Source organism: Paenibacillus algorifonticola, from assembly GCF_050481745.1.
GTDB lineage: Bacteria > Bacillota > Bacilli > Paenibacillales > Paenibacillaceae > Pristimantibacillus > Pristimantibacillus algorifonticola_A.
Window position 1 is genome coordinate 1 of record NZ_JBCNGR010000005.1, and the last position, 115,343, is coordinate 115,343.

A 115,343-nucleotide genomic window follows, 5' to 3' on the forward strand; every position below is an offset into this window, starting at 1 on the left:
GTTGCTCCTGTTGGACCTGTTGCCCCTGTGTTGCCCGTCGCTCCTGTATCACCCGTATTCCCAGTTGCTCCTGTTGAGCCAGTCGCACCTGTTATCCCTGTCGCTCCTGTATTTCCCGTAGCCCCAGTTGATCCTGTTGGACCTGTGTTTCCCGTGACTCCTGTATCTCCCGTAGCCCCGGTCGCTCCCGTTGGGCCCGTTGCTCCTGTATCTCCCGTAGCCCCGGTTGCTCCTGTTGGACCTGTCGCCCCTGTGTTGCCCGTCGCTCCTGTATCTCCCGTAGCCCCGGTTGCTCCTGTTGGACCTGTTGCCCCTGTGTTGCCCGTCGCTCCTGTATCACCCGTAGCCCCAGTTGCTCCCGTTGGACCGGTTGCTCCTGTTGCTCCTGTTGCTCCTGTATCACCCGTAGCCCCAGTTGCTCCCGTTGGACCGGTTGCCCCTGAAATTCCCGTTGCTCCTGTGTTGCCCGTAGCCCCAGTTGCTCCCGTTGGACCGGTTGCCCCTGTGTTTCCCGTTGCTCCTGTATCACCCGTAGCCCCAGTTGCTCCGGTTGGACCGGCTGCTCCTGTAATTCCCGTCGCTCCTGTATCACCCGTAGCCCCAGCTCCCGTTGGACCGGTTGCTCCTGCGCTTCCCGTAGTCCCTGTATCACCCGTAGCCCCAGTTGCTCCCGTTGGACCGATTGCTCCTGTGTTTCCCGTTGCTCCTGTATCACCCGTAGCCCCAGTTGCTCCCGTTGGACCGGTTGCCCCTGTGTTTCCCGCTGCTCCTGTATCACCCGTAGCCCCAGTTGCTCCCGTTGGACCGGTTGCTCCTGTAATTCCCGTCGCTCCTGTAACACCCGTAGCCCCAATTGCTCCGGTTGGACCGGTTGGACCGGTTGCCCCTGAAATTCCCGTTGCTCCTGTGTTGCCCGTAGCCCCAGTTGCTCCCGTTGGACCGGTTGCTCCAGTAATTCCCGTCGCACCTGTATCACCCGTAGCCCCAGTTGCTCCCGTTGGACCGGTTGCTCCTGTAATTCCCGTCGCTCCTGTATCACCCGTAGCCCCAGTTGCTCCGGTTGGACCGGTTGCCCCTGAAATTCCCGTTGCTCCTGTGTTGCCCGTAGCCCCAGTTGCTCCCGTTGGACCGGTTGCTCCTGTAATTCCTGTCGCTCCTGTATTGCCCGTAGCCCCGGTTGCTCCCGTTGACCCTGTTTCACCCGTAGTCCCAGTTGCTCCCGTTGGACCTGTCGTACCTGTTATTCCCGTAGCCCCAGTTGCTCCCGTTATCCCTGTCGCTCCTGTGTTGCCCGTAGCCCCGGTTAATCCCGTTGATCCTGTCGCACCAGTGTCTCCCGTCGCGCCACCCGCTGGTCCGGTCTCTCCCGTCGGCCCTGTCGCCCCGGTCGATCCTGTTATGCCCGTCGTGCCGCCAGCCGGACCCGTAGCTCCCGTTTCCCCTGTTGCTCCAGTTGAGCCAGTGATTCCGGCAACACCCGGATCTCCTGTGGCACCCATCGCCCCTGCAGCCCCAGTCATCCCCGGCAGGCCATCGGCTCCTTGCATTCCTGCTAGGCCGCGCTCCCCCTGCATACCTTGAGGACCACGCTTGCCATCAGCACCCCTTGGCCCCGGAGGGCCTGTCGGCCCAACAACAGGAACAGGGCAGCATTTCGATTCTGGACATTTATGTTTAAGAGCGGTCTCTCGTTTACAAGGACGTTTTTTCTTATGCTCGCATCTAGCTTTTTTTCTCGGCTTACGTTTCGGTTTATCGCATGAGGATATTTTGCTCATTCGCTTCTTATAGGAACTCAACAAGAACATCCCCCAACTTAATCATTTATATTAGGTCATATGTTTGTCAGACCTTGGACTATCACAATAAGTCGCAAATTGCTCCTCTCCCTTCCTCCTCCACATGCAACCCCACACTCTATCTGTTAAAATAAAACAAACCTACCTCTTCTGCCAAAGGAGCTGAACGCCTTGTATTTACGGAGTGCAGAGCTGCTCAAGGAGCGCATTCCCAATTACAGCAAGTATCCCTTTTCCATTCCTGTCATCCAGTCAATGAGCAAGCTTCATTTTCATACCCATATCACCTTCTTTGTAGGTGAAAATGGTTCCGGCAAATCCACCTTTCTAGAAGCTATAGCCTATCAATGCAGCTTTAACACCGCTGGCGGTGGGCGCAACAACAGCTACGACGTAGATGCCTCTGAATCCGCACTTGGTCCCTACATCCGGCTTTCCTGGATGCCAAAGCTCACGAACGGCTTTTTTCTGCGCGCAGAAACGTTTTACCAGTTCGCCTCTTATCTCGATACAGTGCCCGAAAGCTTGCCCTATTATGGCGGCAAATCGCTGCATGAGCAGTCGCATGGCGAAGCCTTTCTATCGTTGTTCAAGCACCGTTTTGGCAAAAAAGCGATCTATTTGCTCGACGAGCCCGAGGCCGCGCTTTCTCCTGCCCGTCAGCTCGCGCTGCTTCGCGTCATTAAAGATTTGGAGCGCGATGCCCAGTTCATCATTGCGACTCACTCGCCTATTTTGCTTGGATATCCCAACGCACAAATTTACAATTTTGACGCCAAGCCCGTAGAAGAAATTCGCTACGAGGACACAGCACACTACCAGCTAACCCGACGCTTTCTTGAAAACAGAAAAAATGTATTGAACGAGCTGTTCAGCAACGATTAATAACTCTTTCAATATCCCTTACACAAACTTAACACTATATGTACCAGTTTTCTCACGCGAATCTATTTCTATTATTTAGAAAAAATAGTACAATTGCCTTGTGCTTCCAACCAAGGAAGCCGCTCTAATTGAATCAACTACTAGAAGCGGAGGTTTGATGATGAAGGGTAATTTTTTGAAGCGATTGACGGCTGGAGCACTTATCTTAGCCATGTCTTTGTCGGCGGGTACGGCAGTTTCCTTAGCGGAAGGGCCATCTGATCCAGCTCCCATCCTACAGCCCTCAGGAAGTGCCAATGGCAAAAAAATTCTGTTCGACAATGCCCATGCCCAAACAGCAGGGGCGGCAGATTGGGTAATCGACGGCAGCTTTTCCGATTTTGGACAAGCTCTTGCAGGCCGAGGCTATTACGTCAAGGAGCTTCGCAAAAGCGGCCCGATTACGCTAACAGACTTAAGCGGCTATGACGTCTTCGTTATTCCTGAAGCGAACGTGCCGTTCAAGACGAGCGAGCAGCAGGCTATGCTTTCGTATGTGCAGGGCGGAGGCAGCATTTTCTTCATCGCAGACCACTATAATGCGGATCGAAATAAAAACAGATGGGATTCCTCTGAAGTATTCAACGGCTACAGACGGGGAGCTTGGTCAAATCCTGCGCTGGGCATGAGCTCAGCGGAAGCCAGTTCAGCCGCTATGCAGGGTGTAGCCAGCTCCGACTGGCTGTCGAACAACTTCGGCATGCGCATCCGTTACAACGCGCTAGGCAACGTAAACTCAGGAACGATTGTGCCTTCGTCGCAATCTTTTGGCATTACTAGCAGCGTTACTTCCGTGACGATGCATGCCGGATCAACTATTGCTATTACAGACCCGACTAAGGCGAAGGGAATCGTCTACATGCAGCAGACTTCGGCTGCTTGGGGAAATGCGGTCGATCAAGGCGTCTATAATGGCGGGGGAATGGCCGAAGGCCCTTACGTTGCAATCGGCAAAAACAGTCTTGGCAAAATAGCCGTTATCGGCGACTCCTCTCCTGTCGAAGACAGTACGCCTAAATATTTGCGCGAGGAAACAGGCGGCACCAAAACGACTTACGACGGCTTCACAGAAGCAAGCAATGGCGCGCTGCTCGTGCAGCTTGTGGACTGGCTTGCTGTTAAAGAAAGCTATACAGCGCTGAATCAAGTAAGCGGCCTCACACTTGACAATGCAACAGCGCTGCTTGCTATAGAAACGCCGCAAACGTCAACCCAGCCGCAGGCTGAACCATGGGCAGCACCGGCAGCCGACTACAAATGGTGGGACAGCTCCACCTTCAAGCAAGGCTCCTACGGCTATGCCTCAACGTCGCAGCCACCTACATCCGGAGCTGTAAACGAAACCTTCGAGGCAGGCACGAAAGCAGCCTATACTGTAGGTTCGGTTACGCTTGGCTCAGGCTCGTGGACCTTTGATAATGCACTGCTTGGCGATCTAGCTACAGATAAGAAAAACGGAGCCAAAGCCGCGAGAGTCAGGTCAGCAGGTGCCATCTATATGAATTTTAATGTGACTGGCGGCGCGACAAGCGTCAAAGTGAAGCATGCGAGCTTTGGCAGTGATACGGGAGCGACATGGAAGCTTCAGAAGTCGCTTAATGGCGGCTCCACTTGGACGGATGTCGGCAGCACTTACTCCAGCACCCAGTCGTTAACCGAACAGACGATTTCGGTAAATGAAAGCTCAGCTGTACGTTTTAAAATCGTAGTCGCAGGCACATCCGGCAGCCGCTTGAACTTTGATGATTTTACCATCGTCCAATAATCCATGCTTTTGAATTCAGACCCTCCAAAAACATAACAAAAAAGCCCTTCGGGCGCTTGTGCAGCTGCATCAAAGCTTTAGCAGCAGCAGCCATGCGCCCATAGGGCTTTTCTCGAATTTCCTCGCTTCACTCTTCTACGTTGCGCACATCCACCGTCACCTTCAGCAACTGCTGTCCGCTTCCGCGATAAACGCCTTTTACCGGAACGATATCTTTGTAATCGCGTCCATGGCCCAGCTTTACGTAACGCTCGCCGACAGGGGCTTCATTCGTCGGATCGAAGCTGCACCAGCCGAGCGACGGTACATAGGCTTCCACCCAAGCATGGGACGCCTGCTCGAAATCTGCTGCTCCTCCTTGCAAATCGCCAACGAAATGATAGCCGCTCACATAGCGGGCGGGAACCTGCTGAGAGCGGCAGCAGGCAATCATCAGATGGGCAAAATCCTGGCAGACGCCGCGCCTGCGTTCGAACATATCGCTTGCCTTCGTCTCTACAGTAGTAGCATCTGGATCATAGACGAACTCGGTGCGAATTTTATGGGAGAGCGCCAGCAGCCAGCCATATACGCTCAGCCCATTATTTTTCCGATCCTCTACGCCCACTGCATACATCTCCACTTCCGGACTCAGCGCCGTATAGGCGGTAGGCAGCAGAAACTCCACGAAACGATTGCCCGCATCCTCGGACTGCAGCCACTCCCAAGCGACTTCGGCTGCTCCGCCGCCGCTCAGAGCAGCGGCATGCTGCTCTGGCGTAAGTGCCTCCTTCGTCACAACGGTCATTTGCGAGCGAATCGTGAGCTTTCGGTGCGAGCCGTTCACCGAAAACGAATGCACCCGATTGCCGAAAAAATCCTCATAGCTGAACAGCGGCGCATTCGGCTCAATCGCAATGGACTGCTGGTAGCAGGACTGGCGTTCATCCGTGCTCGGCGTCAGACGAATTTCATTGACACTGTCCGTAACCGGCGTGCCATAATCGTATTGCGTCACATGCGAAATATTCAGCTTCATGCGCTGGCCTCCCCCATGCGAAAAAAGGTTTTGGCGAAGGTGTCGCCCAGCGTCTGGCAAGCATCCAGCAAATGCCCGACGATTGCCCCGTCACGGTCCAGTGCAACATCTTCCCGGTCCAGGCAGGCAAGATCCGCCTTCACCTTGCTTACCTGGCGAATAATCTTGTCATGCGCCGAGCGCAGCTGCATATCCTGAAAGCGGATATCCCGCATATGCTCATCCAGCGTATGCAGCGCAAAATGCACAGACCTCGGGAACACTTCATTCAAAATGACAAAATCGACTATCGATTCCACCGACATGCCATCGGCATAATAACGCCGGAACACCTGATAGCCGCTCAGCGATCGCAGCATGGCCTGCAAGTATGAATATGCCCCTGTCGCATGGCTCCAGCTCTCTCCGCTCGCAACCACCGTATTATAAGCTGCTTTAATAATGCGCAGCGTGTTCTCAGCCCGCTCCAGATAGCGGCCGCATTCGATAAAATGCCACTCATTCTCACGTGGCATGACAGACTGGCTGATGCCTTGGAACAGCGCCGTCCATTCCTTGATTTTGCCGAAAAACAAATGCGGCGATTCCGCCATTAAATCCTCTGGCCGCTTCTCCCGCAGCCACAAATAAAAGCCGTTGACCGCATCCCACATCTCGCTCGGCACCTTCTCGCGCAGCGTGCGAAGATTTCCCCGCGCATGACTGACGCAGGACACAAGCGAATTCGGATTGTCGCGGTCGAGCGTCATATACCGCAGCACATCCTGCTCGCTGTAGCTGCCGTATTGTTGGACATAGGACTCCCTGCTGCCCAGCGCATCCACGATGCGCGACCATTTGCAGGTCGGAGCTGCCATTCCTTGCCCTTGACCCACCACCTCCGATTCTGCGCTATCCTCCGCTTGCAAATGATAGTGAACATCGATCAACCGCGCATGGTTTTCCGCCCGCTCCATGTAGCGTCCAATCCAAAATAATGCCTCAGCGTTCCGATTAAGCATAGCCATCCCTCCATTATTAGGCTCCCCGCCTCATTGTTCCGTGCCGGCTTACCAGCTTAGCAGCTTTACCGCTTCGAGGCTTCGCAATATTTAAGCCTAGCGGCTGAGCACCCATGTATCTTTGACCCCGCCGCCTTGCGATGAATTGACGACGAGCGAGCCTTCCGTCATTGCCACACGCGTCAGCCCGCCAGGTATGACATGCGTTTCCTCGCCCATTAGCGCAAAAGCTCTTAAATCAATATGGCGCGGTGCCATGACGCCATCCATCATTACGGGTGCTCGCGAAAGCTTCATCGTAGTCTGGGCAATATACCGCTCTGGGTCGAGCTTAATCGCCTCAGCGAACGCTTTGATTTCCGCCGCTGTCGCACTTGGGCCAATCAACATGCCGTAGCCGCCGGAAAGCGAGGTTTCCTTGACGACCAGCTCCGAGAGATGATCCAGCACATATTCCCGCTCTTCCTTGCGCGACAAAATATAGGTTGGCACATTATGCAAAATCGGCTCTTCGCCCAAATAATAGCGAATCATATCCGGCACATACGCATATACCGCCTTATCGTCGGCAACTCCCGTGCCTGGAGCATTAGCAATCGCCACATTACCTGCGCGATACGCATTCATCAGACCGGGAACGCCTAGCAGCGAATCCGGCTGAAAAGCAAGGGGATCGATAAACTCATCATCAATCCGCCGATAAATAACATCCACCTTGCGAAGCCCGCGCAAGTCCCGCAAATAAATATTGTGATCCTTATACACGAGATCACGGCCCTCCACAAGGTGAATGCCAAGCTGCTGAGCGAGGAAAGTATGCTCGTAATAAGCCGAGTTATAGGAGCCCGGCGTAAGCAGCACAATAAGCGGATCGCGCTTGCCGCTAGGGGCAAGCGCGCGGAGCGAGCTGAGGAAGCAGTTGAGGCTGCGCTCGATGCTCTGGACAGACGAGGACAAATAAAGGTCATGAAACAGCTCGCTCATCAGCGTTCGGCCCTTGAACAAGTAAGAGAAGCCGGAAGGAGAACGCAAATTGTCCTCCAGCACGAAGTAACGTCCCTTCTCATCACGGATCAAATCGATGCCCGACGCTGTAATGTACACGCCTGACGGCACATCCAGCCCAACCATTTCCGGGCGGAAATAAGTATTGGACACAATCATTTTGCGGGGGATAACGCCATCTTTTACAATGTGCTGCTGGTGGTAGATGTCATGAGTGAAGGCGTTAAGCGCGCGAATGCGCTGACGCACGCCGCGGTCAATATTGTCCCACTCATGCCGGGGAATGACACGGGGAATATAGTCGAACGGTATCGTCCGCTCCAGAGGCTCATTTTGATTGCTGTTGTACAGCGTGAAGGTTATGCCTTCCTCCATCATTCGCTGATTAAGAGCATGCTGACGAATGTTCAGCTCAGAAGGCTTAATTCTCCCGAACAAGCGATGAACACTTTCATAATGGGGACGAACCGAAAAATCCTTCTCAAACATTTCGTCATAAAATGATTGTGAATCATAATAATGCGACTGCGACTGTCTAGCCGTCGACATGCCAACCGCCTCCTCCAAGATAGCTCAACCTCACATGTAATTCCTGTAACAATAATGATCATTTTTGATCCAACGACATATTAATGTTAGTTTTTATGACGTTAAATTTCATAAAATCGTCCATTTCTGTAGCTCAATCATACTAAAACCGAATATTCATGTCAACTTATATGTCATATAAAAAAGCCGAAATCCTCTTGCTTGAGGATTTCGGCTGCTTTTGAATGTTATCTTCTACAAATTGAGGTCTATTCGGATGCTGCATTAAGCTTGTTCAAATCTTTGGCGACGTCATCGACCATTTTTACAAAAGCAGCAAGCTCCTGTGATTTTGCCGCTTGATTACGCGCTTCTGCCGACGTCTGATCGGACTCCTTGCGGACCGAATTAACCTTTTTCTCAATTTCACTAAGCTTATTTTGAATCGTTTCCTGCGCTCCCCGTGACGACGCGGCCAGCTTGCGCACCTCATTGGCGACAACCTCAAAGCCCCGACCATGATCACCGGCTCTTGCTGCTTCAATGGCGGCATTCAGCCCTAGCAAATGCGTCTGATCGGCAATTTCCCGAATCATCGTCCCCATCTCCGTAATACCGTCCAGCTCGCCCTGCAGCTCGCCAAGCAAAGAATGCGCTTTCTCTTGTGAATCTGAAGTAGACAATGCCGTAGCTGCAATCGATTGGGCGCCTTCTTCCAGCTCAACCATCAAGCCAGCCAGCTGCTGCACTGCTTCCGTTACCGTCGTCAGCATAATTGCACGCTCATCTGCAAGCTCCTGCACCTTCGTCTGCTCTGCGCGGTTATAAGCTTCAAGCACGAATTGCGAGTCCAGATTGAACATCTTGGACAGCGAGTGAATAACCGGCTTCCATCCATCTGGAAGCACACGCTCAAATACATCCGTCGCAATGTTCAAGTAAGTCATGTATGTACCTAAATACCAGTCGGTTGTAAGGCCGATCCGGGAATGCACAAGCCCGATTTTTATCCGGTTTTCAATAAACGCTTCATCAATAACCCCGTCAGCAAGGGACAGCCAATATTCGCGCTGTGTTCCTTTCAGACGATCCACATTGCTGAATTTCTTCATTAAAGCTACCATTTCGGGATAGAGTCCCACATTATCGTAAAAGCGATCAACAACCTCATTAACTACCTGCTTAAAAATAGGCTTGCACTCGGAAAGCAGCTGTAAATCCTGCTCCTTGATTCCTGTATAATCCAACTGTCGCTTACGTTCTACTGTGACATTAATCATTGAAAAACCCCCTGTCTCTAAATAGATAACAACTGCTATATTTAGTATATCGGCATTCAGCCTCATATAGGTAGACATTTCTTTAATAATTCAAGAGAATTTGTCTAGATCTCTACAAAATTCACCAAAAAAGCTGAATCTATAGTCCCATTTTTCCAGTCCTCCTATCCTATTCTAGCTTATTCGCGCTTTAATTTCACCCAGACAACGCCAAGAAGTTCGGTGGGCAGCTGCTCCACCGAACTTCTTGATCTTCTCCGATTTGGATCGTTAGCGATTAAGCAGGCTGCCTACATAACGCAGCAGCTCATTGGCGCATACGGGGCAATAGCCGTGGTCATCTATCAACCGCTTCGTCACTTCATTAATCCGCTTGAGCTGGATTTCATCCGGCGTCTTCGTGGAGGTCGTAATCTTCACGATGTCCTTAAGATCCGTGAACAGCTTTTTCTCCACCGCTTCACGCAGCCGCTCATGGCTGGTGAAATCGAATTTTTTTCCTTTGCGGGAATAAGACGAGATGCGAATCAAAATTTCTTCGCGGAACGCTTTTTTCGCATTTTCAGAAACGCCGATCTGCTCCTCAATAGAACGCATCAGGCGCTCATCCGGATCAAGCTCCTCGCCGGTGAGCGGATCTTTGATTTTAGCCCAGTTGCAATAAGCCTCAATGTTGTCGAGATAGTTTTCGAACAGCGTACGCGCCGACTCCTCATAGGAATAGACGAAGGCCTTCTGAATTTCTTTTTTGGCCAGGCCATCATATTCCTTGCGCGCAACCGAAATAAAGTTCAAATAACGCTCCCGCTCCTCCTTCGTAATGGATGGATGCTGGTCGAGGCCCTCCTTCAAGCCGCGAAGCACATCGAGCGCATTAATGCACTGCATATCCTGCTTGATCAGCGCGCTCGAAATCCGGTTGATCACATAGCGCGGGTCGATGCCAGACATGCCTTCCTCGGTATATTCGGTCTGCATTTCCTTAAGATCGGCATCCTTGAAGCCTTCGATTTCCTCGCCGTCGTACATCCGCATCTTCTTCACCAAATCCATGCCCTGCTTTTTCGTCTCCTTCAGACGGGTAAGTATGGAGAAAATAGCAGCAGCGCGCAGAGCATGAGGCGCAATATGAATATGCTTCATGTCGCTCTGGCCGATGAGCTTCGTATAAATTTTTTCTTCCTCGGACACTTTCAGGTTATACGGAATCGGCATGACGATCATCCGTGACTGGAGCGCTTCATTTTTCTTATTGCTAATAAAGGATTTGTACTCCGTCTCGTTCGTGTGGGCAATAATTAATTCATCAGCGGAAATAAGGGCAAACCGCCCCGCTTTAAAATTACCCTCCTGCGTCAAGGACAGCAGGTTCCACAAAAACTTCTCGTCGCATTTCAGCATCTCCTGAAACTCCATGAGCCCCCGGTTTGCCTTGTTCAGCTCGCCGTCAAAACGATAAGCCCGCGGATCAGATTCCGAGCCAAATTCTGTAATCGTGGAAAAATCGATGCTGCCGGTGAGATCGGCAATGTCCTGCGATTTCGGATCAGATGGACTAAACGTACCGATACCAACCCTGTTATCCTCAGAGATGAATACGCGCTCTACCTGAACATTTTGAATATCGCCGCCGTATTCGGTTTGCAGCCTCATTTGGCAGGACGGGCATAGATTGCCTTCAATTCTAACCCCAATCTCCTGCTCGATTTCACCTCTCAGCTCATGCGGAATGAGATGCAGCGGCTCTTCATGCATCGGGCAGCCTTTAATCGCATAGACGGCGCCGCGCTTTGTTCTGGAATATTTCTCAAGCCCCTTTTTGAGCATCGTAACCAGCGTCGATTTCCCTCCACTGACAGGACCCATTAGGAGCAAAATCCGTTTGCGCACATCAAGCCTTCGCGCCGAGGAGTGGAAATATTCCTCCACCAGCTTTTCAACAGAGCGGTCCAGCCCATAAATCTCCTGCTCAAAAAATTTGTACCGCTTCTTCCCATCCCTCTCCTCGACTCCATAGGATTCAATCATTTCATAGACACGCGCGTGCGCCGTCATGGCCGGGGTTGGATCCTGTCTCAGCAGTTCAATATAATCCTTGAAAGATCCACTCCAGGCCAGCTTCTCACTCTCTGCTTGATATTCCGATATTCGCTTGAAAATGTCCATGCCGTGCCTCCTCCCATCGCTTCCGCAATACACAATTTTTCACTTCGCTCGGCATTTGCTTGTAAGAACCTCAGCGAGTGGAACTAACTTTATTGAAGTATTACATGTCTATGCTTATTCCGCATGGAAATTGACCACTATTTTAGGCGGTAATCATGCATATTACGACAAGTACGCTATTCGATCTGCCCGCTCTCCCTATCCTTTGTTATAATAGTTAGAAGAAAGTGGGGGAATGCACGTGGCAGTGGGTAAGGAAGAGGAACTTTATGGCCCGGTAAAAGCTTATTATGAAGCGCGTGGCTTCGTCGTCAAAAGCGAGGTGCTGCACTGCGATCTCGTTGCGATGCATGCTGATACCGAAGAAACCATTATCGTGGAAATGAAAAAGACGTTCAATCTCGCCCTGCTGCTGCAGGGGATTGAACGCCTTCGAATAAATGATCAAGTCGTGCTCGTAGTCGAGCGCAATCGTAAAAAAAGTGGCGCGCACAACCAGCGCTTCGGTGAAATTACCGAGCTGTGCCGCATGCTCGGCATTGGCCTGATGACCGTCACCTTCTTCAAAACGAAGATGCCTGTCATTGATGTGCTCTGCGAGCCTGGAGAGGCGCCGCAGCGCGGAACGCGCCGCAAGAAGCAGGCGAAGCTGCTTCTTGAATTTCGCGAGCGCAGCGGCGATTATAATGTAGGCGGCAGTACCGGCCGCAAGCTGGTGACCGCCTATCGCGAGAAGGCGCTGCGCTGCGCCTACGCGCTCCAGCAGCTGGGAGAGGCGCAATCGCCTAGTCAGGTTGCTGCGCTGACGAGCTTCCCGCGCAGCGGCGCTGTGCTGCGCGACAATTACTACGGCTGGTTCGAGCGTCAGCAGCGCGGAAAATACCGGCTGCTGCCTGCCGGAGCAGCCGCCTTGAACGAATACGCCGAAGTCATCGCCGATTGGGTGGCCGCTTTGCCAAGCAATCAGGTTAGGAGCGGGCCGTAAACTCGCGGATCGCTTCCGCAAAGCGCTCTACGCCGAGAGCCGTCTTGGCTCCGATGTTATAGGTAAAGTTAAGCCGCGCCGTATTACGCTGCGGGTCATAAGCATAGAAGGAGCTTCCGGGCACGAAAGCAACGCCCTTCTGAACGGAAGCCCGGAGAAGCGCCTCTGCATCAAGACCTTCCGGCAGCTCCACCCATAGGAACATGCCGCCCTTCGGCTCAATCCAGCGCAATCCCTCAATATGCTGCTGCACCAGCAGCCCTTGCATTTCGCGCATCCGCTCACCGTAGGAAGCAGAGATAACTTTAATATGCTCATCCAGCGGGAAGCTATCCAGCAGCTCGCTGACGATTTGCTGATCAATCGCGCTGGAATGCAAATCTGCCGCCTGCTTCGCTTTAGCCATCATTGCAATGACTTCCGCTGGCCCCATCGCCCAACCTGTGCGCAGCCCTGGCGCAACCGTCTTCGAAAAGGTGCTCGTATAAATAACCGAGCCTGAACGGCCTGCTTGCTGGTCAAGCGCAAACAATGTCGGATAAACGGCATTTACATCATATTTTATTTCCCCGTATGGATCATCTTCCAATATAGGCACACCATAAGAGCTGCAAAGCGCGAGCAGCTGCTGTCTGCGCTCCGTGCTCCATACGCGTCCCGTCGGATTGCCGAAGGTAGGCACGGCGTACACTAGCTTTGGACGATGCTCGCGAATAAGCCGCTCCGCATCCTCCGCCACAATGCCAAACTCATCGCTGTCCGCAGCAATGACATTTAAGCCATTCATCTCAAACACCTGCAAGCAAGCGAGATAAGTCGGCCTTTCCACCAATATCGTATCGCCCGGCTCGGTCAGCACTTCAACAATGAGGCTGATCGCCTGCTGGGAGCCTGTCGTCAGCAGCATTTCGTCAGGGCGTACGTTCATACCCTTATGCCCCATACGCTCGCACAGCTGTTCACGCAGCGGCATAAAGCCCTCCGTCAATCCGTATTGCAGGGCGCTTGCGCCCTTCGTAAACACGCGATCGGCAGCTTCGCGAATCGCCTGCACCGGAAACAGCTCCGCGGCCGGAAGCCCTCCAGCGAATGAAATCATATCCTTGCCCTGCGTCAGCTTGAGAATATCTCTTACGACCGATGATTTGAGAGCGGTCACACGTGATGAAAAACGGTAATCCATGGTTCGACTCCTCCTAAGATGCAAGCTTTAACGCTTATAGCTCTATGTTATCAAGGTACAGCCCATATTTAAAGTTTTCTTTTTCAGGCAGGTTGGGTATAATGAAAACAGTTGCATGAGGATTTTGGAGGTGCCATTAATGTCCATCACATTCATTATTGTAATGACTGTATTCGTCTTGTTCTTGACGGCTATGTTCACGTCTTCTTACAACGATGACAAAACCAAAGGCCTGTAGGTTGAACCATCAGCTTACATCAAAAGAAGCTTCTCCGAAGGATTGCAGCTATTGCTGCTCCATGGGGAAGCTTCTTTTGGTTACTACCTATTAAGCATGTATGAGGTTAGCGGGCAAGCTGGCTCATTTCAGCCACACAAACGCCGCATAAAAAACGTTCTTTAAACTCGCGTACTTCATCCATAGAACCACAGAACACACATTTCGGACGATAACGTTCTAAAATAATATGGTCGCCCTGCACTAAAATTTCAACCGGATCTCCCTCATTCATCTGGTAACGTTTACGCAACGATTTTGGAAGAACGATACGTCCGAGTTGATCTACTTTTCTTACTACACCTGCTGGTTTCATCGTTGTTCACCTCTCCTGTGTCTAGTTTGCAAGCCATTTTCGTGAAACCCCGACAGTTCATTGCCTTAACGCTCTGCCTCTGTTTCCCCATTTTGCTTCTCTCTTTAGATAATGCTTTAAGTAATTCCTTAATTAAAACCTTAAGTAATTTCTTCACCTTGCCAACACACTTTGAATCTGCAAGAACTAAACTTATTCGCAAGCCGCCTCTATTTTAAGACAGTCCGGGAAAATCGTTCTGTCTAAGCGCTTCGTACACGACGATCGCCGCCGAATTGGATAAATTAAGCGATCTGACCTTATCCGTCATTGGCATCCGAATGCATGTACTTAAATTCGCCTCAATCAGCTCTTGGGGCAGACCTTTCGTTTCCTTGCCGAATACGAAAAAATCCCCATCCTGGTACTGAAACTCATTATAGGCTTTGACCGCTCGCGTACTGGCATAGAAATACCGCCCATCAGCATACTGCTCCTGCAGCTCCTGAAAGGAATCATGGTACTCGACATGAACCGCATGCCAATAATCCAGGCCCGCCCGCTTCAGCGTCTTGTCATCCGTTTGAAAGCCCAGCGGACGCACCAGATGCAGATGCGCACCTGTTGCCGCACATGTCCGCGCGATATTGCCCGTGTTAGCGGGTATTTCCGGTTCTACTAACACAATATGAAATGCCATCTTCTCGTTGTCACCCCTTGTCCCTTGCCTATTATACATGAATTACTATTTTATTTGAAATAGGAATGAAATTTTACATCCCGTTAACGTACTCTTAATCCCCGCTTGAACGTCTAACTTCATAATGTAGTCATGAGCAAAGACATGTTTAGGATAAGGGAGGCTTAATAAGACAACATGTTGAAGAAGAAAATTCTCGTCGTCGATGACGAGCCCTCCATCTCCATGCTGATTGAATTCAACCTGAAGCTAGCCGGATACGACGTCAGATGCGTAGATGACGGAGAAGCCGTGTTTGATATGCTGCGCCCCTTTCGACCAGATCTCATCGTTCTCGATTTAATGCTGCCGAAAATGGATGGCATCCAAGTATGCCGCGAGCTGCGCAAGCAAAACAATGCCGTTCCCATCGTCATGCTGACCGCCCTGCAGGATGTTACCGATAAAATTGCCGGCCTCGATAATGGCGCTGACGATTATATGACCAAACCATTTAGCCCGCAGGAGCTAATTTCGCGCATCCAGGCGATTTTCCGCAGACTGCAGTCGCTGCCTGGCGCAGCACCATCAAGTGCCATTGACATTGGCCGCATGTCGGTTCGCCCAGATGAGCGCGAAGTGCTGATTGACGGCAAGCTGATCGAGCTGACGCCGAAGGAATTCGAGCTGCTCGTCTTCCTCTGCAAGCATAAAGGCAAGGTGCTGAGCCGCCAGCAGCTGCTTCATGGCGTATGGGACTATCACTTCCTCGGCGATACCCGTATCGTAGATGTCCATATTAGCCATCTCCGCGATAAAATCGAAAAAAATGCCCGGACCCCCGAATATATTATGACCGTTCGTAACGTTGGCTACAAGCTGCATGGCCCAAGCGCTCTGGAGCAAACCCTTGCCTAATTACACGAAAGAACCGCCCGAACCTTTCATAAACTAAAGGTTCGGGCGGTTTTTCTATCATTTAATTACGGACAGCCGCAATTAGCCGTTGTTTTTTTGGAATTCTGCCATAAATTCAGCAAGCGCCTTGCAGCTTTCCAGTGGAACCGCATTATAAGTCGAAGCGCGAAGCCCGCCAACATCACGATGTCCTTTCAAGCCAACAAAACCTTCTGCTTCGGATTGCTTAATAAATTTCTTCTCAAGCTCTTCATCCTGCAAGCGGAATGTAATGTTCATAAGCGAACGGCTCTCTGGAGCAGCAAAGCCATAATAGAAACCGCCACTTTGATCAATCGTATCGTAAATGAGCTTTGTTTTGTCGCGGTTGTATTGATTGATTTGGGAAACTCCGCCTCTTGCTTTAATCCATTTCAGCACCAGATTGACCATATAAACCGAGAAGGAAGGCGGCGTATTGTACAGCGAGCCTGCTTTCGCATGGGTATCATAGCGGAAAATAGCTGGAATCGTCTTAGGGCTTTCTTTAATGAGATCATCACGAACGATGACGACCGTCACACCCGAAGGACCGAGGTTTTTCTGAGCGCCTGCATAAATCAGACCAAACTGGCTGACATCTACCGAACGGCTCAAAATATCACTCGACATGTCCGCGATTAGTGGAACATTGCCCGTTTGCGGGAATTCTGCAAATTGCGTACCGCCAATGGTCTCATTTGTCGTAATGTGCAAATAAGCGGCTTGATCTGGCAGCTGAATGTCGGAAAGTGCCGGAATGCGATTAAACTTGTGAGCTTCGGAAGTAGCAGCTACCGCTGTCTCGCCAATAAGCTTCGCTTCTTTAATTGCTTTCTCTGCCCATGCGCCAGTCATCACATATGCGCCGACTTTGCCTGGAGAAAGGAAATTCATTGGAATGGTTGCAAATTGCGTGCTTGCGCCGCCTTGCAGCAGCAGAACATGATAATGGTCAGGAATGCCGTAAATTTCGCGAAAAAGAGCCTGTGTCTCATTGTTAACTTGCTCATACAGCTCGCTGCGGTGCGACATTTCCATAATGGACATGCCCGCGCCTTGATACTCTACGAATTGCTGCTGAGCCTGCTCAAGTACTTCAAGCGGTAAAGCGGCTGGTCCTGCATTAAAATTGAATGCTCTCTTCATCTTCGGATAACCACCTTTAGTTATTAACATGATAACGCTATAATAGCAATTTTAAAGGCCCGCTTCAAGTAGTCTGGCGTCTTTTCGTGACAAAAGTCGAACACTTTATTATTGACTTCTTGTTAATATTCGGTTTTCTTCAAATTAAAGTGTTTTGCTGCCGCTTTCATTATTACCTGCATTGTGCCTTCACGAGTAACACCAATAATATGGGCATCCTTCAGCACATTATTATGATGGGAGACGGCGGGACGCAATTAATTAGTCTTTTTTTTGTTATATCACTTCAGCGAATAGGCAGAAAAAAAGAGCCCCATATAGGAGGCTCCTTCAACGTTAATTTTTAGCAATCGAAGTACAGGCTGTACTCGTGCGGATGAACACGGATCGATACTGTTTTTGCTTCATTACGTTTGAATGCAACGTAGTTAGCGATGAAATCTTCAGAGAATACGCCGCCTTCAGTCAAGAATTCGGAATCTGCTTCCAAAGCGCTAAGCGCTTCGTCAAGCGTACCTGGTACGCTGCGGATATCCTTCTTGTCTTCTTCTGGCAATTCGTAAATGTTTTTGTCGAAAGGACCATAGCCCAAAGCAACTGGATCAAGCTTGCGCTTAATACCGTCAAGACCTGCAAGCAGCATAGCTGCAAATGCGAGGTAAGGGTTGGCAGTGGAGTCAGGGGTACGGAACTCGATACGACAGCCTTTAGGTGTAACGGAAGCGATAGGAATACGAATCGCAGCCGAACGGTTACCTTTGGAGAACACCAGGTTAACTGGAGCTTCGTAGCCAGGAACCAGACGTTTGAACGAGTTCGTGCTCGGGTTAGTGAGCGCGATCAACGCTGGAGCGTGGTGCAAAATTCCGCCGATGTAGTTCATAGCCAGCGGGCTCAGGTTGCCGTAAGCACCTTTTTCAAAGAACAAAGGCGTGTCGCCATCAAAGATAGAGGAGTGAACGTGCATACCGCTACCGTTATCGCCAAACAGCGGCTTAGGCATGAAAGTTGCAACTTTTCCATATTGGCGAGCTGTGTTATGAACAATATATTTGTATTTCATCAGGTTGTCAGCTGTTTTAGTCAGCGTGTCGAAACGGAAGTTGATTTCTGCTTGACCAGCAGTCGCTACTTCGTGGTGATGACGCTCAACGCGAAGACCTGTTTCTTGCATCAGGCGAACCATTTCGCTGCGGATGTCTTGTTGGGAGTCAACCGGAGCTACTGGAACGTAACCGCCTTTAACTGGAACTTTAAAGCCAAGGTTTCCGCCTTCTTCTTTGCGGCCGCTGTTCCAGCCAGCTTCTTCGGAATCAACCGAATAGAAGGAAGTGTTCATCGAGCTTTCGTAGCGAACATCGTCGAAAATGAAAAATTCGGATTCCGGAGCGAAAAATGCAGTCGTGCCCACACCGGATTTTTGCAGAAACTCTTCCGCTTTTTGAGCGATGCTGCGCGGATCGCGCTCGTAGCGTTCACCATCAGGCGTATGAATGTTAGACATTACGTTTAGAGTTGGGTGATCAGTGAAAGGATCGATAAATACCGATTCAGGATCTGGCATCATAACCATATCCGACTCTTCGATTCCACGGAAACCCGGGATCGAGGAACCGTCAAAAGCTACACCATTTACGAAAGTATCGGCGTCAACTTCTGTCGAAGGAAGGGTAATGTGGTGCGCATGACCAAAAAGATCCACGAACCGGAAATCTACAAACTGAATGTTGTTTTCTTTAATTGTGTCCAAAACATTTTGAACTGACATCAGATATTTCCTCCATTTCCGAACATTTGCTTAGTATTGAACGGGTAACGTTCTCCTATCGTTCCAAACCATGACGTTATTATAAAACTACGATATTATCATCGTCAATAGTTATGTGAGGTATTTTTTATTCGCATGTTAGCTATACTTACAGGTTTACACATTTGTTCACAATTCCTCCTACACGGCAAAAGGAAAAGCCGTAATCCCCTTATTTACATAGGAATTAACGGCTTTATAGGTCAATTATATTTTCCACTCTTTGAAAGCTTCTGCTGGCGCCTTCTCCGTGTTAAATTCTTTCCCAACAATTGGTGCGAGCTTTTCCAAATCCTTTAATAAATTAGCGAACTGGTCCGGAAACAGTGATTGTACCCCGTCCCCAGTCATCGAATTATCTGGATCTGTATGCATTTCCACGATCAGTCCATTCGCTCCAGCGGCTACTGACGCCTTAGACATTGGCTCTACAAGCTCGCGGCGACCCGTGCCATGACTTGGGTCAGAGATGACCGGCAAATGGCTGAGGCTTTGCAATACAGGAATAGCTGACAAGTCAAGTGTATTTCTTGTGTAGGTCTCGAATGTTCGGATTCCGCGCTCACACAGCATAACGTTCGGATTGCCTCCAGCAAGAATATATTCCGCTGCATTTAGGAATTCATCGTACGTTGAGCTGAAGCCCCGTTTCAGTAAAACAGGCGTTTGAATCGTTCCGAGCTTGCGGAGCAGGTCGAAATTTTGCATATTGCGCGTGCCGACTTGAAGAATATCAGCATATTCGGCGCACACATCTACATATTCCGGCGTCATCACTTCCGTAATCGTTAGCAAGCCATGCTTGCGTCCCGCTTCCGCCATCATGACCAAGCCTTCAACGCCGACGCCTTGGAAGCTGTATGGGCCTGTGCGAGGCTTAAAGGCTCCACCGCGAAGCACCTGGCCGCCAGCCGCTTTAACCAGTCGGGCGATTTCATCAATTTGCTCTGGTGTTTCGACTGCGCATGGGCCGCCCATAATAACTAAATTATTTCCGCCAATTTTAACACCTTTAATGTCAATAATGGTATCATCTGGGTGAAAATCACGACTTGCAAGCTTGTAGGACTTGGAAATTTTAATCACATTTTCAACGCCCTTGAGCTGGCGAAGATGCTCAGCTAATGTAGGTGCTGCACTCCCAATAATGCCAATTACGGTACGATCTGTTCCTCTTGATACATGGGCTTGAACGCCTGCTGCTTCAATATGGGTAACAATTTCAGCAATTCTTGCTTCTTCAATATGCGGATTAGTAATTACGATCATGTCAATCTCCCCTTTTCCACTTAAACGCTTGTTCGCTTCGACGCTTCTATGCTTTGTGGCTTTTATGCTTTTACTCGTTAAAGTGATTATATAAGAAGCAGCGCTGCCCGTCAAGCAAAAACTTTAGGCCTGCGCTATTCCCCGATCATTTTTTTCTCCCGCTGCTAGCGGGGTTATAGAAAAAAGACGCCTTACGGCGTCTCTGGTACTTCTGGGCGCGCAACCACTGACTTTTTACGGGCATTGGGAAGCAGCTTCTCCATATTGACGGTACGAACGATTTCCCACGTTGTAGGGTCATCATCGTTGTATTGCTCCAAATACGTAATAACTTCCTTCGTAAGAGGCGTAGGAGTCGAAGCGCCGGAAGTTACCGCAACACGTTCAATGCCAATAAGCCATTCCCGTTTAATCTCCGACACATCTGCCACACGGTAAGCAGTAACACCTGCGATTTCCTCCGATACCTGGGCAAGGCGGTTGGAATTGTTGCTGCGCGGATCTCCAACGACAATACAAAGCTGGGCTTCGCCAGCCTGTCCTGCTACGGCCTCCTGGCGAACCTGGGTTGCCAGGCAAATTTCATTGTGGACTTCCGCCGTTGGAAACTTTTCAATCAGCTTGCTTATAATATGGCGGATGTCCCATTGCGACATCGTGGTCTGATTCGTAATGACGATATTGCCTTCTGGCACTTCCAGCAAATCGATATCCTCGACACGCTCGATGAGATGAACGCGATCTGGAGCGACGCCAATGGCACCCTCTGGCTCGGGATGATTTTTTTTGCCAATATAAATAATATGGTAGTCCTCAGCCATTTTCTCGCGAATTAAATCATGCGTGCGCGTCACATCTGGACAAGTGGCATCGACAACCGTCAATCCCTTTTCCTTGGCACGTCTCCGAACTTCCGGGGAAACGCCATGGGCCGTGAAAATAACCGTCCCCTGCTCGACCTGCTCCAAAATTTCCAGACGGTTCTCCCCATCCAACGTAATAACGCCCTCCTGCTCGAACGCTTCCGTCACATGCGCATTGTGCACAATCATTCCTAAAATATATATAGGCCGCGGCAGCTCAAGATTTCTAGCTGTTTGCAATGCGAGTACCATAGCGTCGACGACGCCGTAGCAATAGCCCCGCGGTGAAATTTTAACAATTTGCATGTAGGTGCACCTGCTTTCTGAACCGTGGGCATTAGCCCAAAGTTCGATCCGTTCCTTCTATTATAGACGAATCTGTCGTCTCAGAAAAGACTACGGGCAGCCAGATCGTAAACTCCGACCCTTCACCCGTGCGCGTAAGCACTTCAATGGAGCCGCGATGCTCATCAATAATCCATTTTGCAATGGATAATCCAAGCCCCGTTCCAACCGTTTTGCCACGTGATTCGTCCACTCGATAGAAACGGTCGAATATATGAGGCACTTCCTCAGGGTCCATTCCCATGCCCGTATCGCTGACCGTAATCCCGACTTGATTGTCCTTGCTGCGTACGCTAAGCTCAATATGGCCTTCTACCGTATACTTGAAAGCATTCTCAATAAAGATAAACAGCAGCTGCTGCAAATAATCCTGATTGCCTCTGACCTCTATGCCGCTGAGCGGAGACAGGTCGCCGACTCGCCACTCAGCAGTGCGCGGGAGCAGTTGGGCACGGCGTGCCACCTCCTCAACAAGCGGCTGCATCGATACTACTGTTTTCTCCATTTCATAACCGGCATCCGCGCGGGCGAGCGCCAGCAAATCATTAACAAGCGTCGACATGCGGCGGGATTCCGCTGCAATATCCTGCATCGCCTCAACCGTAAGGCCGAAGCGCTGGTTATCAAGCGCCAGCACGATGCCGTCAAATGCATCCGGGTCCTTCGTCTTTTCCCACATTCGCTGGAGCAGCTCAATGTTGCCCCGAATCGTCGTCAGCGGCGTCCGCAGCTCATGCGACGCATCCGAGACGAACCGGCGCTGCGCCTTATAGGATTCATCGAGTTCATTGTAAGCCGTCTCCAAACGGGCCAGCATGACATTCAAGTTGTAGACGAGCCTTCCGACTTCGTCATAAGGGCCATCCATTGGAATTCGCACACTAAGATCAGAACCGTTTTGAATTTTCTCGGTTGATTTAATGACACGCTCAATTGGACGCAGCACCTGACGGGCCAAAAGCAAGCCTATTGTAAAGGCTATTAGGACAGCGATAAACGATGCGGTAAACAAAATCGTGCGCAAAGCTTTCAAATAACTTTCCTCACTCGTAACAATTGCGCCTACCTGAATAAGACCGATTAAATCGGGCTCCGCACTATCGCTGTAAATAGGACGCTGATAAATTAAAAAGGTTACATTTGCATCATTTACCTGAATGTTAGCCTTTATAAAACCATCCTGTACATTATCCTTAACGTCAGGAATTGGATATTTTATGCCTGTACTAAGCAGCTCCTTGCTCGCATTAATAATGCCCTCTTTATATCTGACAATTTGCAAATAAAAGGAACGCTCGTAAAATCGCCCTTGCGATGGAGCAATCAAAAGGTTGAAATCGTTGACAACTACCTTGTAGCTATCCGCTTCGCCCTTCAGCTGATCTTTCATCTGCCCGTACGTATTGTAATTAACAAATATATAGATGGCAAAACCAAATATCAGCAGCGTCATCGCAAGCAATGCTGAATACCACAAAGTTAAACGCAGCCGTATGGTCATAGCTGATCAGCCCTCTCCCCGCAGCACATAGCCTGTACCGCGAACGGTTTGAATCATGCGCTTGCCGCCGCCCTCCTCCATTTTCTGGCGCAGCATCGCAATATAAACTTCAAGAACATTCGACTCTCCGCTGAAGTCGTAGCCCCATATTTTTTCCATAATGACATCACGGGTCAATACGCGGCGCGGGTTCTGTATAAAGAGCAGCAGCAAATCATATTCCTTTGCCGTCAGCTCAATTCGCCGGCCACCCCGAATCGCTTCGCGAGCATCTTGATCAAGAGCAAGATCCTCATAGACGATTTTGCTGCCCGTATCCTCGATTTTATCAGGCTTGCGGCGCAGCAGCGCCCGGACTCTGGCAAGCAGTTCTTCGAGTGCAAACGGCTTCACAAGATAATCGTCGGCTCCCGTATCCAGCCCTTTCACCCGGTCGGTAATATCATCCTTCGCTGTCAGCATCAGAATCGGAACCGTGCTTCCGCCTTCACGCACTCTACGACACACTTCCCAGCCGTCTACATGCGGCATCATCACGTCGAGTATGAGGAGCTGTGGCTCCGCTGTCATTAGCAGCTTCAGCCCTTCGAGGCCATTGCTTGCAGTCGTCACTTCATATCCTTCAAAAATCAGGCTCCGCCTTAATAAAGAGGTGATTTTCTCATCGTCATCGACAACTATAATTTGTGTTCTCATCGGTACACCCCCATGTTCTTTAGCTTCATAAAAACAGACGCAGAGAGATTGTTCGCCTCTGCGCCTGATTGTAACCATTCAGCAACGGCTGCACCGATATGCTGGCCGCTTCATTATTCTGCGTTGAACTTATTGCGGTCGCCAATGGTGACCGACAAATCCATTTTCGCACCTTTACGGATAATATTCAACTGTACTTCATCGCCAACCACTCTCTTCTTAATCGCTGCGATTAAGTCCTGCGTATTGTTGTACACTTTGCCGTCTATGCCGGTAATAACGTCAAATTGTTTCAGATCGCCCAAGTAGGCAGGAGAGTTGTAGTAAACATTGCTGACAATGGAGCCTTCCGCTTTATCCATGCCTAGCTGCTTCGCCATAGCATCCGTTACGTCAGCAAGCTCTGCTCCTATAAAAGGTACCGGATCTTTCGGAACCTCAACGTTATTTTTCAAATTCTCCAATACGCCTTGGATCGTGCTCGTTGGAATCGCAAACCCGATTCCTTGCGCCTGCGAGCTTACGGCCGTGTTAATACCGATTACTTCGCCATTTACGTTAAGCAGCGGTCCGCCAGAGTTGCCTGGGTTAATCGAAGCGTCCGTTTGCAGCAAATGCTCGTAGTTGCGTGTTCCTTGCTCATCCGGAATGGAAATCGGACGTTCCTTCGCGCTGAGTACGCCAACGGTAATCGTATGGTCAAAGCCATAAGGATTGCCGATTGCTGCAACCCAATCACCGATTTTGATGCTGTCGGAGTTGCCTAGCTTCAAAGTAGGGAAAGCTTTCGTATCCGTTACCTTAAGCACAGCCAAATCCAGATTATAATCAGAGCCCAGCAGCTCCGCTGTTAGCGGCTTGTCATAGCCTTGCACCGTGACTTCGATCTTCTCTGCTCCGCCCACGACGTGCTGATTTGTCAAAATGTAACCGGAGGAGTCAAAAAAGAATCCGGTACCGCTGCCTGTTGCTTGCAATCCATTGCTGTTATTGTTTTGCTCCTGGCTGCCCGCTCCAGGATAATCCTGGCCGAAGAACTGCTCGAAGAAGGAATCAGCCGATGATCCGCCATTACTTCTTGTAGGTGAAGCAAAAGTCTCAATTTTCACAACTGCCGGGCTTGAAGTCTCGAACAGCTTGGCAATATCGTCTGGCCTGTCAGCTGCTGCGGTCAGCCCGCTGTTTTGTCCCGTTGCTGTAGCCGCTGTTCCCTGTTGAGATACAGTCGCTTCCGCCGGCTTGCTGAACCAATTGTTCACATCCGAAGCATACATTAAAGAGCCTACTACTAGAACCCCAGCAATAAACGAAGAAAACATCGCCTTGAAGGATGTTCTGCGCTGCGGCTCCTTCACCTGCCAACCGCCTCTGGCGGATGACTGCGTTGAGCTGAACGGCCTTACTGGAGCAGGAGGCATGCTATCGGCGAAGCTTGCCTGCTCACCCTGCTGCTGGCTGTACGGCTGGGATGCCGAAGCTGATTCCTGGCTGGATGCCTGTGCCTGAGTTGAAATAGGCTGATTGCCTGCTCCTGGCCCATCCGTTAGCACATTATTTTCGGGTGCACCCGACTTAAACGGTCCGTAAGAATAGTAGTAGGAAGGCTTGCTTGCCTGTTCAGAAGAATCAGCAGATGCTTCATCAGCTTGGACTGGCTGAACGTTGTCCTCCTGCTTCCGCTGCTCGTCCTCACGATTTTGGAAAAAATCATCAAAGCCGTTCTTTTTATTCTGATCGTCCATTCCCGTTTCCTCCTCATCGGTATACAATGAAGCAATTCAGTCTCTAAAGGCTGCTTGCTGGTTAATTGTTGTACTCCTATCATGCACATTCTACCTTAAAACAATCTTAAAAGACATTTAAACATACATAAAAAAACTCCCTATCACCAATGAAAGGGAGTTTTTCATGCTAATTTTATTATTCAAATGTCAGCTCAAGCTCAGGACAATGCCCGTTCTACTTGCTGCATAATATCCTTCGCCCGCTCGACCCATTCGCTTTCAATGTCAGCATCTGGATCAGTCGGCGCTTGAAATTGATCGAATAAGGCGCCTACCAGCCGCACCGAAGCTTCCTCATCATTGCCTTCTTTATATAAATGCTTAAGCACATATGGTGTTCCCAGCTTAATAGTGGCATCTGTATCCGAAGAGCTATTATCGATGGCGCCATCCGTCACTTCAAATGGAATCCGCAGCCATACTTTATAGGCTTCATCCAATGGACGATCGAATGAACCAGCTGCATAATCCCAATTGCCGCCTAAAGCAAACGTATGCTGCGTCAGTATATCGCGGGTTTCAATGAAGGATTGATGGCTGGCTTCCAGCTCTGATGACAGCAAAATCATAGCAAGACGCTCCTTTTATGTACGCTTTAGTACGGCTTATTTCGCCGCTGTACATCATTAGTATAGCCCGCCTTTTGCTGCAATATGTGATAACTAATCATGAGATACGGTTTATAGTCGATTATACACTTTTGGCCCAGCCTTTGCGATGAGCAAGCACCGCCAGCTGTGTCCGATCGTCCAGCTCGCATTTCATTAATAAATTGCTGACATGCGTCTTGACCGTCTTAATGCTGATGTGGAGCTCTTCGCCAATTTCCTTGTTTGAGCGTCCCTCGGCAATAAGCAGCAGCACTTCCTTCTCCCGCTCCGTCAGCCCCTCATCTCCCGATTGTGCCGCTTGCTGCCGAAGTCCACGCGTCAAAGCCTGAGACACATCAGCGGTCATCACCGGCATGCCTTTCGAAGCGCCGTTTAGCGCATAAATAAGCTCCTCCGCCGATACCGTCTTCAGTACGTAGCTGACCGCCCCTGCCTCAATGGCAGCATACACTTTATCATCCTCCAAAAAGCTCGTCAGCATGACGATTTTCACATCCGGATATTTCGCCATTACGCGCCTCGTCGTCTCAATGCCATCCATACCGGGCATCATTAAGTCCATCAGCATCACATCCGGCATCCCTTTCGGTATGCCGGCTTCAAGCTTATCAAGCGCAGCCTGCCCGCTGCCTGCCTCCGCTACAACTTCAAATTTCGGCTCCAGCATTAGATAAGTGCGCAATCCCGTTCGAACCATATCATGATCATCAATAATCATAATTTTCAACATATCCTGGCTGCTCATTTTTTATCGCTCCCCCGCCATATTTTTGGAATAGACACCTTGACCCTCGTTCCACTGCCTGGCTTGCTTATAATTTCTGCCGTCCCGCCTAGCTTCTGGGCACGCTCGTGCATCGTTGACAGCCCATAAGAACCGCGTTTGACTTCATCTACTCGGAAGCCCGTTCCATCATCCTGCAGGCTCAGCACAATTTGCCGTTCATTTTCCGAAAACGTCAGCGAGCAGCCCTCTGCTTTTGCATGCTTGACGATATTGGCCAGTCCCTCCTGCACGATGAGAAAAAGCTGATGCTCCTTCGCTTCCGACAGCGGCTCAACCAGCCGCCATTCCAGCTGTCCTTGCAAATGGTTTTGCCGGCAATAATCCGGAAACCACTTATCCAGCGCTTGGAGCAGCGTGCGGCCCTCAAGCTCCATCGGACGAAGCTGAGCAATAAAGGTGCGCATTTGCTTCTGGGCAAGCGTGGACATCTCAATTAACTGGCCCAGCACCTCAGCCGCGCGTTCGCTATCCACCTGCTGAAGCTTAGGCAGCGAAGAGGCGCACATATGCATCGCAAACAATTGCTGGCTTACCGTATCATGCAAGTCGCGAGCGAGCCTTTTGCGCTCTTCCAGCACCGCTTCTTCATTAGAGGCAGCTTCGGCCATAACCTGCTCCTCGCCCGTACGCTGGATGTAAGTCATTCGCTCCTCCATTTGCCGCGCAAGCACATTAAATTCTTCATAAAGCTCGGTAAAGGACAAGCCGCCCCGCTCGGCAATCCGAATTTCAAAGTTGCCGTTTACAGCCTGTTTCATTGCGAGTTGGAGCGTATCTACTCTGCGCTGTATGCGCCTGCCGGCCCAATAACCGCAAGACGCAGCAACAAGCAGGAAGACGGCTGCGGCAGTCAGCCACACTTCCCATCTCCCTGCATGCGGCATAAGCCCATAAGCGATTATCGCCGCCGCTCCATAAGCCAGAGCAGCAGCGAACACAAACATGGCAATCAATTCCCATTTTCCACTGCGAAGCAACCGAACCATCATAAACGCTTATCCCACCCTCGTCACACGAACATCGCCAATAAACGAGCTAACGACCAGCCTGATTTTTTTATCCGCATCTGCATAGGAAGGGGAAGCCATATCCATCGACTTGAACATGCCGTGCTCCTTTTTCCCAAGAAACTTCACATCGCCAATGAAAACGCTGCTTTGCACATGGATGCCCACCTCATAATCATTAGGCACATACACTTTCACATCTCCGATAAAAGAGGATACCGTGATCTTCGTTTCACCGTAAGCAATTTGTGCTTTCGTTAAATCAATAACGGTGTCCCCGATAAAATGTGAAATGTTAATTGGCTGCAGCTCCCAATGATCATGGCCAATATGAATATCGCCAATAAAATTGGAGCGGGTCTGTGTATTAGGGTCATTGTTCCACCATTCGCTTTTGCCGTTGCAGTGATTTTTTTCATTTTTCCACTCTTTACGCTGTTCCCGATACTGCTGCTTCCATTCTTTACGCTGATCGCGGTAATGCTGCTTGGCCTGCTCTTTCCACATGCTGCCAATCGGCTGTTCCTTCTCTAAATTTATTTTAGATTTACCACCTTCAAAGCCATTTTGCTGAAATGGTGCTCCATTAACGGAACCAGCTTGTTTTTGCTCCTGCTCAGGAGCAAAAGGGTCGGTTGGGCCCGGATGCAGCGGCGGTGCTGGAGGAACATCTCCGTCCCCATAACCATAAGATTTCCAGTCATCGGTAGGAGGCTCATCCTGCTTCCGTCTTTTCCTGCTCGGCTTGCGAAGCATATTAATGCCGACCAAAATAATAATAATCGGCCAAATATACGGAATAATATCACCTAAGGACCAATCCGACCAGCCCATGTTCCGAGCAAGAAACACGACGCCAATAATCATCATCACCCAAAATCCTCCGCCATGCTTGTGAGAATCTCTCGAGCATATTCCTTTTAGCCCAATAACGATTAAAATAAGCGGCCAGAAGTTGGAGATGATTTCTCCAATGCTGAGCTGGGTGGAAATGACACCCGTTTGATTGAGAAAAAAGACAACACCTATCGCAATAACTATGCCCGCTGTTATAAATCGATTGAAAAAGCTGCCATTCATGAGGTCATCAACTCCTGCCTTCAATTGGTTCTATTCTTCATACGTCTAAGTATAACGGACCCGCCAAACACAAGAAAGGGACGGCCGATTGAAATCCAGCTCGGTCTCTAGACCGAGACAAAGGAATATTACACCAGACAAACCTGACATGCGTCACGAAACATTACATAAAAGCGTTGACATTGTTAACTCGAAATCATTATAATGATCAACGAATTAGCAATGTAACATCATTTTATATCTGATTATAAGGGGTTGGCCTACACAATGGAGTTGTCAGAACTGTCGAGAGGTCTCGATACAATCTGGGTTGTCTTGACAGCGGCTATGATTTTGCTGATGGAGGGCGGCTTTGCGCTGCTGGAGGCCGGTTTCGTCCGCCAGAAAAATGCCGTCAGCATCATTATGAAAGTGTTCGTTGATATTGCATTCGGAGCGCTCGTTTTTTATTTTTTCGGCTTCGCTATTATGTACGGCAAAGACGTAAGCGGTCTGCTGGGCACCAGCGGCTTCCTGCTGAGCGGCGACCTTTCTCATATTGTCCTTAATATTTCCCATGAAACGTATTGGCTGTTCCAATGCGCCTTCGTTATCGCAGTCATCTCTATCGTATCCGGAGCCGTGGCTGAACGCATCCACTTCCGGGCCTACATTTTGCTGACGATCGCCATGACCGGACTCATTTATCCGCTTGCTGGCCACTGGGTATGGTCAACGGGCGGCTGGCTTGGCAAGCTTGGCATGATCGACTTTGCCGGTTCAGCTGTTATCCATGCCCTTGGCGGATTTGCCGCTCTGGCTGCTTCGATTTTCGTCGGGCCCCGCATTGGCAAGTTCAGCCCGGATGGCAAGGTGAACATCGTTTCGCCATCCAATTTGCCGCTCGCATCCGTTGGCGCCTTCATCCTTTGGTTCGGCTGGTTCGGCTTTAATGCCGGAAGTACGCTGAGCGCGACGAACACATCGATCGGGCATATCGCCGTAACGACGATGCTATCCGCTGCAGCGGGCGGAGCCACCTGCATATTGTTCACAATGTTTCGTTATAAAAAAGCCGACCCCCCAATGGTTATTAACGGCTCGCTTGCCGGGCTTGTCGGCATTACCGCTGGCTGCGCATTCGTCTCTGACGGCGCTGCCATCTTCATCGGCGCGATTTGTGGCATTATGATGGTACTCGCAACCGAATACATGGAAAGCAAAAAAATCGATGATCCTGTCGGTGCCTTCGCGGTACACGGCATTAGCGGCAGCATGGGTACGCTGGCACTCGGATTATTCGCCAAGCCAGAGCTCGCAAGCCAGGTTGGACAAGGCTATTACGGCTTATTTTATGGGGGCGGCTTGAAGCTGCTTGGTGTACAAGCTCTTGGCCTCGTTACCGTATCTGTATGGGGTTTTGTATTCACTTGGGGCGTATTATGGCTCATTCGCAAAATCATGCCGGTTCGCGTCTCCAAAGACGAGGAGCTAATCGGTCTGGACGTTGGTATTCACGGTGTTCCTGCTTACAGCTACGATACGGATTTTCTTGATGTAGACCGCCTGAAGAGCGGCAATTAATAGCTTTATAACTTTAACAAAAAACCTCCACATTCCAGCGATGCTTTGGCATCCGGGAATATGGAGGTTTTGTTTTATTTGAAAGGAATGAAATTTCTCTTCTATGTCTTATAGCAAATCATTCGCCAGCTCAAAGGGAACAGTGACCATATCCGTTGGAGCTGAGCTGTTCTGAATTTTGCGTACATTTTCAATTTCAAGCTTTAGCGCACGAACCTTCTCCATCGGCTTGCGTACGAAATGGATATGCTCCACGGCCAAATGATGATCCGGCTTCTTCCCTGACAACATGCGCCTGAAAGCAGACATCGATTGATAAGCCCGCTCTTCCTTGAGACGGCGCTTCTCGTAACGCTCGACCATTTGCTCGATTTCGATAATTTCCTGTTCCTTCTTGCCGATATAAGCGTCAATGAACGGAAGCACCTCAGCAGCTCTGCGATGCTCGGAAGCCGAATAGTTTGTGAATGTTATAGGATCAGTCATGAGAGTTCACCTGTCTTATCATGTGATTATTCGTTACACCGTAATCATACAATAAAACAGGTTCGTTTGAAAACTGTTTTTTATCTCCTTATTTCATCGGCTACCCGCGAGATTAGAGAAAAGGAGCCATAGCGCCTCCTTTTCTCACTTATTTATTAGGACAGCATGTTACTTCTGCTTTTTTTGTATCGATTTAGCGGCTGCGTTGCTCGTTTCATTGTTTTGCCCAAATTCTTCGGCAAACTCGGTATTCAGCTTTTGGTTCGATTGAGCTGCTTTATTATTTTTGTTCTTGGCCATGTTGGTTTTTCACCTCCCCGTCCATGTTAGTATGGCGGGTTAAGATTCTAATATGCATGCTGTTGTTACGATTCCAGATAAGCCTCAGGCAAGTCTTTGCCCGCCTCCGCTGCTTTATTGACCTTGTTGAGCCAAGCCTGGGACAGCTTCCCGCTGCCTTTGCGAATGACTTCAACCTCCACTGTGCGTTTGCCCCACTGCTTGAAGACATCCGCCGTAGTCTCAAAATACAAATCGATTCGGCTGCCTTTAATAGCCGATCCCGTATCGGCGACGACGCCATACCCGTATCCAGGAATATAAAGCAGAGAGCCAATCGGGAACAGCTTCGGATCAGCCGCAATTGTGGAAACCATATCACGGCGAACCTTCACGCCTGAATAAGTAATGCCGTAGCTCGGATGGCCAGGACGCTTTCCTGTCGATTCCACTCCGGCTGTGTAGCCCGTTGCAACGACCTTCACTTTATCATACGCCGGTTTTTGGGGCGTTAGCTGCTGCTTGACGGTTTTGACCTGTTTATCTTTAGCGATTTCCGCTATGCCTGTCTTTAGGGCCGCTTCTGGAGCAACTATTGCGGGCACAGGCTGCGTCAATGCTGCTTGATCAGGTTTCTTGTCTAGAAATGTCGTTATACAGATCGAGAGCAATACGAGCGCCGCAATTGCGAGCAGCATTTTTTTATAATGAAAAAAGCTTGTAACCATTTGGGCACTTCCTCCTCTGAAGAAGATTACCCAAGTGGTACAAGCTTTATACAGACGAGCTGCTGCTAGCTGCTCTTATAACGCCTTCGTTTTGATCTCTTGCTCTAACATGTCCGCTGTCTCGGCAATCGATTTTGCACCGATATCGCCTTCGCCACGTTTGCGGATTGAGACCGAGCCTGCTTGCATTTCGTTCTCGCCAACTACGAGCATATAAGGCACTTTCTCAATTTGCGCCTCGCGAATTTTATAGCCCAGCTTCTCGTTGCGAAGATCGCTTTCTACACGAATGCCCGCTTCCTGCAGCTTCTCAGCCACTTCACGCGCATATGGCTCATAAACGGTAGAAACCGGAATAACCTTCGCTTGAATCGGCGACAGCCATAGCGGCAGTGCGCCAGCAAAATTCTCCAGCAGGAATGCCGTCATGCGCTCCATTGTGCTGATGATGCCGCGGTGAATGACGACTGGACGGTGCTTCTTGCCGTCTTCGCCGATGTATTCCAGCTCGAAGCGTTCTGGTAGCAGGAAGTCCAGCTGTGCTGTGGACAACGTTTCTTCTTTGCCCAGCGCGGTTTTGATCTGAACGTCCAGCTTCGGGCCGTAGAAAGCCGCTTCACCTTCTGCCTCGAAAAATGGCAGGTCAAGCTCCTCTACAACTTCGCGAAGCATACGCTGCGACATTTCCCACATTTCATCATTTTGGAAATATTTCTCGGTATCCTGTGGATCACGGTACGATAGACGGAAACGGTATTCCTTAATTCCAAAATCTTCATATACTTTGCGAATGAGGTTAACAACACGCGCAAATTCTTCCTTGATTTGATCCGGACGGCAGAAAATATGTGCGTCATTCAGCGTCATTGCGCGAACGCGGTGCAAGCCAGTCAGGGCTCCAGACATTTCATAACGGTGCATCGTTCCCATTTCGGCAATACGCACGGGCAAGTCGCGGTAGCTTCTCATATCACTTTTGAAAACCATCATATGATGCGGGCAGTTCATTGGACGAAGAACGAGCTCTTCGTTATCCAGCACCATTTTCGGGAACATATCCTCGCTGTAGTGCTCCCAGTGGCCGGATGTTTTGTACAGCTCTACGTTAGCCAGAACAGGCGTATAAACATGCTCATAGCCAAGACGCTCTTCCATATCCACGATGTAGCGCTCCAAGGTACGGCGAACTTTCGCGCCATTCGGCAGCCATAGCGGCAAGCCTTGGCCAACCTCGCGCGAGAATGTGAACATTTTCAGCTCGCGTCCCAGCTTGCGGTGATCGCGTTTTTTCGCTTCCTCAAGGAAGTGTAGATGCTCATCGAGCTGCGCTTTTTTCGGAAACGCTGTTCCGTAAATACGCTGAAGCATTTTATTTTTGGAATCTCCGCGCCAGTAAGCGCCTGCTACGCTAAGCAGCTTGAATGCTTTAATCCGTCCTGTAGACGGAAGGTGAGGCCCACGGCAGAGGTCGAAAAATTCGCCTTGATCGTAAATGGTAATTTCCGCTTCCACAGGAAGGTCGCGGATCAGCTCCAGCTTGAGCGTGTCGCCAATATCGGTAAATACGGCAATCGCTTCATCACGGCTGACGACGCGGCGGCGGATGTCGAGATTTTGCTGGACAATTTTATCCATTTCCTTCTCGATTTTCACCAAATCTTCCGGCGTGATCGACTGTTCCATATCGATATCATAGTAGAAGCCATCCTCAATAACGGGGCCAATACCGAGCTTAAGATCTACATCGGCATACAGGCGCTTGATCGCTTGAGCCATCAAATGCGCTGTGCTGTGACGGTAAACTTCCAGCCCGTCAGCCGAATCCAAAGTGACGATTTCAACCTTTGCATCCTCGTTAATAGGTGTATAAACATCAACGGTTTTTCCGTCAATTTTTCCTGCGATTGCATTTTTGCGCAGTCCGCTGCTGATCGAGCCAGCTACCTCTTCAATTGTTGTTCCTGCAACATATTCCCTTATTGCGCCATCCGGCAAAGTTACTTTAATCGCCATTGTTTTCATCCTTTCCATTCGCTAAGCTTCCAAGCTGCTGCGTTCTGAACGCAAAAAAAGCACGCATCCCGCGAAGGGACGAGTGCTTGTAAGCTCGTGGTTCCACCCTAATTCGATTGCTCGCCTAACGCTAATCAGCGTATTTCATCCCGGCAGCAGCCAATCCTTAATTTATCTGGTAACGGAGATTTCCGGCACAGCTTAATGGCGCTTCACAAATGGAAGCCTGTTCGGCTATACAGCTACAAAGGGGTATATTTACAATTATCTGGAAGGAAATTACAGCCTTGTTTCCTCTCTCTGGACCAGTTGAATGTGTAAATACATGTCTTTATCAATGCTTTTTCAGCATATATCAGCATAATTATAGTCCTCAATAGCAAGCAGGTCAAGAGTTAAGACATACATTGCCATAAGCCCCTTTTATCCCGCTGCGCTCACGACAAGCCTTTTCCTTTATATAGGCTGCGGCGGCGTATGCGAACGATTCTATACACGCTGATTGAAAGCAGAATGAGGAAGAGCGGCATCAGTGCCACCTCGCTGCCCTGCCGTGTCGGCACCTCAGTGAAAGCAGCCCCCAGCATTAATACAGCAAATACACCAAACATCATGAATCTTCTTCCTTTACGTCCATTCATTGCTCCCACTCCCTCTTCCTCATCCTAATCATTGAACGCATCCGCTTCATTAACCTTGTGTTTTTTCCACACCATTTCATAAATGACCGGCATAACGATCAGCGTGAGCAGCGTGGAGCTGAATAAGCCGCCAATAACGGTAATCGCTAGCCCTCCCGAAATGAGGCTCGTCGAGGAGCCGGATAATGCAAGCGGAACAAGCGCAAGCATTGTCGCAAAAGCCGTCATTAAAATCGGTCTAAGCCTTGTTCTTGCCGCCTCTACTATCGCTTCTGTAATCGGTATGCCCGCTTTACGATTTTTCTCCACCCGGTCAAGCAGCACGACCGCATTGGTGACGACGATGCCGACCAGCATCAGCATGCCAATCATGCCGCTCATAGACAGGGCTTGCCCTGACAGAAGCAAAGCGCTGAGTGAGCCAATCGGAATAAACACCAGCGAGGCTAAAATAATAAGCGGCGTCCGCAAACCTCCGAACGTCATGCTCATAATTATAAATACAAGGCCTATCGCTGCCGCCATAGCAATACCGAGGCTTGAGAAGCCATCATTGATCATTTGCAGCCCGCCGCCGACCTTAAGCTCAACTCCAGAAGGCAGCGTCAGACTATCAATATCCGCCTGCACGAGCTTGGTAACGGCCGATACCGCACTGTCATCCTTCACCGTTCCACTGACGAGGGCATACATTTTGCCATCATCATGACTGACCTTGATCCAAGCTTTCTCCTCCGTTATATCTGCGATGTCCTTCAGCTTCTTCATGCCTGCTGCAGTAGGAATCTGTATATTTTCCAGCTCTTGCTTTGTAGCAATTTGTTGTTTATACGATAAGGTTATCGCTTGTTCCTTATTATCGATTTTGTAAGTGCCAGCATCGACTGGCCGAAGCTGCTCGCCGGTCAATTGCATAATCAAATAAGGGCTAATATTGGCGTCGATTCCGCTTTGATTGAGGGACACGACCCACTTAGGCGTTACCTCATCCATATTGTTTGTAATATCCTTTAAATCGCTGCTTTCCTTCATTAGATTTACAATTTGAAGGGCGGTTTGCGCCAGCTTGTCCGCAGTGTCCGCATAAATGCTGACATCAATATTGTTTCCCGAAGGCGGCCCCTGCTGTTCGCCCGCTTTAATATTGAGCGTCGTGCCTGCTTGCTTCGCAGTGACGACTGCCGGCAGCTCGGTCTGAAGCTTCGAAGTCAATTGCGCCATATCGCTTCCTTCAGCAAATTGAACTGTGATCGTCGCTTTATTATTGCCGCCGCGTGACAGCAGAGGATTAGCGCCTGCACCGCCAACCGAAACCTCATAGCTCTCTACGCTGCCTAGCTTGCTTAAATAAGCCTCCACCTTGCCGCTGACTTCGTCCGTCTGCTTTAAGCTGCTTTGCGCCGGCAGTGCAACATCAATAGCTAAGCTAGGAGTCGCGCTAGTCGGCAGAAAAGCTACGCCGATTAAAGGAATCATCCCTAGCGATCCTATTAGCAGCACGACTGCTGACCCTAATATGAGCGCTTTGCGCTTCAGAGCGCTGCGGATGATTTTTTCAAAACCATTCGAAAGTCTGCTTTCCTTCGCATGCGGCTTCACGCTTCTGAAAAAGCGGCTGCCCAGCACAGGTATTAGCATCATCGACACTAATAGCGAGATCGTAATGGAGAGAACGACAGCAATCGAAAACGGACGGAAAAACTGTCCAATGATCCCGCTGACAAAAGCGAGCGGTGCGAAGACGACGATCGTTGCTGCCGTGGATGAGGCTACCGCCCCGATCACTTCGCGGGTCGCTTGGTAGGCCAGCTCCTTGCCGCTTATTTTCTCGCCTTTTTCCTGCCGCCATCTATATATATTTTCAATAACGACGATGCTGTCATCGACGATCCGTCCGACGGACACGGCGATGCCGCCCAGCGTCATAATGTTAAGCGTATAGCCCATTTGATTCATAATCGCAATCGTGGCAAAAATAGAAATCGGCAGCGACAAAATCGAAATAATCGTCGCCCTTACATTGCGCAAAAACAGGAAAATAATGAGCACGCAAAACAATGTGCCATACAACCCTTCACGAATGAGGCCGGATACCGATTCTTTAATTTCCTGCCCTTGGTCAACGATGACATGATAGTCCAGCTCGCCTTTGCCTTGATAAGTGCCGAGCAGCTCGCTCACCTTATCAGATACATCCGCCGTGTTGGCATCCTGCGTCTTCTGAATCGAAATTACAAAGCTCGGCTCCCCATTAAAGCGGGTAATTTCATTTTGCTCAGATACCGTCTTAATGTCGGCAATATCCCCAAGTGTGATAGCCGCTGCGGCACCCGCACCTCCTGAAGCTACAGATCCATTCGATGCTCCTGCGCCGACAGCGTTTCCTGATGCAGAACCTGCGGCACTGCCAGCAGCAGCTTGCTTAGCCGCATTGCCCTGCAAACCTCCTGCACCCACTCCACTCGCGCTGCCTGTCGCTGAACCTGCGGCTCCGCCGCCAGCGGTTGCCGTCAGCTTCAGCGCTTCAAGCTGCTTCAAGCTGTCGAGACTCCCGGTCAGCCGGATTGGTATGACCGTCTCCTCCTGCGACACCGAGCCCAGTGGCAGGGCGTAGTCTAGCGCCTGAAGCGCCGTGCGGATGGAGCTGAGCGTAATGCCATGCTGCGCTGCTTTATTTTTATCTACAACAATGCTTAGCTCATTTGACGCACCGCCCTTCAGCGTTACGTTTCCTACTCCAGCAAGCTTTTGCAGCTCAGGAACGACGCTGTTTTGCAGCTCATCACCAAGCTTAGCCGAGTCTCCTTCGGCAGCAAATACAGCCGCTTGATAAATAGGCTGGCTATTTGCCGACAAGCGCTGCACCGTTACACTCGCATTATCAGCCAGCTTCAGCTTGCTGAGCTCAGCTTCAACTTCGCTGTATTTTTTGTCCATGTCGGTGCCGAAGGGAAACTGGATAAAAATGCTGGCTGCATTTTCAGAAGAGGTGCTCGTTAGCGACTCATAGCCCTGCACACGCTTCAAATGGTCTTCAATCGGCTTTGCAACGTCCGACTCGATTTCCTCCGTTGAGGCGCCAGGCTGAACCGCCTGCACGAACACGGCCGGGAAATCCAAATCCGGAAACGTCTGCTGCTTAATTTGCGTGGAGGCATACAAGCCGTACCCCAGCACCAAAACGCATAATAAAATGACGGCAACGCTATTTTTCAAACTAAATTTGGTCAACCGATTCACTGTGTATCTCTCCTCTCGCTGTATAACCTCCTTCATCATAACGAGTAATTTTGTACTAATTATGTACAGGGCCGCCGTCTGCCCTAATTGGATTTATCTGGTGGAGCGAGCGGAAGCACAACGGTCATCGTCGTCCCTTTGCCCAATGCACTCTCCGCCCTGACCTCTCCCGCATGGAGCTCGACAATTCGCTTAACAATCGAGAGGCCGATGCCATTTCCGCCAACTGCTCGTTCACGGGCTTGATCTATTTTATAGAAGGGTTTGAAAATATGATGAAGCTCCTCTTCAGGAATGCCAGCCCCGCTATCGGCAACCGCCACAGTCACGCTATGCTGGCTTGCCGCCAATTGAATGGAAATGACACCTCCAGCCCCCGTAAACTTAATCGCATTGCTCAGCAGGTTCGTCCATAGCTGGCTCAGCTTATCTTCATCTGCTGTAATGACTACAGGCTCCAGGTCAAGATCGAGCTGTATGTTTTTGACGGACCAAAGCGGCTCGCTGGCAATCATGACGTCTTTAAGCTGCTCATCCAAGCGATATTGGCTCATATTCGGCTGAATCTGGTCCTGCTCGAGTGCGGACAGCTTGAGCAAATCCTGCGTCAGCCGGGAAAGGCGGTCGCTTTCCTCCTCAATGATGGTGAGCAGGCGAAGACGGCTTTCCTCATCCATTTTTTTCTGCTTAAGCGCCATTGTGAAGCCTTTAATCGAAGTAAGTGGCGATTGAATTTCATGGGAGACGTCCGAGACGAACTGCCTTCTCACCCGCTCCAGCGAATCGAGCTCCTGCGCCATCTGATTAAAGCTTGCTGTCAGCTCGCCTATCTCATCCTTGCGTTTCGTAGCGAGCCTGATGCTGAAATCGCCTTTTGCCATTTTGCGCGTAGCCAAGGTTAAATGCTTTAGAGGGCGCACCATATAACGGGAGGTAACAATGACGAGAAGCGTTCCAATTAATAGAACGAAAATAAGCTGCATGCGGAAATAGCCGACAGCGAGGTTGGCAACGCCATTCGTTTCGGGCTTAATAAATAAGGCGTAAGCATGTCCTTCCATTTGAAAAGGGAGCCCTACGACGAGCCGGTCATAATCTTTGTCCATTCCGCCCCGGTAAACGCCGCCGCTGAGCACGCTGCGCAGACTTTCCCCCTCTACGTTCAGCTTATGTTTGGCAACCTTGTCGGTTTCGTGCAGCGGTCTGCCTTGTTCGTCATAAACGATAAAGGTAAAAATCGGCAGCGCGGTAATGCCCTCCATTAAAGCATCCAAATTGTTGGGATAAGAGTGTTTGTAGGATTCGATTATCGTTTTGCCGCTGGCGATTAAATTGTCCTGTACATAGGTGCGAAGCTTATAGCTAAACAAAAAATGGGTCATGAAAAAGCTTAAAACGACGCTCGCCAAAACCGATGCGATAAACATCAAAATTAAACGGACATACAGCGATTTAATCACGGTATACCTCCAGACGGTAGCCAAGTCCCCAGATCGTCACGATTTTAAAATCCAGATCATACGCGGCAAAACGCTCCCTTAGACGTTTAACATGCGTATCCACCGCCCGCTCATCACCCTCGTAATCATAGCCCCATATTTGCTCAATTAACGCATCGCGCTTGAACAGCTTGCCCGGATAGCTCGCCAGCAAAAACAGCAGCTCAAATTCCTTGAGCGGAATCGATTCACTTGAGCCTGTATCCTTATAGCGTATATGATAGCTTGTTTTATCGAGCGTCACTTGGCCGAGCCTGACGATTTGCGAAATTGAAATCCGGTACCGCTTCAACAGCGCCTTCACCCGCATGACCAGCTCCATCGGATCAAATGGCTTCACCATATAATCGTCGGTGCCCAGTCGAAAGCCTTTAATTCGCTCCGGCGCCTCCCCTTTGGCGGTAATCATCATAATCGGCTTGTCCCCCGCTTCCCGCACCCGGCGGCAAAGCTCCCAGCCATCCATCTGCGGCATCATAATGTCGAGGATAATGAGATCAACCGGATGATTGCAAAAATAATCCCATGCGTCCGCCCCGTTGCCTTGCTCTATAATTTCCATGCCTTCGTCCTCCAAATACAAACGGAGCAGCTGCCGGATATGCGGATCGTCATCTACTACCAGTATGGTCGTCATGCCATTTCCTTCTTCCCGATTTTTAGTACAGTTCTATGTCTTAGTGTAATACACTTTTTTGTATTATTTATGTATGGGGACAAAAAAAAGACACCGCTGCTTATCCAGCGGTGCGCGAAAACGTATAGATGATATTGCTGCTTATATTCGGTACGATTGAATGGCCCTGTTGATTTGCTCTCTTTTGCCAAGGAGCCATTGTGTCTGTCTAGGATAGGCATTGAATGTGATAGGCTCGCTAAGTCCCTCCTCCAGCAGCTCCAGCGCGGCCTCACGGCCGGCTAATTGCTCAAGCATCCGCAGGGCGCGCAAATCCTGAATCGCTTCCAGCATCACCTTTAAGCGAATCGACTCTATTGGCCCATTCTCACCCGGATACACCAGGAAAGCATCGCCCGAAGGAAACGCGCCCTCGGCATCCGTGATTTGATAAGGGTTAACCGCGCGAAGCGAATACTGCGAATACCAGAAGTTGTAGCCCCAATGCAGAAAGCCCTTGATGTCAAATTTGTAGAGCTGCATGCCCAAAATGCGGCTTCTTGCCGACGGCATATGAAAAAAACGGTTCGCCACTTCCTTATATTGGGCGCAGCAATAATAAGTCCATAAATCCTTTATGCCCGCGGCGATAAAAGGCTCAATATGGTCGCTTGACGGAATAGGCTGACTAACGAGACCTTTCTCGTAAAACTCAAAATCAGACAGCGCATCAATGACAGGGAAACCCTTCGTATGTTTGCGGACCAGTTCGCTCGCAAGCCGGTAGCTGTTCAAATGCTCCTCCAAGGGCTCGTCCGACACATGAAAATAACAGCGCCCCTCCAGGCCGTTTTCCTGAATAAACGCAAGCAGCGCAGGCAAAAGCTGTTCAAGAAACTGCGTATATGCTGCTTCCGCTGCATTCGTATGCCAGCCGAAAAGAGGAACAAGCTCCTCCTGCTCTTCGACCAAAATTTTCGGCGCATGCTTGGCTCCCCATTGAGTAAATAAATGAGAAAACTCCAAATAGCGGATTCCCTGACGCTCACACATGCTGATCCAGCGGGATAGCCGTGTGAAGTCAAACTCGTAATTCAAGCCGAGCTTGCGCACACCAACGAGCTGCACGGTCGGACGTTCACCACCGACCTGCGTATCGAGCGGCGGGGTGAATAGCGGAGTCAACAGCATATTCATCCCGTGGCGGGCTGCTGCTCCGGCATAAGTCTCCATTAACTCCCAATGGCGCTCGCTGAATACCTCTACGTTATACTGCGTCGAAATGCAATCAGCGTGAAACCATTCCGTATGAAGCAGCTGCTGCTCCGGCAAAGCAGCCGAAATCCGCTCCAGCGTAAATAAGGCTTTCGCAGCCGTTGATCCATCCTCGGTCAAAAAAGAAACCTGAATGTCCTGCAAACCTGCCAGTTCGCCTGCTTCAGCCGGGATTTCGATCCATAGGGCACGCCATTGATTGGGCAGCACCTTGAGCCGATTGCCCGGCTCCAGCGGATACAGCGGGTCGGGGTACAGACCGGGTTCCGTGCGCAGTACATGCTCGTCCGCGTCACCATAACAGGGCAGCTCCGAAGGCGCCAAGCCTACGCTGCGAATGATAATGGCGGCGTCCACCACAGTAGAGGATACAGCCACGTTGACATAAAAAGCGCGCTGAGCCTGCACGGAGCGGTAGGCTACCTGAAAGGCATAAACTTCGCCGCGAAGGGCACTTCCATTTTTATGAGGCGGGGCGGTGAGCGTGCCGCGCGGAAATATTTTTTCCAGTGAGCTGATGCTCCGTGCTTCCATTGCAATCGACTGCTGACTAGCCGTCATTTCTGGGCATGCTCCTTTCCCAAGAGGCCATAGGCTGAACTGAACGATCTCGCATTCTTGTACACATATTTCTACATATTGTTTCTTTTCAGCCCGAAGCCTGCCGCCTTGAAGGCCGCAGCCAAATCGGCAATCAAATCTGCCGGGTCCTCCAAGCCAATGTGCAGCCGCACCAAAAGTCTCCTCCACTGCTGACTGCTCACATTCACCGGATTCGGCATCGCTGCTGCCTCCTGCAAGGAAACCAGGCTTTCATAGCCTCCCCAGCTAAAGCCGATGCGGAAGTAAGTGAGAGCATCAACAAATCGTACAAGCAGCTCCCGATCGCTGCCTGCCTCGAAGGAGAGCAGGCCCCCGAAGCCTGTCATTTGCGTTAGAGCCAGCTCATACTGCGGATGGCTTGTCAAGCCAGGGTAATGGACGGCCGTAATGAAAGGCTGTGAGGCCAAATAAGAGGCAAGCGCAAGTCCGCTCGCCTGATGACGGGCCATGCGCAGAGGCAGTGTCCGCAAGCCGCGGGCCATAAGGGCAGCTGTCTGCGGCTGCATGACTGCCCCAAGCAGCACATGCTCCTGGCGGTCAATCGCCTCAAGCAGCTCAGCGCTGCCAATGACGACTCCGCCCATGGCGTCGCTATGGCCGCCGATATATTTCGTCAGCGAATGAACGACAAGATCGATACCATAATCAAGCGGATTTTGAAAGCATGGCGTCGCCCATGTGTTGTCAATAATAGTTCGAATGCCACGGCCTCCAGCCAGTATGGCGCAAGCTCGCAAATCCTGAAGCTCGAACAGCAGGCTCGTCGGGCTTTCCAAATACAGCAGCTTCGTTTCCGCGCGAATAGCCGCTTCAATCGCTGTAAGCGAGCTTCCGTCAACGAAGCTGGTTTCAATGCCAAAGCGCAGCAAATAGCTTCCCATTAGTTCGCGTGCCGGACCATACGCTTGGCTGACGCACACGATATGGTCTCCTGTCCGAACGGAGCTGAGCACCGCCGCCGAGATCGCCCCCATGCCCGTAGCAAAACAGCGTGCCTTCTCCCCGCCCTCCAACGCCGCAAGCCGCTGCTCCAGCTCATGAACCGTTGGATTATTTCCACGCGAATAAATATAGCTGTCTCCCGGAAACGCGTTTGCGTTCTCCATCCGTGCTACCGATGAGAAAGTGAATAAGTTGCTGTCATACACGGGAACATGGACCGCTCCATAATGGCGATCATCCTGCGCATCATGCGCGACCAAAGAATCGGCACTTTTTTTCATTGTCTTTATCACCCCGCAGCTTCCCATTCAATTGCAATCGGCTGATACGTGTCCGTTACTGCAGATTGCTCTGCCTTCAAGCACATCAGGGCGCTTGAAATGCCCATGGAAAGCGGAGTAGCCGAGCATTCTGTGCCCTTCATGACATTGATGAAGTTGAGGGCCAGACGGGCATCTCCCCCAAAATGAGGAAGTTTCGCCGCCTCCAGCTTATACGTTTCATTGCGAGGTGTACTGTGCATATGCACCTTCACTTCATCCCGATACCAGTCGAACTCCACCGTGCCTTCATACCCAATCAGTCTTGCCCCTCGCAATGCGGCGGATTTGCGCGAGTAGAAATTTTGCGAATAAATGGCATGCATCCCCGTCTCATAGCGAATCATCACGCTGCCGGAATCATGGTTGCCCGTATCGACTGCAAAGGCGCATTCCTCGCCCGTCACCTCCTCCTGCTTAAAATGCTTTAGCACATAAGGGCTCTCGGGACAAGTGTGGAATTCCTCACAATCCCGACACTTTAAGCCGGCCGGTTTATCTCCCCGGAACACGCGCTTCGACGCCATAGCGGCAATCTTCTCGGGACGCAGGCCCAGCAAATAATTCAGGCAATCCAAATCATGAGTTGCTTTCTGAAGAAACAAGCCGCCCGTTTGCCCCTCATCCCTATACCAATTATGGTAATACACGCTGCCGTAAGGGACGTTGTTGACCGCCTGCACATGCTCAATGCTGCCAAGCCGGCCCGAATCAACGATTTCCTTGACGAGTCTGGCAATCGGCGTATTCCGCAGCGGAAAGGACACTACGATTTCGGAGGTGGACTCCGCCGCGGCTTTTTGCAGCTTCAATAGATCCGGGAGCGAAACAGCAACCGGCTTTTCCAGAAAAATCGGCAAATGCAGCTTCATCGCCTTCATGGCCATTTCCGCATGCAGCGTACAGCGCGTTCCAATCATTACGCCGTCCAGCCGCTCATGCGCAAGCAGCTCATCTGCATCCCTGTAGAAACTAACGCCGCTTTCAATTCCCTTCCCTGCCAACAGCATTCTCGCCTTGTCTATATCCACATCCGCCACCGCCGCCAACTCAATCCCCATGTCCAGTTCCAGCAGGCGGTCAACGAAATAATCCATCCTTACTCCATAACCGATGATGCCGATTTTCATGCCAATCCCTACTCTCCTCTCTATCAAAATAATGCCTGAACAGGCTTTCCAGCGCTCAGCCTAGCACGGGATAATCTTGCAGCAGCACTTTGGACTCTTTCAAACCTTGCAATTCGAAAATAATCAGCTCATTGTCGCCGGCATGCAGCAGCGGACCCGGTATATAAAGCGTCTGCTGCGGCCCTTTCTCCCAATAACGCCCGAGATTGAACCCGTTCACATAAGCTACACCCTTCGTCCAACCTTCCAGCTTGAGAAAGGTATCCGCTGGCTCATCGACCGAAAACGCCCCTCTATAAAAGACAGGCCCCTCCTCCGCTGCTTTTCCAATCGGGGGCGCTGAAAAACGCAAGCCCGACAAATCATCAAGCGGCAAGGTGCGGATTTGCCAGCCGAACAGAAATTGATTGTATTGCCTAGTTCCAGCTTTAACGCCTACTGTAATGCCTTTAATGTCCCGCAGCTGGGAGCCATAATTAATTCGTCCCATATTTTCGACCAAAATGCCTAATACTGCTCCCTGCGCTGGAATCGTCACCGTGACGGAGTCGCTGCCCCAACGCTCGGCAAGCCCCTGATAGACGCCATCGATATAAATGAGAGCGCGGTCTCTGACATCCTGAATTATAATTTCACAAGCTTCCTGCGGCCCCGTCAGCTCCGTCTCATACCAGATGAAGCCATGCGCCTGCCCCAAACGTTCCATTGTCTCCGGGAATACGCTGTAAACGGGCGAGCTGAGCTGATCCCAACAATCGAACAGCACTGCCCGCTCGGTGAGCCGCACTTCCCCATAGCTGCGTTTTGGAAGCGGAGGCGAGGGCAGCATTTCCGCCAAGGCGGGCAGGGGCAGCTCGGTGTAGCGACCGATTACTTCGCGGATCGCCATATATTTTTCCGTGATATCTCCCGATTCCGAGAGCAGCGCATTGTAATCATAGCTGGTTACTGTCGGCTCATAGAAATCGATATGATTGGCGCCATTATAAAAACCGAAGTTCGTCCCCCCGTGAAACATATAAAAATTGACGGAAGCACCCCGTTCCAAAATCCGGTCCAGCACATCCACAACATCCTCATGGCCGCGCACATGATGCTCGTCTCCCCAATGGTCGAACCAGCCGTTCCAATATTCCATGCATACGAGCGGCTTGTCCGGCTGATAATCGAGCAGCTTGGCGAATGCCTCCTCCGGCTTGGAGCCGAAATTAAGCGTCATGAGCGCCTTGGGCAATGTCCCGCCCTGAAGCATATAGTCCTCCGATCCGTCGGAGGTGAACAGCAGCACGTCCATGCCACGGGCCAGCATAGCTTCGCGGAGATGGGACAAATACGCTTTATCGTTGCCATAGCTGCCGTATTCATTTTCGATTTGCAGTGCAATGATCGGCCCGCCTGACGTGCAGAGCAGCGGCTTCAGCTTAGGCAGCAGCACATCATAATAAGCATCAACCTTGTCCAAAAAAGGCTTATAGCTGCAGCGAAGCCGCATATCCGAATCCGCGAGCAGCCAGGAAGGCAGCCCCCCGAGCTCCCACTCAGCGCAAATGTAAGGACTTGGACGCACAATGACGTACAGACCAAGCTCATCGGCCAAGCGAATAAAACGTTCCAGATCAGCCATCCCTTCAAAATTAAAGCAGCCCTCCCGCGGCTCATGCACGTTCCACGCCACATAGGTTTCAACCGTATTGAAGCCGCAAGCCTTGAGCTTCCATAAACGATCCTTCCAATATTCCGGCACGATGCGAAAATAATGCATGGCGCCGCTGATCATGCGCACGGGCTTGCCATCATAAACAAACCCGTTTCCTTCGATTTCAAATACACCCATGGCTCTCCCCTGCTCCTAGTCGGGCGCCCCCGTTCGATACTCCAACGGCGTCACGCCGACCGTTCGTTTAAATAACTTTTGAAAATAAATTTTATCGCCATAACCGACCAAATGGGCAATTTCATAAACCTTTAGCCCCGGATGATCGCGCAGAAACTGCTTCGCCTTCTCAATTCTCACCCGATTCAAACGATCTGTAATCGTCTCGCCCGTTTCCCTGCTGAATACTTTGCTTGCATAGCTCGTATTGAAGCCGATTTTGCCCGCAATGTACGTGAGATCAATATCGCGGTTATATTCCTGCTCCAGCAGCTTCCGCACCCGCTCCACAATGACATTCCCGCTCGCCGCATCCGCTTCTGCGGCAGCAGGCGCTTTAGGCGGGCCGGAATCAGAAGCCGCAGCAAGCTGCTTTCGCTCAGCGAAGCGGTCGAGCAAGCGAAATACCTCCACCTTGTCCATCGGCTTGAGCAGATAATCAGCCGCTCCCGCCCTCATGGAGCGGCGTGCGTATTCGAAATCATTGTAGCCGCTGAGCATAATAATGCTGACGTCCGGCAGCTTCGTCTTCGCTTGCTCGATAAATTTAAGCCCGTCCATGACAGGCATTTCAATATCGGTAATAATGACATCCAGATCGCCTTGGCTCATGCTGGAGATTTGAACGAGTGCTTCCAAGCCGTTCGCATGCTGCCCCGCGATTTCCAGTCCACCCGGGTATTTCGAAAGTATTTTCACAATGCCGAGGCGAATCGGCTCCTCATCGTCCACAACCATCACCTTAAGCATGGCGAATCCTCCTTCGCAATCTGGTAACGGGGCAGCCGAATGGCAACCTCGGTGCCTTGTCCCTGAGCGCTTGTCAATTGCAGGCCATATGCTTCCCCATAATGCAATTTAATGCGCTCATTTACGTTCCGCAGGCCGATGCCCCGGTCACCTCCTACCAGTCGATTGCCGGACATCCGTTCGCGCAGCCCTCGCAGCGTCTGCTCATTCATGCCGCATCCATCGTCCGCCACAAAAAACAGCACATCCTCTCCCTCATGCCGGGCTGTCACCCTGATGAGGCCCCCGTTCATCCGGTGTTTAAACGCATGATGCACCGCATTTTCCACAATCGGCTGAAACATCAGCTTGATGCAAGGCAGCTCCAGATCCCCTGACGGCACCTCGACCTCCAGCACATAGCGGTTAGAGAAGCGCATATTTTGCAGCGCCATATAATTATAGAGATGATCCAGCTCCTTGCGGATGGTAGCCGTCTGCTCGCCATGATTGACGCCGTAGCGAAGCAGCTTCCCGAGCGTAAACGTCATGTCCGCGACCTCTTCATCATCGTTGAGCTCTGCCCGCATGCGGATTGTCTCCAGCGTATTGTAAATAAAATGCGGATTAATCTGGCTTTGCAGTGCCGCATATTCGGCTTCCTTTTTACGCGTCTGGGTTTCTCTCACTTCCTCTAGCAAATCCCGGATGCGCATGACCATAATATTAAAATGCCTGCCAAGCAGCCCGACCTCATCCCTGTATTTCTGATTAAAGCTGACATCGAGGTTGCCGGTCTGCACCTCTTGCATCAGATTTTTAATTTTGCTAAGCGGCCTTGTGAGCGCATAGGAGACGGCTATAGCGAGGAACAAGGCTACCATCACAAATATCCCCGTCATCAGCAAGGTCAAATTTCGGGTTACGTCCGCCTGCCGGGTCGCCTCCGCCATCGGGATATAAACGAACATTTTCCAATTGGTCAAAGCGGATTTGGCATAAGTACATATATAAGCATTTCCATCAATCGTAGTCGGAAAAGAACCCCGGTCAGCCGTTGCCTTGCGAATCGCTTCGTCACCTGACAAATCGCGGGTAATAAGCGTATTGTCGCTGTCAAAAATCACCTTGTTGTCCGCATCAACCAAAATCGTCTGGCCCTTCGTTACTTGGTCCACATCTCGGATTTGTCGGCTGATTGCGGAAATATTCGTATCGAAGACGATAAAACCGATCGGGCTGAGATCGAATTTCACCTGCTTCAGCTCCCTGATAACCGAAAAAGCATAATAAGGGCTGTTGTCGTTCGTAATCTCCTGGGTGCTGACGAGCATCGGCTTGCCGTCGCCTTCCGCTGCAATTTTGGCCCATTCGGACTTGACCTGATTCAGATTGTTGCGTTTTCCGCCAGTCTTGATGTTATACATCACATTGCCAAAGTTATCAAAAACATAAACCGATACCGTATCCGGCTTAATTTTGTTCAAATTGCGAATGTAAAGATCCATGCCATCCGCCTTCTTCAGGCTAAAGCCTGGATCGGCAAGCCATTCAAGAAATTCATTGTTATAAAGCGGCATAGCGGACATATTGTATAAATCCGTCACATAGTCGTCGAGATTGACGACCATTTTGGACGTGATTTCCGTCGCATATGCCGCCGTGTTCGCTTTAATGGAGCGCGTATAATAGAAGGAGGAGGCGTAGCTGGCTATGATCAAAGGCAGGCAGACCAGCGTTAAAAATACGATCAGCAGCTTCTGCTGCATGTTTAAATTGGCGAAGGCCAACCCTATTTTTTCCGCCGCCCTGCGGTAAAAGCTTGTCTTTGTCGTTTTTGGCATCTGCCATTCCTCCTCGTTGTCCGGTGTGCAAGTACGTTTATTTTACTGCACCGCTCACAATACCGGCAAACACGTATCTCTGGAAGAATAAATACAGCACAACGATTGGAACCATAATAAGCAAAATCGCTGCCGACATCATTTCCCATTCCGTACTGCGCTCCGACGAGAAATTCATCAGACTGGTAGATACAACGGTCAGCTTCTGAGATGGCATGTACAAATAGGGAATAAACATGTCGTTATAAATATTGATCGTCTTGATAATGACGACAGTTGCTGTTGCTGGTGCAAGCAGCGGAAAAATAATGCTTCTGTAAATTTTGAACAGCGAAGCTCCCTCCATCATGGCAGCCTCATCCAGCTCTCTTGGGATGTTGCGAATAAACTGCAAATAAATGAAGATTTGCAGCACGTCGGTTCCAAGGTGCAGGATGATCGATGCCCAAAGCGTATTGTACAAATGAAGGCTGTTGATGACTGTAAATGTCGCGACCTGCGTCGTAATCGTCGGGACGAAGGAAACCGCAATATATGCGCCGACAACCGCTTTTTTCAGCTTAAAATCAAAACGTCCCAATATATAAGCAACCATTGTACCGAGTGCCACATTGCCGATTACCGCAACTGCGATAATGATCAGCGTATTCAAATAAGCCTGTCCCAGATGCGCGCGCTCCATAACGGAAGTGAAATTTTCAAAGTTAAGGAAGCTGTGCGGCAGCTCGAATACGCTCGTCTGCGAAAATTCCTGCTTGGACTTGAACGCATTCAGCACGAGCACATAAGGCGGAAAAATAATGACCGCCACCGCGAGCAGCAATAGCGCATGCTTCAGCCAATTAATCGGACGGAAACGCATCGTACTCAATCGCTCCACCTCCGCGTAACTATTTTTTGAATACTCAGCACGACGATGACTGAAGCGATCAAGGTCAGGCTCATCGCAGAGGCCATGCCGAAGTTGTTGAATTTAAATGCTGTATCGATCGTCTTCGTCAAGAACGTTTCGCTTGCGCCAAGCGGCCCGCCTTTCGTAAGAAGGAATGGCAAATCGAATATTTCCAGCGTGCCGATAATGGTCAAAAATAAATTCAGCTCAATGACCTTGGTCATATTCGGCAAAATTACATGAACGATCGTCTGCCAGCGAGATGCTCCGTCCATTCGGGCCGCTTCAATAATTTCCGAAGGAACCGACTGCAGGGCAGCCAAATAAATAACCATATTGAGGCCCATGAACTTCCACAGTGTAATAAAGCCGAGCACATGATTGACTACCTTCGGCGATCCAAACCAGCTGATTGCCAGCAAATCCAGCCCTATTCCGTGCAGCAGCGTGTTCAGAGAGCCATATTCCGAATTGAATACATAGTTGAACATATAAGCAACAGCGACGCCGTTCATAATATATGGCATGAACAGGACAACCCGGTACACATTTCTTCCCCGCAAGCGCGAGTTGAGCAGTAGCGCAAAAAACAAGCCAAGCGCGTTTTGCAGAAGGCCCCAGCCCAGATATACAAAGTTATGGCCGAACGCCGCCCAGATTTCCTTGTTGGCGAACACTTCCCGGTAGTTGGCAAGGCCTGCCCACGTCTTCTCAGGGCTGTACCCATCCCAGCTCATAAAGCTTAAATACACCAGGTAAACAGCCGGATATAAAGCAAATACGGAAAGCAAAACGAGCGGTATGAGCAAAAATAATACGATCAGCATTCTTTTTTGCAAAATGTAGGACATATGTTGAATCATCGGAGTTCCCCTCTCGATCGAGATAACAGAAGGCAGAATGTCAACGGGACTTGCCTGTTTTGCCTTTCTGTCCATCTCTATGCCGCGCCATCCGCGGGCTGTTTCTTATTTGCCAACCGCTGCCTTGGCAGCGCTCCATTTCTTGTTGTAGCTGTCGAATACGTCCTGCATATTGCCAACAGTCGTTTCCTGTATGAATTTGAAAGGATCAAATTGCATTTTGTTTTCGACGGCTGTTACGTCCTCGCTGACGGATTGCGCTTCGAGCATCGCCGGCTTATAGCTCATGAAATCGGTAATTTGCGCCAGACTCTGCTCTTTATCCTTGAGTGGAGAAATAATCATATGGTCGGCATCATCGCCGGATTCTTCAATCATAAATTTGATAAAGGCTTTGGCAACAGCCGGATTTTTGCTTGAAGAGCTCACCGCATAGGCCCAGTCATTACGCATCATGCCCTTATACGCGCCGCTGTTGTCATAAGGAAGCGGAACAAAGCCGATATCCTCAAGCGCGAGGCCATTGTTGACGAGATTGGAAATCGCCCAGTTGCCGATATACATCATCGCCGTTTTGCCAGAAGCCAGATCCTTCTGGGTTTGATCCCAAGTGGCGGAATAAACATCCTTCTCCAAATAACCTTTGTCGTACAGCTGCTTTAGAATGCCTAACCCTTGTCCGTAGGCATTATCCAGCATGAATGGCGTATCGGTTTTGATTTTGTCATTGCGCAGGCCTGTATTGCCATAAATAAACTCGGCTGGATCGGTCCAATATTGCAGCGTCCAAGCATCCTTGAAGGCAGTCGCCATCGGCACTATTCCAGCTGCCTTGAGCTTATCCGCGTCGGCAAACAGCTCATCCAAAGTTTTAGGAGGCTCCGTAATGCCGGCTTTTTCAAAAGCTTTTTTGTTATACATCAGGCCATTGATGGCGACCTGCTGCGTAATGCCATACAACTTTCCATCATAGGAATTGTAATCTTTAAAATAAATGTCGTCGTTCAGCCCCAAATCGTCCAGCGAAGCGTAAAACTTGGGCAAATCCGCTTTTGTCGTTTCGACCAGCGACAGCACATCCGGCAGCTCATTTGCTGCCATGCGCACGCGGATGGTCTGCTCGTAATCCTTTAAGCCTTCGATTTTGACCTCCGTACCCGGATATTTCGCTTCGAACATCTCTACATATTTCTTGAGGTCGGTATCGACCAGCTCGGTGCGGTGTGTCGCCCAAGTAATCGTGCCTTTAATTTCGGAGCCTGCCCCCCCGGAAGCCGAACCATTTTCTTCCGTCGTAGCGCTTGGCGATGCTGCTTCGGAAGCTGCCGGAGAGCTGCCGCTCTCTCCCGAATTACCGCATCCCGCAAGCAACCCTACACTTAAAGACATGACTAGCCCAAACCCAACTGCTGCATTTTTCTTCATTTTTTTATCCTCCCCAAATCAAGCTCGGCTTCATTTGCCTATCTCCAATAGTATGTAAATTAAGATCACATTGAAATGGCTGCATTTTGTTTTTATTAGCTTATTTTTGTCTTTGGCATTCTGATTCGTTTTCAACACGTACATTGACATCGCTTACATATTTTTATATAAAAAATATAGCGTTTTCAGTGTTATGTATCATAACATTAATATAACCTTTCAATTGAATAAACAGCTATTATTTCATAATAGTATGACAAAAAAACTCGCCGATTATCGGCGAGCAGCAGCTTTTGCAGCTTTTCTTTTAAGGCTGAGTGACACCATCATTCCATTCCCCCATTGCGTGGGAGCACAGGACACAATCATTGCACACCGATACCCGATTGTCAAAAATCGTTTCAATCGTCCGAATGACCTGCATCTCGACATGCTGCGTATGAATGACAATTTGCTTAGGTGACGCGGCAATCAGCGAGCTGATAACCATATCCTCAATGTTCATTTCCGTTTCCAGCATTTCGGCCACCAGGCGGTCGGAATGCGGCTTCGGCTCAAACAATTGAAATTTGTCATTATACAGCATAAAATCATGGTTGCCTTTATGAACCAGATGTACCAAGGCAACCTTCGACTGCTGCAGCCCAACAAAATATTTAAGCAGTGAAATAAATTCCTGATATTGCTTATCGAGCACATATTCATCCAGAGCATATTCCACAATGTCGCCTAGCTCGTGACGATACCCATGAAGTCTGAAGGTGGCGATACCTCCAAGGTCGAGCCGTGTATTTTCATTCAAATACAGCTCAATTTCCTCGGCTACCTTGAGCTTGCGCCGCTTTCTATCCGCATCCAGAAACTTGGCGTTCAAGCCATCCAGATCGGTATCCTGCATCAGCTGACTGCAATATTTTTCGATGATGGAGACGTCCGTGGAATGGCCGCCCTGATATTTTTTCTTAATGATGCTGATGAGCATTTCCGATTCCAAATTGGTTACAACATATTCAGCGAGCGCTTTGGCTGCGCTGTGGTACAGCAATTCTCCATGCTTGTTCAGTTGAAAATAAGGCGTTGCCGACTGGCACATTATGCTGCCGGCAGGCTGCAGATCGAACTGCACCAGATGCCCCTGCGATGCGGCTTCAATATGTAAATCCTCATTCGTATATTGTGCCATTAAGGCCGCTAATCCAGCTGCCGTTGCTTGAAGCTTGGAAGGCAGCGTAACGGTAAACAGTTCCATAAACAAGCCAACCCCTTTCATTCCCCTCATACAGTATATGGCGCACGCAGCAGCGATATACGATGAAGACATTGGGAATGAAGGGGTTGTAAATATGCTATGAACAAGCCTCCGTTTAAGCAGCAGCTTGTGCTTGCTGAGCAGCCTGTTCATTGCTGCTGCGGCTCATAAGCCATAAGGTCAGCCAAATGAGCAGGAAGCCGCTAAGCTGCCCTAAAGTCAGCGTCTGGCCAAATACGAGCCAGTTAATCAATACGCCGACGGCAGGGAAGGAAAGCTCAGCAAGCGTCGCGTATACAGCTTTAGTTGAGGAAAGCCCTTTGTAATATAGAAGCATACTGATCAAGCCTGGGAAAAAGGCTTGAAACAATAAATTGACGGCAATGAGCGATAATTGGCTGCCCTGAGCATTGAGGCTCCATGCATCACCACTTGCCAGCAAAATGACGCTGAGCAGCGGCAGGGCAAGCAGAAACCTGAGGGACGTCACAATGGAAAAGGACAATTTCTTTTGCAGCAAATATTTGCCCATGACGGTCGAACCGCCCCACAATGCCGCTGCGATAATCGAGAACAGGCAGCTGAGCAAAGCAAGATCATGCAGGCCAACAAGCGGCGATCCAAACCCAAAGGTTAGCAAATAGGTGCCTGCCAGCGCCGCCAGCAAAAAGACGAAAAACTTCTGCGGCAGCTTTTCCTTCAACATGACTCTGGCGAGCAAAATTGCAAATAACGGCTGGAGCTTCTGAAGCAGCAGCACCGCATTAGCGCTGCCATGCGAGAAGGCTGCAGTGAACAACACCGTCGCTACAGCTGAGCCGCCCCAGGAAATGAACAGCAGCGCCCCAATGACGCCAATTGACAGCTTGCCGACTAATGTACGGCGGAATTTAAATAATACGGGGACTGCGTAAAAAGCGAGCAAAATATGCTCAATAAATACAATTTGTGCCGAGGTAAAGCTTTTGAGCAATAAAATACGGAACAGCGGGTCAAGACCCCAAAGTGTCGCACCAAGCGCCACATACCATATCCCATTAATGCCTGCAATGCGTGATGTTCGCCAGCCCGCTTTCTCGCTAGCCAGCTCTAATGTGTTCTGCAATTCAAAAACCTCCTGAGAAAGTTTTGAATTGAACCTTCTTTTCACTATGAAAAAGAAACAATGCCCTTGTCAGCAATCTGACAAGGGCATCATCAACAAACCTGTTAAATGAATGACATTTAACAAGCTGGTTCTGATCTTCTCCCGTCCGGACTATACCGTCGGCTCTGGATTCTCACCAGATCAGTCCCGGCTGCAAGCAGCTAGGAGTCGCGGGCTCTGGATGCTCCGAACGCATCCTTACCGCCGGTAGGGAATTGCACCCTGCCCTGAAGATTCATATTCGATTAAATCGTATTGTAACACAGAAGATTACAGTTTGAATAGTCTAATGGTTTGGAAATTTAAAAACTAAGATTTAGCTTCGTCTTGTGAGAAGCCCAGCTCTTTTTTCAGTAATTCTAAATCAGTAGTAGCACTTAGCATAATGTTGTAAGCCACATCTGTATTAGCTTTAAAGCTTTGGAGCATTTCTGGATCACTATCTTCAAAAGCTAACGAATAATAAAACATGGCATTGGATTTGAATTTGTACATTTGCGCAAAGTCCGCTTTAATCTCAGTAAGCTTCTCTTCTCTTTCTTTTGTCAAACCTTTAGGAATTTCAATATCTTCCATACGAATAGAGAGCGAATTGTTGGTTTTCTCCGCTTTTTCAATTAATTCTAAGTCTGGCATTTCATAGTCTGCAATTTTCAATAATTCTTTTGACACCTTTTTATTTAGGCCGTCCGCCTCTTTATCCAGCTCATTTACTTTCTCTTCAAAATTTTGAACGATAATAAGTTGCTCTTCCACAGTCCCTACACCCATTTTATGAACGAGATTATTACAGCCTCTAACTCCAGCAACCGCAAGGATTAAAAGAATAACGCCAACTAGAATGGCTAGGCTGCTGCCACACCCCTTATTTCCACTCATTCTAAATCATATCCCCTTTTTATTACTCGTTTATGTCAATTATTCAAATGTTAGCTGATCAAAAATGCCAATAAATATTTTCGAAATATTTCGAGTCTCATCCATTCCCCTATGATGTGTCCCTTCCAAAGGAAATTTCAGCGTTTGAAGCGCTCTTTCCATGCCCACTCCTCGCTCATTTCCAATCAATTTCTCATGATGATGCTTGATGCTGATCTAATTTCTAGTCCATTCTGTGTGAATCATATGTAATTCACAGTCTTTCTTCAGTTAGCTCTTATCGTAAAACCCCCAGAAGCACAAAACATATTCTTCCTCCCCATCCAATCGTGAAAATTTCGTTTTCCCAACAAGTCGCTTCTAATCAAATACAATATAGTTCACTCATCTTCCTCTTTTCCCCTTATTATAAACCAATATTGTGTATAACAAATACCATTCTATATAAAATAGCAAGAAAAATATATATAAACTGTATATATACAAAAAAAACGCTTATCCCTATCTATCCTTTAACGGATAAAATAGCAGACAAGCGTTATTAGCTTTAATCACTGAAAATAGTTCTAAATCTTTCGTTCACCGCAACCTAATTTTGCATCACAAAATCCTGCTCAGCCTTGTCGCTTTCATTGTACATCCGCAAAATTTCATAGCGCGTATTGCGCTGCGCCGGAACCTTGCCCGCTTCGCGAATAAGCTTTAAAATCAGCTCAATGTTGACCTTATGCGTCGTGCCCGCAGCGGACACTACATTTTCTTCGATCATCGTGCTGCCGAAGTCGTTGCAGCCATAAGACAGCGAAAGTTTACCCATGTCAGGGCCCATCGTGACCCATGACGATTGCAGGTTGTCAATATTGTCGAGGAAAATACGGCTTACCGCGACAATTTTCAAATATTCCTCCGGCTTCGCCTTCTCCATCGGCATTCTCGTATTATCCGGCTGGAACGGCCAGGAAATAAAGGCTGTAAACCCTTCGGAGTCGTATCCATTCGCTTTGCACTCATCTTGAACGTCACGAATGCGCAGCAAATGCAAGGCGCGCTCCTCCATCGTTTCTCCAAAGCCATATACCATCGTAGCTGTCGTATTCATGCCATGGCGATGAGCCGACTTCATCACGTCGATCCAGTCCGTATAAGAGCCCTTCTTGCGGCTGATCTTACGGCGTGTGCGGTCATCAAGGATTTCCGCGCCGCCGCCTGGCAGCGAATCCAGTCCCGCTTCATGCAACTGGCGAACAACCTCATCGAGCGACAATCCATCCGATACTTCCTTCATCTTCTGAATTTCCGCTGGCGAGAAGGAGTGCATCGTAATGTCCGGGAAGCGCTGTTTGATTTCCTTCAGCAAGTCCGTGTAATAAGTAAAAGGAAGATCAGGATTCGTTCCGCCCTGCATCAAAATTTCCGTGCCATTCACGTCAATTGTTTCTTGAATTTTGTTCATAATCGTCTCGTTATCGAGCACATAACCCTCTTTGGAGCCTGGGGCACGGTAAAAGGCGCAGAACCTGCAATAAACGTCGCACACATTCGTGTAGTTGACGTTTCTTCCCACAACGAAAGTCGTTATAGGCTCGGGATGCTTGCGCAGCATAATTTCATTCGCAACTTTACCCATTTTCTCAATCTCGTCGGATTCGAACATAATAATACATTCTTCCAAGCTTATTCGCTCACCCCGCAGGGCCTTATCCAATATCTGGTCCAACGTTACCATTACGCAAGACCTCCTTATCTATCGCTGTAGTTTTGATGTTGCGCTTTTTTTCACAAACTAATTAAGTATAGGCCAATTTTATCATACTATGCTCATATTCGTCATCTTTCGTTTAGAGGGATTTCAGCCTTAAAAAAGGAAAAACACGGCTTGTCAGTAATGACAGCCGTCTCTTCCTCCACTTTACGAGGCTGTTAGCCGCGCAAAGCCTGATCCAAATCTGCGAGCAAATCGTCGATATGCTCAAGGCCTACCGAATAACGGACAAGACCGTCTGTAATGCCGCGTTCATGGCGCACTTCCTTCGGCATTGCCGCATGCGACATCATGGCCGGATACGATAAAATGCTTTCTACGCCGCCCAGGCTGACAGCTACGAGCGGCAGCTTCACACGGCCAAGCATCGCTTTCGCCCGCTCACCGCTGCCCACATCAAAGGACACGACTGCGCCATAAGCGGAGCATTGCTGCTCATGAACCTCACGGCCCGGATGATCGGCAAGACCAGGATAATAAACCTTCGTTACTTCTGGATGGTCACTCAGCCATTCCGCCAGCTTGCGCGCGCTGCGCTCGCTATGCTCCATACGCGCCTGCAGCGTCTTAATGCCGCGCATAAGCAGCCAGCATTCATGGGCGCTCAGTACAGCGCCAAGACCATTTTGCAGCTGATACAGCCTGCGTCCCAGCTCTGGATCAGCCGTTACAGCAAGGCCCGCAAGCACGTCGCTATGCCCGCTCAGAAACTTCGTCGCGCTGTGCACGACAATATCTACGCCAAGCTCAAGTGGCCGCTGGTAATAAGGCGTCATAAACGTATTGTCCAGAATCGTTAGCAGGTTATGCTCCTTCGCCCACGAAGCCACCTCCGAAATGTTGGTGATTTTCAGCGTCGGGTTGGAAGGCGTCTCCATAAATACCGCTTTCGTATTCTCTTTAAATGCAGCTTTAACCGCTTCAAAATCCGTCATATCGACGAACGTCGTCTCCATGCCTAAACGGTTCAGTACTGTCGTAAGCAGACGGTATGTACCTCCGTAAACATCCTCCGTCACAATAACATGATCACCTGCGGAAAGCAGCAGGAACGTCGTTGAAATCGCCGCCATGCCGGATGCAAAGGCAAAGCCGCGCGTACCGCCCTCCAGCAGCGCAATTTGATCCTCCAGCGCCTGCCTTGTCGGGTTGCCGGACCGACTGTAATCGTAAGGCGGATTTTGCGTCAGATCACTTTGATGGAAAGTCGAAGCCTGAAAAATCGGCGTGCTCGATGCACCCGTCTGCTCATCAAATGATCCTTCGAAATGAAGCAATTTCGTTGCAAAATGACGCTTGGCAAATTCCTCTTTGTTATGTCTGTCGCTCATGCTGCTATACCTCCCCAATCTCTTGCTTAGCTGCGGCAAGCGCCTGCTCCAAATCGGCGATCAGGTCATCTGCATGCTCAATGCCAACGGAGAAGCGAAGCAATCTATCATCAACGCCGACTGCGCGACGAATTTCTTCTGGAATATCGGCATGCGTCTGCACAGCCGGATAAGTCATCAGCGATTCAACGCCGCCCAAGCTCTCAGCAAAAGCAATCAACTGGATATGGCGCAGAATGGGTTCAATATAGCGGGCGTCCTTCACGCGGAAGGAGAAAATGCCGGTATTGCCCGACGATTGGCGATTTTGCACAACATGTCCTGGATGATGCGGCAAAGCCGGATAATAAACCTCTTCAATAGAAGGATGCTCCAGCAAGTAGTTGGCGATTTTTGTTGCATTATACTCATGACGCTCCATCCGCAGCGCTAGTGTTTTCATGCCGCGCATTAACAGCCACGAATCCTGCGGTCCAAGAACGGCGCCAATGGAGTTATGCAAAAACGCCATTTCCTGCGACAGCTCTTGTCCCTTGGTCACTATAAGGCCAGCTAGCACATCATTGTGGCCGCCCAAATACTTAGTCGCGCTGTGGACCACGACATCTGCCCCCAGCTCAATTGGACGCTGGAAAAACGGCGTTAACAGCGTATTGTCTACAATCGTCAGCAGTCCTTTGGACTTCGCCCATGAAGCGACACGCTCAATGTCGGTAATCATCATTAACGGATTGGTTGGCGTCTCGATTAGTACCGCCTTCGTATTCGGTGTACACAGCTCGCTCATCGCATCAATATCGTTCGTATCCACGTAGGATGCTGTAACCCCATATCTCGACATAATCTTCTCCAGCAGGCGATAAGTGCCGCCGTACAGATCAAGGGATACAATTAAATGATCGCCTTGGTGAAACAGGCCGAATACCGTTTGCAAAGCGGCCATGCCTGAGCTGCATGCGAAGCCAGCGTCGCCAGACTCAAGCTTGGCAGCTGCCTCCTCTAATACGGCACGGGTTGGGCTTTTTGTACGAGCGTAGTCAAAGCCTGTGCTTTGTCCAAGCTTTGGATGGCGGAATGCCGTCGCCTGATACACAGGGAAGCTTACGGCTCCGGTTTCCGTATCCTTTTGCGAACCAATTTGCGCTAATTCACTTTCGATTTTCAACATGGGCTGTTGCTCCTTCTATTATATAGTTAGATGTTTGCTCCCAAATCAAATGGCGTCTGCTGGTACACGTAATAGTTGAGCCAATTCGAGAAAAGCAAATTCGCATGCGCCCTCCACGAGGAATACGGCACTGCTTCCGGATTATCACCCGGGAAATAGTTTTTAGGTAAGGCAATGTCGAGCCCTTTCGCCTTGTCGCGGTCATACTCGTTTTTCAGTGAGAAAGGATCGTATTCCGAATGCCCGCTGACGAAAATTTGACGGCCATCCTTGGAAGCGACAATGTAAACGCCCGATTCCGCCGATTCCGACAAAATTTCTAAACGTTCAACCTTTTCAATATCTTCGCGACGCACTTCCGTATGACGGGATTGCGGCACGAGGAACGCTTCATCAAAGCCGCGAAGCAGCTTGACGTTCTGCTTCTCAATCGTATGGTGGAACACACCGAAAATTTTATCATCCAATTCATATTTCGGTACGCCGTAATGATGGTAAAGTCCTGCCTGCGAGGCCCAACATATATGGAAGGTCGAAGTGACGCGCCGTGCGCTCCAATCCATAATGTCCTTCAGTTCCTCCCAATAATTCACGTTTTCAAAATCCAGATGCTCTACAGGAGCGCCTGTAATGATTAAGCCATCGTAAAATTCATGGGAAATTTCGTCGAACGTTTTGTAAAAGGCATGAAGATGCTCGTAGGACGTATTTTTCGACGTATGCGTCTTCGGACGAAGCAGCACAACCTCCACTTGCAGCGGCGTGTTGCCGATCAAGCGCAGCAGTTGGGTCTCCGTCGTTTCCTTCTCAGGCATTAAGTTCAGAATCGCTATACGCAGCGGGCGAATATCCTGATGATAAGCAACGCTTTCATCCATGACGAAAATGTTCTCACTGTTTAATATTTCTTTGGCCGGCAAATGGTCGGGAACTTTAATTGGCATGCAGAATCACTCCTTTAATGAGATTATCAGCATTTCCAAATATAAAAAGACCCTTTCTGTCGAGAGAAAAGGTCGTTTGCTCAAAAAATAAGCGGTCGCCTCTCTCATCTCTCAGAAACATCGAAATGTCTCCGCAAGAATTAGCACCGTGCTTACGCCGGTTGCCGGGCTTCATCGGGCTAGTCCCTCCGCCTGCTCTTGATAAGAAAGTAGTTCTATTCAATTATGGAATTGCTGCTTATAAGCCTACTTTAATGGATTCAGGCAGGCGCGTCAAGCCTGTGAACGGCATATACTATCGAAGGCTGATCTTTCGGCTTCATTTACGGTTTTTTCGCTTGAATGTAAAGCTGCTGCGGGAGTATACTAGACAAGGATTGAAACGCTGAGTGAAAAAATGGGTGTTTTTTATCTAAAAATCCACATGATAAAGGAGTGCATACGGACATGGAAGGCGACCGACCAAGGCCTGAACACAACCGAATATGGCGGCTGCCCAGCCACTGCGTATCGCGCCCTGTTTTTCTATAATTAACAGTGCTCTGTGCAAGCGGCGAAGGCGGCCTCCTGTCCATTTCAGAGAGGAGATGCACAGATGAAAATCCGTCTGGTTAACAACGGTTTATTTACCCCTATTGAAGATATTGCTGATACACTCATTCCATCGTCGGAGGGCTTTTATTGGATTGATGCGGATGTGGAGGATCTGGCTGTATTGCAGCCGCTGTTCCACATGCATGACCTCGCGGTAGAGGATTGCCTCACCGAGGAGGAGCAGCGCCCTAAGATCGAAATTTATGAAAGCCATTATTTTATCGTTATTAACAGCATTCGTTTTGATGATGAGGAAATTTTCCTGCGCGCGCTGAACATTTTTCTTGGCCGCCATTATATTATTACCGTTACGAAGCAAAAAATTAATGAGCTGCGTTCCCTGAAGCCTGTTCTGTGGGAGCAGGAAGTCAGCCGCCCCGATTATTTTTTATACAATCTCGTCGATATTGTCGTCGATAACTACTTCCTCGTCGCCGATCGAATTGATACGCGGATCGAAACGCTCGAAGAAGATATCCTAATGCATACGAAAAAATCGCACCTGAACGAAATTATCGGTTTGCGCGGTGAAATTTTGTGGCTCAAGAAGGTGCTTGGCCCGCAGAAGGACGTTATTGCTACGCTGAACAAACGCGATCTTAAGCTGATTGATGATCAGCTGCAAAAATATTTCAGCGATATTTATGAAAATGCCGTCAAAATCGCCGAGACATTTGATACGTTCCGCGAGCTGATGGGCAACTTGCGAGAAGCCTACCAGTCCAGTATATCAGCGCGAGCCAATGAAATTATGCGCGTGTTTACCGCGATGACGACGATATTCATGCCGCTGACCTTCATAACCGGTATTTACGGAATGAACTTCGACTTTATACCCGGCCTGCATATGCGAGGCGGATCGTATATTTTGCTCGGCATTATGCTTGCGCTGGGCTTTGGGATGTTTTTTATTTTCCGCAAAAAGGAATGGTTGTGACCGTAGGGCACAACCAAATAAATGCTATTAAGACCTTGTCGTAGAAGCCTGATGGAAAAGATTCGTCGCTGGGTAAAAGGTTTGGATTCCGGGATGCCTCTGCATTTTTCTGAATGGATACCGCGCTGCGGTAAAAATGCAGATGCAAAGGCGAACGCTGCGCTCCTCCATCTCAAACCTTTTACTCCGCTCGCCTTTTCCATCAGGCTTCTACTTTTTTACGGCTTAAAAGCTTTTATTTGCTTTTGTGCCTGTTATTTATGGAGAGTATTCGCTTTTTACATATGCTCATGGACAGCCTCGATTACAAAACCATCTTTCGAACACCAATCTTATGCTCCAACCTTCCCTCCTATTACGAAAAAATCATCGAGTCATGAATGTGTGCTTAACTTTAGTTCTATAAAAGTTAGAACTGTTCCCTAATCCAAGGATTGGATATGATCCAGTAACAAGGAATTGAATTTCAAGTAGTAGATAAGGAGAGGGAGATCATGAGGAAAGTTTCATTTCGCCCATTTGAAAGAAAACTAATAACGGCTTGTTTAGTTATATTAGTTACAACTATGTCTTGAATAGAATTAGCCAAATGGCTGCCACATCTCTATTGGCTATATATCCTACTACATGGTTGCTTTGGATACCTTTCTGGTTTAGTTTTCCACGACCGAAATTTTACCCTTTCTGGGCTGATCCTCGCTATCGTTTTTGTAGGAATAGATATTTGGTTATTGGTTACAACAACCAAGCAAACTGACACAGACCTCTCCTATATACAAGAAGAATATGTTTAAAAATACTGCCTGAAGCTTTATAGCCCCTTTGAAAATAAAGCGCAAAGCCCGGAGCCTATTCCCTGTCGCAGGAATGGTCCCAGGCTTCGTATGTTCATGCTTTAGCTGCACCATCATCTCCCGCCAGCGCCTCTGCTCTGCCCTTCGTCAAATTGACGAACATGAGCAGCACAATGCCAATGACGAATAACGCAATTAGCGAGAGGATAGCAACACGGGTAGAGCCTGTAACCGTCGCGACCACCGAGAACAGCAGCGGTCCTACAACGGAGGAAAACTTGCTGGACAGCGAGAGAAAGCCAAAAAATTCACCCGACCTGGACGGAGGCACCATACCCGAATAAATGGAGCGGGAAATCGCCTGGCTGCCTCCCTGCACGACGCCAACCATAATCGCCAGCAAATAAAAATGCAGCGAGGTCGTCATAAAATATCCTAAAATGACAATAATGACGTAAAACCATAACGACACATATAACAGTCTCTTCGAACCAAAACGCGCGGCTAGTCTGCCGAATGCAATCGTACATGGGAATCCGACAAACTGCGTAATAAGCAGCGCCGTAATCATATCATCCGTATTAATGCCGATTCCCTGGCCATAAATCGTTGCCATAATAACAACCGTATTAATGCCATCGTTGAAAAATAAAAACGAAGCCATATATTTAAGCAGCTCCGGATATCGCTTAAGTGTTCGCAGTGTCCCGCGCAAACGCGTGAGGCCTTTGCCAAGCGCGGTGCCAAAGCCAATTCTGACATTTTTCACGGGCTCCTTCACCGAACGAAGCAGCGGCAGCGAGAACACAAACCACCAGATGCCTACCGTAATAAACACCATTTGGGTCGCAAAGGTTTTGGTAGGGAAACCGAACAGCTCGAAATTTTGAATCATCAAAATATTAACGAGCAGCAGCAAGCCGCCGCCCATGTACCCATAAGCGTAGCCCTGCGCGCTCACGACATCCCTGCGCTCCATCGGCACGCCATCCGCCAACAGCGCATCATAGAAGGTGTTCCCTCCTGCAAACCCCATCGTTCCTATAATGAGCAGGATGGAGGCCAGCAGCCAGTCCCCTTCGCCAACAAAAGCCATAGCAGCACAAGAAGCGGCTCCCAATAGCATAAACATCGTCAGAAATTTGATTTTGGAGCCCATATAATCGGCAACTGCGCCCAAAATAGGCGACAGCACCGCTACGAACAGCATCGCAATGCTTTGGGTGTAACCCCAATAGGCTTCCACCTTCGTACCTGATAAATTAGACGCTGCCACACCTGAATAAAATATCGGCATGACGGTCGCCATCATCGTTGTCGCAAACGCCGAATTGGCCCAGTCGTACATGAGCCAGCCTCTTATTGCTTTTCTGTCCAGTCGTAACGCCTCCCTAAATATGCACCTTCGTCCAACACACTTCGACAACGCCACTTCATATCCTCTTTAAATAATACGTAAAGCTTCTTCTCCTTTTTGCCGTCGTGCCGGATTTGCTTTATAATAGTAAGCAAAGCTATCACGAGGAAAGGCATCTACGCCTGCAAGCCTATTTCAATAAGCGTGTAATCGCTTCACTTAACCTGGAGGGGGATTGTAGTGAATATTAGCCAACTTGAAACACTCCTCACCATTTCCAAAACGATGAGCTTCCGCAAGGCGGGTGAGCTGCTTAATTTGACCCAGCCTGCTGTATCCGCACAAGTCAAAACGCTTGAAGAGGAATTCAAGACGGTTCTGATTGACCGCAATCAGCCTGTGACCCTCACCGACCATGGACAAGTTTTTTTGGAGCATGCCGAGAGAATTTTGCTTATTGTCGAAGAGCTTAAGGCTAAGCTTTCAGACCTCAATACAACGCCTCAAGGCCATATTTTGCTCGGGACAACTTCTTCCATTGCGATACAAATTTTGCCGCGGGTATTAGCCTACTTTCAAGACCAGTTTCCGCTGATCAAAACAACGATCCATACGATGCCATCATCACAGGTGACCGCCAGCGTCGAAAATGGCACCATTGACATTGGTATTTCTTATTTATTTGAGAAAAATCCAAACCTGCACTCGTCCACCCTTTATTACGATACGTTTGAGCTTGTTGTATCTCCGGAGCATCCCTTGAGCGATTTGAAGCATACTACCGTAGAGGCACTCAAGGATATTCCTATGATCATGCTTGCACCAGACACTCTAGGACGGCGCTTCGTAGACAAAATTTTTCGCCAGTACAATATTCAGCCGAACATTATGATGGAGCTTTCGAGCAGCGAAGAGGTTAAGCGCATGGTTGAAATTAATCTTGGCGCCGCCGTCGTCTCCAAGCTGTCCATTGCCGAGGAGCTGCGGCGGGGCTCGCTCAAGATGATTAAGGTGAATGAGCTCGAAATCAGCCATCCGGTCGGCGTCGTCTACAAGTCCGGGAGATATTTAAATACGGCGATGCAGCAGTTTTTAAGCGATCTCAAGGGCATGCCGGAGCATCAATTTATTAGCAGCGAATAGACTGACAGCGCATTTTCAACTCAAGGAGGAAACAGCTATGAAATTTGATCTGCACACTCATCACGAACGTTGCGGCCATGCCGACGGAATGATTGAAGACTACATTACTGCCGCACTCGACGCAGGTTTGCAGGCCATCGGCATTTCTGATCATTCGCCTTATTTCGGCCATAAGGACGACCGTCCTTTTCCCGGCATCGCCATGGCTCAATCTGAATTTGACAACTACATAAAGGAAGTTCTTGAGCTTAAGGCAAAATATGAGGGGCGCATTGAGGTGCTGCTCGGTATGGAGTCAGACTTTTTCCCTGAACGGCTTCCTGCTTATCGCGATGCCTATGAAGGTGTGCCATTCGACTACATTATCGGATCTGTCCATCAGGTGAGCGGAGTGAGCATTTTTAATCGCAATCGCTGGGAAAAGCTGACTGAGAAGCAGCAATTAGAGGATAAGCGCCGTTATTATGATCTCATCAGCCAATCGGCGCGCAGCGGCATGTTTGATGTGCTGGGGCATATTGATGCAATGAAAGGCTATTACCCCGCTTTCTCGGATATTAAAGCCGATGCCGAAATTGATGATACGCTCCGCATCATTGCGGAAAACGATGTGTCGATTGAAATTAATACGTCTGGCAGCACAAAATATGTAGGCGGCTGGTATCCATCCGATGAAATTTTGGAGCGTGCCCATCATTTTGGCGTCAATGTGACCTTCGGCTCCGACGCCCACGTTCCAGCAAGGGTTGGGGAAGATTGGGACCGCGTCAGCAAACGCCTCAAGGAAATTGGCTTCAAAAAATGGGTGTTCTACCGCCAGCGCAAGCAGATCATCGTACCGCTTTAAGGCGTCTGCTTATGGAATTCCAACAAATCATGCTGCTTTGCTGTTTATCAGCAGAGCAGCCTCTTTTTTTGTATGGAGAGCGTATGCGCAAGGCCAACATCGAACAAATGAACAAAAAAAGTGGACCTGCACCGAGCGCAGGTCCGAATTCGATATATTAAAAGGGGGTCTTGTTTATTATAATAACCGAGTATTGTAATAGGGGTATAACAGAATCATTTCATTTGTGTAACAAATGCAATCATACCGTAAACAATCAGGGAGTTGAACATCATGTGGCTAACGGTTGCCATCTCTAGCGCCATTTTATTCGGATTAGCCGGCTGGTGGATGAAAAGAAGCCAGATGAGCGGCGGTACGACCTCGGCGCTGCTGCTCGGGCTTTATGCCTCTGGTACAGTCGGGTTTGGCGTGCATGCCGCGTTTGAAGGATCACTCGCTTCGTTAGCCGATTACCGGATCTGGATCGCTGGAGCGATTATTGGAGCAGGCTCGGCCATCGGCAACGCGGTCTTTATGAAGGCGCTGAATTACGGACCGGCCAGCCTGACCTCTCCACTGACGAACATGAACATCGTGCTCGTCGTTGCATTAGGTACGCTTGTATATAAGGAACCTTTGCATTTTACGCAAGCTTGCGGCATTTTGCTGCTGCTGCTTTCCGTCGTACTCATTTCTTATAAAAAACAGGTACAAACCACACCTGCTCAGAAACGGTGGTTTTTCTATGTTGGCGCTGCGGTCGTCTTTTTCACCTTCCGCAATGGCGGGCTCAAGGTGACGGAGGAATGGGGATTATCCAGCGCGCCGATATTATTCGTGGGCTATTTGCTATCCTTTCTATGGTTCGCCTTTTTAAGCAAAGAAAAAAACAGCAGCAACCGCAAGCCCGCGTATCGGACAGGCTTGCTTTACGGACTGCTCGCTGGCCTCTTCTCCTACGCCGGCCTCCAGCTTTATGCTACTGCACTGGCAACTGTGCCCGCTAATCTAGCCGCGCCGATCTTCGCCACGAACAGCCTCGTCGTCGCGGCAGGCGCCATCCTGATTTACAAGGAAAAACTAAATGCCGCCCAGTGGGCGGCATTCGCATGCATGATGATCGGGCTTGTTGTCATCCGCTTATAGCGGCTGGCAGCAGGCTTTTTTTCAAATATAGGAAAGTTTATGATTTCGCCATACATTCTCTATATTTCTCGGACTGAAACGCGCTACGCCGCCAAAAGACGGCTTTCGGCCGTTTCACCTTGCACTACAGAACCGCTTCTGCCCTTATTTAAGCAAGGCGTCGATGGACAGCTCTCCTGCACCGGTCAAAGCAACGCCGACAAATACGGCGATAAGCACCAGATTATATTCGTAGCCGTTCTGCGTTGACCACAATCCATTAGCGCCATGCACCTTCACAATCGCCATAATCATTGGGATGATCAACAGCACCGCGCCAACCCATGTCCACAAGCCCGCAGCAAACAACAAGCCACCTACCGCTTCGCTTAGTCCCGCTGCCAATGCCATCAGTACGCCTGGCTTAACGCCTATCGAATCCAGCCATCCCCCAGTGCCTTTCAGACCGTAGCCACCGAACCAGCCAAACAGCTTCTGCGCTCCATGACCAACCATCAACAAGCCTAATACTACCCGAATAATCAATAATCCTGTGTCTAACATTTTAACCTCACCCTTCGTCTTTTGTTTGTTTTCACAGCTGCAACACTTGCTCGCTGCGTTTCATGAACCCATCTTAATATATAAACTAACTTTTGTAAAGTAAATATTTAAAATAAAGTTAAATGGTGATTGGTGTTTATATGCACTTACTTTTCCAAAGTAGATATGTTATAATGGGTAAAGAAGAAACGGGGTGATCAGGTTGGATTATTCAACAATGTGCCCAAAGTATGAAGCAGCGGCCGAAATTTTAGGCAAGAAATGGACCGGTCTCATCATTCGGGTGCTACTAGCTGGACCAAAGCGGTTCAAGGAGATCAAGGAGCAAATTCCGGAGATGAGCGACAAGATGCTTACCGACCGGATGAAGGAACTTGAACAACTTTCCATTATTAAACGAACGGTGTATCCAGAGATGCCTGTTCGCATTGAATACGAATTAAGTGACAAAGGCCATCATTTGCAGCCTGTCATTGAATCGATTCAAAAGTGGGGCGAAGAGTGGCTGTAATAAGCCAGCTTTAAGAGCTACTAGTAGGAAATGCATAAAGGCATCAAAAAAGAACCGTACAGGCGGTTCTTTTTTGATGCCTTTATGTCGTATTCGCGGCTGAACATTGACAAGTGCCATAATCTCTTTTATTATTGATACTGATTATCATTATTACAATCGTAAACGCTGTCGTCGTCCTCTGACGGCAAAGCTGCCGTTTCGCGGTGAAATATAAGCTGATTATAAAAGTAAACCTATACATGCTTATATTTTAAAAAAAGCCTTCCACCGCTCAGGTGGAAGACCGTATATTTAAAAACCAAGCCATTTTTTGAACAGATGCTTCGTCGTATCTTTGTTGATTGCCGCAATCGACGTCGTAAGCGGAATGCCTTTCGGACAAGAGCGAACACAGTTTTGCGAGTTTCCGCAGCCCTCGATGCCGCCATCCTCCATCAAGGCCTCCAGACGCTCTTCCTTGTTCATTTCTCCCGTAGGATGAACGTTGAACAAGCGAACCTGAGAAATCGCCGCTGGGCCAACAAAGCTATTGCGATCGTTGACGTTCGGGCAAGCTTCAAGACATACGCCGCACGTCATGCACTTGGACAGCTCGTATGCCCATTGGCGCTTCGATTCTGCCAGGCGCGGGCCAGGACCAAGATCATAGGTGCCATCGATCGGAATCCATGCCTTAACGCGCTTGAGGGCGTTAAACATGCGCTCGCGATTGATAACAAGGTCACGGACGACCGGGAAAGTGCGCATCGGCTCCAGACGTACCGGCTGCTCCAACTGATCGATCAGGGCGCTGCAGGCTTGGCGCGGCTTCCCGTTAATGACCATCGAGCAGGCGCCGCAAACTTCTTCCAGACAGTTGGATTCCCAGCATACTGGAGCTGTATTGCCGCCATCCGCCATCGTCGGATTACGCTGAATTTCCATAAGTCCGCTGATAACATTCATATTCGGGCGATACGGAATTTCAAATTCCTCTTTGTAAGGCGCAGACTCCGGTCCATCCTGACGGGTAATGATGAACTTAACGGTTTTAGTAGCAGTAGTCGTATCGGCCATCTTTATTCTCCTTTCTTCTTGTTCGCTGTGTAGTCGCGTTTACGCGGTGTAATAAGGGAAACATCGATGTCCTCGTACGAAATTTGCGGACCTTCCTTCGTCCAAGTCGCAATCGTTGATTTCATGAACTTCTCGTCATTGCGCTCTGTGAAATCAGGCTTGTAATGCGCGCCGCGGCTTTCGTCACGGAGCAGGGCACCCAAGGTCATAGCCTCGGAAAGCTCAAGCATGTTCCATAGCTGACGAGTGAAAGCAACGCTTGAGTTGTTCCATTTCATCGAGTCATTGATGTTGATATTGTTATAACGCTGCTTGAGCTCTTTGATTTTGCTGATCGTTGCTTCGAGCTTGTCATTGAAACGAACAACCGTCATATTGTTGGTCATCCATTCGCCAAGCTCCTTGTGCAGAACGTAAGCATTTTCTGTACCGTTCATGGCAAGAATGCTTTCGTATTTATCCGTTTGGCGTTTTTGCTCACGGTCGAATACGGAGGAAGCCACGTCAGCAGAAGCTTTCTTCATGCCTTTAATGTACTCTACCGCTTTCGGTCCTGCGACCATACCGCCGTAAATCGCCGACAGCAGCGAGTTCGCGCCAAGTCGGTTCGCACCATGGTATTGATATTCGCATTCACCTGCTGCAAATAAACCAGGGATGTTCGTCATTTGGTTGTAATCCACCCACATGCCGCCCATCGAATAGTGAACTGCAGGGAAAATTTTCATCGGCAGCTTCCGTGGATCATCGCCCATGAACTTCTCATAAATTTCGATGATGCCGCCGAGCTTCACATCAAGCTCCTTCGGATCTTTATGGGAAAGATCAAGGTAAACCATGTTTTCGCCATTGATGCCGAGCTTCTGATCAACACAGACGCTGAAAATTTCACGAGTCGCAATATCACGCGGCACAAGATTGCCGTATGCCGGATATTTTTCCTCAAGGAAGTACCAAGGCTTGCCGTCTTTGTAAGTCCATACGCGTCCGCCTTCACCGCGAGCTGATTCGGACATCAAGCGCAGCTTGTCATCGCCCGGAATCGCGGTTGGGTGAATTTGAATAAATTCGCCGTTTGCATAATTAACGCCTTGTTGATACACCGCGCTTGCTGCTGTACCTGTATTAATAACCGAGTTCGTCGTTTTGCCAAAAATAATGCCTGGGCCGCCCGATGCTAATATGACCGCATCGCCCACGAACGTCTTCACTTCCATCGAACGCAAATCCTGTGCAGATACCCCGCGGCAGATGCCTTCGTCATCCAGAACGGCGCCAAGGAATTCCCAGTGCTCGTATTTCGTTACGAGGCCGGCTGCTTCCCAGCGGCGAACTTGCTCATCCAAAGCGTATAGCAATTGCTGTCCCGTTGTGGCACCTGCAAATGCTGTACGGTGATACTGTGTACCTCCGAAACGGCGGAAATCGAGTAAGCCTTCCGGCGTACGGCTGAACATAACGCCCATACGGTCCATTAAGTGGATAATGCCTGGTGCTGCTTCGCACATCGCTTTAACAGGAGGCTGATTCGCGAGGAAGTCTCCCCCATATACCGTATCGTCAAAATGCTCCCAAGGTGAATCGCCTTCACCTTTCGTATTAACCGCTCCGTTAATGCCGCCCTGCGCGCAGACGGAATGGGAACGCTTCACCGGCACGATCGAGAACAGATCAACGTGCATGCCAGCTTCTGCTGCTTTTATCGTCGCCATAAGACCGGCAAGCCCGCCGCCTACGACAATTATTTTATTGTTAGCCATCACGCTTCACTCCTTGTCTTCAAACTATCCGATCGTATTCCAAGCCAATGCAAGATCGGCTGCTTCCTTGAATTCGTCACCGCGGAAGGCAACCAGCGAAAGAATAAACAATGCCGCTACGACTACAAAAACACCCATGCATACAATGGATGAAATCCGTTGTGCACGAGGCCCTACTGTAATGCCCCAGCTGATCAAAAATGCCCAAAGGCCATTGGCAAAGTGGAACGTAGCTGCCAATACTCCGACCACATAAAATACAAAATAAAGCGGGTTAGTCGCAATATTGTGCATCGTGGAGCCTAGCTCTTCATGTGTGATATAACCCAAGTACACTTGAAAACGGGTTTGGTATACGTGCCAGAACACGAAGATAAACGTGATAACACCCGTTATACGCTGCGCTGTAAACGCCCAGTTGCGGCCGTACTTGAAACGCCCTAGATTGCTGTCTGACTGATAGGCTACATATAAGCCGTACACGCCATGGAAAAGCAGCGGGAGGTAGATACCGAAAATTTCAAAAATCGGCAGCAATGGCAAGCTGTTAATGAGACTAACGCCGCTGCTGAATCCCTCCGCCCCCCTCTCGAACGATTGATAGTTCGTAAGCGCATGCACAACGATAAACATTCCGAGCGGAATGATACCAAGCAGCGAGTGAAGCTTACGGGAAAAATACGAATTTCCTTTCATGCCTTTGTGTCTCCTTTCCAGACTGTGGTTACGCTTTCCTCAAATGCTTGTCTACAAATCATTCTACATTTTACTCTTCGGTTCATTCTCCGTCAACAAAAGTTGACACAGTTTAGTCACACTTCCCATCGTACTCCTTTTCGGCTTATAATGGAATTGCTTATTTTTTATAATTTGTTATAACCATTTAACATAAGCAGACTGGAGCTGGCTATTTTGATTGAAGAAATGCATATGTTTGCCGCCATCGTCGAGCAGTCCAGCATGAACAAGGCTGCGGCGCTGCTAAACCTGTCCCAGCCTGCCCTCTCCCGTAAAGTAGCGAAGCTTGAGCAGGATATCGGCTCGCAGCTGTTCCGGCGCATCGGCAAGCGGCTGGAGCTGACGCCTATCGGCCAGATGACCTATGAATACGCCCTTGAGCTACGCCAGATGCACCGCCGCTACCTGCAGAAGGTTGCCGATTATGAATCGGCAGGGAGGACCTCCATTACGATTGGAGCGAGCCTGACGACGCTCCAAACGACGCTGCCCGATTTTATTAAAGCGCTCAATGGCAGCCATCCTGAATTCGATATTAAGGCGGTCACGGGCAAAACTCATGAAATCGTTACTTATGTAAGGGAAGGAAAAGCGGATATCGGCATTGTCGCCTCGCGGATTGAAGACGCCCAATTGCACTGCGTCCCGCTGTTCGAGGACCATCTGCTGCTCGTTTTGCCGAAAAGCATGGTGGTGACGGGCAAGGGCATGCTCGGTATCCAGGACCTCAACGGCTTGCCGATTCTCCTTTTCTCCAAAGGAACCTGGTATCGCATGCTAACCGATGAGCTGTTTGCCAAATATAATCTCCAGCCAGATGTACGCATGGAGATTGACTCTTTCGAGGCGATCGTGCGGCTTCAGCACACTTGCCGGGCTGCGACGCTGCTGCCCCAATCCTATGTGCGTGAACAGCTGCTGGCCGACAATGATCTCACCGTCATTCCGATTAGAGAGCTGGCGGAGACGAAGCGCACGACTTCACTCATTCATGCCGACCCGGCCCAGCTGCATCCAGCCGTCCGTCTGTGGATTGAGGAGCTTGCCTCCCGCTCGAAGTCCTGAACAGCGAAAGCAATAAGAAAACAGCAGCGTCAATGCAATTAGCCGCATGCGCTGCTGTCTTTATTGTCACCTTGTTGCTGCCTCTTCAAACTGCTCAATCTGCTCATTCGTCCCGATAATGACCATGACATCACGCTCGTGCAGCACATCGGTTGCCGTCGGAGCAATAATAATGCCATTTGGCTTATTAATCGCTACAATGCTGCACCCGAATCGGGCGCGCAGGTCGAGATCGCTGAGCGTCTTGCCATGCATTTTGCCCGTGACGACAATCTCGGCTATCGTATAATCCTTGGACAGCTCGATATAATCGAGCAGATTCGGCGATACCAGCTGATGTGCGACTCGAATGCCCATATCCCGCTCAGGATAAATAATGCGATCCACGCCGATTTTTTCCAATACCCGCCCGTGCAGCTCGTCCACTGCTTTCGCCACAACTGTCTTAACGCCCAAATCCTTAAGCAAAATCGTCGTCAAAATGCTCGCTTGAATATCATTGCCAATCGCTACAACACCAACATCAAAATTCCTTACGCCAATCGAGCGCAGCGTCTCCTCGTCTGTGCAATCGGCTGATACGGTATAGGTTAGCTCATTGCTCAGCTCCTGAACAGCTTCCTCATCCTTATCAATGCCTAGCACCTCATAGCCTAGCTGAATTAACTCTCTGCCCAGACTTGAGCCGAAACGCCCAAGCCCTACGATGACGAACTGGTTCTTTTTCATAATAAATCTGTGTTTCCCCTATCCAATTGTAATTTTGCCCTCGGGATACCGATAAAGCTCCTTGCTGGTTTTCGGATTGAGCGCATAAGCAAGCGTCAGTGGGCCTAGACGCCCAGCGAACATCGTAATGGAAATAATTATTTTCCCAAAATCGCTTAGCTCTGGCGTTATGTCCATCGACAAGCCTACCGTCCCGAAGGCGGACGTTGCTTCAAACAAAATTTTTATAAAACGCTGATCCTCGGTCGCGGATAAAAGCATCGTTACGACGACGACCAGTGCCAGCGACAGCATCGTAATCGTAAGCGCCTTGAGCACCCGCTCCTTGCCGAGGCGATAGCGGAACATCACAATATCCTCTTTCCCTCGAAACATCGCGACAACCGCCCCTATGAGCGTCATAAACGTCGTCGTTTTGATCCCGCCCCCCGTTGAGCCGGGAGATGCGCCGATAAACATTAATATAATGGTGAAAAATAAAGTCGCCTGCCGTAAATCGGCATAGTTCAGCGTATTAGCCCCCGCCGTCCTCGGCGAGACGGACTGGAAGAAGGAGGAAAGGATTTTCCCGCCCCAGTCGAGCGAGCCAAGTGTCAGCGCATTCGAAAACTCAAATATAAAGATAACGACCGCTCCGATTCCGATGAGCGAGCCGGTCATCACCAGCACCACTTTGCTGTGCAGGGATAGCCCTTTACGGCGGCGGAATTCAAACAAATCCGAGATAACAATAAAACCGAGGCCTCCGGATATAATAAGCAGCATGGCCGTCAGGTTCACAATCGGATCATCCACATACATCGTCAAGCTGCGGTAGTCGCCAAAAATATCAAACCCTGCATTATTAAACAGCGACACGGCGTGAAACAGGCCGAAATACAGCGCCTTACCAAACGGCATATCATAGGCGAAGCGCATCGTGAACAGCAATGTGCCGACGAGCTCAAATGATAAGGAGTAAACAATGACCTTGCGTATGAGCCGAATAATGCCTTCCATGCTGCCCTGGTTCATGGCTTCTTGCAAAATAAGCCGTTCCCGCAGCGAAATGCGCTTTTTGAGCACAAGCGCGAACAGCGTGCCCATCGTCATGAAGCCCAGACCGCCAATTTGAATAAGCAGCATAATAATAACCTGACCGGCGACCGAAAAATAGGTGCCAGAATCCACGACTACAAGCCCCGTCACGCTGGTTGCCGACGTAGCTGTAAACAAAGCATCCAGGAAACGCAACCCGCTTCCGTTGGCCGAAGCAAAAGGCAGGGATAGCAGCAGAGCTCCCAGCATAATAATAACCGCAAAGCCAACGACCAATATGCGTGGCGGAGACCATTTAAGTAGCGAGAATAACGAAATGTTCATTGCATCCACCTTCATATTGCCTATTTTTCTTTTCACTTGCAGCTTTCCATTACACATGACTTAACGATTATAAGCTTAAAGCACACTGCGTATAAAACAGCCTTTTGCAATAAAAACAGCTGATTTCATTCAAAAACAGCCCTACAAGGAGGATAAGCACCTGTTAGCTTGACGGATATCGTTATTTCTCTGTTTTATGAATGCTGGCAACGCTGACAAGCCGTCTAAAGGGTGACCAAGCTGTTAGATTGGCGATCATATGGTTTAATATGGTATCGTAAGAGTACTATGCTTAATTTTTCGATTAAACTGAAATTGAGGTGAGTTATGATTGAATTTATTGCTCCACGTGAGTGGAAGAAATTTGTATGGGCCGCAGTTATTAGCGCTGTCGTTTTTATATTTTTGCAAATCATCCCCATGCTTGGTGGTCCGGAATCAGGCACATCGGAATCACAGGGAAACGTTATAGGCAATGAGGCAGCCCTCCAAAAAGCAACGGAATTTGCCGCCAAGCAATTCGGCGTTAACGTTACAGACGCTCATACGGTTTATCAAACCGATAGCAATGAAACCGGCTATTTGATAAAGGAAAAGCTGTACGAGGATTATGCGACCAAATATATGCAGCAGTTTCCGCTTGACACCTATCAAACGCAAGTAACGCTTGACAATGGCAGCACCGCGTTCGTCTACCTCCATATGCAAAGCGGCAGTGTTGTCGCTTGGAATCTCATTGGAGCAGGCTCGGGCATGAACACCATTAAAGAACAGAAGCAGCTTCTAGATGCAGCGGCCAGCTTTGCGACTACGCAAGGCTTTCAAGCCAAAGATTTGAACGATGCTGCCGTTAACTCGCTTGGACAGGTCGTCATTCATCCAACAGGGTACGCTGCAGGCAGTTCCCAACTTGAGCTGCGTGTGGGCTTCATTGAACATGGCGACAAAACCATCATTTCGACTTATAAGCCAGCCTTTGTTCCACCCGCAGACTATGTAGCCAATATTGAGCAGCAAAAAAGCACGGCCGACGCTTTATCGTTGATCAGCCTCATTTACATGACTTTCATTACGCTGGTGCTTGCTATTATCTATGCGATATTATACCGCCGCCATACGACATTCAAACGCGGGATCGCCATCAGCCTTATTTTCACCGGATTTTATATTATTAACAATCTTGGCATTATGGACGGCGTCATTGCCCAGCAGGGCGAACAGGTGATGGGAGATGCCCAGGTGTCCTTTATGGCCTGGTTTACTGCACTTCTGCTCATCCCGGTTGGCGCAGCTGTTTATTTCTCCTTCGTGGCCGGTGACGGCATGTGGCGCTCGTGGAAACGTCCGATATGGCCTGGCTTCCGTGAAAAAAACTACGGCGAGCATGTTTGGCGCAGCATGGGACTCGGTTATTTGATCGCCCTTATTTTGCTAGGCGTGCAGTCGGTCATTTTTCTGGTTCTCGAAACAGCGATCGGCAGTTGGAGCACAAGCGATGCGACCCAGTCTCCCTACAACATCAAATGGCTGTGGCTCATGCCGATGCTGGCTTGGTGCGCTGCGATTTCCGAGGAAGCCATTTACCGATTTTTCGGCATTGCCTTGTTCCGCAGATGGTTCAAAAATATTTATGTCGCCGCCTTGATTCCAACCATCCTGTGGGCGCTTGGACATGTTTCCTATCCGATCTTCCCGTACTACACCAGGCTGATTGAGCTAATTATTATTGGGATGATCTTCAGCTACATTTTCCTGCGCTACAGCCTCATTACCGCCATATTCGTTCATGCAATATTTGATTCGCTGTTAATGGGCTTCTCGCTCATTTCTGTAGGCGGTGCTTTAAATATCGGGGCAGCCATCTTCTATGCTGTTCTGCCCGTTCCAATTGCCTATATCATTCGGTTATGGCATAGAAAAAAAGGAGGAACGCCGCCGCAGCTTACGGCGACGCCTCCTCCCCAAGTGCCGCAATAATTTGTGCGGCAAGCTTATCTCCTATTGAAAGAGGCCGGAAATCTTCCACTGTGGCCTCTTTTATTTTTTTAATGGAGCCAAAATGCTTAAGCAGCAGCTTGCGCCGCTTCTCGCCAATGCCCGGAATGGCATCGAGCTGGGAGACGACCATCGACTTGCCGCGCTGCTCGCGGTGGAACGTAATTGCGAAGCGGTGAACCTCGTCTTGTATGCGCTGCAGCAAATAAAACTCTTGGCTGTCGCGCGGCAGCGGAATAATTTCGGCGGGATCGCCGGTCATGAGCTGTGCCGTCCGGTGCTTGGCATCCTTGACGAGGCCACATACCGGAATAAACAGGTTCAGCTCATTTTGCAGCACATCAATCGCTGCGGAAATTTGCCCCTTGCCGCCATCGACGACAATGAGATCCGGTGCCGCCAGCTGATCCTTCAGCACCCGCTCATAGCGTCTGCGAATAACCTCGCGCATCGTCTCATAATCATCTGGCCCAACGACCGTCTTGACCTTGTATTTGCGATATTCCTTACGGTCCGGCTTGCCGTCAATGAATACGACCATAGCCGATACCGGATTCGTCCCTTGAATGTTGGAGTTGTCAAACGCTTCAATTCGGGCCGCCTGCGGCAAGCCGAGCCATTCGGCAAGCCCTGCCGCCGCCTTGACGCTGCGCTCCTCGTCCCGCTCAATGAGCCGGAACTTGTCGGCAAGCGTAACCTTGGCGTTCTCCGTCGCCATCGAAACGACCTCGCTCTTGCGTCCGCGCTGGGGCAGAAGCACCTTGACCTTCAGCCAGTGATGCAGCGCAGCAGCCGCCTCCTCGGCAACGGACAGCTCCTTCTCCTTAGGCTGCTGGGCTTCCTCTTGCATGTCTTCGTCAGCCACAACGACTAAGCTCGCTGCATCTACCATATCCTTTGCTGCCTCATTTGTGCTTGACGCCGCCTCCTGTTCAAGATGGGCTGCAGCCGACTCCTGCTTCCCTACTTCCGGCTTGCCTGCAGCCAAAGCAAGATCTGCTTGCTCTGGGGGAAGTGGCAGCAAAATCTGCTTCGGCAGCGCAGGGTTTTCACTATAATATTGGGTTACGAAGGTCATAAAATCATCGTATTCTTCGCCATAATAAGGGAAGGTCGTACCATGACGCTCTATAAGCTTGCCTTGGCGCATATATAGGATCTGGACGCACATCCAGCCCTTCTCGATTGCATAGCCGAAAATATCGCGGTCCAAGGCGTCCGACATCGTAATTTTCTGCTTCTCCATCACCGCATCAATGGCAATAATCTGATCGCGATACTCCTTCGCCCGCTCGAACTCCAGCTGCTCGGCGGAAGCCTCCATCTTGCGCTGCAAATCCGTCCGTACCACATCATGGCCGCCATTGAGGAAACGGGTAATTTCCTGAACCATCGCCTCATAGGTGCCGGGTTCAATCTCATATTCACAAGGCGCAATGCATTGCCCCATGTGATAGTACAGGCATACCTTGTCGGGCAGCGTCTTGCATTTGCGCAGCGGATACAGCCGGTCCAGCAGCTTCTTCGTCTGCTGGGCGGCATAAGCATTCGGATAAGGGCCGAAATATTTCCCCTTATCCTTGGCCATCCTGCGGGTTACCTCGAGTTTTGGATGCTGCTCATGCGTAATTTTTATATAAGGAAAGGACTTGTCATCCTTCAGCAGGACGTTATAGCGCGGATGATACTGCTTTATGAGATTGCACTCCAAAATGAGCGCCTCCATGTTGCTCTTCGTCAATATAAAGTCAAAATCGCGGATTTCCGCAACGAGGCGCTGCGTCTTGCCGTTATGAGAGCCGTTGAAATACGAGCGGACGCGATTTTTTAATATTTTGGCTTTGCCGACGTAGATGATGGTGCCTTCGCCGTTCTTCATTAAATAGCAGCCGGGCTGGTCCGGAAGCAGCGCTAGCTTATGACGAATTAATTCCGCTGCTTCAGCCTGGCTGGCCGCTTGTTTCCCCTCATGCTGATTCATTTCCAAACCTCCCTCACGGACATTTGTTCCCATGCCTTATTGTAACATAGATTGGTGCCGGTAGCCGAGTCCTCAAGTTTACAATAGTTGCCGTGTTTTGCTTTACAATTATTCGGATAGTTGGGTATACTGTTGATAGCTAAATCGTTTTCAAGGGAGGACGCTTGTTATGGAGAACGTTAGAGACCCGCGCGAGCATTATAATGAAGAACCGCGCCACGACTTGATGGACGTAGTGTTCGGCTTTGGCGGCATGCTTGGTCTAATGACTGTCATGTTTGCTGCAGCTGTTATCGTGAAATTTATCATATCGTAAACAAATAGCAAAAAGGTGAAACGGCTGTCGCCGTCCTTTGGTAGTGCAGCGCGTTTCATTCCGAGAATTCCGAGAAATATAAGCCATTTATAAGGAAGAAACTTCAAAATGGCCTATATTTAAAAAAAAGAACCTTCAATCCCGCTTTTGGCGGATGATTCGAAGGTTCTTTTTCTTTCTTTATATTACCTGTTTGTCATAGCCCAGCTCATCAGACAACATATTGTCTGATAATTAAATGGAAATGTTAATACGTAGGGGTGGTATTTATGCCAGAAAATCAAAATAGAATTCTAATTTTTGGTGCAGGTGTCATCGGGAGCATATACGCAATTAAGCTTATTGAAGCAGGGTTTGACGTTAGTCTGTTTGCACATTCTAATAGATTTAAAACATTAAGAGAAAATGGCCTGCAATATAAAGAACAAGGTATCGTTAAATCGATACAAGTGAATGTCATTGATACGCTCGAAAATGAAGATGTATACGATTTTATTTTCGTTACTGTTCGTTACGATCGATCTGAATCAGCGTTGTTAGCTCTAAAAGATAATCAAAGCAAAAATATAGTTACGATGACTAGTAATTCAATTGGATTTTCTTCATAACTGGATATCGTAGGGGATAGAATTTTACCAGCTTTTCCCGTTTTCGGTGGACAGATTAAAGATGGAGTATTGCATGCTCGATTTCCACCAAAGATTTTAGTGGCAACTGCATTTGGGGAAATTATTTAAAACAGCGACATTTTAGGACTCTATTTTCTCATCCTTGGCTGTCGCTGTTTCAATTTGTAGGGTCAGTCTAAAACATTATTTTCTGGTGACAACTGCCTCTCTCAAAATTCAGGCTGTTTGATGCTTGCTGCTGTTGCTATTATTATGGCTATTGCTGCCCGATTGCTGCTTGACGCTTGGGGTTTCCTGCTGCTTGCCGGAGGGCTGATCGTAGCGCGTCCGCTCTGTCCGGTCAATCTGAACGATTCTGCCGTCATGCACCGTAATATTTACACTTCCATATTGCAGCCCGCCCACCTGATCGGCAATTCGCTTAAGCCACTGCTGATCAATTTCCAAAGGTTTTGCCATTGTCTTCTCCTCCTTTTTTTAATACTAAAAATACAGCCGATTCACCTTATCGCAAGCGTCAGACGATTTGGGCAGAAGCCCGTTTATTCATTTGCCACTCCATAAGCGACTTGACGATAAGCGTTACGAACGCCAGCATAACGAGCAGCGAAGCAACGGCGAATGAAGCTGAAAATTGGTATTCGTTATACAAAATCTCAATGTGCAGCGGCAGCGTATTGGTCTGCCCGCGAATGTGGCCGGATACGACTGAGACAGCTCCAAACTCGCCCATCGCTCGCGCATTACATAAAATAATGCCGTACAGCAGGCCCCATTTAATGTTCGGATAGGTGACCCGCCAGAAAATTTGCCAGCCCTTGGCGCCAAGGCTTGCCGCAGCTTCCTCCTCTGCGACTCCCTGTGCCTGCATAAGCGGTATAAGCTCGCGGGCAATGAACGGCACCGTTACAAATACAGTCGCCAGAACAATGCCCGGCAGGGCGAAGACGAGCTGAATGCCGTGGGAATCGAGCCAGGGGCCGAAGAAGCCTTGCGCGCCAAACATTAGAATATAGATAAGTCCCGATATGACCGGAGATACGGCAAACGGCAAATCAATGAGCGTAATTAAAAACTGCTTGCCGCGAAAACGGAACTTGCTGATCGCCCATGCAGCGGATAAACCGAACAGCGTATTTAGCGGCACGGCGATTATGGCTACGAGCAAAGTCAATTTAAGTGCCGATAATGCGTCGGGATCGGTGATTGCGGCTCGGTAAACGTCAAAGCCCTTCTTAAACGCTTCAACAAATACAGAAACGAGCGGTAGCAGCACGACCAGCGCGAGGAAAATAAGCGCTACCGTTATGAGTACAATCCGCACAATTGCCGGTTCCGTAATATGCTTAGGCCGCTTGGAGGCCTCGCTCGATAAATGGGTTGTAATTGCTCCAGCCATCCGGCTTAGCCTCCTTCTACGACGCGGCGGTTAATCCGCCACTGCATGAAATTAATGAACAGCAGCAGCAGGAACGAAACGACGAGCATAACGAGCGCGATTGCGGTAGCCCCTGCATAATCAAACTGCTCCAGCTTCGTCATAATGAGAAGCGGGGCGATTTCGGTTTTCATCGGCATATTGCCGGAGATGAATACGACGGAGCCGTATTCGCCAATGCCGCGCGCAAAAGCTAGAGCGAAGCCCGTAAGCAGTGCCGGCATCAGCTCAGGCAAAATCACTTTCCAAAAGGTGCGCATCCGGTAGGCGCCAAGCATAACTGCGGCCTCTTCTATTTCTTTATTGAGATCCTGCAGCACAGGCTGCACCGTACGAACGACGAAGGGAATGCCGATAAAGATAAGGGCTATTGTAATGCCAAGTGGCGTATAGGCCACCTTGAGCCCGAGCGGCTGGAGCAGCTTGCCTACCCAGCCATTCGGCGCATAAATGGCCGTCAGTGCAATTCCCGCTACCGCTGTCGGCAGCGCGAATGGAAGATCGACGAGGCTGTCGATAAATTTTTTGCCAGGAAAACGGTAGCGGACCAGCACCCACGCAATGAGCAGGCCAAACACCATATTGACGGCTGCGGCGCTGAAAGCGGTGAAGAAGCTGATGCGATAAGAAGCCAGAACCCTTGAATTCGTTACCGTGCTCCAAAATTCGGCAAAGCTGAGTCCTGTCGTCTTAATAAATACGCTGGCCAGCGGGATTAGAACGATCAGGCTCAAATACACAATTGCAAATCCCATTGATAGGCCGAAGCCGGGCAAAACGTTTCGCGCTTTGCCGCCTCTGCTTCTTCCTTTGCTCCTACTGGAACCTAACATGCTCAGTCAGCTCCATTCCACATTTTGCTGTGCCTAGCGATCATTACGAGCCTGGCGTGTAAATCTTTTCGAATATGCCGCCCGCATTAAAATGCTTCTCCTGCGCCACTTTCCAGCCGCCAAAATCTCCGTCGATCGTTAGCAAATCCAGCTTTTTGAACGTATCTGCATATTTTGCAGCAATCGTTTCATTAATAGGACGGTAGTAGTTTTTAGCTGCAATCTCTTGGCCTTCATCCGAATACAAATACTCTAGATAGGCTTTAGCTACTTCAGTGCTTTTATTAGCCTCGGCATTTTTATCAACGACCGCTACAGGCGGCTCCGCCAAAATGCTGACGGAAGGATAGACGATTTCGAATTGATCGGGTCCAAGCTCCTTGATGGACAGGAAGGCTTCATTTTCCCAAGCCAGCAGCACATCGCCAATTCCTTTTTCTACAAAGGTCGTTGTTGCTCCGCGTGCACCCGTGTCGAGTACGGGCACATGCTTGAACAACTGCGTGATGAACTCCTGCGCCTTCGCTTCGTCATTGTTGTTTTGCTTGAGCGCATAGCCCCATGCTGCAAGATAGTTCCAACGAGCTCCGCCCGACGTTTGCGGGTTTGGCGTAATCACTTCTACACCGTCTTTAATCAGATCATTCCAGTCTTTAATGCCCTTCGGGTTTCCTTTGCGTACAAGGAACACGATGGTTGACGTATACGGCGAGCTGTTATGCTCGAATTTGGATTGCCAGTCTGCACTCAGCAGGCCCGGCTCTACCAAGGAATCAATATCGTAGCCTAGCGCCAGTGTGACGACATCTGCTTTCAGGCCGTCAATGACTGCACGGGCTTGCTTGCCTGATCCGCCATGGGACTGGCTAATCGTCACGTCCTGGCCGGTTTTATTTTTCCAATACGTTGAAAAAGCTTTATTATACTCCTCGTACAGCTCACGAGTCGGGTCATACGATACATTTAGCAGCTCGACTGGTTCTGCTGACTTCTCTCCTGCGGAACTTGCTTCTGTTGATGCAGCTGGCGACTCTCCTGCTCCTCCACCAGTTCCCTGGTTGCCTCCGTTCGCTCCGCATGCGGACAAGATGAGCACCAATACGAGCAATAATGAAACCGACCATTTCCCCTTTAACATAAATCCTCACACCCCTGATTTTTTCTTTTTTCTCCTGCAGTCCTGGATAAATGAGTAATGTTTTGCCGCCGGTGGTCCGGTAGATAAAATATTATTCCTACCCGCTTAGTTGGTTATGGAAGGATTCTACCAGCGTGATTTTGTTTAGTCAATAGCGTTTTCGAAATTAGGTTTATTCCATAATGTTAAAATCATTTTGGTAAAAAGATCGCTTTTTTCCCGCTGTCTCCTCCACCTCCCCACCTGGGGGAAACGATAGGAATCGAGAGTCCTCCAAGCAAAAAAGGACTGCCCTCAAACCAGTACAGCCGTAAGGCTTTACTGATTTGAGGGCAGTCCATTCTACTTGAGCTGCAAGCTGTATTCATGCAAGCATTAAGCTGAGTAGCTTAAACCCATTTTAATGAGAAGCTTGCAGCTGCTCCATCTCGCGTTTTGAGCAATAAACAAAATGCCCGGGCTTCACTTCACGAATTTCCGGAAGGTCCTCTGGTGTATATTGATGCACATTTGGATCATAAGGAGTCCGTTTGCGCACGCGTTCCGTCTCCGGATCGGGAATCGGAATGGCCGACAGCAGCGACTTCGTATATGGATGCATCGGATTGTTGTACAGCTCATCCGCAGAAGCAAGCTCTACAAGCTTGCCGAAGTACATCACGCCAATACGGTCGCTAATATATTTAACCATAGACAAATCATGGGCAATAAACAAATAAGTCAAGTTTTTCTCACGCTGCAGCTTCTTCATCAGGTTGATGATTTGTGCTTGAATCGATACGTCAAGCGCGGAGATCGCCTCGTCCGCAATAATAAAATCAGGATCGACCGCAAGGGCGCGGGCAATGCCGATCCGCTGGCGCTGTCCGCCGGACGCTTCATGCGGATAACGATTCGCATAGTCCTTGTGCAGGCCTACTGTCTCCAGCAGCTCGTGCACTCTCGCCATGCGCTCCTTGCTATTTTTCGCAAGACCATGCAGGTCGATCCCCTCGGCAATAATATCGCCAACGGTCATCCTCGGATTGAGCGAGGCATATGGATCTTGGAAGATCATTTGCATTTTGCGGTTCAGACGCTTCAGTTCGCTTCTAGATTTGCGTCCGTGAACATTCTCGCCACTGAACAGCACTTGGCCATCCGTCGCGTCATACAGTCGTAGAATCGTTCTGCCGGTCGTTGATTTGCCGCAGCCCGACTCACCAACGAGACCAAGCGTCTCGCCTTCATAAATATCGAAGCTGACATCGTCGACGGCCTTTACCATATTCGGGCGGCCTTCATTGAAATATTGCTTTAGGTTTTTGATTTCTAGCAGCTTCTTAGCCATTTAAGCCTCTCCTTCCGCAAGCACCGGCTTATCGAAAGACGCTGCCAATTTACGAACTCTCCGTTTTACCTGCTCCGGCAGCTCCACCTTTGGCGCATCCGGGTGCAGCAGCCATGTTTTGGCATAATGCGTTTCGGATACTTGGAACATCGGCGGCTCTTCCTCGAAATCAATCGCCAGCGCGTAGCGGTTACGTGGTGCAAACGCATCGCCCTTAGGCGGATTCGTCAAATCAGGAGGCGTGCCTGGTATGTCCAGCAGCTCGGCTTTATCCGTCATATCAAGGCTCGGCATGGACGCAAGCAGTCCCCATGTGTAAGGATGGCGCGGATCGTAGAAAATTTCATCAACGGTTCCGACCTCGACAATTTGCCCCGCATACATTACCGCTACACGGTCAGCCACGTTTGCAACGACGCCCAAATCATGCGTGATGAAAATAACAGACATGCCGATTTTTTGCTGCAAATCTTTAATAAGCTCTAAAATTTGCGACTGGATCGTTACATCAAGCGCCGTCGTCGGCTCATCGGCAATGAGCAATCTTGGATTAGCCGCAAGCGCAATCGCGATCATCGCCCGCTGGCGCATACCGCCGGAAAACTCATGGGCATATTGGTTAATCCGTTTCTCCGGCATCGGAATGCCGACGAGACGAAGCAATTCAATCGTACGTTCTTTTGCAGCGGAGCCGGAAAGCTTTTGGTGCTTCTTCAGCACCTCCATAATTTGCGGTCCGATTTTCATCGTTGGATTAAGCGAGGTCATCGGATCTTGAAAAATCATACTGATATCCTTGCCCCGTACCTTCTCCATTTGCTTATCCGTCTTTTTCACTAAATCTACGCCTTCAAACAAAATTTCGCCATTCGTAATTTTGCCTGGCGGCATCGGAATGAGCTTCATAATCGTTTGTGAAGCGACACTTTTACCAGAGCCCGATTCCCCTACGATGGCAAGCGTCTCGCCCTTGTACAGGTCAAAGCTAATGCCTCTGACCGCCTGTACCTCGCCGCCGTGCGTACCGAAGGAAACGCACAAATCTTTTACTTCGAGCAGCTTTTCCATTTATGCTTTCCTCCTATTATTTGCGCATTTTCGGATCGAGAGCGTCACGCAATCCGTCGCCAATTACGTTAAATGAGAAAATCGTTACACAGATCATAATGGCCGGGAAGAACAAACGCCATGGATAATATTTAAGCGCAGGCAGTCCATCGGATGCCATTGTACCCCAGCTCGCAATCGGCGGAGTCAGGCCTAGTCCCAAATAGCTGAGGAACGACTCTGTAAAAATCGCCGATGGAATTGTCAGCGTCATTGTAATCAGAATAGGGCCCATCGCATTCGGAATCAAATGCTTTCTCATAATCCAAGGCATCGTTGCGCCCAGTGTACGAGCGGCTAGCACATACTCGCGGTTTTTCAGCGACAGCACTTGTCCCCGAACGATACGCGCCATGTTGATCCAGCCGGTTATCGTCATCGCTACAATCATCGTTCCCAAGCTTTGCCCGAATACGACCATCAAAATAATCGCAAGCAGCAAGTAAGGGATACCGTAAAGAACGTCGGCAAAACGCATCATGCCTTCATCCACACGTCCGCCCTTGTAAGCGGCAATTCCGCCCCAAAGGACGCCAATAAACAAGTCAATAAGCGCGGCTGCAAGACCGATAAACAGGGAAATTCGTGCGCCTTCCCAAACACGGGCAAACATGTCGCGCCCCAGATCATCCGTGCCGAACCAATGCTCAGCGGAAGGTGCCTGGTTTTTGTTGCCAAGATCATTAGTTTTGTAATCAAACTCGGTCATAAATGGACCAAACGCAGCCATAAAGACCAAAATAACGAGCAAAACAATCCCGACCATAGCTAGTTTATTTTTAGCGAAGCGCCGAACGACATCCTGCCAGAAAGAAAGGCTTGCCTTCGCCACATTATCTGTTCCTTGCTGCTGTAAGCCTACCAGCTTAAACCGGTCCTTAGATATTGGTTCCATCGTCAAGCCCCTTTCTTCCCGCGCCCAAGTTTAATACGGGGATCAATTAATCCATACAAAATGTCAACCAAGAGTACGCTAAAGAGAAGGATAATACTGTAGAACACCGTAACCCCCATAATAACCGTGTAATCACGGTTACCAATACTCACAACAAAGTGAGAGCCAAGACCCGGTATGCCGAAAATACGTTCAATAACAAAGCTTCCTGTAATGACACCAGCAGACAGCGGCCCCATATAAGAAACGACAGGCAGCAGCGCATTGCGAAGCGTATGCTTGATTGTAATCATAAATTCGCTTAGGCCCTTGGCCTTTGCAGTCTTAATATAATCATTGCTAAGTACTTCAAGCATGCTGGAGCGCGTAAGACGAGCGATAAACGCTGTTGGCGTGGAAGCGAGTGCAATCGCCGGCAAAACCGTATGCATGAAGGTTCCCCATCTGGCGACAGGAAAAATGCCAAATTTAATCGCAAGCACATATTGCAGAACAGTTGCCATAATGAAGGAAGGCACCGAAATCCCTGCCACCGCAATAATCATCGCGGTATAATCCTGCCAGCGATTATGTTTGAGAGCAGCGATAACACCAAGAATAACACCGACTGCAAGCGCCAGGAAGATTGCTTCGAGGCCAAGCACAAGCGAAACAGGAAAACCGGTATTGATCAAATCATTAACAGTCTGGCTTTTATACTTGAAGGAAGGACCAAAATCCCATTGCAGCACCTTCAGCAAATAATCGCCATATTGCGCATACCACGGTTGATCCAGACCATAGTGAGCCAGCAGATTGGCTTTAATCTCCGGCGGCAGCTGCTTCTCCGACGTAAACGGGTTACCCGGAGCAAGACGCATCAAGAAAAAGGTAGCTGTAATAATCAGCCACAACGACAAAAGGATATACAGCAAACGTCTGCCAATATATTTCACCATAATAGTCTGGCACCTCCTATTAGTTTCGAGCTTTATTTACATATAAGGGGAGTACAGCCCCGCATTTTCATAACAAAGGAACACCCCGAACCACTCGAAAATGTGATCCGGGATGTTCCGCCCACCATACCGCTGCATCCGGTTATGGTCGACTATTCTTATTTGCATCCTACCTGTATTAAGCTTCGATATAGGCCCATTTGTAAGTCAAATCGCCCAGACCACTAACTACAACACCTTTAAGTTTTTCGTTTTGAACCCAGTTCATCGTATAGAAATAAATTGGCGCTACAGGCATATCTTCCATCAAGATCGCTTCTGCTTGTTTCAACATTTCCGTACGTTTTGCAGCATCTTGCTCAGATGCGGAATCAATCAGCAATTTTTTGTATTCTGCATTTTCCCAGCCAGTATCGTTGTTGCCGCCATCAGCATCACGGTACAGCTCAAGGAAGTTAATTGGATCATTGAAATCGCCAAGCCAGCCCAGACGGCCTACTTGGTAATCGCCAGCATGCAATTTCTCAATATATACAGCCCACTCAGCGTTATCAAGCGTTACTTCTACGCCAAGGTTTTTGGACCACATATCTTGAATCGCTTGAGCGATTTTTTGGTGAGCTTCATTCGTGTTATAAGAAATAGAGATTGGAGGAAGCTCAGATGCGTCTTTCAGCCCCATTTCTTTCAAGCCTTCTGCCAAATATTCTTTTGCTTTTGCCATATCGTTATCGGCAAAATAACCTTTTTCGTTCTCAGCAAACATCGTTGGCGGCACAAGCGCCATCGCTGGCAATTGCTCGCCTTGTGTAATATTGTCGATCAGTTCTTGGCGGTTCATCGCGTAAGCGAATGCTTTACGGATGTTTTTGTTGTCGAAAGGAGCAACTTTCGTGTTGAACTTGTAGTTGTACACACCAGCAATTGGTTGTGTATGCAAAGAGCCTTGGTCTTTCAAAGCTTGCATCGCATCAACTGGCAATTGGCCGTTAGGCTGTCCAGCCCAGTCCAGCTCGCCATTGTCAAACATCGAAAGCTCAGTATTGAAGTCATTGATCATCGAGAAGTTGATTTTAGTCAATTTCACATTGTCTTTATCCCAATACGTATCGCTTTTCTCAATAATAAGGTTGTCGCTGTGTTTCCATTCGGTCATGTGGAAAGGACCGTTTGTTGTGTATTGGTCGCCTGCATCGTTAGCCCAATTTTTGTTGGCTGCAGCAATTTTGCTGTTTACTGGCAGGTACGTGTAGAATGCTGTCAATTCAAGGAAGAAAGAAGTCGGGTTAGCAAGCGTAACTTCAAGAGTAGTGTCGTTAACTGCTTTAATGCCTACATCTTCAACTTTTCCTTTGCCGAGGTTAGCAGCCTCTGCTCCTTTAATATAATAAAGCTGGTAAGCGTAATCTGCTGCGTTAGCTGGGTCAAGAACCCATTTCCATGCATATTCAAAGTCTCCGGCAATTACTGGATCGCCATTGGACCATTTAGCTCCATCGCGAATGGTGAATGTGTATACCGTTTGGTCAGGAGAAACTTCAACTTTCGATGCTACTGCATTTTCAGGGTGACCGTCTTGTCCAATACGAGTCAAACCTTCGAACGTTTGGCGCAAAATCGTACCGGATGTGGAGTCGCTTGCTTTACCAGGGTTAAGTGTCGGGGGCTCAGATGCAATGTTCACGCTAATCTCTTGATTGTCAGCCAATTTCACTTCGGTAGCGGTAGCCTCTGGGCTAGCCTCTCCCGGATTATTGGTGCCTGTGTTTTTGCCTGCATTGCCACAAGCGCTGATGATCAAAGTCATGACTAGCAACGTGCTGAGTAAAAACGAATACTTCTTTTTCATGCGTTTATTTCCTCCCAATTAATATTTCAATATGAATCTCTCTTATTCTTCCTTTGTTCCTTATACATTGAACATACGTTCATGTTTGTGCAGAACCGAAATAAAAAAATATTATCCACTGAATGTAAGGATGAATATATATTTGGCATAAGGAATAATTATGAATAGTTTGAGATTCTCTATTTGATGCTAGAGATTATAGCATAAAATCAGACTTAATCAACTACCCATTTCTTAAAAACTGAGCAATATCACATACTACGACTGTTTTGCGTAAGGTATTATGTCCGAAAATACGGCATTTGATTAAAAACGACACAAAAAAATATTTTAATTTTTTTTCAATGAAAACGCAAACATTTTAACTTTTAGTTTCGTATAAATTAACAATTACTACCAATAATGCGTTTACATATTTAGTCCAAAAAATCGCTTCATACACTTTTATTCATTCGCCATGAACCGTTGTATCCCAGTCTTTTGGTTATTGCCCTCGCGATTGCACCATCATTGATTATTCGATATAAAAGTAAAACATTTATAAATGTTTACAGATGCAAAAAAACCTGTCGAAACGTTCTCGACAGGTTTAATAGAATATCCAATAGGCAAAAGCTTTAAACAAATTTTTTATTTTAATCCTCGCTTATTGTCGCCTGTGACCATAATCACATCGACATAGGGCCGAATACGATCCATTAATCGCTGCCCTTTATACACTTCATCGCCATCTTTGCTTGTGAAGCTGAAATGGCGTTCCAGTCCATCAAGCTCATAATTGGACGTATACAGCGTCGGCTTCCGGTTCATTCGGTAATTCAATATGGAGCCAAGCACATGATCCCTCGCCCAAGGATTCAAGTTCTCCGCACCAATATCGTCGAAGATGAGCAGATCCGTTTCCTTCATCATCTCCACCGTTTCCCGCAGCTTCGCCGGCTCATGCATCATCGATTTCAAATCCTCGACAAAATCAGGCATATAGACGATGACGCCGGAATAATCGGCTTTCGCCAGCTCATGCAGCAGATAGCACATGAGAAAGGTCTTCCCTGTGCCAAATTTTCCAGCTAAATACAGCCCGTTAGGCTGAAGGCCCTGCTCCTTCGTCCGGTCAATGTATTCAATGACGCGGTAAGCCGCTTCGGCACGGGTAGGGTCCTTGTCCAAAATTTCGAGCGCCGAATAGCCGCTCTTGAGCGCCCGGTCATCCACATAGAAGCTGCGAATCCGTTTCTTAATCCTCTCCTCATTGCGGCGAGCGATCATTTTCTTGCATGCAACCTTGCGGTCATGCAGCTGTACGCGCTCCTGCACGATATCGCATGAAAGCAGTGTATAATGGCCCTCAAAGTCATTCGGACATTGATCAAGTCCCGGGCAGTTCGTACAGTTCCGATATTCGGTTACATATTGATAGACCCGGTTCAAATTAAGACGAACCGCCTGCTCATCCAGCTCGGGATGCTTCTCCCGCAGCCGATGCACAAGCGGATCGGCAAGCAGCTCTTCCAGCTTGCGGTCCGCCTGATCCGTTAATGACTTGCCCGCAGGCCATGCTTTCAGAAGCTCACCCAGCGATTCCATTCTTAATCACCCCGCAATCTTATTTTCCATCCAGCTTCCTTGCCAGCTGTCGCATTTCCTCAAGCTTCTCTGGCGATACGCTAGCCGCCTCCGTATCCTGCACAATCGGGATGCTTGGCTTACGGGAAGCGCCGCCTCTTGCGCCTGCTCGGGAGCCGCCACGACTAGCAGCGCCAACAATACGCGCATTTTCTTGCCGCTGTTCCTTGGCCTCTTCAACCTTCCCTTGCTCGCGCACATAGCCAACAGCCTTCTCAAACGTATCTACCTGCTTGACGAGCATATTGGATACGACCGCTTCAACGAAGGTTTTCGTCATCCGATGGGCGTCGTTCATGCCTATAACATAATGAATAAGTACATTAATTACAGGGGCCGGCAGCCGGTAATTGAGATCAATGCGCTCGAAGGAGCGTTCAATCCAGTCCGGTACAGACCCAGGGAAAAAGCGCTGCAAGAAGCGGGTATGCGGCTCATTGCGCATAAGCATATTGTACTGATGAATGTCGCATCTGCCATCGAGCAAGCTAGGAACGCTTAAATAATATTCTTCCTGAACGCCAAATTCTTCAATATTGTCTTCAGTAACCTCCGCCTGAGACTGCTGCACGCGGGCAATCGTACGCTGGCGATCCCCTTCGCGCTTCTTATCCTGGCGATACATTTGATTGGCCCGCATTTGCAGCTCGTCAATGAGCAGCATACCGTCAGGAGCAAAAACGCCATCCTCATCCAACAGACGGCAAAGATCACTCGCATTCAAGCTGTATTTGTAAGCGACGTAATTCAGCTGCCCAAGCTGCTCGCCATCGCCGCGCAGCCGCTCTACATAGCTGCGGTTGGCGGAATTGCGCGGAAACCGCAAAATAATTTCCCCATAAGGAATGCCTGCCGTCTCCTGCTTAAGCCTAGGGGCTGCTTGCCGAGATGGCGCTACCTCGCTTAATGCCTGCTCCAGCTCCGGGTCCACGGATTGGGGATTAAGCTGAAACAGCTCATAGAACGGTACGGAAATGTTCTCCTTGCTCAGCTGTACGCTGGCCAGCTCGTCCGGCTCCTGCGCGCCAAATGATTCCCTTAACGCAATTAGCGCATATTTGCCGACCTTGTCACGCAGCAGCATAACCAGATGCTGGGTTTGAAAAAACTCGCCCGGCGTGAGCGGCTTAGCCAGCTCATATTCATAAATCAGGTCGCTTTGCTCCGGCAGCGCCAGCCGCGACGTTTGCAGCAGGCCAACTGCCTCGAGGCGCGAAGCCTGCTCGACAAGATGCTTGCGGCCGCGCTCATTCATCTCAAGCCCCAGCCCGAGAAACAGCTTGCGCTGCGGCTCCAGCGAGGAATAGCCAGAAGCCCCATCCGAGATGCCGTGGTACAGCTGCTGGTACAAAGCAACCGCGAAGGCGCCAATCATCGGCTGATAGATGAGCGATAATATTTTATAATCCAAACTGCTTAATGAGAAATCACGAAAAATATAATAGCGGTGATGCTCCGTAAACTGCAATAAGTTACCGATGCGCATGGCATCTACTCCATCCTGTCCATACTTTCTATCAGTTTAACACAAGGTGAAACGGCTGTCGCCATCCGTTGGCAGCGCAGCGCGTTTCAGTCCGAGAAATAGAGAGAAAGGATCGCATTAAGATATCCTTTCCTATATTTCAAGGTGAAACGGCTGTCGCCATCCGTTGGCGCCGCAGCGCGTTTCATTTCAGAGAAATATAAGCATTCATAAGCTTCACACTTATAATAAGCCTATATTTCACCCTTGAAACGGTAGCTTAGCCTCCAAAGGACAGCTTCAGTCGTTTACGCTTGAATAGAAAAAAATCCCCCAAGTGAGGGATTTGCTTATACGCTTAAAACATCTTGTAGCCGCCCTTGCGCAGCGCTTGAATCGTCCAGCCGCTTAAATACGCACCTATTAATGCACCAAATACAGGCACTAAATCAATGAATGTAAAACTCGTAAAGTTCTCGGAAGCGGAGAGTGTCTTATCCCACGTGCTCCATACATAGAACGGCACAAGAACAATAATAAACATATAAATGGGAAACCATGTCGTTTTCAATAGCATATTCAGAATAAAACCGATGCCGAACATCATGACCAAAAACAGCACCGTCGCAATAATCAGTTGAAGCATGTACGATTCCCCTCTCAGACTCTCGATAACATTTTAATGAAACCGCTTAAGGAAGTCAATTCCGATCTGCCAATTGTCACAAGTCCGACATTTGCCCTACCGCCCTAAACTACGTTACAATGTTCACAGCAAAATATGCCAAAGATAGGGGTTATCTGATATGAGTGAAGTAGCAATTACACTAGAGGGCTGGTACTGCCTCCATGATTTCCGCAGCGTCAATTGGGCTGCCTGGAGACTAAGCACCGTAGAAGAGCAGAACCGCATGCTGGACGAGCTCAACACGTTTTTGAAACAATGGTCCGATGTCGAGGAAAGCAAGCAAGGCAGCACAGCTGTCTACGCCATCGTAGGACAGAAAGCTGATTTTGTATTCATGCACCTGCGCGAAACGCTGGAGGAGCTGAATGAAATCGAGACGGCTTTCAATAAAACAGCGTTTGCTTCCTTTACAACAAAGGCCTATTCCTATGTAAGCGTTGTGGAGCTTAGCAACTATGTGAACCAACCGGGCGTCGATCCGATGGAAAATCCGGAAATTCTCGCCCGCCTCAAGCCAATTTTGCCAAAAGCGCGCCACATCTGCTTCTACCCGATGAACAAGCGCCGCGATGGCAACGACAACTGGTATATGCTCGGCATGGACGAGCGCCGCACGATGATGCGCAGCCATGGCATGATTGGCCGCAAATATGCGGGCAAAGTGAAGCAAATTATTAGCGGCTCCGTCGGATTGGACAATTGGGAGTGGGGCGTTACACTGTTCGCAGAGGACGCACTGCAATTCAAGAAGCTGATCTATGAAATGCGCTTTGATGAAGTCAGCGCGCGTTACGGCGACTTTGGCGACTTCTACGTCGGCAATTTGCTTGATTCGGCGAAATTCACCGCTCTGCTGAAAGTGTAGACCTTTTTTCTTCCTTTTGAAAATAACGCATAACCGCCCCAGCACGCTGACGAATGCTCGTCACTATGCCGGGGCGGTTGTTTGTTTATTCGCTTCGCCTAATCTTCTTCCTCGTCGTCCTCTTCATCCAGGCCAAGGCGCTTCGCTTCCAAATATTCCTGCGTCGCACGGTCGCGCTCGCGGCCCTTATCCTTCAACCGTTCAATGGCCGGCTGGATGAGCAGGTCGACTTCCTTTTGTACCGGATAAGCCAGATCATACCGATTTTGCGACTCTAGAAAAGAGCCTACTTCCATTAGAGCATTATAGCGATCCAGCTCATCCCGCGTTAGCAACCCCCGAACCTGTACGCTGCAGTGACGCATTAGAAAAACTTCCCTTTGCGCAGAACGAGCGGAATGCCGCCGATAATGAACAGATAGCGCAGGTCGATCATTTTCTTCAGCCATGCCGCTACCCGGCCTTTATATTTTTTGCCAAATGCAAGACCGATTGCTTCGCCTTTGCCAAGAGAGGCTACTGTACCTTTGTTGCTGAATGTGAATGCTTTAAGCGGCTGGTTGCGAATCGAAGCAACCAAATTATGTGCGCACACGACGCCCTGCTGCATCGCAATTTGCGCAGTTGGCGGATATGGACGGCCTTCCGGATTAAACATGAGCGAGTTGTCGCCCAAAATGTAAATATTCTCATGGCCTGGCGCGCGCAGCTGGTCGTCAATTTTCACGCGACCGCGCATCGTTTCAAAGCCTGCATCCTCAATCAAGCGATTGCCACGGATGCCGCCCGTCCAAATAACCGTTGCCGACTTGATCTCTTCCCCTTCGCCAACAACAACGCCTTCTGCCGTGCACTCTTTAATGGCTGTGCCAATTCGGAACGTGACGTTTTTCTTCGTCAGCACATTCATCGCATATTCCACAAGCTCAGGATCAAAGCCTGGCAGCGCCGTCGGAGCCGCTTCAATATTGTAGATTTTCACAAGCGCCGGGTCCACATCGAACTGCTTGCACAGCTCAGGAATGCGGTCGGACAGCTCGCCGACGAACTCAATGCCGGTAAAGCCTGCTCCGCCTACAATAAACGTCAAATAATCGGTGCGATGCGGCTCGCGCTTGAAGCGGGCAAATTGATATTCAATATGCTCGCGGATAAGGCGGACCGAGTTAATGCTGCGAATGTTCATGGCATGCTCGCCAAGACCAGGAATGCCGAACGTTTCCGGCTCGCCGCCCAGTCCCACAACCAAATAATCGTAAGACAGCGTACCGTCTTCCAAAATGACCTTTTTGTCCTGCGGGCGAATTTGTACAACCGTTGATTTTACAAAATCAATTTTAAATTCATCAATCAGCTTCGAAATGCTGACACGGGCATTTTCAGGATTATCGGTTCCTGCCGCCGGCATATGCAAATGTGTGGTAATGTAATGATAGTCATGCTTGTTTACCAATGTAACATCTGCTTCGTTGTAGTTAAGCTCCTTCTGCAAACGCAACGCCGTCAGTACTCCGCCGTATCCCGCACCCAGAATAACAATCTTAGGTATGTTGCTCATCGTATGATCCCTTCCATTCCTATGCGTTTAATTATATTGTGAAAAATTACACAAACCTCTTTCTACATTTATGTTCTACGAGGATTAAATGTGCAACTTAGTCTCCCTTTAATTCACCAATTTCCAGCTGTACCAACCTTAACATACAACAGACATACTACAGAGTTTTAAACAAAAGTTCAATGGCATTTTATACGAAAAAGTTTAGAAGGGCATACAAATTAGTTATTTCCTTCTTTGTCTCCATAAGTTTATAATAATAAGGATAGATACAAATATATGGAGGTGCCTACGTTGTCTCAAACTGAACTACCTGAAAACATTGTCGATATCGCAATTATTGGCGGCGGTCCCGCTGGCCTGTTCGCTGCTTTTTACGGCGGCATGCGCCAAGCATCCGTTAAGCTTATTGAAAGCATGCCCCAACTTGGAGGACAACTGGCTGCTCTTTATCCAGAGAAATATATTTATGATGTTGCAGGCTTCCCGAAAGTAACGGCTCAAGAGCTTGTTGACCGCCTAGTCGAGCAGCTTAACCACTTCAAACCTGAAATTTGCCTGGAGCAAAAGGTTAAACAGGTTGTTAAGAAGGATGAGCGCCTGTTTGAAATTACGACTGATACAGAAACCCACTACGCGAAGGCCGTTATTATTACAGCTGGCGTAGGCGCCTTTGAGCCGCGTCGTCTGGAGCTTCCGGAAGCTGCCGCTTACGAGAAGAAAAATCTGCATTATTTTGTCGGCGACCTGCAGCGCTTTAAAGACCAGAACGTCCTGATCAGCGGTGGCGGCGACTCCGCGGTTGACTGGTCGCTTATGCTGGAGCCGATTGCGAAGAGTGTAACGCTCATTCACCGCAGAGACAAGTTCCGCGCGCACGAGCACAGTGTAGAAAACCTGATGAATTCCAAGGTCAATGTGCTGACTCCGATGGAAATTACCGCGCTGCATGGCGAGGACCAAATCGAGAAAGTAACGCTTGCCCATGTGAAAACGAAAGAAACGACCGAGCTTGATGTCGATGCCGTTATTGTCAATTTCGGCTTCGTATCCTCCCTTGGCCCAATTGCCGAATGGGGCATTGAAATTCAGGGCGGCTCCATCGTCGTGGATACGCGCATGGAAACGAATATTCCTGGACTGTTCGCAGCAGGCGATATTACGACTTATCCAGGCAAGCTCAAGCTGATTGCTGTCGGGTTTGGCGAAGCGCCAACCGCGATTAACAATGCTAAAGTATATGTAGATCCGGAAGCGAAGCTTTCCCCGGGCCACAGCAGCAATATGAAGCTGTAAGCAGGAGACGCTCGCAGCCTTCCATTCATACAATGAAGTAAATTCACACAAATAAGGGTATTCTACCTTGGAGCAATGCATGGCGTTAAGCGGTGCAAGCCAAGGAGGATACCCTTATGTTTTGTCCAGTCTGCAATGGCATCAAGAGAGTGGAAGTAAGTTGTGACAAGTGCAATGAAGCGATGAACGATTGCGGGCGTACGCTGGAATGGAGTGATCCTTATGCTCCATACGAGCCTGTATCCATCTCCGGTTCCACCCGCAATCAAATAGGCGATGCAGGTTGTTTACATACGGCACTGTGCCCAAGCTGCGCGCATACGATAGAAGTGTGCATAAGGGAATGGCAGGAATAACGTCTCAGGCTGTAATGCGCACATCCTCGTCTGTCAGTTGCCTTCGCTTCATTTCATAAAGCAGCATTTGAATAAATTCCTGATCTAGCTTAGACTGGACCGCCGCATAGTAGGTGTCCTTAAGAAAATCGTCGGACATAAGCTCCATAATCGGCACTTCCTTTCTTGGCTTTTGCTAATGCTTCACCATATTATCACGGGTATAAACGATAGAACAACCGTTCTGGTTATACACAGCTGCTTGTGGACAGGGTGTGTATGGCGTGTGTATAAACGTCGAATCTTGAGGATTCGCGCTGTGTACATTGTGGATACGGTTATACACAGTCTCAAATTTTACCATTTCCATAAAAAACTTTAATTACAATCTCTTAATCTATCAATCTTATCGTTTAATGCCGTTAGTTAATTTTTTCTCTTATGGAAATTCGGTGAGGAAGCAAAAAAATAAACCCTTTCGGGTTTATTGCGGACGCGTATTCACTTCGAAAATCCATATCTTCCCGCTCTTGTCGATGCCATAATCGAAGCCCAGCTGTCCAATGCCCGGAAATCGGCTTTCCAGGAGCTGTGTCGCCTGCACCGTCAATTCTCTCATCTTCGATTTTTTCGATCGAACGACTGCACCGGAAATCGAGCGCCTGATGCCTTCCGCCGCGCTGACCATCGTTCCGCCTCGACAAAGGTTCGTTACAAATAATCCCTCTCTAGCAATTCTGCCTACCATAGAGCGATATACCCAACCCGTATCGGTCTTTACATATTTTACGCGGTAATCGATCGGCCTGCTGCCGACGGACGCAAGAAGGATGCCTTTTTGTATAATATAAGCCCTTCTCTTGCGTTGTTTATCAAGCGCGCTCTTCAGAGCGTTAAAGCTGCTGAATTGCTTTTTCTTTGCGTAGTAGGTGTAAGAATAGCTTGCGCTTCCATCCTGCGTCACCTTAATAACCCCGTGCCCGCCTGCTCCGCAAACCGGCTTGATGACTACCATTCGATGCGTTTGCAGCATGCTTCTCAAGTTTTCCCCAGTATACCGTCTGGTAGGGGGAATATGCGGAGCAATACCCGCGTGTGACAATAATACGGCCGTCTTCGCCCACTTGCTCGCCAACTGCCTGCCCTGATGCTCGCTCAAAAGCTACCAGCTCCTTTCCTGCTTCCTCCTCTATAGCATATGTCGGCAAGACGTCTGTCTCTTGGATGATTGACGCAGGTAAGAAGCCCCTCTTGTAAAGGCTGCGAATGCCAGCTAGACCTTTATTTAGTTCGGCTTAATTGAAAAATAAACCGTATACGACTCGTCCTTAACCTCGTACAGCGGGATAAACCGAAAACTGCGGTCGATGCTTGCCGTTCGGTAATAGCCGCTATTCCACCAGCTAAGATTGCGCTCGCGGTCAGTTTTCAGCAGCGTTGCCGGATGAGCTGGATCACCAGTAAGATTGCGCTCCTCCGCTGTCAAGCCTGCAAGGACGACAGGGCCATCGAGAAAAGAAACTTTGCCAAAGCAGGGCACTGCCTTTCCGGGCATGGAAAACCGTTTGAACGCGCTGATGAAGGCGCCCCAGAAGGGGTGTTCCCATCAGATGACTAGAATTAGACTCAGCGTATACGAGCTGTTTCTGGATCTTCACCAAGCGTCTGTCCTGGAAAGAAAAAGCACAGGGGCTGATGAAATTTCCGAGCGGATTATCGCTTTTCTGGGATCGCATAGCTGCGAGCCTTTTTCAGCCAGTCTTTTGGCGGCTGCCTTGAACTTGAATTACAGCTATCTTTCCGCTACATTCAAGCGCGTAACCGGACAATCCATCATTGAGGCGCATACCAGACTAAGGCTCCAGCACGCCTTAGCGCTAATGCGCAGCAATTCCTTAAACATTTCCGATATTAGCGATCGGCTCGGGTATCCATTTTATTTCAGCAGAGTGTTCAAAAAAATGTACGGCGAGTCTCCCTCCTCTTACCTAAAGCAATTTTACCGTCCCTATTAATGGCAATGGTATAGTCCATCCCTTGCTGGGCGGCTTTACGCATGTAGGCGTGCAGGCATGCAGCCGCTATTCAAGGGCTGGCGAAAGAACAAAGAGGCTGCCCGGCGGCAGCCTCTTTGTTCTTTCTAAATGGTCTATTTTGATGGGGTGGATGGCGTTATTCGCTTATACTTTGCCTACATTACCCTTTCACCCTTCCCTACATGAAAAGCGTGTCACGCATCCAATTATAGGAAACTCGGCCGCTGATTTCGTGGCCACCCGGGAAAATATCGCATTGCAGCCTCTCAGGCACGCCTTCGCGTTCATAAATCGCCTGCAGCTCTGCTGCCGCTTTTTTAAAGCCCTCAACCGGGAAAATCGGATCGTTTTGCCCAGATTCCAGAAACAGTGGACGCGGCGCAATTAGCCCGATCAGCTCGGGAAGCTCGGCGTGGGCCAGCAGGCCTGGCGTATAATTGTCGATACAGTGATGCACCGCAAATATGCTTTCCTTAAACGTATTCGTAAAGCCCGTCAAAACAACTGCCTTTATTCGTTCATCCAGCACTGCGGCTACATATGAGATAAGTGCTCCGCCGGAAAATCCCATCGCCCCTATGCGGGCTGGATCTACCTCTGGCCTGCCCGCCAAATGGTTAAGCGCTTCCAACACTTCGGCCGTCCGAAGGCCCGTTAGCGTTTTGCCCAGCATCATGAGCTGGGTGGACAATCTGTAGCAGGAGCTTGGGGCGTCGGGATTTTCCTGCAAATCCGCATCCAGCCTCCGTTCACCGAAGCCGACGACATCGGGCGCAATAACAACCATACCTCGCTTTACCAGCTGAACGGCAAAATGCTGATGAATGTTAGGCTCCCCATGGTCTTCCGTCCCGTCCGGAAGCAAACCGACGATTTCCCTGCTGCCATAACCATGTCCATGCACCGCCAATACACCGGGCAGCTGCCCGCTCTTTGCGCCGTCTGGAATAAGCACATACGCTGCGAAGGACAGCCCCGGTGTAGCGGATAGCTCCACCCGTTCCCTCGTATAACCATCGCATTGGACCCGTTCAAGCACGACAGGCTCATGCCCTGGGTTTGATTCAAAAGAACCTACCGCTGATGCAAGCTCGCTCTTTAATTGCAGCCTTCTGCCTTCCCTGCTCACTGCTTCCGCCGCTTCACGATGCGCTTCAAGCGCTTCCTCATAAAGCTGATTTAATAGCTGATCTGCTTTCCACATGAACGTTCCTCCTGCCACTGCCAAAATAGTTGCTTCACAACAGCGTTTCTCCTCAAGGTGAAACGGCTCTCGCCATCCTTTGGCGGCGCGTTTCATTCCGAGAAATATAGAGAAGGTATCGCGGATTGCTATACTTTCCTATATTTCAAAGAAAACGCTTACGAAAACGATTATACGCTCTATGCCCCTATAACGCTAAATCCAATGTTAACACTAGTCAAGCCTATTTATAAGAAAAAAGCTTCCAGCCTGCTTTTTTTATCGCAGGCCGAAGCTTTTTAGGTTATCCCCATACTGATTTGCTGGCTAGCTTGTTTACTAGCTTGCTCGCTAACTTGCTTGATTCCTTACTTGTCGTCTTCCTGCTTGCTCATAGCTGCCTTGAGGGCATCCGCCAGGCTGTTCGAAAGCGACACATTATCGCTGAATTGATTGATCAGTTTTTTCTCCTGATGCTTATTAATCCGGCCGCCCTGCTTATCGCCCAGCATTTCAATGACGTTGCACGGTCGGCACTGTGCGTATTTTCCGGCCTTGCCGTCATGAATTTCCATCTTCTTGCGGCATTGCGGGCAGCGCTTGTTCGACAGCGCCGGCTCAGCCGAGCGGCGATAGCCGCATTCCCGGTCTGGACATACGAGCGACTTGCCGCGCTTGCCCTTCACTTCCATCAAGTGCTTGCTGCATTCCGGGCAGCGCGAATGCGTCAGATTATGAGGCTTGTATTCCTTTGTCTCATTTTTCACCTCTGCCACCCATTTGCTCGCCTGCTCGCGAATGCCCGCCATAAATTTCGCTGGATTGCCCTTGCCAAGCGCAATCCGCTCAAGCTCCCGCTCCCACTCAGCGGTCAGCTCTGGCCGGCGCAGCTCCTCGACGACAATTTCGATCAGCTGCCTGCCTTTTCCTGTTGGCGACAGCTGATTGCCCCGACGCTCAATCGTGTCGGTTCCGAGCAGCTTCTCAATAATATCCGCGCGCGTCGCTGGCGTACCCAAGCTATGCTTCTCCATTCGGCCAAGCAGCGATGCTTCCGTATATCTTGCAGGCGGCATCGTCCGCAATTCCTTGAAGCGGGCTTGCTTAATTGGCAGCGTCTGCCCCATGCTCATGGCCGGCAGCAGCTGTTCTGGCTGGCGATCTGCCTCGCTGCGGGCTTTATCGTCATCATCATCTTCATCATCGCTAAAGCTTCCGCTGCCGATTCCGCTCCCGCTGTAAAGCTCTTTCCAGCCGCTTTCCTTCTGCACCCGTCCTTTGGCGTACAGCTTATCGCTGCCAACCGCCAGCGTAACGCTCGTCTCATCGTAGCGGTACGCCGGAGAGAACAAGGCTAGAAAACGGCGGACAATCAGGTCATACAGCTTGCGCTCCTCCGCGCTTAACGCAGACAAATTAACGTATTGCTCCGTTGGAATAATCGCATGGTGATCGCTCACCTTGCTGTCATCAACGAATCGCTTCGTCACAGTTAGCGGGCCGCGCAGCAGCTTGCGGGCAAAAGGCGCATAAGGCCCTACCGCCACGCTTTCCAGCCTGCTTTTGAACGTCGGCACGATGTCGCTCGATAGATAGCGCGAGTCGGTACGCGGATAAGTGACGATTTTATGCTGCTCATACAGCTTCTGCAGCACATTGGACGTCTGCTTCGCCGAGAAGCCAAGCCGCTTGTTCGCGTCGCGCTGCAGCTCCGTCAAGTCATAGGCGCCCGGATGCGGCTCCGACTTTTCGACTGTACGCAGCTTGTCGACCTTCGCGCCCTTTCCCTGCAAACGGGCGACGACTGCGCCTGCTTCATCACGGCCCCATACACGTCCATCATGGCCATCCTGCTCGCGCCATACCGCCTGGAAAGTGCCCATATCGGCAGATACCGTCCAAAACGGCTGGGACTGGAACTGCTCAATTTCCTTCTCCCGATCCATCAGCGCAGCGAGCGTCGGCGTCTGCACGCGTCCTGCCGCCAGCTGTGCATTGTATTTGGTCGTCAAGGCACGAGTGACATTCAGTCCAATTAGCCAGTCTGCCTCGGCGCGGCATACCGCGGATGCATACAAATGGTTATATTCCGCTCCCGGCTTCAGCCTGCTAAAGCCATCCTTGATCGCTTTATCCGTCTGCGACGAAATCCAGAGCCGTTTAAACGGCTTGCGCCAATGCACCAGCTCCATAATCCAGCGGGCAACCAGCTCGCCCTCACGCCCGGCATCCGTTGCGATAATAAGCTCGCCAATATCAGAACGCTTGCACAGCTGCGCTACCGCCTTGAACTGATGCGACGTTTCCTTCATCACCTTCAAGTTCATTTTAGGAGGCAGCAGCGGCAAATCCTCCAAACTCCAGGTGCGGTATTTCGGATCATATTCCTCCGGCTCTGCAAGGGTAACCAGATGGCCAAGTGCCCAGGTTACCACATATTTCGGGCCTTCTATGTAGCTTTTATTTTTGTTCGTACAGCCAAGCACACGGGCAATTTCCTTTGCCACGCTTGGCTTCTCCGCGAGCACTAATGATTTCATCTCTTCCATTCGCCCCATTCGTCCAGCTTGTAAAGCTATATTATCCTTACAAATGCTAATGTTGTCAAAAATAGTTCAAGCATGACGCCTAAGCAAGCTATCCCCGCGGCGCCCACAAAATAATCGATACGCCGATCAGACATACGGCAGCGCCAATCCAATCGTAAAGATCAGGCGTCCGCTTGTCCACCAGCCAGCCCCAGAGCACCGCCATTGCCACAAATACGCCGCCATATGCCGCATACACTCTGCCAAAGGTCGGAAACGACTGCAGCGTAGGCAAAATCCCGTACAGCACCAAGATCCCACTGCCCAATATACCGTACCAATAAGGCTTTCCTTCGCGCAGCCAAAGCCACACCAAATAGCCGCCGCCGATTTCTGCAAGCCCAGCAGCAATAAACAATAAAATTTGCATGATTAAAGGCAACGCTGAAGCACTCCTTTTTTTCCTCTAGTCTATGACTCTATTTTACCTGACAATTGCCGTTATGCTATAGTATTGTCACCATGAAGGATAATAGATGATTGACTTAAGCTCATGCACAATGATGATGACTGGGGAGTGCAAATGTTGAAACCGCGTTTGATCGGTACAATCGCTTTAATATTATTTATTTTTGTGGCTATTAACGCTTATATTGGCTGGAATGGATGGCTTTATTTATCGGCCTTGACTTCTCTGGACAATCCTCTGCCATATGCCATCGCTGTCGCCATTATTTCTATCTCTTATATCATTGGAAGACTTCTTCAGCCTGTAGCACCACTGCGCAAAATAGGGCGTGTGTTCAAGCTCATCGGCTCCTACTGGCTCGCGGTAATGGAATATGCGGTGCTGCTGCTTCCTCCAGCAAATCTGATTTATTGGCTGCTGACGAAGCTTGGTATCTCTGCCTCTGCGGCCCTGCTTGCAGTAGGCAGCGTAGTCGCCGTTATCATGTTGGCCATTTTGCTGCGCGGGAGCTGGAATGCGTGGTCGCCGGTCGTGCGCACTTATTCCATTACGATTGCCAAGCCAGCGGGATCACGCACATCGCTGCGTATCGGCATGGCTTCTGACATCCACCTCGGCACCATCGTCGGCAAACGCCATTTGGCCCGGCTTGCGAAGGCTATGGAGCATATGAAGCCCGATTTGATTTTGCTGCCTGGCGACATAATCGATGATGATATTGCCCCCTATTTGGATGAAAATATGTCCGAGGTCATGAAGCGTCTGCGTGCGCCGCTCGGCGTCTACGCTGTGCTTGGCAATCATGAATATTATGGCGGACACATTGCCCGCTTCATTGCGGAGATGGATGCCGTCGGCATACGCGTCCTGCTGGACGAGAGCGTGAAAATGGATGACGGCTTTTACATCATTGGCCGCAAGGACTTAACCGCGAAGCGATCAGACCCGGAAGGCCGTCAATCCGTGAAGGAGCTCGTCGCAGCGCTTGACGCTTCCCTGCCGCTTATCATGATGGATCATCAGCCCTCCGATCTGGAGCAGGCTTCGCTGCAGGGCATTGATCTTTCCTTGTCCGGCCATACCCATCGCGGTCAAATGATGCCGAACCACTTGTTCACAAGACGGCTGTTCGAGCTGGACTGGGGCTTTTTGCAAAAAGGACAGCTGCATGCCATCGTCTCCTCCGGCTTCGGCACCTGGGGACCGCCGCTTCGCATCGGCAGCCGCGCAGAAATTATTCAGCTCAACGTCGAATTCCGTCCGTAAGCTGCACTCGCTTGCCGCTTTACTTGCCTGATGGATTGCTGCTGACTTTAGCAAAAAAACAAAAAGACTGGCGATGACCTTATCGGGTGCCTTCTTGCACAGCCCGGTGCGTCGCCAGTCTTATTTATACCCATGCAGTTATTGATTACACGTTTATTGATCAATTGTTTATTAATCATTCGTTTATTGGTTGTTCGTCCGAACCTGTTGGAAGGTGCGCCCCACCCAGCCAAAAATAACCTGTGTTTTAATGATTAGCAGTAATCCTAGTCCCAGCCTCACTATGCATTCCATTATGACAGCCCAGTTGGAATAAAGAAACGGCTGCGTTACTGTATAGCTCGTTTCATTAACTTGCAGAAGCTGAATGATCGTTGACGCGAGCGTAGGCAAGGTTAGCACAATAAGGATCACGCCTGTAAGCGACAACGCAAGCTTGTAAAGCTCGCCGCTGGCGAATTGAGTAGCTGCGGCGTCTTCTACTTGGCCTTGCACAATACGCAGTACGAGGCCTTCTGCCTTCGACCATAGAAAAACGCTTGCCGCCACATATACGAGGCCTGGCAATACCAAAGACAAATATGCCCACGCCGATACATGAGCATCGCTGCTGCTCAGCATAATAGGCGCTACTACATCCATCAGCCTTCCAATGCCTGCTACCAAAAAATAAACCGCAAGCACGCGAATAGCAGTAAAAGCAAATTGCCGTTGTTTCATGTGTGTTCCTCCTTCGTTTTTCTCATCATTGCAGCCATTTGCTGTACAGCACATCAGCATCGCCATTTTCCTGCAGCCTATGAATGACCTGATTGACAACCTTAAGCAATTCGGTCTGCCCTTTGACGACAGCTATCCCGAAGCCTTCTTGGGTAAATGCGCCGCCTACCAGCTCCAAGTGCGCCTCGGGGTAATGCTGATTGTAGCTGACCTGCTTTAAATAATCGTTAAATATGATATTTACCTCGCCAGAGCGCAAGGCTTCCATACATTCCGCTACCGAGGCATACGATCGTATTTTAATTTTTGTGCCCTGCGCAATAAGCGCTTCTGCTTCCCGCTCGCTGGTCGCCTGCGTTTTTACACCAATCGTCTTGCCCGTCAAATCATTAAGCGAGCGTACCGAATGATCGCCCATCCGCTTGACGATTGCCATGCCGGAATCCAAATATTTATCCGACATATCGACAGCGCGTTCCCGCTCCTCGGTAATATACATACTGGCTATAACCATGTCGGCTTTACCCAGCTGCAAGGCATTAAGCAGCTCAGCGAACGGCATTTTTTCCCATTCGATGTCTACGCCAATTTCGTCTGCAATCGCTTGCGCCAAATCCACATCGTACCCTATAAGCTCGCCTGTCTCTTCATCCGTATATTCAAACGGGTAATTTTCGGTTGTGGCGATAACCAGCTTGCCTGACTGTTTAATGATTGGCAGCCATTGCAGCATGGCAGGATTGCTTCTCTCAGGCTTCGGCGCATCCTTCGTACAGCCAGCCAGCATGAGGCTAAACAGCACAAGCAGCGCGATAGCCGACTTGACAGCTGCTTTCTCAAACATTCAAACAACCTCCCACGATAACGCCCCCCAGCTCGCTTTATTTCGCTTGCTTTCTGTGTTCAAGCTGCTGCTCGCTCCATTCCCACAGCCGCTTGGCAGCCTGCTCATCCATTGCTTTAGCAGACACTTCCTCCCTTTTTTGCTTATAAAAATAATGCCCGCTTACCGCTCCGCCTTCCTCCGAGCTCGCCAAATACAGCGCCGTCTGCGCTCCTTGCAGGGAAGTTAAGAAAAAAGGCCGCAGCAGCGCATGCATGCTTTTGCCAAATCCCGTCTGGCGGTTAACGCCGAGCGACGTTCCTACTGCTCCTGGGTGCAGGCAATTAACCGTCACCTTCGTATGCGCCAGCCGCCTAGCCAGCTCCTTGGTGAACAAAATATTGGCCAGCTTCGATTGGGCATAACCCTTTACTACACTAAAGCCTCGAGTCAGATTTATGTCTTCAAAATGGATTTTCCCCGCTTTATATGCGCCCGAGGATACATTGACTACTCTGCCCTGCGGTGATCGCTCCAACAGCTCCAATAACGATGTCGTCAGTAAAAAATGGCCCAGATGATTAACGCCGATCATGCTTTCATAACCATCCTTGGTTAGCTCCCGCTTCAGCGATACAACGCCTGCATTGTTTAGCAGCACATCCAGCCGGTCGTACCGCTGCTTGAAAGCTTCGCAAAAGGCAGCAATGCTCGCAAAATCTCCTAGATCGCAGGCCATCAGCTCAATATGCGCGGCACCGCTTGCGGCAAGTGCCTGCTGCCTTGCGGCTTCGCCGCGCTCCAGGCTGCGGCAAGCCATAATAACGTCTGCGCCAGCCTTCGCCAGCTCCGTAGCTGATGCCAATCCCATGCCCGCATTTGCTCCGGTAACAAGTACGATTTTCCCTCTCATTTGCATCATGCTTCTCAGCTCCGCTTCTCGATCTATATCGTCATAAGCCGATTATAAGGGTAAAGCTTATAATTGCTTATATTTATAAAAGGGTCTCCGGCTTTGCCCGGAGACCCTGTGACTGCTGCTGCACCAAACGCCCAAGCCCCTAGCAGCAGGCCAGCAAGCCCTTAGGACCAATCGTCAGATTGTATGAATCATTCGCTGCTGCGCCCTGCTGCTGCACTCATGCTGTTCGCTATTGTAGCTTTCGTTACTGCACCTCTAAATCTTCCGTAAAGCCGCGTTTTTTCAGCCAATTGCCGCAGCATAAGCTCCAAGTATGCGCTTCAGGATGGTCATAGGCAAGGCCAATGCCATGTCCGCCGCTCTCATAAATGTGCATTTCATAAGGCACGCCGCTGCTAGCAAGCGCTGCTGCAAACATTAAGCTGTTCTGAACAGGAACGGCATCATCATCTGCGCAATGCCAGAGAAAGGTTGGCGGCGTCTGCTCCGTTACTTGCAGCTCGTTCGACAGCTCCCGGCGAAGCTCCTCAGGCGCATCCTCACCAAGCAAATTGGCCAGTGAGCCATGGTGACGGAACTCCCCTAGGGAAATAACCGGATAACACAGTACCATCGCATCTGGGCGGCTGCTTGCGCGTTCGATCGGATCAGCACTGCTGCTGTCTCCGGCATCAAAATGCGTGCCGACTGTGGAAGCCAGGTGACCGCCAGCCGAGAAGCCGAGTATGCCAATACGCGTAGGATCAATGCCGAATTCAGCTGCCTGGCTTCTGACGATCCGCATGGCGCGCTTCGCATCACCGAGCGGAATAGGGTGCTTATGCGGAGCTACACGGTAATGCAGGACAAACGCATGCAAGCCCAGATCATTCAGCCACTTGGCAATTGGCTCTCCTTCATGATCGGCGCGACAGACGTACCCGCCGCCTGGAAACACGATGACTGCCGCTAAAGGCTTGTCGGACCGGATGAGATGAGGCACTAAATACGGGCGCTCACCTTCCACATTTTCATAAGCTGAATCTGGCCATAATGCTATTTCCGTCATAAGCGAAACCTCCGAATTAACATTTTGTGCTAATGATAGCCCTTGCTTCAAAGCCATTATACAAGAATTCCACTTGGAGTATGTCAATTCCTTCATCACGTTAGACAACTAAATCGAATTTTATTCAGCCAAAATTGTAACTATTTGTAGTGTGGCTGCGTCTTTAATTTTAGACTAAGCTAAGAAGGCATGGCAATAGCAACGACCTTAAATAGGAGGAATAAGGATGAAACGTTTACGCACTGCTTTTACAGTCATTCCAGCAATCAGCCTCGCAGCCTCGTTAATGGGAGCGCCTCTTGCATCAGCAGCACTTCCAGCAAGCAGCAGCGATTACATAACAGCGGCGGCAGTTGCACCAGCCGCCAAGAAAATAACGCTTAAGGTGAACGGAAACTCCTATGTGACTGAATCGGCCCCTTTTATATCACAAAACTCGGTGTATATGCCGCTTCGTGAGGTTGGCGAGCTGCTTGGAGCCCTTGTGTCTTGGGATGCGGCCGCCAAAACCGTCACAATGAGCTATCCGGGGCATCTGGTTACGTTAAAGATCGGCTCCCCTGAAGCGATAAATAACGGCAAGGCGATTAAGTTAAACACCCCGCTTCAAGTAATTAAAGGCCATGTTTACGTACCGCTGCGCTTTTTCTCCGAATCCATTGGAGCAAGCGTAACCTGGAAGCAGGCCGACAACACAGTAGGAATTAACCAGAAGGTCATCTATAAAACGGGTGGCAGCATCCAATCCGGCTCGGCATGGCTAGATACGGCAACCGGCAATCTATATACGGCGCTTGGCAAATCCGATATTCCCCAGCTTGCGGGAAAGCTTAAGCTGGATGCAGACATTGCCGGCTACTGGGGCCTTTCAACTAAAGCAATCGGGACCAGCGGCCTGATAGTATCCATTCTCTTCAACTATGGCGAGCCTAGCGTTCAGTTCCAATCCCACGCTGCTTATATTAAAGATCATAAGCTAGTCAAGCAAGCTGCGGCGAAATACTTCAAGCGCTATGAGCCCAACATCGTCGCCATGAACAACAACCCTTTGCTGACGGACGGCAAAACGTTATCTCTGCTGGACAGCAGCGGAGCCACCTTGGAGGAATATGATCTTCCCAAGCTAGGTGGCAAAGATGAAGTGTATGCTGTTCTAGGCATGGGCCAAGGCTACCTAATTATTCGTCCTAATCAAACAGGGCTACTCACTTTAGTCGATTTGAAGACGGGAAGCGCTACGCTTCTTTATAAACAGTTCTTGTCTGCTGCCGAGCAGGAATATGCGGAAAAGAACGACATTCCTTATTATGGCGATGAGCTTGCTTTCACAGGTGAAACATCCAAAGGCGTGCTCAGCTTCTCTTACCGCAGCGCACTTGATGGCAAAAGCTACACCTACAGCTATTCGCTGAATAAAGCGTAAACGGCAAATGCTTATATTTTAATAATAAAACAAGCCCTGATAGCGATTTATCACCGCTGCCGGGGCTTGTTTTATTTTGGCGGCTGCCCGCCTATTAAATGGTGCGACTTAGTAATTAGGCTTCCCTTTAGAAAAAGTCCGCCATCGTTTTTGCCAGCTTTTCATAATTCGCATAAATTTCTTTGTAGCGCTTGCTCATCTCCGGGTTCGGCACAACAGGCTTGCCCATCGGAATATGCTGCTTAATTTCCTCATAGGAGCTCGCATGGCCAGTCGCAACTAGAGAGGTCCAAGCGGCGCCCCATGCGGCGCTATGATGGTTTTCGGAGATGTATATTTCGGCGTCGAAAATATCCGCCATCATTTGCAGCCAGAGCGGCGAGCGGGACAGCCCGCCGTTCACATACATTTTTTGCGGGGCGCCCGCCAGCTTCTCCAGCGCCTTGCCAATCTGATACAGGTTGAACGTTACGCCCTCCAGCACCGCGCGAATGAAGTGTGCCCGTTCATGGGTCATCGTTAAGCCGTAGAAATTGCCCTTCGCCCGCTGATTCCACAGCGGTGCCCGTTCGCCGTTCAAATACGGCAGAAAAAGCAGGCCGTCCGCGCCGGGAGCAATCTTTTCAGCCTCAGACAGAAAAGCTCCGTAGCCGCCCTCATAATTCAGCGTATCCTTCAGCCATTGCAGCGCAATGCCGCCATTGTTCGTCGGACCGCCGACGATATACGTGTCCTTCGTAAAAGAGTAGCAGAACGTCTCGCGGCTAGCGCTCACCTTCGCCTGATGCGTGAGCTGGCGGATTGCCCCGCTCGTCCCAACAGATACGGCAACCTCGCCGGGAAGAATCGCGCCAATGCCGAGATTAGACAGCTGCCCATCCGCAGATCCAATCGCGAAGGGCAGGTCCCTTGAGACGCCCATTTGCGCAGCAATATCCGCATTCAGCCCTGAGAGAATTTCCGTTGGCGGTACGATTTCGGACAGCTGTGCTGCTGTAATGCCGGTTAACGCCAGCAGTTCTGGCTCCCAGTCCAGCTTAGCTGGATTGAATAAGCCAGTTGCCGAAGCCATCGCATAATCGATTTTGCGTTGTCCGAACCAACAGTAAAGCAAATATTCCTTAATCGACATAAAAAAGCCCGCTTGCTCATAAGGCTCATAGTTATTTTCCTTCATCCACAGCAGCTTCATGAGCGGCGTCATCGGATGAATCGGCGTTCCCGTCGCCTTGTACACCTGCTCCCCATTCGCTGCCAGCATCGCTTCGGCTTGGCCTGCGCTTCTTCCATCCGCCCAAATAATCGCCGGAGAAGTCGGATTGCCAGCTGCGTCAAGCGTTAGAATCGCATGCATTGCCGCCGAAAAACCGAGCGCCAGCAGCTCGCCTTCCTCTACCCTCGCCTTCTCAATCGCTTCTCTAATAGCGAGCACGGCCGAGCGCTCGATTTCTACCGGGCTTTGCTCCACCCAGCCCTGCTGCGGGTAGTAGAACGTATTCATTTTCTCCACATCTGCGACCAAATGGCCGTTTCGATCAAAAATACAAGCTTTCACGCTGGTTGTCCCCAGATCAAGCCCGATTACCAGCTCTCTTCCCATCTCTCATCGTCCTTTTCGTCTCCAGCTCCGAAGGGCCGTTTATTCCGCGTTGCTATTGTCTTATTATAACTGATTTGCAGGATATGGACGTTATAAATAAGCAGTCGCCCCATTTCCGCAAAAAAAAGCAACCGCATAAGGCGGCTGCTTGATCCTTGCCTATTATTATTCATCGGGTATTAGCTTCAGCCTTTAAATGCCAATAAACATATTTCTGCTGAATGGTCCCCAGTTTGCTCCCGTATAGCCGCTTTGTCCTTCCAAACTAACGAAACAAGGAAGCACGATATAAACGACGCCCGTCACTGCATTAACTCTGAAATTCATCATGAATTTCGTTTTTGCTTGGTCTATGGGCATGATCGTTCCTTTATCTGAACGTATCGTATTGGCCATCGTAAGCGCATCGCCCATGCCTACACTGGAAATATCCGTTCGGTCTTCCATATTGCTTCTTATCCAATAGTTCGTTATCTTCGTCGCCGATGCCAGATCAGTTGGCTGATCATACGTTAATAGCAGCTGGTTTGCGGAAATCTGTCTAGCCTCTGTAAGGATAGGATGCGTAGCTGTTAGACGGTTATCCACCTTATTCGTCTTCTCCCAATACGGTGTTTCGCTAAAAGTAAGATGCGGCAGTAGAAAGTTTGTCATTGTTCCCTCCATGATTTACAAACCTAGTCGAATATCCTGATGTATTGTATGGAGGGCTCTGAAAAAGGTTCCTGCTATAGCTGCAAAATGTGTGTGGAGCGCTTTGTTCTACTTTCGCAAATTCGAATTACCCCTCAAATTTGCGCATCGCAATGACCGCATTGTGGCCGCCAAAGCCGAAGGAGTTCGTGAGGCCGACCTTAATATTTGCGCGGCGCGCTTCGTTCGCTACGATGTCCAAATCTCCGCAGTCCGGGTCCGGCTGCTCGTAGTTGATCGTCGGCGTAATGACGCCTTCCTGCAAGCCTTTGGCGAGGGCAATCGCCTGTGCCCCTCCTGATGCTCCAAGCATATGCCCCAGCATCGATTTCGTCGCCGTGACAGCTGGCGGCTGCTTGCCATCTGCTGCAAACAAGCGGCGAATCGCCGAAGCCTCCGAGCGATCGCCAACCTCAGTACTAGTGGCATGCGCGCTAATCACATCCACATCCGCAGGCGCTAGTCCCGCTTCCTGCAGCGCAAGCTTCATTGCCCGGTAGGCCCCATCTCCATCAGGCGGGGTCGCTACAATATGATAAGCATCCGAGGTCGCTCCATAGCCTACTACCTCTGCATAAATGCGCGCTCCTCTGCTTTGCGCATGCTCAAGCGATTCCAGCACCATAATGCCCGCTCCCTCTGACATGACGAAGCCATCCCGACCGTTGTCAAAAGGACGGCTGGCCCGCTCCGGCTCCTCGTTGCGAGTCGAAATCGCGGTCGCATTGCCGAAGCCTGCAACCGCAATATCCGTTACGGCTGCCTCTGAGCCTCCGGCAAACACAACGTCCGCCCAGCCGCCGCGAATGAGGCGGAATGCTTCGCCAATGGCAGTATTGCCCACGGAGCAGGCAGTAACTGGCGCAAGCGTAGGGCCGAGCGAGCCAAGCCTGATGCTGATTTGCGCAGCTACCATATTGGCAATCATCATTGGCACGAGCAGCGGACTGACCCGGCCTGGCCCACGCTGGCGCAGCTGCCCTTCGTTATCCTGCAGCGTTTGCAGGCCGCCAATGCCAGAGCCGACATATACCGCAAGCCGCTCACGGTCCAGCTGTTCCAGCTGCAAGCCCGAATCGGCAAGCGCCTCTTCCGCTGCCGCGAGGCCGAACTGGGTGAAGCGGTCCATTTTGCGGGCTTCTTTTTTCCCAAACCGCTCCTCCGGATTAAACTCCCGCACTAGACCTGCGAAATGCGTCTTATGGTTCGATCCATCAAATGTATCGATAGGGCCAATGCCCGATTTTCCCGCAAGCATTCCTTGCCAAAACGTCTCTACTCCTATTCCTAGTGGCGATACGACACCAAGCCCCGTCACAACGACTCTACTCATCATTTGTTCCTCGCTTTCCAATAATAAACTGCTTATCTCGATTGATTGTATTATGGCAAATAAATTATCCTATTACAAGTTGTCATTTATCCTAGTATTGACTATACTACAATAACAAATAACAGCGTAATGGGAAGGGTTTGAGAGTTTTGTCCGATCGTATTCGGCTAGAAGCGCTTGCGTCATTTCTGAAGGCGAAGCGCGCTGGAATTAAGCCGCAGGCAGTGGGCTTGCCTGCTGGCATTCGCCGTCGCACGCCGGGACTGCGCAGGGAGGAAGTGGCGCAGCTCGCAAGCGTCAGCGCAACCTGGTATACGTGGCTGGAGCAGGGGCGGGACATTCATGTGTCGACCCAAGTGCTGGAGTCGATTGCAGGCGCGCTGCTGCTGAGCGCGGATGAACGCGACTATATTTTCGGGCTGGCGTTTGGCCATCATGCGGGGACAGGCGGAGGCGGCTTGAAGCTGGAAGAGGAGGAGCTTAAGCTTAGCCCTTCGTTGCAGCGAATCTTAACGGAGCTTCGTTATTGTCCAACGATTATTTCCGATCGGCATTGCCATATTGTCGGCTGGAACGAGGCAGCTGCGCATGTATTCGTCGATTTCAAATCGATTCCCTATGCCGAGCGGAATCTGATTCGCCTCCTGTTTACCCGCAAGGAGCTGCGCAGTCTGGCCGTCAATTGGGAAACGTTCGTGGAAGGCTACCTTGCGATCTTCCGCACCTATTACGGCCAATATATGGGCGATGAATGGTATGATCATTTTATCAAGGAAATGTCGCGGCTCCATCCTGAATTTGAAGCCTTATGGCAGCGCAGCCAGGTCAGCCGCTCACCGGAGGTCACAATCGAATTCCGCCACTCCAAAACGAGCAAAATGCTGTTCGCGCTGACGTCCTTCCAAGTGCTCGGCAGCGTAGACCTGCGCTGCACCGTCTATACTCCGGTGGAGGAATCAGGGACGGAGGAGAAGCTGCGGCGATTATTGGGTACTACATAATAGCCCCTTATTTTCGATGGATAGGAAAGGTTCACATGAATAAAGGACGTAAAACCACTTTTGAAGAGCGTATTGAAATGGTGCAGTATACCCTTGCAAATCAGAAATCCATGAAGAAATACGACGTTTCGTACCAACAAGTGTACGCATGGGTTCGTAAATATCAATCAGGCAGCGAGGAGGCTCTTCGGGACCGTCGTGGACGCAGTAGATCTGAGGAAGAGCTGGGTGAGGCTGAACCGTCTTAAACTCCGAATCAAAGAGCTGGAAGCGCGTAACGAATATTTGGAAATGGAGAACGCCTTCGAAAAAAAGTTGGCAGAGTTCCGACGAAGACCTACACGCTAACCTTCGTTCGACATATAGACTTGTATCAAACGATTCAAGAACTCCACATGGAGAAGGGCTATGCCATCATAGCACTATGTAAGCTTGCTAAAGTCGCCAGATCTGCCTATTATAAATGGCTAAAGTGGAAGCCGTCCAAACTAGAACTTGAACAGCTTTCACTAGCAAAAGAAGTGAAGCTTCGCTATGACAGGCGAAAAGGGATACTCGGTTATCGCCAAATGCGCATCCAATTGAACCGTAAACTTGAAAAGAGTTACAACAAAAAGCGATACTACCGGATCATGAGAGCTCTCGGATTGAAAGCCGTGATTCGCAGGAAGCGTCCAAACTACGTGAGAGCCACGGAAACACATATTGCCGCAAACGCCATGAACCGTGACTTTAAAGCCGCTGCTCCGAACATGAAGTGGTGCAAAGATGTCACCGAACTGAAGTATGGAAACGGTAGAAAATCCTATTTTAGCGCGATTATTGATGTGTACGACAACGCTATTGTTTCGTGGGTGCTCAGCCACTCGAACAACAACAAACTGGACATGGATACGGTGAAGAAGGCGTATAGGGGGAAACGTGGAATAACGCCACTTCTGCATAGTGACAGAGGTTTCCAATATACCTCGCATGAATACAATCGCTTGAAGGTAAAATACGGTTTCTCAAAGAGCATGTCTTGTGTGAGCCGATGTCTAGATAACCAGCCTATAGAGCATTTTGGGGTACATTCAAGGCAGAAAGCCTTTATTTGAATAAATATGATACCTACGAGGAAGTTCTTGAAGATGTGAGGAAATATGTCCACTACTACAACTACTACCGATATACCGAGCGACTTAGCTGCTTGTCTCCCCATGACTATCGCCGAGTTGCTTAATAAAAATAATCCCCCAGTTCTCTTGAACCGAGGGGGAGACCTAGTC

103 protein-coding genes and 2 riboswitches are annotated in these 115,343 nt (G+C 49.5%); of the genes, 24 read left to right on the forward strand and 79 right to left on the reverse strand.

The window, feature by feature from the left end:
- On the reverse strand, nucleotides 1-1,547 hold a 1,547-nt coding region (locus ABEW34_RS03100; protein ID WP_430154776.1), incomplete at its 3' end, for a beta strand repeat-containing protein.
- A gap of 423 nt (nucleotides 1,548-1,970) precedes the next feature.
- On the opposite strand from ABEW34_RS03100, the gene ABEW34_RS03105 reads away from it, so the two are divergent.
- The gene (locus ABEW34_RS03105; RefSeq protein ID WP_430154778.1) at nucleotides 1,971-2,684 is read left to right on the forward strand and encodes an AAA family ATPase; all 714 of its coding nucleotides are present in this window, start codon (nucleotides 1,971-1,973) and stop codon (nucleotides 2,682-2,684) included.
- Nucleotides 2,685-2,844: 160 nt separating this feature from the next.
- Nucleotides 2,845-4,488, forward strand: a complete 1,644-nt coding sequence (locus ABEW34_RS03110; RefSeq protein ID WP_430154780.1) for an Ig domain protein group 2 domain protein — start codon at nucleotides 2,845-2,847, stop codon at nucleotides 4,486-4,488.
- Nucleotides 4,489-4,615: 127 nt separating this feature from the next.
- Here ABEW34_RS03110 and ABEW34_RS03115 read toward each other — a convergent pair whose 3' ends face one another.
- The 5 genes from ABEW34_RS03115 to ABEW34_RS03135 form a co-directional block, all read right to left on the reverse strand.
- Nucleotides 4,616-5,506 carry a transglutaminase family protein gene (locus ABEW34_RS03115; protein ID WP_430154782.1) on the reverse strand — a complete coding sequence of 297 codons (891 nt, stop codon included), beginning with the start codon at nucleotides 5,504-5,506 and terminating at the stop codon, nucleotides 4,616-4,618.
- Complete coding sequence (locus ABEW34_RS03120; protein ID WP_430154784.1) at nucleotides 5,503-6,507, reverse strand: alpha-E domain-containing protein; 1,005 nt, start codon at nucleotides 6,505-6,507, stop codon at nucleotides 5,503-5,505. The genes ABEW34_RS03115 and ABEW34_RS03120 overlap by 4 nt, the downstream gene beginning before the upstream one ends.
- Nucleotides 6,508-6,603: 96 nt before the next feature.
- Entirely contained in the window at nucleotides 6,604-8,061 is a 1,458-nt protein-coding gene (locus ABEW34_RS03125; RefSeq protein WP_430154786.1) for a circularly permuted type 2 ATP-grasp protein, read from the reverse strand.
- A 248-nt stretch (nucleotides 8,062-8,309) separates the two neighbouring features.
- Complete coding sequence (locus ABEW34_RS03130; RefSeq protein ID WP_430154788.1) at nucleotides 8,310-9,320, reverse strand: protoglobin domain-containing protein; 1,011 nt, start codon at nucleotides 9,318-9,320, stop codon at nucleotides 8,310-8,312.
- Nucleotides 9,321-9,590: 270 nt separating this feature from the next.
- On the reverse strand, nucleotides 9,591-11,486 hold the full coding sequence (locus tag ABEW34_RS03135) for a PrkA family serine protein kinase (protein WP_430154790.1): 1,896 nt from the start codon (nucleotides 11,484-11,486) through the stop codon (nucleotides 9,591-9,593).
- Nucleotides 11,487-11,727: 241 nt separating this feature from the next.
- Here ABEW34_RS03135 and ABEW34_RS03140 point away from each other — a divergent pair, with 241 nt between their 5' ends.
- Nucleotides 11,728-12,471 carry a DUF2161 family putative PD-(D/E)XK-type phosphodiesterase gene (locus tag ABEW34_RS03140; RefSeq protein WP_430154792.1) on the forward strand — a complete coding sequence of 248 codons (744 nt, stop codon included), beginning with the start codon at nucleotides 11,728-11,730 and terminating at the stop codon, nucleotides 12,469-12,471.
- Here the strand turns inward: ABEW34_RS03140 and ABEW34_RS03145 are convergent.
- The 3 genes from ABEW34_RS03145 to trmL all read right to left on the reverse strand — a co-directional run bounded on the left by ABEW34_RS03145 (nucleotide 12,455) and on the right by trmL (nucleotide 14,926).
- The gene (locus ABEW34_RS03145; protein WP_430154794.1) at nucleotides 12,455-13,654 is read right to left on the reverse strand and encodes a PLP-dependent aminotransferase family protein; all 1,200 of its coding nucleotides are present in this window, start codon (nucleotides 13,652-13,654) and stop codon (nucleotides 12,455-12,457) included. The genes ABEW34_RS03140 and ABEW34_RS03145 overlap by 17 nt on opposite strands.
- A gap of 344 nt (nucleotides 13,655-13,998) precedes the next feature.
- The gene (locus tag ABEW34_RS03150) at nucleotides 13,999-14,247 is read right to left on the reverse strand and encodes an AbrB/MazE/SpoVT family DNA-binding domain-containing protein (protein WP_430154796.1); all 249 of its coding nucleotides are present in this window, start codon (nucleotides 14,245-14,247) and stop codon (nucleotides 13,999-14,001) included.
- 214 nt (nucleotides 14,248-14,461) lie between these two features.
- The gene (trmL, locus tag ABEW34_RS03155; RefSeq protein WP_338555108.1) at nucleotides 14,462-14,926 is read right to left on the reverse strand and encodes a tRNA (uridine(34)/cytosine(34)/5-carboxymethylaminomethyluridine(34)-2'-O)-methyltransferase TrmL; all 465 of its coding nucleotides are present in this window, start codon (nucleotides 14,924-14,926) and stop codon (nucleotides 14,462-14,464) included.
- A 177-nt stretch (nucleotides 14,927-15,103) separates the two neighbouring features.
- Here trmL and ABEW34_RS03160 point away from each other — a divergent pair, with 177 nt between their 5' ends.
- Nucleotides 15,104-15,823: a response regulator transcription factor gene (locus ABEW34_RS03160; RefSeq protein ID WP_046228682.1), complete on the forward strand. Its 720-nt coding sequence runs from the start codon at nucleotides 15,104-15,106 to the stop codon at nucleotides 15,821-15,823.
- Between the two features lie 81 nt (nucleotides 15,824-15,904).
- Here the strand turns inward: ABEW34_RS03160 and serC are convergent, their stop codons facing one another.
- From serC to liaF, 11 genes are all read right to left on the reverse strand, one after another.
- The gene (gene serC / locus ABEW34_RS03165; protein ID WP_430154797.1) at nucleotides 15,905-16,990 is read right to left on the reverse strand and encodes a 3-phosphoserine/phosphohydroxythreonine transaminase; all 1,086 of its coding nucleotides are present in this window, start codon (nucleotides 16,988-16,990) and stop codon (nucleotides 15,905-15,907) included.
- A 343-nt stretch (nucleotides 16,991-17,333) separates the two neighbouring features.
- The gene (gene glnA, locus ABEW34_RS03170) at nucleotides 17,334-18,758 is read right to left on the reverse strand and encodes a type I glutamate--ammonia ligase (RefSeq protein WP_056039603.1); all 1,425 of its coding nucleotides are present in this window, start codon (nucleotides 18,756-18,758) and stop codon (nucleotides 17,334-17,336) included.
- A gap of 246 nt (nucleotides 18,759-19,004) precedes the next feature.
- Nucleotides 19,005-20,066, reverse strand: coding sequence for a 3-deoxy-7-phosphoheptulonate synthase (gene aroF / locus ABEW34_RS03175; RefSeq protein WP_056039600.1), 1,062 nt, complete (start codon nucleotides 20,064-20,066; stop codon nucleotides 19,005-19,007).
- A gap of 191 nt (nucleotides 20,067-20,257) precedes the next feature.
- Nucleotides 20,258-21,235 carry a 4-hydroxy-3-methylbut-2-enyl diphosphate reductase gene (locus tag ABEW34_RS03180; protein WP_430154798.1) on the reverse strand — a complete coding sequence of 326 codons (978 nt, stop codon included), beginning with the start codon at nucleotides 21,233-21,235 and terminating at the stop codon, nucleotides 20,258-20,260.
- Between the two features lie 31 nt (nucleotides 21,236-21,266).
- Nucleotides 21,267-22,775: a sensor histidine kinase gene (locus ABEW34_RS03185; RefSeq protein WP_430154800.1), complete on the reverse strand. Its 1,509-nt coding sequence runs from the start codon at nucleotides 22,773-22,775 to the stop codon at nucleotides 21,267-21,269.
- Between the two features lie 6 nt (nucleotides 22,776-22,781).
- Nucleotides 22,782-23,471, reverse strand: a complete 690-nt coding sequence (locus ABEW34_RS03190) for a response regulator transcription factor (protein WP_056039590.1) — start codon at nucleotides 23,469-23,471, stop codon at nucleotides 22,782-22,784.
- 113 nt (nucleotides 23,472-23,584) lie between these two features.
- Nucleotides 23,585-25,213: a S1C family serine protease gene (locus tag ABEW34_RS03195; RefSeq protein WP_430154801.1), complete on the reverse strand. Its 1,629-nt coding sequence runs from the start codon at nucleotides 25,211-25,213 to the stop codon at nucleotides 23,585-23,587.
- Between the two features lie 200 nt (nucleotides 25,214-25,413).
- Nucleotides 25,414-25,824: a YugN family protein gene (locus ABEW34_RS03200; RefSeq protein ID WP_430154803.1), complete on the reverse strand. Its 411-nt coding sequence runs from the start codon at nucleotides 25,822-25,824 to the stop codon at nucleotides 25,414-25,416.
- A 121-nt stretch (nucleotides 25,825-25,945) separates the two neighbouring features.
- Nucleotides 25,946-26,611: a response regulator gene (locus tag ABEW34_RS03205; protein ID WP_430154804.1), complete on the reverse strand. Its 666-nt coding sequence runs from the start codon at nucleotides 26,609-26,611 to the stop codon at nucleotides 25,946-25,948.
- Complete coding sequence (locus tag ABEW34_RS03210; protein WP_430154806.1) at nucleotides 26,608-27,642, reverse strand: histidine kinase; 1,035 nt, start codon at nucleotides 27,640-27,642, stop codon at nucleotides 26,608-26,610. The genes ABEW34_RS03205 and ABEW34_RS03210 overlap by 4 nt, the downstream gene beginning before the upstream one ends.
- Before the next feature lie 6 nt (nucleotides 27,643-27,648).
- Entirely contained in the window at nucleotides 27,649-28,740 is a 1,092-nt protein-coding gene (liaF, locus tag ABEW34_RS03215) for a cell wall-active antibiotics response protein LiaF (RefSeq protein ID WP_430154807.1), read from the reverse strand.
- 267 nt (nucleotides 28,741-29,007) lie between these two features.
- Between liaF and ABEW34_RS03220 the strand changes: the two genes are divergently transcribed.
- Complete coding sequence (locus ABEW34_RS03220; RefSeq protein ID WP_430154809.1) at nucleotides 29,008-30,303, forward strand: ammonium transporter; 1,296 nt, start codon at nucleotides 29,008-29,010, stop codon at nucleotides 30,301-30,303.
- A 108-nt stretch (nucleotides 30,304-30,411) separates the two neighbouring features.
- Here ABEW34_RS03220 and ABEW34_RS03225 read toward each other — a convergent pair whose 3' ends face one another.
- From ABEW34_RS03225 to metA, 24 genes are all read right to left on the reverse strand, one after another.
- A complete protein-coding gene (locus tag ABEW34_RS03225; protein WP_056039570.1) occupies nucleotides 30,412-30,789 on the reverse strand; it encodes a hypothetical protein in 378 nt (125 codons plus the stop codon).
- A 168-nt stretch (nucleotides 30,790-30,957) separates the two neighbouring features.
- Nucleotides 30,958-31,089: a hypothetical protein gene (locus ABEW34_RS03230; protein ID WP_430154811.1), complete on the reverse strand. Its 132-nt coding sequence runs from the start codon at nucleotides 31,087-31,089 to the stop codon at nucleotides 30,958-30,960.
- 65 nt (nucleotides 31,090-31,154) lie between these two features.
- Nucleotides 31,155-31,796, reverse strand: coding sequence for a 3D domain-containing protein (locus ABEW34_RS03235; RefSeq protein ID WP_430154813.1), 642 nt, complete (start codon nucleotides 31,794-31,796; stop codon nucleotides 31,155-31,157).
- 75 nt (nucleotides 31,797-31,871) lie between these two features.
- Nucleotides 31,872-33,809: a threonine--tRNA ligase gene (gene thrS / locus ABEW34_RS03240; RefSeq protein ID WP_430154937.1), complete on the reverse strand. Its 1,938-nt coding sequence runs from the start codon at nucleotides 33,807-33,809 to the stop codon at nucleotides 31,872-31,874.
- 437 nt (nucleotides 33,810-34,246) lie between these two features.
- The gene (locus tag ABEW34_RS03245; RefSeq protein ID WP_430154815.1) at nucleotides 34,247-34,450 is read right to left on the reverse strand and encodes a hypothetical protein; all 204 of its coding nucleotides are present in this window, start codon (nucleotides 34,448-34,450) and stop codon (nucleotides 34,247-34,249) included.
- A gap of 24 nt (nucleotides 34,451-34,474) precedes the next feature.
- Entirely contained in the window at nucleotides 34,475-37,690 is a 3,216-nt protein-coding gene (locus ABEW34_RS03250) for an efflux RND transporter permease subunit (protein WP_430154816.1), read from the reverse strand.
- An 83-nt stretch (nucleotides 37,691-37,773) separates the two neighbouring features.
- Nucleotides 37,774-39,150: a sensor histidine kinase gene (locus tag ABEW34_RS03255; RefSeq protein WP_430154818.1), complete on the reverse strand. Its 1,377-nt coding sequence runs from the start codon at nucleotides 39,148-39,150 to the stop codon at nucleotides 37,774-37,776.
- A complete protein-coding gene (locus ABEW34_RS03260) occupies nucleotides 39,143-39,826 on the reverse strand; it encodes a response regulator transcription factor (protein ID WP_430154820.1) in 684 nt (227 codons plus the stop codon). The genes ABEW34_RS03255 and ABEW34_RS03260 overlap by 8 nt, the downstream gene beginning before the upstream one ends.
- Nucleotides 39,827-39,967: 141 nt before the next feature.
- Nucleotides 39,968-41,641 (reverse strand): DUF4091 domain-containing protein, encoded by a 1,674-nt coding sequence (locus ABEW34_RS03265; protein ID WP_430154822.1) that lies wholly within the window; start codon nucleotides 41,639-41,641, stop codon nucleotides 39,968-39,970.
- A 71-nt stretch (nucleotides 41,642-41,712) separates the two neighbouring features.
- Nucleotides 41,713-42,906, reverse strand: a complete 1,194-nt coding sequence (locus ABEW34_RS03270) for a trans-sulfuration enzyme family protein (protein ID WP_430154824.1) — start codon at nucleotides 42,904-42,906, stop codon at nucleotides 41,713-41,715.
- Nucleotides 42,907-42,914: 8 nt separating this feature from the next.
- Nucleotides 42,915-44,075 carry a Gfo/Idh/MocA family protein gene (locus tag ABEW34_RS03275; protein WP_430154826.1) on the reverse strand — a complete coding sequence of 387 codons (1,161 nt, stop codon included), beginning with the start codon at nucleotides 44,073-44,075 and terminating at the stop codon, nucleotides 42,915-42,917.
- 55 nt (nucleotides 44,076-44,130) lie between these two features.
- Entirely contained in the window at nucleotides 44,131-45,909 is a 1,779-nt protein-coding gene (locus ABEW34_RS03280; protein WP_430154828.1) for a glycoside hydrolase family 35 protein, read from the reverse strand.
- Nucleotides 45,910-45,924: 15 nt separating this feature from the next.
- Complete coding sequence (locus ABEW34_RS03285) at nucleotides 45,925-46,698, reverse strand: response regulator transcription factor (RefSeq protein WP_430154830.1); 774 nt, start codon at nucleotides 46,696-46,698, stop codon at nucleotides 45,925-45,927.
- The gene (locus ABEW34_RS03290) at nucleotides 46,686-48,521 is read right to left on the reverse strand and encodes a cache domain-containing sensor histidine kinase (protein WP_430154832.1); all 1,836 of its coding nucleotides are present in this window, start codon (nucleotides 48,519-48,521) and stop codon (nucleotides 46,686-46,688) included. The genes ABEW34_RS03285 and ABEW34_RS03290 overlap by 13 nt, the downstream gene beginning before the upstream one ends.
- 37 nt (nucleotides 48,522-48,558) lie before the next feature.
- Complete coding sequence (locus tag ABEW34_RS03295) at nucleotides 48,559-49,383, reverse strand: carbohydrate ABC transporter permease (protein ID WP_430154939.1); 825 nt, start codon at nucleotides 49,381-49,383, stop codon at nucleotides 48,559-48,561.
- 5 nt (nucleotides 49,384-49,388) lie between these two features.
- Entirely contained in the window at nucleotides 49,389-50,276 is an 888-nt protein-coding gene (locus tag ABEW34_RS03300) for a carbohydrate ABC transporter permease (RefSeq protein ID WP_430154834.1), read from the reverse strand.
- A gap of 105 nt (nucleotides 50,277-50,381) precedes the next feature.
- The gene (locus tag ABEW34_RS03305; RefSeq protein WP_430154836.1) at nucleotides 50,382-51,701 is read right to left on the reverse strand and encodes an ABC transporter substrate-binding protein; all 1,320 of its coding nucleotides are present in this window, start codon (nucleotides 51,699-51,701) and stop codon (nucleotides 50,382-50,384) included.
- Between the two features lie 307 nt (nucleotides 51,702-52,008).
- Complete coding sequence (locus ABEW34_RS03310) at nucleotides 52,009-52,950, reverse strand: putative sporulation protein YtxC (RefSeq protein ID WP_430154838.1); 942 nt, start codon at nucleotides 52,948-52,950, stop codon at nucleotides 52,009-52,011.
- 115 nt (nucleotides 52,951-53,065) lie between these two features.
- Entirely contained in the window at nucleotides 53,066-54,055 is a 990-nt protein-coding gene (locus ABEW34_RS03315) for a DMT family transporter (RefSeq protein ID WP_430154839.1), read from the reverse strand.
- Nucleotides 54,056-54,187: 132 nt separating this feature from the next.
- Nucleotides 54,188-54,336, reverse strand: a riboswitch (FMN riboswitch).
- A 70-nt stretch (nucleotides 54,337-54,406) separates the two neighbouring features.
- Nucleotides 54,407-54,976, reverse strand: coding sequence for a hypothetical protein (locus ABEW34_RS03320; RefSeq protein WP_430154841.1), 570 nt, complete (start codon nucleotides 54,974-54,976; stop codon nucleotides 54,407-54,409).
- A 589-nt stretch (nucleotides 54,977-55,565) separates the two neighbouring features.
- A complete protein-coding gene (gene mqnC / locus ABEW34_RS03325) occupies nucleotides 55,566-56,702 on the reverse strand; it encodes a cyclic dehypoxanthinyl futalosine synthase (protein ID WP_430154843.1) in 1,137 nt (378 codons plus the stop codon).
- 194 nt (nucleotides 56,703-56,896) lie between these two features.
- Nucleotides 56,897-58,069 carry a trans-sulfuration enzyme family protein gene (locus tag ABEW34_RS03330; protein WP_430154845.1) on the reverse strand — a complete coding sequence of 391 codons (1,173 nt, stop codon included), beginning with the start codon at nucleotides 58,067-58,069 and terminating at the stop codon, nucleotides 56,897-56,899.
- 4 nt (nucleotides 58,070-58,073) lie between these two features.
- The gene (locus tag ABEW34_RS03335; protein WP_430154847.1) at nucleotides 58,074-59,237 is read right to left on the reverse strand and encodes a PLP-dependent transferase; all 1,164 of its coding nucleotides are present in this window, start codon (nucleotides 59,235-59,237) and stop codon (nucleotides 58,074-58,076) included.
- Nucleotides 59,238-59,263: 26 nt separating this feature from the next.
- The gene (gene metA / locus ABEW34_RS03340; RefSeq protein WP_430154849.1) at nucleotides 59,264-60,181 is read right to left on the reverse strand and encodes a homoserine O-acetyltransferase MetA; all 918 of its coding nucleotides are present in this window, start codon (nucleotides 60,179-60,181) and stop codon (nucleotides 59,264-59,266) included.
- 101 nt (nucleotides 60,182-60,282) lie between these two features.
- Nucleotides 60,283-60,389, reverse strand: a riboswitch (SAM riboswitch).
- A gap of 387 nt (nucleotides 60,390-60,776) precedes the next feature.
- Between metA and corA the strand changes: the two genes are divergently transcribed.
- Nucleotides 60,777-61,712: a magnesium/cobalt transporter CorA gene (gene corA, locus ABEW34_RS03345; protein WP_430154851.1), complete on the forward strand. Its 936-nt coding sequence runs from the start codon at nucleotides 60,777-60,779 to the stop codon at nucleotides 61,710-61,712.
- Nucleotides 61,713-62,600: 888 nt separating this feature from the next.
- On the opposite strand, the gene ABEW34_RS03350 is transcribed toward corA, so the two are convergent.
- Nucleotides 62,601-63,854: an MFS transporter gene (locus ABEW34_RS03350; RefSeq protein ID WP_430154853.1), complete on the reverse strand. Its 1,254-nt coding sequence runs from the start codon at nucleotides 63,852-63,854 to the stop codon at nucleotides 62,601-62,603.
- 249 nt (nucleotides 63,855-64,103) lie between these two features.
- On the opposite strand from ABEW34_RS03350, the gene ABEW34_RS03355 reads away from it, so the two are divergent.
- From ABEW34_RS03355 to ABEW34_RS03365, 3 genes are all read left to right on the forward strand, one after another.
- A complete protein-coding gene (locus tag ABEW34_RS03355; RefSeq protein ID WP_430154855.1) occupies nucleotides 64,104-65,006 on the forward strand; it encodes a LysR family transcriptional regulator in 903 nt (300 codons plus the stop codon).
- A 37-nt stretch (nucleotides 65,007-65,043) separates the two neighbouring features.
- Nucleotides 65,044-65,853 (forward strand): histidinol-phosphatase, encoded by an 810-nt coding sequence (locus tag ABEW34_RS03360; protein WP_430154857.1) that lies wholly within the window; start codon nucleotides 65,044-65,046, stop codon nucleotides 65,851-65,853.
- Nucleotides 65,854-66,126: 273 nt separating this feature from the next.
- Entirely contained in the window at nucleotides 66,127-66,981 is an 855-nt protein-coding gene (locus tag ABEW34_RS03365; protein WP_430154858.1) for an EamA family transporter, read from the forward strand.
- Nucleotides 66,982-67,125: 144 nt separating this feature from the next.
- On the opposite strand, the gene ABEW34_RS03370 is transcribed toward ABEW34_RS03365, so the two are convergent.
- The gene (locus tag ABEW34_RS03370) at nucleotides 67,126-67,524 is read right to left on the reverse strand and encodes a DoxX family protein (RefSeq protein ID WP_056039508.1); all 399 of its coding nucleotides are present in this window, start codon (nucleotides 67,522-67,524) and stop codon (nucleotides 67,126-67,128) included.
- 202 nt (nucleotides 67,525-67,726) lie between these two features.
- Here ABEW34_RS03370 and ABEW34_RS03375 point away from each other — a divergent pair, with 202 nt between their 5' ends.
- Nucleotides 67,727-68,035 (forward strand): winged helix-turn-helix transcriptional regulator, encoded by a 309-nt coding sequence (locus ABEW34_RS03375; protein WP_099521378.1) that lies wholly within the window; start codon nucleotides 67,727-67,729, stop codon nucleotides 68,033-68,035.
- A gap of 294 nt (nucleotides 68,036-68,329) precedes the next feature.
- On the opposite strand, the gene sdhB is transcribed toward ABEW34_RS03375, so the two are convergent.
- The 3 genes from sdhB to ABEW34_RS03390 are packed head-to-tail and all read right to left on the reverse strand — an operon-like array spanning nucleotide 68,330 to nucleotide 71,550.
- Entirely contained in the window at nucleotides 68,330-69,094 is a 765-nt protein-coding gene (gene sdhB / locus ABEW34_RS03380) for a succinate dehydrogenase iron-sulfur subunit (RefSeq protein ID WP_430154860.1), read from the reverse strand.
- Between the two features lie 2 nt (nucleotides 69,095-69,096).
- The gene (gene sdhA, locus ABEW34_RS03385) at nucleotides 69,097-70,854 is read right to left on the reverse strand and encodes a succinate dehydrogenase flavoprotein subunit (RefSeq protein ID WP_430154862.1); all 1,758 of its coding nucleotides are present in this window, start codon (nucleotides 70,852-70,854) and stop codon (nucleotides 69,097-69,099) included.
- Between the two features lie 24 nt (nucleotides 70,855-70,878).
- Nucleotides 70,879-71,550: a succinate dehydrogenase cytochrome b558 subunit gene (locus ABEW34_RS03390; protein ID WP_099516596.1), complete on the reverse strand. Its 672-nt coding sequence runs from the start codon at nucleotides 71,548-71,550 to the stop codon at nucleotides 70,879-70,881.
- Nucleotides 71,551-71,766: 216 nt separating this feature from the next.
- On the opposite strand from ABEW34_RS03390, the gene ABEW34_RS03395 reads away from it, so the two are divergent.
- Entirely contained in the window at nucleotides 71,767-72,657 is an 891-nt protein-coding gene (locus tag ABEW34_RS03395; RefSeq protein ID WP_430154864.1) for a LysR family transcriptional regulator, read from the forward strand.
- 66 nt (nucleotides 72,658-72,723) lie between these two features.
- Here the strand turns inward: ABEW34_RS03395 and ABEW34_RS03400 are convergent, their stop codons facing one another.
- Both ABEW34_RS03400 and ABEW34_RS03405 read right to left on the reverse strand, forming a co-directional pair.
- The gene (locus ABEW34_RS03400; RefSeq protein WP_430154865.1) at nucleotides 72,724-73,386 is read right to left on the reverse strand and encodes a potassium channel family protein; all 663 of its coding nucleotides are present in this window, start codon (nucleotides 73,384-73,386) and stop codon (nucleotides 72,724-72,726) included.
- 18 nt (nucleotides 73,387-73,404) lie between these two features.
- Nucleotides 73,405-74,748: a TrkH family potassium uptake protein gene (locus ABEW34_RS03405; protein WP_430154940.1), complete on the reverse strand. Its 1,344-nt coding sequence runs from the start codon at nucleotides 74,746-74,748 to the stop codon at nucleotides 73,405-73,407.
- A 327-nt stretch (nucleotides 74,749-75,075) separates the two neighbouring features.
- Here ABEW34_RS03405 and ABEW34_RS03410 point away from each other — a divergent pair, with 327 nt between their 5' ends.
- Nucleotides 75,076-76,725, forward strand: a complete 1,650-nt coding sequence (locus ABEW34_RS03410; protein ID WP_430154867.1) for a CPBP family intramembrane glutamic endopeptidase — start codon at nucleotides 75,076-75,078, stop codon at nucleotides 76,723-76,725.
- Here the strand turns inward: ABEW34_RS03410 and uvrC are convergent.
- A complete protein-coding gene (gene uvrC, locus ABEW34_RS03415; protein ID WP_430154869.1) occupies nucleotides 76,691-78,724 on the reverse strand; it encodes an excinuclease ABC subunit UvrC in 2,034 nt (677 codons plus the stop codon). The two genes, ABEW34_RS03410 and uvrC, sit on opposite strands and share 35 nt — an antisense overlap.
- Nucleotides 78,725-78,893: 169 nt before the next feature.
- Between uvrC and ABEW34_RS03420 the strand changes: the two genes are divergently transcribed.
- Both ABEW34_RS03420 and ABEW34_RS03425 read left to right on the forward strand, forming a co-directional pair.
- Nucleotides 78,894-79,040 (forward strand): YqzM family protein, encoded by a 147-nt coding sequence (locus tag ABEW34_RS03420; RefSeq protein WP_099516602.1) that lies wholly within the window; start codon nucleotides 78,894-78,896, stop codon nucleotides 79,038-79,040.
- A 269-nt stretch (nucleotides 79,041-79,309) separates the two neighbouring features.
- Nucleotides 79,310-79,648, forward strand: a complete 339-nt coding sequence (locus tag ABEW34_RS03425; protein ID WP_430154871.1) for a ketopantoate reductase family protein — start codon at nucleotides 79,310-79,312, stop codon at nucleotides 79,646-79,648.
- A 237-nt stretch (nucleotides 79,649-79,885) separates the two neighbouring features.
- Here the strand turns inward: ABEW34_RS03425 and ABEW34_RS03430 are convergent, their stop codons facing one another.
- The 12 genes from ABEW34_RS03430 to ABEW34_RS03485 form a co-directional block, all read right to left on the reverse strand.
- On the reverse strand, nucleotides 79,886-80,128 hold the full coding sequence (locus tag ABEW34_RS03430; protein ID WP_430154873.1) for a YezD family protein: 243 nt from the start codon (nucleotides 80,126-80,128) through the stop codon (nucleotides 79,886-79,888).
- A gap of 58 nt (nucleotides 80,129-80,186) precedes the next feature.
- Complete coding sequence (gene cysW / locus ABEW34_RS03435) at nucleotides 80,187-81,068, reverse strand: sulfate ABC transporter permease subunit CysW (protein WP_430154875.1); 882 nt, start codon at nucleotides 81,066-81,068, stop codon at nucleotides 80,187-80,189.
- A 5-nt stretch (nucleotides 81,069-81,073) separates the two neighbouring features.
- Nucleotides 81,074-81,940, reverse strand: a complete 867-nt coding sequence (gene cysT, locus ABEW34_RS03440; RefSeq protein ID WP_430154877.1) for a sulfate ABC transporter permease subunit CysT — start codon at nucleotides 81,938-81,940, stop codon at nucleotides 81,074-81,076.
- 43 nt (nucleotides 81,941-81,983) lie between these two features.
- The gene (locus ABEW34_RS03445) at nucleotides 81,984-83,078 is read right to left on the reverse strand and encodes a sulfate ABC transporter substrate-binding protein (protein ID WP_430154879.1); all 1,095 of its coding nucleotides are present in this window, start codon (nucleotides 83,076-83,078) and stop codon (nucleotides 81,984-81,986) included.
- 400 nt (nucleotides 83,079-83,478) lie between these two features.
- Nucleotides 83,479-84,408, reverse strand: a complete 930-nt coding sequence (locus ABEW34_RS03450) for an ABC transporter ATP-binding protein (RefSeq protein WP_341281565.1) — start codon at nucleotides 84,406-84,408, stop codon at nucleotides 83,479-83,481.
- Nucleotides 84,409-85,476, reverse strand: coding sequence for an ABC transporter ATP-binding protein (locus ABEW34_RS03455; RefSeq protein WP_430154881.1), 1,068 nt, complete (start codon nucleotides 85,474-85,476; stop codon nucleotides 84,409-84,411).
- A 16-nt stretch (nucleotides 85,477-85,492) separates the two neighbouring features.
- Nucleotides 85,493-86,410, reverse strand: a complete 918-nt coding sequence (locus ABEW34_RS03460; RefSeq protein ID WP_430154883.1) for an ABC transporter permease — start codon at nucleotides 86,408-86,410, stop codon at nucleotides 85,493-85,495.
- 2 nt (nucleotides 86,411-86,412) lie between these two features.
- Nucleotides 86,413-87,348, reverse strand: a complete 936-nt coding sequence (locus ABEW34_RS03465) for an ABC transporter permease (protein WP_046228634.1) — start codon at nucleotides 87,346-87,348, stop codon at nucleotides 86,413-86,415.
- 178 nt (nucleotides 87,349-87,526) lie between these two features.
- Nucleotides 87,527-89,197 (reverse strand): peptide ABC transporter substrate-binding protein, encoded by a 1,671-nt coding sequence (locus ABEW34_RS03470; protein WP_430154885.1) that lies wholly within the window; start codon nucleotides 89,195-89,197, stop codon nucleotides 87,527-87,529.
- A 630-nt stretch (nucleotides 89,198-89,827) separates the two neighbouring features.
- On the reverse strand, nucleotides 89,828-90,784 hold the full coding sequence (gene dnaI / locus ABEW34_RS03475; protein ID WP_430154887.1) for a primosomal protein DnaI: 957 nt from the start codon (nucleotides 90,782-90,784) through the stop codon (nucleotides 89,828-89,830).
- A gap of 19 nt (nucleotides 90,785-90,803) precedes the next feature.
- Nucleotides 90,804-92,309, reverse strand: coding sequence for a helicase DnaB (locus ABEW34_RS03480; protein ID WP_430154889.1), 1,506 nt, complete (start codon nucleotides 92,307-92,309; stop codon nucleotides 90,804-90,806).
- A gap of 337 nt (nucleotides 92,310-92,646) precedes the next feature.
- On the reverse strand, nucleotides 92,647-92,934 hold the full coding sequence (locus ABEW34_RS03485) for a YuiB family protein (protein ID WP_056039452.1): 288 nt from the start codon (nucleotides 92,932-92,934) through the stop codon (nucleotides 92,647-92,649).
- Nucleotides 92,935-93,094: 160 nt separating this feature from the next.
- Between ABEW34_RS03485 and hemQ the strand changes: the two genes are divergently transcribed.
- Nucleotides 93,095-93,841, forward strand: a complete 747-nt coding sequence (gene hemQ, locus ABEW34_RS03490; protein ID WP_430154891.1) for a hydrogen peroxide-dependent heme synthase — start codon at nucleotides 93,095-93,097, stop codon at nucleotides 93,839-93,841.
- A 98-nt stretch (nucleotides 93,842-93,939) separates the two neighbouring features.
- Here hemQ and ABEW34_RS03495 read toward each other — a convergent pair whose 3' ends face one another.
- Both ABEW34_RS03495 and ABEW34_RS03500 read right to left on the reverse strand, forming a co-directional pair.
- Nucleotides 93,940-94,206 carry a hypothetical protein gene (locus tag ABEW34_RS03495; protein ID WP_056039445.1) on the reverse strand — a complete coding sequence of 89 codons (267 nt, stop codon included), beginning with the start codon at nucleotides 94,204-94,206 and terminating at the stop codon, nucleotides 93,940-93,942.
- Nucleotides 94,206-95,399 carry an NAD(P)/FAD-dependent oxidoreductase gene (locus ABEW34_RS03500; RefSeq protein ID WP_430154893.1) on the reverse strand — a complete coding sequence of 398 codons (1,194 nt, stop codon included), beginning with the start codon at nucleotides 95,397-95,399 and terminating at the stop codon, nucleotides 94,206-94,208. Before ABEW34_RS03500 ends, ABEW34_RS03495 begins: the two co-directional genes overlap by 1 nt.
- 279 nt (nucleotides 95,400-95,678) lie before the next feature.
- On the opposite strand from ABEW34_RS03500, the gene ABEW34_RS03505 reads away from it, so the two are divergent.
- Nucleotides 95,679-96,695, forward strand: a complete 1,017-nt coding sequence (locus tag ABEW34_RS03505; RefSeq protein WP_430154895.1) for an NAD(P)/FAD-dependent oxidoreductase — start codon at nucleotides 95,679-95,681, stop codon at nucleotides 96,693-96,695.
- A 116-nt stretch (nucleotides 96,696-96,811) separates the two neighbouring features.
- A complete protein-coding gene (locus ABEW34_RS03510; protein ID WP_430154897.1) occupies nucleotides 96,812-97,051 on the forward strand; it encodes a hypothetical protein in 240 nt (79 codons plus the stop codon).
- Nucleotides 97,052-97,055: 4 nt separating this feature from the next.
- On the opposite strand, the gene sda is transcribed toward ABEW34_RS03510, so the two are convergent.
- From sda to ABEW34_RS03525, 3 genes are all read right to left on the reverse strand, one after another.
- Nucleotides 97,056-97,199 carry a sporulation histidine kinase inhibitor Sda gene (gene sda / locus ABEW34_RS03515; protein ID WP_056039437.1) on the reverse strand — a complete coding sequence of 48 codons (144 nt, stop codon included), beginning with the start codon at nucleotides 97,197-97,199 and terminating at the stop codon, nucleotides 97,056-97,058.
- A gap of 315 nt (nucleotides 97,200-97,514) precedes the next feature.
- Complete coding sequence (locus ABEW34_RS03520; protein ID WP_430154899.1) at nucleotides 97,515-98,189, reverse strand: YheC/YheD family protein; 675 nt, start codon at nucleotides 98,187-98,189, stop codon at nucleotides 97,515-97,517.
- 126 nt (nucleotides 98,190-98,315) lie between these two features.
- Nucleotides 98,316-98,585 carry a hypothetical protein gene (locus ABEW34_RS03525; protein WP_430154901.1) on the reverse strand — a complete coding sequence of 90 codons (270 nt, stop codon included), beginning with the start codon at nucleotides 98,583-98,585 and terminating at the stop codon, nucleotides 98,316-98,318.
- Nucleotides 98,586-98,640: 55 nt separating this feature from the next.
- Here ABEW34_RS03525 and ABEW34_RS03530 point away from each other — a divergent pair, with 55 nt between their 5' ends.
- Nucleotides 98,641-99,045 (forward strand): helix-turn-helix transcriptional regulator, encoded by a 405-nt coding sequence (locus ABEW34_RS03530; protein WP_430154903.1) that lies wholly within the window; start codon nucleotides 98,641-98,643, stop codon nucleotides 99,043-99,045.
- A 199-nt stretch (nucleotides 99,046-99,244) separates the two neighbouring features.
- On the opposite strand, the gene ABEW34_RS03535 is transcribed toward ABEW34_RS03530, so the two are convergent.
- From ABEW34_RS03535 to ABEW34_RS03545, 3 genes are all read right to left on the reverse strand, one after another.
- Nucleotides 99,245-100,270 carry a dienelactone hydrolase family protein gene (locus ABEW34_RS03535; protein WP_430154905.1) on the reverse strand — a complete coding sequence of 342 codons (1,026 nt, stop codon included), beginning with the start codon at nucleotides 100,268-100,270 and terminating at the stop codon, nucleotides 99,245-99,247.
- Between the two features lie 347 nt (nucleotides 100,271-100,617).
- Nucleotides 100,618-102,789, reverse strand: coding sequence for a DNA topoisomerase III (locus ABEW34_RS03540; protein WP_430154907.1), 2,172 nt, complete (start codon nucleotides 102,787-102,789; stop codon nucleotides 100,618-100,620).
- 97 nt (nucleotides 102,790-102,886) lie between these two features.
- Nucleotides 102,887-103,207 (reverse strand): YnfA family protein, encoded by a 321-nt coding sequence (locus tag ABEW34_RS03545; RefSeq protein ID WP_430154941.1) that lies wholly within the window; start codon nucleotides 103,205-103,207, stop codon nucleotides 102,887-102,889.
- A 153-nt stretch (nucleotides 103,208-103,360) separates the two neighbouring features.
- Here ABEW34_RS03545 and ABEW34_RS03550 point away from each other — a divergent pair, with 153 nt between their 5' ends.
- Nucleotides 103,361-104,512 (forward strand): metallophosphoesterase, encoded by a 1,152-nt coding sequence (locus tag ABEW34_RS03550; RefSeq protein ID WP_430154909.1) that lies wholly within the window; start codon nucleotides 103,361-103,363, stop codon nucleotides 104,510-104,512.
- 183 nt (nucleotides 104,513-104,695) lie between these two features.
- On the opposite strand, the gene ABEW34_RS03555 is transcribed toward ABEW34_RS03550, so the two are convergent.
- The 4 genes from ABEW34_RS03555 to ABEW34_RS03570 all read right to left on the reverse strand — a co-directional run bounded on the left by ABEW34_RS03555 (nucleotide 104,696) and on the right by ABEW34_RS03570 (nucleotide 108,025).
- Nucleotides 104,696-105,232 (reverse strand): hypothetical protein, encoded by a 537-nt coding sequence (locus tag ABEW34_RS03555; protein ID WP_430154911.1) that lies wholly within the window; start codon nucleotides 105,230-105,232, stop codon nucleotides 104,696-104,698.
- Nucleotides 105,233-105,257: 25 nt separating this feature from the next.
- Entirely contained in the window at nucleotides 105,258-106,076 is an 819-nt protein-coding gene (locus tag ABEW34_RS03560) for a substrate-binding periplasmic protein (RefSeq protein WP_430154913.1), read from the reverse strand.
- Nucleotides 106,077-106,113: 37 nt separating this feature from the next.
- Nucleotides 106,114-106,977 carry an SDR family oxidoreductase gene (locus tag ABEW34_RS03565; protein WP_235533244.1) on the reverse strand — a complete coding sequence of 288 codons (864 nt, stop codon included), beginning with the start codon at nucleotides 106,975-106,977 and terminating at the stop codon, nucleotides 106,114-106,116.
- Nucleotides 106,978-107,221: 244 nt separating this feature from the next.
- Nucleotides 107,222-108,025, reverse strand: a complete 804-nt coding sequence (locus tag ABEW34_RS03570; protein ID WP_430154914.1) for an alpha/beta hydrolase — start codon at nucleotides 108,023-108,025, stop codon at nucleotides 107,222-107,224.
- 226 nt (nucleotides 108,026-108,251) lie between these two features.
- Here ABEW34_RS03570 and ABEW34_RS03575 point away from each other — a divergent pair, with 226 nt between their 5' ends.
- Nucleotides 108,252-109,448 carry a copper amine oxidase N-terminal domain-containing protein gene (locus ABEW34_RS03575; RefSeq protein ID WP_430154916.1) on the forward strand — a complete coding sequence of 399 codons (1,197 nt, stop codon included), beginning with the start codon at nucleotides 108,252-108,254 and terminating at the stop codon, nucleotides 109,446-109,448.
- A 127-nt stretch (nucleotides 109,449-109,575) separates the two neighbouring features.
- On the opposite strand, the gene ABEW34_RS03580 is transcribed toward ABEW34_RS03575, so the two are convergent.
- The 3 genes from ABEW34_RS03580 to fabF all read right to left on the reverse strand — a co-directional run bounded on the left by ABEW34_RS03580 (nucleotide 109,576) and on the right by fabF (nucleotide 113,074).
- Nucleotides 109,576-111,048, reverse strand: coding sequence for a gluconokinase (locus tag ABEW34_RS03580; protein WP_430154918.1), 1,473 nt, complete (start codon nucleotides 111,046-111,048; stop codon nucleotides 109,576-109,578).
- A 192-nt stretch (nucleotides 111,049-111,240) separates the two neighbouring features.
- Nucleotides 111,241-111,702, reverse strand: a complete 462-nt coding sequence (locus ABEW34_RS03585) for a hypothetical protein (RefSeq protein WP_430154920.1) — start codon at nucleotides 111,700-111,702, stop codon at nucleotides 111,241-111,243.
- Nucleotides 111,703-111,829: 127 nt separating this feature from the next.
- Nucleotides 111,830-113,074 carry a beta-ketoacyl-ACP synthase II gene (gene fabF, locus ABEW34_RS03590; protein ID WP_430154922.1) on the reverse strand — a complete coding sequence of 415 codons (1,245 nt, stop codon included), beginning with the start codon at nucleotides 113,072-113,074 and terminating at the stop codon, nucleotides 111,830-111,832.
- A 149-nt stretch (nucleotides 113,075-113,223) separates the two neighbouring features.
- Between fabF and ABEW34_RS03595 the strand changes: the two genes are divergently transcribed.
- From ABEW34_RS03595 to ABEW34_RS03610, 4 genes are all read left to right on the forward strand, one after another.
- The gene (locus ABEW34_RS03595) at nucleotides 113,224-114,075 is read left to right on the forward strand and encodes a helix-turn-helix transcriptional regulator (RefSeq protein WP_430154924.1); all 852 of its coding nucleotides are present in this window, start codon (nucleotides 113,224-113,226) and stop codon (nucleotides 114,073-114,075) included.
- Nucleotides 114,076-114,110: 35 nt separating this feature from the next.
- Nucleotides 114,111-114,323, forward strand: coding sequence for a helix-turn-helix domain-containing protein (locus ABEW34_RS03600; RefSeq protein ID WP_430154926.1), 213 nt, complete (start codon nucleotides 114,111-114,113; stop codon nucleotides 114,321-114,323).
- Nucleotides 114,324-114,443: 120 nt separating this feature from the next.
- Entirely contained in the window at nucleotides 114,444-115,172 is a 729-nt protein-coding gene (locus tag ABEW34_RS03605; RefSeq protein WP_430154928.1) for an IS3 family transposase, read from the forward strand.
- Nucleotides 115,169-115,297 carry an IS3 family transposase gene (locus ABEW34_RS03610; RefSeq protein ID WP_430154929.1) on the forward strand — a complete coding sequence of 43 codons (129 nt, stop codon included), beginning with the start codon at nucleotides 115,169-115,171 and terminating at the stop codon, nucleotides 115,295-115,297. The genes ABEW34_RS03605 and ABEW34_RS03610 overlap by 4 nt, the downstream gene beginning before the upstream one ends.
- Nucleotides 115,298-115,343 lie beyond the last annotated feature (46 nt).

What these genes read in the sequence shown, in the direction of transcription:
- ABEW34_RS03560 (WP_430154913.1), bottom strand. Translation starts at nt 106,076, where the DNA reads ATGTTTGAGAAAGCAGCTGTCAAGTCGGCTATCGCGCTGCTTGTGCTG.
- ABEW34_RS03185 (WP_430154800.1), bottom strand. Translation starts at nt 22,775, where the DNA reads ATGACCATACGGCTGCGTTTAACTTTGTGGTATTCAGCATTGCTTGCG.
- ABEW34_RS03600 (WP_430154926.1), top strand. Translation starts at nt 114,111, where the DNA reads ATGAATAAAGGACGTAAAACCACTTTTGAAGAGCGTATTGAAATGGTG.
- ABEW34_RS03430 (WP_430154873.1), bottom strand. Translation starts at nt 80,128, where the DNA reads ATGGCAAAACCTTTGGAAATTGATCAGCAGTGGCTTAAGCGAATTGCC.
- thrS (WP_430154937.1), bottom strand. Translation starts at nt 33,809, where the DNA reads ATGGCGATTAAAGTAACTTTGCCGGATGGCGCAATAAGGGAATATGTT.
- ABEW34_RS03290 (WP_430154832.1), bottom strand. Translation starts at nt 48,521, where the DNA reads ATGCCAAAAACGACAAAGACAAGCTTTTACCGCAGGGCGGCGGAAAAA.
- ABEW34_RS03360 (WP_430154857.1), top strand. Translation starts at nt 65,044, where the DNA reads ATGAAATTTGATCTGCACACTCATCACGAACGTTGCGGCCATGCCGAC.
- ABEW34_RS03210 (WP_430154806.1), bottom strand. Translation starts at nt 27,642, where the DNA reads ATGATGGTTCGGTTGCTTCGCAGTGGAAAATGGGAATTGATTGCCATG.
- ABEW34_RS03530 (WP_430154903.1), top strand. Translation starts at nt 98,641, where the DNA reads ATGACTAGAATTAGACTCAGCGTATACGAGCTGTTTCTGGATCTTCAC.
- ABEW34_RS03330 (WP_430154845.1), bottom strand. Translation starts at nt 58,069, where the DNA reads ATGAGCGACAGACATAACAAAGAGGAATTTGCCAAGCGTCATTTTGCA.
- ABEW34_RS03225 (WP_056039570.1), bottom strand. Translation starts at nt 30,789, where the DNA reads ATGACTGATCCTATAACATTCACAAACTATTCGGCTTCCGAGCATCGC.
- ABEW34_RS03365 (WP_430154858.1), top strand. Translation starts at nt 66,127, where the DNA reads ATGTGGCTAACGGTTGCCATCTCTAGCGCCATTTTATTCGGATTAGCC.
- ABEW34_RS03135 (WP_430154790.1), bottom strand. Translation starts at nt 11,486, where the DNA reads ATGGACATTTTCAAGCGAATATCGGAATATCAAGCAGAGAGTGAGAAG.
- ABEW34_RS03160 (WP_046228682.1), top strand. Translation starts at nt 15,104, where the DNA reads ATGTTGAAGAAGAAAATTCTCGTCGTCGATGACGAGCCCTCCATCTCC.
- ABEW34_RS03575 (WP_430154916.1), top strand. Translation starts at nt 108,252, where the DNA reads ATGAAACGTTTACGCACTGCTTTTACAGTCATTCCAGCAATCAGCCTC.
- ABEW34_RS03425 (WP_430154871.1), top strand. Translation starts at nt 79,310, where the DNA reads ATGCCAGAAAATCAAAATAGAATTCTAATTTTTGGTGCAGGTGTCATC.
- ABEW34_RS03260 (WP_430154820.1), bottom strand. Translation starts at nt 39,826, where the DNA reads ATGACGACCATACTGGTAGTAGATGACGATCCGCATATCCGGCAGCTG.
- sdhA (WP_430154862.1), bottom strand. Translation starts at nt 70,854, where the DNA reads ATGGCTAACAATAAAATAATTGTCGTAGGCGGCGGGCTTGCCGGTCTT.
- ABEW34_RS03580 (WP_430154918.1), bottom strand. Translation starts at nt 111,048, where the DNA reads ATGGGAAGAGAGCTGGTAATCGGGCTTGATCTGGGGACAACCAGCGTG.
- ABEW34_RS03585 (WP_430154920.1), bottom strand. Translation starts at nt 111,702, where the DNA reads ATGACAAACTTTCTACTGCCGCATCTTACTTTTAGCGAAACACCGTAT.
- ABEW34_RS03110 (WP_430154780.1), top strand. Translation starts at nt 2,845, where the DNA reads ATGAAGGGTAATTTTTTGAAGCGATTGACGGCTGGAGCACTTATCTTA.
- ABEW34_RS03460 (WP_430154883.1), bottom strand. Translation starts at nt 86,410, where the DNA reads ATGGAACCAATATCTAAGGACCGGTTTAAGCTGGTAGGCTTACAGCAG.
- ABEW34_RS03310 (WP_430154838.1), bottom strand. Translation starts at nt 52,950, where the DNA reads ATGGAACTGTTTACCGTTACGCTGCCTTCCAAGCTTCAAGCAACGGCA.
- ABEW34_RS03390 (WP_099516596.1), bottom strand. Translation starts at nt 71,550, where the DNA reads ATGAAAGGAAATTCGTATTTTTCCCGTAAGCTTCACTCGCTGCTTGGT.
- ABEW34_RS03300 (WP_430154834.1), bottom strand. Translation starts at nt 50,276, where the DNA reads ATGATTCAACATATGTCCTACATTTTGCAAAAAAGAATGCTGATCGTA.
- ABEW34_RS03270 (WP_430154824.1), bottom strand. Translation starts at nt 42,906, where the DNA reads ATGAAAAAAAGTGCCGATTCTTTGGTCGCGCATGATGCGCAGGATGAT.
- ABEW34_RS03335 (WP_430154847.1), bottom strand. Translation starts at nt 59,237, where the DNA reads ATGTTGAAAATCGAAAGTGAATTAGCGCAAATTGGTTCGCAAAAGGAT.
- ABEW34_RS03350 (WP_430154853.1), bottom strand. Translation starts at nt 63,854, where the DNA reads ATGTACGACTGGGCCAATTCGGCGTTTGCGACAACGATGATGGCGACC.
- trmL (WP_338555108.1), bottom strand. Translation starts at nt 14,926, where the DNA reads ATGGCATTTCATATTGTGTTAGTAGAACCGGAAATACCCGCTAACACG.
- glnA (WP_056039603.1), bottom strand. Translation starts at nt 18,758, where the DNA reads ATGTCAGTTCAAAATGTTTTGGACACAATTAAAGAAAACAACATTCAG.
- ABEW34_RS03145 (WP_430154794.1), bottom strand. Translation starts at nt 13,654, where the DNA reads ATGGATTACCGTTTTTCATCACGTGTGACCGCTCTCAAATCATCGGTC.
- liaF (WP_430154807.1), bottom strand. Translation starts at nt 28,740, where the DNA reads ATGAATGGCAGCTTTTTCAATCGATTTATAACAGCGGGCATAGTTATT.
- ABEW34_RS03500 (WP_430154893.1), bottom strand. Translation starts at nt 95,399, where the DNA reads ATGAGCAACATACCTAAGATTGTTATTCTGGGTGCGGGATACGGCGGA.
- dnaI (WP_430154887.1), bottom strand. Translation starts at nt 90,784, where the DNA reads ATGGAATCGCTGGGTGAGCTTCTGAAAGCATGGCCTGCGGGCAAGTCA.
- ABEW34_RS03125 (WP_430154786.1), bottom strand. Translation starts at nt 8,061, where the DNA reads ATGTCGACGGCTAGACAGTCGCAGTCGCATTATTATGATTCACAATCA.
- ABEW34_RS03295 (WP_430154939.1), bottom strand. Translation starts at nt 49,383, where the DNA reads ATGCGTTTCCGTCCGATTAATTGGCTGAAGCATGCGCTATTGCTGCTC.
- uvrC (WP_430154869.1), bottom strand. Translation starts at nt 78,724, where the DNA reads ATGAATCAGCATGAGGGGAAACAAGCGGCCAGCCAGGCTGAAGCAGCG.
- ABEW34_RS03540 (WP_430154907.1), bottom strand. Translation starts at nt 102,789, where the DNA reads ATGAAATCATTAGTGCTCGCGGAGAAGCCAAGCGTGGCAAAGGAAATT.
- ABEW34_RS03550 (WP_430154909.1), top strand. Translation starts at nt 103,361, where the DNA reads ATGTTGAAACCGCGTTTGATCGGTACAATCGCTTTAATATTATTTATT.
- ABEW34_RS03280 (WP_430154828.1), bottom strand. Translation starts at nt 45,909, where the DNA reads ATGGGTGTATTTGAAATCGAAGGAAACGGGTTTGTTTATGATGGCAAG.
- ABEW34_RS03120 (WP_430154784.1), bottom strand. Translation starts at nt 6,507, where the DNA reads ATGCTTAATCGGAACGCTGAGGCATTATTTTGGATTGGACGCTACATG.
- ABEW34_RS03205 (WP_430154804.1), bottom strand. Translation starts at nt 26,611, where the DNA reads ATGAGCAGCCAGGATATGTTGAAAATTATGATTATTGATGATCATGAT.
- ABEW34_RS03150 (WP_430154796.1), bottom strand. Translation starts at nt 14,247, where the DNA reads ATGAAACCAGCAGGTGTAGTAAGAAAAGTAGATCAACTCGGACGTATC.
- metA (WP_430154849.1), bottom strand. Translation starts at nt 60,181, where the DNA reads ATGCCAATTAAAGTTCCCGACCATTTGCCGGCCAAAGAAATATTAAAC.
- ABEW34_RS03200 (WP_430154803.1), bottom strand. Translation starts at nt 25,824, where the DNA reads ATGATTTTGCTGTCATCAGAGCTGGAAGCCAGCCATCAATCCTTCATT.
- ABEW34_RS03245 (WP_430154815.1), bottom strand. Translation starts at nt 34,450, where the DNA reads ATGAATGGACGTAAAGGAAGAAGATTCATGATGTTTGGTGTATTTGCT.
- ABEW34_RS03485 (WP_056039452.1), bottom strand. Translation starts at nt 92,934, where the DNA reads ATGCTTCAACTGATTATTGCGACGGTGCTGTTTTTGGTCATGATGTTC.
- ABEW34_RS03115 (WP_430154782.1), bottom strand. Translation starts at nt 5,506, where the DNA reads ATGAAGCTGAATATTTCGCATGTGACGCAATACGATTATGGCACGCCG.
- ABEW34_RS03470 (WP_430154885.1), bottom strand. Translation starts at nt 89,197, where the DNA reads ATGAAAAAGAAGTATTCGTTTTTACTCAGCACGTTGCTAGTCATGACT.
- aroF (WP_056039600.1), bottom strand. Translation starts at nt 20,066, where the DNA reads ATGATCGTAATTACTAATCCGCATATTGAAGAAGCAAGAATTGCTGAA.
- ABEW34_RS03220 (WP_430154809.1), top strand. Translation starts at nt 29,008, where the DNA reads ATGGAGTTGTCAGAACTGTCGAGAGGTCTCGATACAATCTGGGTTGTC.
- ABEW34_RS03570 (WP_430154914.1), bottom strand. Translation starts at nt 108,025, where the DNA reads ATGACGGAAATAGCATTATGGCCAGATTCAGCTTATGAAAATGTGGAA.
- ABEW34_RS03190 (WP_056039590.1), bottom strand. Translation starts at nt 23,471, where the DNA reads ATGAGAACACAAATTATAGTTGTCGATGACGATGAGAAAATCACCTCT.
- cysT (WP_430154877.1), bottom strand. Translation starts at nt 81,940, where the DNA reads ATGTTAGGTTCCAGTAGGAGCAAAGGAAGAAGCAGAGGCGGCAAAGCG.
- sdhB (WP_430154860.1), bottom strand. Translation starts at nt 69,094, where the DNA reads ATGGCCGATACGACTACTGCTACTAAAACCGTTAAGTTCATCATTACC.
- ABEW34_RS03510 (WP_430154897.1), top strand. Translation starts at nt 96,812, where the DNA reads ATGTTTTGTCCAGTCTGCAATGGCATCAAGAGAGTGGAAGTAAGTTGT.
- ABEW34_RS03370 (WP_056039508.1), bottom strand. Translation starts at nt 67,524, where the DNA reads ATGTTAGACACAGGATTATTGATTATTCGGGTAGTATTAGGCTTGTTG.
- ABEW34_RS03445 (WP_430154879.1), bottom strand. Translation starts at nt 83,078, where the DNA reads ATGTTAAAGGGGAAATGGTCGGTTTCATTATTGCTCGTATTGGTGCTC.
- sda (WP_056039437.1), bottom strand. Translation starts at nt 97,199, where the DNA reads ATGGAGCTTATGTCCGACGATTTTCTTAAGGACACCTACTATGCGGCG.
- ABEW34_RS03180 (WP_430154798.1), bottom strand. Translation starts at nt 21,235, where the DNA reads ATGCAAATTGTTAAAATTTCACCGCGGGGCTATTGCTACGGCGTCGTC.
- cysW (WP_430154875.1), bottom strand. Translation starts at nt 81,068, where the DNA reads ATGGCTGGAGCAATTACAACCCATTTATCGAGCGAGGCCTCCAAGCGG.
- ABEW34_RS03195 (WP_430154801.1), bottom strand. Translation starts at nt 25,213, where the DNA reads ATGGACGATCAGAATAAAAAGAACGGCTTTGATGATTTTTTCCAAAAT.
- ABEW34_RS03230 (WP_430154811.1), bottom strand. Translation starts at nt 31,089, where the DNA reads ATGGCCAAGAACAAAAATAATAAAGCAGCTCAATCGAACCAAAAGCTG.
- ABEW34_RS03235 (WP_430154813.1), bottom strand. Translation starts at nt 31,796, where the DNA reads ATGGTTACAAGCTTTTTTCATTATAAAAAAATGCTGCTCGCAATTGCG.
- serC (WP_430154797.1), bottom strand. Translation starts at nt 16,990, where the DNA reads ATGAAGAGAGCATTCAATTTTAATGCAGGACCAGCCGCTTTACCGCTT.
- ABEW34_RS03405 (WP_430154940.1), bottom strand. Translation starts at nt 74,748, where the DNA reads ATGAACATTTCGTTATTCTCGCTACTTAAATGGTCTCCGCCACGCATA.
- hemQ (WP_430154891.1), top strand. Translation starts at nt 93,095, where the DNA reads ATGAGTGAAGTAGCAATTACACTAGAGGGCTGGTACTGCCTCCATGAT.
- ABEW34_RS03320 (WP_430154841.1), bottom strand. Translation starts at nt 54,976, where the DNA reads ATGAGTGGAAATAAGGGGTGTGGCAGCAGCCTAGCCATTCTAGTTGGC.
- ABEW34_RS03275 (WP_430154826.1), bottom strand. Translation starts at nt 44,075, where the DNA reads ATGAAAATCGGCATCATCGGTTATGGAGTAAGGATGGATTATTTCGTT.
- ABEW34_RS03420 (WP_099516602.1), top strand. Translation starts at nt 78,894, where the DNA reads ATGGAGAACGTTAGAGACCCGCGCGAGCATTATAATGAAGAACCGCGC.
- ABEW34_RS03535 (WP_430154905.1), bottom strand. Translation starts at nt 100,270, where the DNA reads ATGTGGAAAGCAGATCAGCTATTAAATCAGCTTTATGAGGAAGCGCTT.
- mqnC (WP_430154843.1), bottom strand. Translation starts at nt 56,702, where the DNA reads ATGGTAACGTTGGACCAGATATTGGATAAGGCCCTGCGGGGTGAGCGA.
- ABEW34_RS03495 (WP_056039445.1), bottom strand. Translation starts at nt 94,206, where the DNA reads ATGCGTCACTGCAGCGTACAGGTTCGGGGGTTGCTAACGCGGGATGAG.
- ABEW34_RS03525 (WP_430154901.1), bottom strand. Translation starts at nt 98,585, where the DNA reads ATGCCCGGAAAGGCAGTGCCCTGCTTTGGCAAAGTTTCTTTTCTCGAT.
- ABEW34_RS03285 (WP_430154830.1), bottom strand. Translation starts at nt 46,698, where the DNA reads ATGCTTAAGGTGATGGTTGTGGACGATGAGGAGCCGATTCGCCTCGGC.
- ABEW34_RS03505 (WP_430154895.1), top strand. Translation starts at nt 95,679, where the DNA reads ATGGAGGTGCCTACGTTGTCTCAAACTGAACTACCTGAAAACATTGTC.
- ABEW34_RS03410 (WP_430154867.1), top strand. Translation starts at nt 75,076, where the DNA reads ATGATTGAATTTATTGCTCCACGTGAGTGGAAGAAATTTGTATGGGCC.
- ABEW34_RS03130 (WP_430154788.1), bottom strand. Translation starts at nt 9,320, where the DNA reads ATGATTAATGTCACAGTAGAACGTAAGCGACAGTTGGATTATACAGGA.
- ABEW34_RS03565 (WP_235533244.1), bottom strand. Translation starts at nt 106,977, where the DNA reads ATGATGCAAATGAGAGGGAAAATCGTACTTGTTACCGGAGCAAATGCG.
- ABEW34_RS03400 (WP_430154865.1), bottom strand. Translation starts at nt 73,386, where the DNA reads ATGAAAAAGAACCAGTTCGTCATCGTAGGGCTTGGGCGTTTCGGCTCA.
- fabF (WP_430154922.1), bottom strand. Translation starts at nt 113,074, where the DNA reads ATGAGTAGAGTCGTTGTGACGGGGCTTGGTGTCGTATCGCCACTAGGA.
- ABEW34_RS03465 (WP_046228634.1), bottom strand. Translation starts at nt 87,348, where the DNA reads ATGGTGAAATATATTGGCAGACGTTTGCTGTATATCCTTTTGTCGTTG.
- ABEW34_RS03480 (WP_430154889.1), bottom strand. Translation starts at nt 92,309, where the DNA reads ATGCGCATCGGTAACTTATTGCAGTTTACGGAGCATCACCGCTATTAT.
- corA (WP_430154851.1), top strand. Translation starts at nt 60,777, where the DNA reads ATGAAAATCCGTCTGGTTAACAACGGTTTATTTACCCCTATTGAAGAT.
- ABEW34_RS03555 (WP_430154911.1), bottom strand. Translation starts at nt 105,232, where the DNA reads ATGAAACAACGGCAATTTGCTTTTACTGCTATTCGCGTGCTTGCGGTT.
- ABEW34_RS03450 (WP_341281565.1), bottom strand. Translation starts at nt 84,408, where the DNA reads ATGGCTAAGAAGCTGCTAGAAATCAAAAACCTAAAGCAATATTTCAAT.
- ABEW34_RS03545 (WP_430154941.1), bottom strand. Translation starts at nt 103,207, where the DNA reads ATGCAAATTTTATTGTTTATTGCTGCTGGGCTTGCAGAAATCGGCGGC.
- ABEW34_RS03265 (WP_430154822.1), bottom strand. Translation starts at nt 41,641, where the DNA reads ATGACGGCTAGTCAGCAGTCGATTGCAATGGAAGCACGGAGCATCAGC.
- ABEW34_RS03455 (WP_430154881.1), bottom strand. Translation starts at nt 85,476, where the DNA reads ATGGAAAAGCTGCTCGAAGTAAAAGATTTGTGCGTTTCCTTCGGTACG.
- ABEW34_RS03305 (WP_430154836.1), bottom strand. Translation starts at nt 51,701, where the DNA reads ATGAAGAAAAATGCAGCAGTTGGGTTTGGGCTAGTCATGTCTTTAAGT.